This window comes from Streptomyces akebiae (assembly GCF_019599145.1).
In the GTDB taxonomy this organism is placed as follows: domain Bacteria; phylum Actinomycetota; class Actinomycetes; order Streptomycetales; family Streptomycetaceae; genus Streptomyces; species Streptomyces akebiae.
Genome location: NZ_CP080647.1, coordinates 8,881,630 through 8,996,972, shown reverse-complemented (window position 1 = coordinate 8,996,972; position 115,343 = coordinate 8,881,630). Strand labels below are relative to the sequence as shown.

Here is a 115,343-nt window from a genome sequence, read left to right as displayed (position 1 = left end):
GAGTCGACGGCCCGGCTCGCCGCGCAGGCGCCGTGGTGGCCGCCGGGCACGGCGTCCGGCTATCACCTGCTCAACTACGGTCATCTGGTGGGCGAGTTGGTCCAGCGGATCGACGGGCGCACCCTGGGCCGGTTCGTCGCCGAGGAGATCGCCGGTCCGCTCGGCGCCGACTTCCACCTCGGTCTGCCCGACTCCGAGTTCGGCAGGGTCGCCGATGTCGTGCCGCCGCCGTACCGGTCGAGCGATCTCGTCGGCGGCGATCCGAACAGTGTGGCGATGAAGACCCTCACCGGTCCGGTGGGCGGTGCCGAGGAGTCGTGGCGCCCCGAGTGGCGTCGCGCCGAGATCGGCGCGGCAGGCGGCCACGGCAACGCCCGGTAGCTCGCCAGGATCCACTCCGTCGTCGCCTGCGGCGGCACGCTGGACGGCGTACGGCTGCTCTCGCCGCGAACCATCGACCTGATCTTCCGTCAGCAGACCGACGGACCGGACCTGGTGCTGGGGATGCGTCTGCGTCTCGGCATCGGATTCGGGCTGCCGTCCCCGGCCGTGCCGTATCTCCCGGAAGGACGGATCTGCTTCTGGACCGGATGGGGCGGATCGGTGGTCGTGATCGACACCGAACGCCGGGCAGTGATCGCGTACGTCATGAACAACATGGGCACCGGGCTGCTCGGCCAGGGCCGCACGGCCCAGTACGTGAAGGCCGCTTTCGCGGCCCTGGAGTAAACGGGGGCCTGCCTGCTCGCCGTCCGCCCCGTCCACGGGAGGACGGCACGGCGGGCAAGGCTCGCGGATCCCGGGCGGCCGCCGTGGAACAACGGCTCCGACATCCGCCATGATTATGACGACTGTTATATCGAGAAAGAGGTATCCCATGACCGAGCCGGTGGTCCTGATGGCGACGATGGTCGCCAAGCCGGGCCAGGAAGATCTGGTCGAGAAGACGTTGACGGCGGCGCTGCCCAAGGTGCACGCCGAACCCGGATGCCTGCGGTACGCGCTGCACCGCAAGACGGGCACCACCGGCGAGTTCGTCATGATCGAGAAGTGGGCCTCCCAGGAGGCGCTGGGCGCGCACATGAAGGGTGCCGCGATGCGGGAGGTCGGAGCCGCCCTGGCACGGGCGCTGGCCGGAGCGCCGGACATGGTCTTCCTGGACGCGATCTCCGCCGGAGATCCGGACGCCGGAGCCGTCTGACCGACCGCGGGGAGCGGGCCGACAGGCGAGACCGGCCGGCCGGCATCCCGGACAACCGAGGAGTTTTCCCATGAAGAGCCTGATGTTCGTCGCGCCCGGACAGCTGCGCTTCGACGAGGTCGACGCCCCCACCCTCGTCGAGGGCACGGACGCGCTCGTGCGCCCGCTCGCGGCCACGACCTGCGATCTCGACCACCATGTCATCGCCGACAGGACGCCGTTCTCCGGATTCGGCCCGTTCCCGCTCGGCCACGAGTGCGTGGGCACGGTGGTCGAGGTCGGCCCCGACTGCACCGACGTCACGGTCGGAGACGTCGTCGGCGTCGCGTGGCACATCGCGTGCGGTAGCTGCGCACAGTGCGCACTCGGACACACCGCCCGCTGCCTCGTCCACGGCGACGCCCAGTACGGCCTCCCGGTGAACGGAGCCTGGGGCGGCACCTTCGACGAACTCATCCGCGTTCCCTACGCGGACTTCAACCTCGCCAAGCTGCCCGCCGGGGTCGACCCCGTGCACCTGGCCTCCATCGGCGACAATCTCGCGCTCGGCTGGGAGACGGTGATGCCGACCGTCGCCGGGATCACCGACCCGAAGATCGCGGTCTTCGGAGGAACCGGCTCCATCGGCCTGTACGTGGCCGACGTGGCGGTCCACTGCGCGGGCGCCCGTACCGTCTACTACGACGACGACCCGGTCAGGATGAAGGTCGCCGAGCAACTCGGCGCCGAGGTGCAGGACATCCACGGCAAGCGGGAGAAGGACTTCCACCTCGCCGTGGACGCCAGCTGCGACCCCGAGCGGCTGCGCAAGGCACTGCTGTCGGTCATGCCCGAGGGCCACGTCAACAGCGTCGGCATCTACTTCGACGAGGTCCAGCTCCCGCTGCTCGCGCTGTACCAGCGCGGAGTCCACTTCCACAACGGCAAGGGGCACGCGAGGCCGAACATGACACCGACCCTGGAGGCGGTGGCCGCCGGCACACTCCACCCCGAGCTGGTCACCAGCGGCATCTACGGCTGGAACGAGATCCCCGACGTGCTGACCTCCGACCGCGCCGGCCACAAGCCGATCTTCGTCCTGGACAGCTGAGTTCGTCGCGCGCGGCCGCTCCCCGGGCATCCGATCCCCGACACGGGGCGGAGGCCGGAGCCGGAGCCGGAGCCGGAGCCGGAGCCGGAGAGGAGCTGAGCCGGATTCGGTCGGTGCGCCGAAGACGGGGGTGGGCATTCCTGCGCGGTGAAGGTGATCTCGTCGGCGCGTGCCGTGCCGGGCCGCGACCTTGGCCAGCCGCTCGTCGTCGAGTTCCCCGCCACCGCCCACCGGGAAGAACGGCACGAAAGCGAGGCCTCCCTCCTCACATGCGGCCAGGGAGATCCGCTTCCCTCGTGCACCCGCAGGTCGGCGAGGTGACGTGAACTGGAGTACGCACGGGTTCCTGAGTGGGGACCAGGGGCACGATCGGGTGAAGTCAGCAGGTAGGAGACCTGTGTTCGAGCCATCCCTCACCGGCCGTGCGTGATCGCGGTGCGGGAGGAGATCCGGGCTGGCATCGGTGCCGTCTTCCCGGGGCCGACCCAGCTGCACGTCTACGTGCTGGGTCTGGGGCAGCAAGGTGCCCGGAACCTCCCGCGCCCCCGGGGCGCGGCTGCTCCCTACCTGGGGCCGCGCGAGGCGCGGCAGCTCGTCGACGACCCGAGGATCTGTCCCGCGGTGATGCGCGGGCAGGACGTTGTCTCCGGTCCGGCGGCGCCTGGAGCGGAGCGATGCACGGCGGATCAGTGGCCGTACGTGGCTGGAGGAGGAGGTCCTGCAGACGCTCGCAGGGCAGCGGGCGGCGAACACGGGGCTGACCGGGACGTGGCCGAAGATGGTGCTGCGGCTGATCAGGTGTGCGCTGGCAATCCGGGATGCCGAGGGGGAGGAACTGATCGCGCAGGAGATGCTCGAACAGGTGCGGTTACCGCTGAAAACCGCCGCCGCCGAACTGCTCACCCAGGCAGGGATGTTAAGGCCGCGCACGGCCCCGCCCCCGGATGGCCTGGCCGGTGCGGTCCTGCGCGGACTGTGCGTGCTGGGGCATTACGGCAACCCGATGCCGCGGCTGTCGCGAATGGCGGAACAACCGTGAGCGCTACCGGGTGGACCGATGTCCGAGATGCCGGCGGGACGATCTGCCGCCGCACACGGAGGAGGGCATGTGCCGCGCCTGCCTGACCTACGTGCGCGAAGTCGGCGCCGAGACGGCGGCGGTGTCCTTCACGCAACTCGCCTTCGCCGGTCCGCTCGCGCACCAGCTCAAGCGACGGGCCGGGGAGCTGGGCTTCGTCGTGCACAACCGGTCCGGCCCAGCCTCTCGTGCGCGCGCCCGGCCCCGCACGACGCCCTCCCGGAGGGACAGACGGTGGCTATGCCGGTAGGCCCGGGGCAGCTGTCTCCGTTCTCGATGCCGCGGACCTGGCAGCGCAAGCAGCGCGCCCGCGTCATCGCGCTGCCCCCGCTGTCCCCACTGACGGCTCCGGCGCAGGACCTGCCGGATACCTTCACCGCCGCCTACCCGCAGTCCTGGCTCGCCGACAAACGCAACGTGCCGGGCGGAGCGGCCGTGGTCTTGCATACTCTGCTGGCCCGGCTGGGGCCGCACGCCCCGATCCCCGAGCGGGACGTACGTTCCCTGGCCGGTACCGTTGCGGCCGGCACCGCCGCCACCCGCCGCGTGATCTCATTCCTCCACGCGCACGCGCTGCTGGAGGCGGACGAACTCTCCGACACACCCGCGCAGCTGCTCACCGACGTCCGGCACCAAGTACTCCCGCACGTACCGGACGTGAGTCAGAGACGGCGCGACCGGTACGACAAGAAGGCCCTGCACACGCGGATCGCTCAGCTTCCCGCTCCGATGGCCGACGAGCTGAGCGCCAGGGTGCGGGTGCTGCGCGGTCGAGGCCGCTACCGGCACACCCCGGCCGCTTCCGGCGTATCCGTCGCTACCTGCGCATCGCCTGGCCGACCCTGACTTCGTGGACGGCGGCCGGGCTGGACCTGCGGCAGGTCACTGCAGAGCACATCACGAGCGAACTCGCCCGCCATCAGGGCAACGTGGCTCGCGGGCTGCTCAGCGTGCTGCGTAGTATTTTCCGGGCCCTGACGCAGGAGCGGCTGATCTTCCTCAACCCCACGGCCGGGCTGCAGTTGCCTGCTGGAGTACACCTGCCGCGGCCCTTGTCCAGTGATCGACTGGCCGGGGCCCTGGACCGGCTGGATGGTCCCGCCGCGCGCCTCATCGTTGGTCTGGTGGCCATCCACGCCGTGCGTGCCGTGGAGGTCGCCCGGCTCGACCTGGCCGACCCCGACCTCGCCCGCCGGACACTGGCGGTGCGCCGGGGTGAGGGCATCCACCTCGTCTACCTCGACGACCTGAGCACCGACCTGGCGGCCGACTGGCTGCGCGAGCGCCGCCGCTGGCCCCAGTCCACCAGACCTACCGGCACCCCGACTCTCCGCAGATCAGCTATTGCGCGATGCGGGCCGCGTTCGACCAGATCGGGCTGCTGCCACGGCAGGTATGGGCCGACCGCATCCTGGACGAGGCCCGGGAGACCACCGATCCGGTCCACCTCGTCCGCCTCTTCGACATCCATCCCGGTATCGCCGTGAAGTACGTACACGCCGCACACCCGGACAAAGCCCTGCCCCGGATCCGCTGACCGGGCGACACCGCCTAGCCCCCACGGAACGCGGTGGAAGACGTCGCCCACGTCTTCGACCTGGTCCCTGCCGGATCCGATGCTCGCCACACCCATCTGTACTCAGCGGCCCCCGGCATGGTGGGGTCGCTGACCGCCGGGCAGCTCCGACTGCGATGTGCTCACCGTCCCAGGCTGCGGTGTCCGCCTCGTCGTCTACACGGTGGCCGCGGGTTCCACCGATGCGGAGAAGCTGGATTTCCTACGGGTCACGAACGGCCTTCGCTCCCACCGCTCCTCGTCCTCGGGCCCGGTCTGTTCTCCACGCCGTAACGCGCCGAGGGCGTGGTGACCGGGTAACCGGGTGACGGCTCGCGGCTCGCGGCAGGTCACCGTGGCCCCGGACGCCGTCACCACCAGCCTGTTCACCGCCGTTGCGGTATCCACACGCGCATGGCGCCGTCGCCACGGTTCGCCCAGGCGTAATAGGGCACGGCGGTCAGCTCGACGGGCCGGTCGGCGGATGCGGCCTCCGTGCGATACGGCCACCACCCCGCCTCGTCCGACGCGAGACGTCGACCGGAAGCGACGACGGTGGAGACACCGCCGAGCAGATCGGGGCGGTCCCGCACAGTGGGTGCCGTCGAGGTGTCGAGGACGACACCGTCGAGGCCACCGGCGTTGTCGGCTTCCTCCAGGCAGTACACCAGCGGGCCGCGCTCCAGCGCCACGCATCCGCGCACGGCATCGACGTACGGGTGCGGGTGGGTCAGGCGTACCCGCAGGGTGAGTTCGAGCCGGACGGTGTCGCCCGGCCGGAAGGACCGGGTGACGCGCAGCCAGCCACGCTCCGGCCGCTCCCGCACGGGCGTTCCGTTCACGGCAAGCCGGAACTCCTCGCACCACGCGGGAATCCGCAGGGCCAGGGTGCGTTCCGCGGCGGGAGCGTCGTCGACGGTCACGGTCACTGTGCCGTCCCACGGGTATGCGGTGGCCACGCGGACCGCGAGGCCGCCACCCGCGTACTCGCCGGTGGCGTACTGGTGCAGGCGCAGACCGCTGTCGTCGACGGCGACGTCGGCGAAGTAGTACGGGAGACTGGCCAGCAGGCGCATGGCGTTGGGCGGGCAGCAGGCGCAGCGGAACCAGGGCGTACGCCGCGAGGTCTGGTCGCCGGGGCGCTCGTGCGTGTGCGCACGCCGCTGGAGCGGGTTGACGTACAGCCAGGTGCGGCCGTCCAGCCCCGCGCCCCCGAGGAAACCGTTGTACAGCGTGCGTTCGATGAGGTCCGAGTAACGGGCCTCGCCGGTGAGCAGGGCCATCCGCCAGCTGAAGTGGACCGAGGCGATGGCAGCGCAGGTCTCGGTGTACGCGCGGTCGGAGGGAAGCTCGTACGCGTCCCCGAAGGCTTCCCAGTCGTGCCGCGAGCCCATCCCGCCGGTGAGGTACGTCTTGGTGGAGACCGCATCCGTCCACAGCCGCTCCAGTGCCTGCCGGAGCCGGACGTCTCCCGTCTCGGTCGCCAGATCGGCGGCGCCCGCGAGGAGGTAGAGCTGGCGCACGGAGTGCCCGGTCACCTCCTGGGCCTCGCGGATCGGGATGTGGTCCTGCCAGTACGCGGACCCCGGATCGCGGTCGTGGCCGCGGTCGGTGCCTGAAGCCAGGGCGCCGTGCCCGCGCCGTTCCAGGAAGTAGCGGGCCAGTTCCAGATAGCGCTCGTCGTCGGTGGTTCGGTAGAGCTCGATGAGGGCCGTCTCCACCTCGGGGTGGCCGCACACCCCGTCCACCTGCTTGCCTGGCCCAAAGACGGAGTCGATGTGGTCGGCGAACCTGCCGGCGACGTCCAGCAGGTCGCGGCTGCCGGTGGCACGGTGGTGGGCCACCGCGGCCTGCATCAGATGGCCGGCGCAGTACAGCTCGTGGCCCCAGCCGAGTTCGGTCCACGGCTCGCCGCCGCCGAGTTGGTAGTACGTCTGCAGGTAGCCGTTCTCCGACTGGGCATCGGTGATGAGCCGGACGATCCGTGCGGCTTCACCGGCGAGGCCGGGGTCCGGCGTGTCGGCCAGCTGCCAACAGGCCGCTTCGAGCCACTTGTAGACATCGGAATCCTGGAACTGGAAGTCGCCCGAGAACGCGGGTGCCGTACCCGGTTCCGCGGCCGACCGCAGGTTGGCGAGGTTCCCGGCTTCCTCCAGCCGCTGCGGCCCTTCCGGGATCGACACCTCGGCGTTGATCCGGCGACGCGTCGCCCAGAAGCCGTCCGTGATGCGCGCGACGGAGGCGGGGCGGTGCGTCGCGGCCGAGTGCGCACCGGGACGCACCGGGCCGGTGACTGGCGTGTGCAGCTGAACCTCCGAGGAAGAGCGATAGAAAACGGTTACTTCACGCTAAGGCCGCACCGTCGATTCACGCAAGAGATGCGCCCCCGAATGACCACCGGCGTCGAGCGGGGCTCGCGAGCGACGGGCACCACGGCCCCCTTCCGGGACGGCCGACTCTTGTCAACCGGATAGCTGTCCGGTACGTTCTCCCGGTACCGGACACCTGTCCGCTTAGGTGTTCCGCACACCATCCCCGCGGCACCCGGAAGGTTTCTCCTGCCCATGAATCTGCTCATCCTCGGTGCGACCGGCCCTACCGGTCGCCACATCGTCGACCTGGCCCTTCAGTCCGGCGACAAGGTCACGCTCCTGGCGCGCAGGCCGGAGGCGCTGGAGGACCTGGCGGACCAGGTCACGGTGGTCGTCGGCGACGCCACCTCGCACCACGATGTCGCGAAGGCCATGATCGGCCAGGACGTCGTCGTATCGGCCCTCGGCAGGAGCACCTCCGTGCGCGCCGACGACCTGTTCACCCGCGCCGCGGCGGCCGTCATCGGTGCGGCCAGGGACGTGGGTGTCTCCCGCCTGGTCTGGCTGTCCTCGTTCGGCGTGGGGGACACCTATCGGTCGGCGAGCGCCGTGCAGAAGGCCATATACAGCACGCTGCTGCGGAACATCTACGCGAACAAGGAGCTCTCCGAGAACGCGATCCGCTCGAGTGGCCTGGACTGGACGCTGGTCTATCCGACCATGCTGACCAAGGCCCCCGCCAAGGGCACCTACCACGTCGGCGAGCGCCTGCCGATGAAGGGGAACCCGACGATCAGCCGCGCGGACGTCGCCGACTTCCTGTACAAGGCGGCCCGAAGCACCGAGTGGATCAACCGGCAGGCCGTCATCACGGACTGACGAGCGGCCCCGCATCGCATTCCGTGCCACTCGATGTCAGCGCTCGCGAAGCCCCCTCCGACCGCCCGCGATCCCGGGACCGTTCGCGCCGTCCTGCGACGTGCCGTCGAGCTCGGCGAGAAGCGGCATCGACCCCGCCTCCTCCCTCCGCGGCGACGGCGGCGCCGTCAGCGCCGACGCCCAGCCCTGCGGCCGAGGGTTGAGGTCGACCTCAACGCGGTCCAGGGGCCCCCACGCGCAGGCCGTCCATCACGAGGTCGAGAAGGCGAGCGCTCTGGGCCTGCCAGTCCCCGCGGGAATCGATCTGCCAGACACCGGCGATGGCCAGGAGGAAGTCGTCGGCCGTCACGCCCGGGCGAATGGCGCCGACCTCGTGGTTGGCGGCGAGCAGGGCCTCGATCGCCTCGACGACCAACGCGTATCCCGGCTGTGCCGGACCGTCCGACGTACCGACGATCCGACGCATCGCGTCCGACAGGCCGGCCTTGGCCACGGCGAAGCGGGCGAGCTGGTCCATCCACTCACGCAGGGCCTGGTCGGGCGCCCGGGTTCCGAGCAGTCCCGCCGCGGCGTCGGTGAGCTGGCGCACCTCGTGGCGGTGGACCTCCAGGACCAGAGCTTCACGGTTGGGGAAGTTGCGGTAGAACGTGCCCTGCCCGACCCCCGCCTTCTTGGCGATCGAACTCAGCGGGGCATCCACGTCGCGCGACAACTCGGCCAGCGCCACCTGCAGGATGCGCTCGCGATTGCGCTGCGCGTCCGAGCGCTGAGGTCCCTCGTTCCCGGTCCGCACTCCCCCTCCCTCCGGGCTCACACCCACGAGCTCATCACCAAACGGACAATAGTCCGGAACTCAGGAAAGTAGCGGACCGCCGTCCGGCTGGCAAGAGCGGGCCGGGACACGCAAGGCCCCGCCGGCTGTCCATACGCGGTTCAGGGAGCAGGCCCAGGACAACCCCCTGCGTCGTGCTCACCGAAGAACACGTGCCTCCTCGACACAGACGCAGGGCACCCGACCGGGCACGCCTCCCGTGCAGGCGCCCCGCGGCACGATCAGCCGTCGGCGGTGGTCGGGCGTGGCTGCCGGTAGGGCCGTACCGCGCGGCGCGCTATGGCGAAGCGGTGGGTCTCCGAGGGGCCGTCGTAGATGCGGAACGGCCGGACCTCCCTGAAGAGGCGGGCCAGCGGGGCGTCGGCGGCCGAGATGCCGAGCGCTCCGCAGATCTGCACCGCCCGGTCCACCACCCGGTTCACCGCCTCCGCCACGAAGGTCTTGGACACCGAGGTCAGCTGAGAGGCGGCGGTGGAGCCGGTGTCCAGCTCCCAGGCGGTGCGCAGGATCAGTGCGCGGCTCGCCTCGATGTCGATCTCGGAGTCGGCCAGCATCTGCTGGACCATGCCGAGGTCTCCCAGCACCGAGCCGAACGCCATCCGGCTGCCCGCCCGTTCCAGCGCGACGTCCTGGGCGCGGCGGGCGGCTCCCAGCCAGCGCATGCAGTGGGTCATCCGGGCTGGTCCGAGCCGGACCTGGGCGCCTTCGAAGCCGTGATCCACCGCGCCGAGCACCTGGTCCTCCCCCACCACGCAGTCCTCGAAGAGGATCTCGCTGTGTCCGGCGAAGAGCGACTCGTCCAGGGTCTCGATGGACCGGACGAGACGCATGCCGGGGGTGTCCGCGTCGACCAGGAACATGGTGGCGCCGCCCGGGTCGCCGGGGCTGCCGGAGGTCCGGGCCATGACGATGGCGAAGTCGGCACCGTGGGCACCGGTGATGAACCATTTGTGCCCGTCGATGCGCCAGCCGCCGGGCACCCGGGTCGCGGTGGTCCGCAGGGAGCGGGGATCGGCACCGGCTCCAGGAGCCGGTTCGGTCATGGCGAAGCAGGAGCGGGTCTCGCCCGCGGCGAGCGGAGCCAGATACCTCTGCTTCTGCTCGTCGGTGGCCACCTTCTCCAACAGGTGCATGTTGCCCTCGTCGGGGGCCGCGCAGTTCAGCGCCAGCGGTCCGAGCAGCGAGTAGCCCGCCGCCTCGAACACCAGCGCCTGGCCGCGCAGGTCGAGCCCGTGTCCGCCCCAGCGCGTGGGTACGTGCGGAGCGAACACTCCCGCCTCCCGGGCGGCTTTCTGCAGGGTTTCGCGCAGTGCCTCGGGGGCGTCGTGCACGGACCCGCCGCACTCGCGCTCGGCCGGAATGACGACCTCGCGCACGAACTCGGCGGTGGACGCGGCGAGATGCGCGACAGCCGGATCGATATCGAACTGGATGGGCACGTGGCCTCCCGCCGACGGGCGTACGGGCATCGGTGCCCGCCGCGTCCTGGAAACTGTATAGCGTCTTCAGTATCTTGCCGGGAAGCACCCGGCGACGGGAAGACGGCAGGAGAAGCGTGATGAGCGTCCCAGCGAGCACCGAACCGGTCCGGATCGTCCGGCACCCCGACGGGGTCGTGGAGTTGAGGCTGGACGATCCCGGCCGGGGAAACGCCCTGGACCTGGGGACGGCCGAGGCGCTGCGGGACACGGCCGTCGAGGTGGCCGCGGACCCGGGCGGCGCGGTCCTGCTGCGGTCGACGGGCGGCAGCTTCTGCGTGGGCGGTGACCTGCGCGCCTTCGCCGGTCTCGGTGCGGGGACCGGCGCCTACGTGCACGCCGTGGCGAGCGCCGCGCACGCCGCGATACAGGCCCTGTACGAACTGCCGGTGCCGCTGGTGACGGCGGTGCGCGGCGCGGCCGCGGGCGGGGGGATCGGCCTCGCCGTGGTGGGTGACATCGTTCTGGCGGCCCGGTCGGCGCGGTTCCGGCTGGCGTACACGGCGATCGGACTCACACCGGACTGCGGGGCCTCGTGGTTCCTGCCACGGCTGCTGGGCCCCCGCAGGGCGGCGGACCTGATCCTGACCAATCGCGTCCTGACCGGCGACGACGCCGAACGCTGGGGCCTGGTCTCCCGGTCGGTGGACGACGGGGAACTGGACGACGCGGCGCATCGGATCGCGGCCGATCTGGCCGCCGGCGCCGGGGACGCGCTGCGGGCCTCGAAGGGCCTGCTGCGCGTCGGCACCGGCGAGGAGCTGCGCCGCCACCTCGCCGAGGAGGCACGGCTGATCGCCGCCCTCGCCGACGGCCGTCAGGCGCAGGACCGCATGGCGTCGTTCCTCGCCGCGGGCAGCCGCCCGAAGGCCGCTGACGGCCGGGCCGGGGCCAAGCAAGCCGAAAGTGTTTCTTGAGTCCCTCTTCACTAACAGGCCCGCCGGGGCGTAACCTCCGGGCAACACAGGACCGAGGAACCGGTCACCACAGAACCGGGGAAATGGTGTGGCGATGCAATCTGCTGCCGTGGACGTTCCGGACGCATTCGACGAGACCCTCACCGAAGGCGCCGTCGACCTCGTTCTGCGCGGTATGTGGCGTGGCCGGCCGGAGTCCGAGCACCGCCCGCTGGTCGACGCCGGGCTGGCGATGGTGAAGGGACCGGTGGTGCTGCCGACCGAGCGCGCCAAGACCGTCGCCGCGCGGATCCTGCGGGTCCCCCCGGGCTCCGAGCAGGAGGGCCGGATCACCGCGGCGTACGAGGCGTTCCTGCCGGTCAACCGCAAGATCCGCGACGTCTGCACGGCCTGGCAGTGCCGCCCCGACGGCTCGGTCAACGACCACTCCGACGAGGTGTACGACGCCGGGGTGCGCGAGTCGCTGGAAGACGTGCACGAGGCGATCCAGCCCGTGCTGCGCAGGCTGGACCCGGTGCTCGCGGGCAGCGGACGGTACCTGACGGCCCTGGAGGAGGCCCTCGACCGCTTCGACGACGGCGCGCCGCAGTGGCTGGCCTCGCCGCTGTGCGACTCGTACCACACCGTGTGGATGCGGCTGCACCAGGAGCTGCTGCTCGTCCTGGGCATCAGCAGGGCCGAGGACGAGGCTCTCGAAGAGGAGCTTGTCACAAGGAGCAGAGGGTGAGCGTCACCGACCGCGAGGCAGGGCCGCTCGCACAGTCCCGGATGTCCGTCGCACCGTCCGGAACCCCCGGCCGGCTCCTGGTGCCCTACGGACAGGGACGCACCCGGGGCCTCGAAGCCGACGAACTGGGCGCGCACGGGGCGGCGGTGGACGGCCTGGTGGCCCTCGGTCTGCCGGTCGTGCCGGGGCTCACCGTGCCCGCCGGCGCCGCCGCGTCGCTGTGCGATCCCGACACCGCCCAGGCCGCCGTGGACCTGGTCGAACAGCTCTCGGGCCGGCGTATCGAGGACGCGGCCCGGCCGCTGCTGCTGCGCCTGTCGGCGAGCGCGCCGACCGAGATCGCCGGACTGCCGCCCGACCTGGCCTGTCTCGGCGTCACTCCCGCCCGTGCCGACGACCTGTGCGCCCTCATCGGGCGTGCGGACGCGCTGTACGAGGTGTGGGCCGCCACCGTGCGCATGATCGCCGAGTACGCCCTGGACGTGCCCGGCGCGGTGCTCGACGACGCCCTCCTGGACACGCCGACGCCACGGGAACGGGTGGAGGCACTGCTGTCGCTGACGGCGGAACACGGCTCCGGCCCCTTCCCCGACGAGCCGGCGCAGCAGCTCGCGCTGGCCGCCCGTGCCCTCCTCGCCCGGTGGGACTCGCCGCGTGCGAGAAGATCCCGCCGCGCCCAGCGGCTCCCCGCCGACCTGGCCGTCGCCCTGCATGTCCAGGCCCTGCGCATCGGCCCGGCCGACCACTCCGGCTACGGCACGGCGACCAGCCGCGACCCCGAGACCGGGCGTCTCTCCCCGCAGGGCTCCTTCTTCCGAGGAGTGCGCCGCAGCGCCCCGCCGCCGAACACCGGAGAACCGCTGGACCGGCTCGCGGGTGGCACCGCACTCCTTGAGCACTCCCTGCTCACCCTGGAGCGGCATCTGCGCACGCCGGTGTCGGTCGACTTCGAGGTGCGCGACGACGAGATCTCCCTGCTCGCCGCCTCGCCGCAATCCCGCCCGCCGCTCCGGGCCTCGGTATGCCTGGCCACGGACCTGGCCCGGGACGGGGCGCTCGGCCGCGAGGAGGCCGTCCGGCGGATCACGCCCGCGCAGGTGCAGGAACTGCTGCACCCCCAACTACGGCTGACCGGTGGGGAGGAGCTCCTGGCGAAGGGGCTGCCCGCGTCCCCGGGGGCGGCGACCGGCGCGGTCGTGCTGTCCAGTGAACGTGCCCTCGAACTGGCCGCGGACGGCACGCGGGTCGTGCTCGTGGCCGGTGAGACGACCCCGGCGGACGTTCCCGGGATGCTGGTCTCCGCCGCCGTGCTGACCGGCAGTGGCGGTATCGCCTCGCATGCCGCCGTCGTGGCGCGGGGAGCCGGCACGCCCGCCGTGTGCGGCGCGGAGGGGCTGCGTGTGGACCTCGCCGCCGGGACGGTCCGCATCGGGGAGCGGGTACTGCGTGAGGGCGACCCGATCTCGCTGGACGGCCGCAGCGGCGCCGTGTACGCGGGGACGCTGCGCGTCAGTGTGGCCGGACCGCCGCCCGAACTGTCCACCTTGCTGGAGTGGGCGGACAGCATGCGCCGACTGGGCGTGCGGGTCAACGCCGACACGGCCGCCGAGGTGGACACGGCCCTGGCCCTGGGCGCGGAGGGTGTGGGGCTGTGCCGTACGGAGCACCAGTTCCTCGGCGAGCGGCTGCCGCTGATCAGGCGAGTGCTCCTGGCCGCCGACCCGGCCGCCCGCGACGAGGCGCTGACGGCGCTGGAGCGCGCCCAGCACGAGGACTTCCGCGCGCTGCTGGCCGCGGTCGGGAACCGCCCGGTGACCGTGCGCCTGCTGGATGCGCCGCTGCACGAGTTCCTGCCCGCCCCCGGGCAGGCCCTGGACGCGGCCGAGGAGCAGCGGGCCGCCGCGCTGCGCGAGGCGAACCCGATGCTCGGGCTGCGCGGTGTGCGGCTGGCACTGCTGCACGAGAGGCTCTACGCGGCGCAGGCCGAGGCCCTCTTCGCCGCCTGGGCGGATGTCGCCGCCACCGGGGTCCGGCCGGAGCTGGAGGTGATGATCCCGCTCGTCAGCCTGCCGGAGGAACTGGCGGCCGCCGCCGCGTACGTACGGGATGCCGCCGACACGGTCGCCGCCCGCACCGGGGTGCGGGTCCCGTACCGGCTCGGCACGATGATCGAGACTCCGCGCGCCGCACTCCTGGCCGGTGAACTCGCCGAGCACGCCGAGTTCTTCTCCTTCGGCACCAACGACCTCACGCAACTCACCTACGGGTTCTCCCGGGACGACGTCGAACGGCAGGTGCTCGTTTCGTACCAGGAACGCGGGCTCCTGACCGCCAGCCCGTTCGCGCGGCTCGACCCGCACGGGGTGGGGGCCCTGATCCGCCTGGCCGCCGAGCGGGCACGGGACGTGCGGCCCGGTATCAAGCTGGGCGTGTGCGGTGAGCACGGTGGGGATCCGGAGTCGATCGCGTTCTGCGACGACCTCGGCCTCGACTACGTCTCCTGTTCCGCGCACCGCGTGCCGGTGGCCCGGATGGCGGCCGCGCACAGTGCCCTGGGCCGACGGCAGGACGCCGAGCGGCGCGACGAGAGCGGGAGCACACGATGACGAGCACCGTGACCGAGGCCACGGCCCTGTCGGAGACCGAGCTGGCGGACCTGCGCGAGACCGTTCGCTCGGTGTGCGCGGATACCGGCGGCACCGCCGCGGTACGCCGGCTGTCCGAGGGCGCGCCCGGCATCGACGCCGAGTTGTGGGACACCCTCGGCCGGCAGGTCGGCCTCGCGGCCCTCGGCCTGCCCGAGTCGGCGGGAGGCATCGGCGGCCTCGCCGAGATCGCCGCCGTCTGCGAGGAGTTGGGCAGGACACTGGCACCCGTACCGCTGCTGTCCTCCACCGTGCTGGCCGGGCAGGTGCTGGCCGGCTGCGGCACCGCCGACGAGGCGTCTGCCGCGCTGGCCGAGGGCACCGTGCACGCGCTGGCGGTGGCCGCGCCCGACGGGGCGTGGCGGGCGGACGCCGTGCCAGTGGCCGTCTCCTGGCGGGGTGGCGTCCCGCTGCTGGACGGCACCGCGCCGTTCGTCCTCGACGGCGCCGACGCCGAGGCGCTGGTGGTGGCCGCGGCCGGGCCCGACGGTGTGGACGTGTTCCTGGCCGACCCGCGTGCGCCGGGAGTCACGGTGCGCCGGGTGCCCACTCTGGACCTCAGCCGGGGCCAGGCGGTGGTGACGTTCTCCGCTGCCCGGGCACGGCCGCTGACCGTCGGCGGCGAGGGGGCGGACATCGTCTCCCGCGCCCTGGACGTGGCCCTGGTGGCTCTGGCCGCCGAGCAACTGGGCGGAGCGCAGGCCGCCTTGGACATGACGGTGGCCCATGTGCGCGAGCGGACCCAGTTCGGCAGGGCGATCGGCGGCTTCCAGGCCGTCAAGCACGCCTGCGCCGACATGCTGCTCCAGGTCGAGGCCGCCCGGTCCGCCGTGGTCCGCGCGGTCCGGGCGGACGGATCGCCGCAGGCGCTGGCCGAGGCGGCGGCGGTGGCACAGGCGTGGTGCGGCGAGGCGTTCGTCTCCGTCGCCGCCGAGTGCGTGCAGTTCCACGGCGGCATGGGCTTCACCTGGGAGCACGACGCGCACCTGTACTTCCGGCGCGCCCAGTCGGACGCGGTCCTGCTGGGCGGCGCCGCACACCATCGGGAACGGCTGGCCGGGCTGCTCGGCTGGTGACATGGAAGGCGGGACGGCATGGCCACCAGACTCATCGACGAGTCCCTGTTCGAGAACGGGGAGTACGGCGACGGGGATCCACCGCGTCTCGTGGGCGCCCGCTGCTCCGGCTGCGCCACCGTGGTCTTCCCCCGGCAGGACTCGTGCCCCAGGTGTTCGGAGGGGACGATGACGCCGCGGGTACTGCCGGTGAGCGGGCGGGTGTGGTCGTGGACGCTTCAGGCGTTCCCGCCGAAGTCGCCGTACCGGGTGCCGGCCGGCGGCCACCGGCCCTACCACGTGGGCTACGTGGACCTCGGTGAGGTGCTGGTCGAAGCGCGGCTCGCGGTGCCCCGCGCGGAGATCCGGATCGGCCTGCCGGTCCGGCTCACCACCATGCCCGCCTACCAGGACGAGGACGGAACCGAGGTGGTGACCTTCGCGTTCCGCCCGGAACGGGACGGGGAGCGATGAGCGGGTCGAACGACGTGTACGTGGTCGGATGCGGGATGCATGCCTTCGGCCGCGACGAGAGCGTCACCGGAATGGACATGGCCGAGCACGCGGTGCGCGAGGCGCTGGCCGACGCGGGCGTCGCCTGGGAGGACATCGGCTGTGCGGCCGGCGGCTCCGACGTGTCCGGCAAGCCCGACACGTTGGTGGGCCGTCTGGGCCTGACCGGAGTGCCGTTCGTCAACGTGCAGAACGGCTGCGCGACCGGTGCCTCCACCGTGCTCACGGTGGCGAACGCGCTGCGCGCTGGCGAGGCCTCGCTGGGGCTCGCGGTGGGGTTCGACAAGCACGAGCGGGGCGCGTTCCACGTCTCCGCGGCCCGCTACGGACTGGGCGACTGGTACGCCGAGACCGGCATGATGCTCACCACCCAGTTCTTCGCGCTGAAGACCCAGCGGTACCTGTACGAGCACGGGATCTCGGAGCGGGCGCTGGCGATGGTCGCCGCGCGAGCCTTCCGCAACGGCTCGCACCACCCCCTGGCCTGGCGGCGCAAGCCGCTGACGGAGCGGGAGATCCTGGACTCCGCCGAGGTCAGTCCCCCGCTCACCCAGTACATGTTCTGCTCCCCCGGACAGGGCGCGGCGGCCTTGGTCCTGGCCCTCGGCGACCGTGCGTTCGACCTGTGCGAGCGACCGGTCAGGCTGGCGTCGCTGGCCTTCCGGACCAGGCGGTTCGGTTCCTTCGAGGTGTTCTCGCCCTGGCTGCCGCCGGGGCCGCACCGCAGCCCCAGCGTCGAAGCCGCGGAGGCGGTCTTCCGCACGGCGGGGGTCCGGCCCGCCGACGTGGGCGTCGCCCAGTTGCAGGACACCGACAGCGGCTCGGAACTGATCCACCTGGCGGAGACCGGGCTGTGCGCCCATGGCGAGCAGGAGGCGTTGCTGGCCGCCGGGGCCACCGAAGCCACGGGCCGGATACCGGTCAACACCGACGGCGGATGCCTGGCCGGCGGAGAGCCCGTCGGCGCCTCCGGGCTACGGCAGTTCCACGAGGTCGTACGACAGTTGCAGGGCCGGGCACCCGGTGTGCAGGTGCCGGGCGCCCCCCGGGTGGGCTTCACCCATGTGTACGGGGCGCCCGGAATCAGCGCCTGCTCGATCCTGACGGTGTGAGAGGCGGTCGGCACATCATGAGGCACGACGACAGAACAGCGCTGGTGACCGGCGGGGCACGCGGCATCGGCCTGGAGATCGGCCGACAGCTCGCGGACCGGGGGCTACGGGTCCTGGTCGGGGCGCGGCAACGGGCGGCGGCCGAGGAGGCGTGCCGCGCCATCGGCCGGTCGGCGCTGCCGCTGGCGCTGGACGTGACCTCCGCGAAGAGCGTCACGGAAGCGGTGCGGGAGGCACGGGAGCTGACCGGCGGGATCGACGTCCTGGTGAACAACGCGGGAGTGTCTCTCGACGGGGAACTACGGCCCCCGCACGTCGACGAGGACATTCTGCGTTCGACCCTGGACACGAACCTCACCGGCGCCTGGCGCGTGGCGGAGGCCGTCGTCCCGGGCATGGTGGAGGCCGGCTACGGCCGGGTCGTGAACGTGACCAGCTCGTACGGTTCACTGGCGCTGATGGACTCCGGCCGGCACCCCGCCTACCGCATCTCCAAAACGGCGCTCAACGCCCTGACCCGGATGCTCGCGGCCGAGCTGGCCGGCACGGGTGTCCTGGTCAACGCCGCCGACCCCGGCTGGACCCGCAGCGGCATGGGCGGCCCGTCCGCTCCGCGCGGGCCGGAGGAGGGTGCGGACACCACGGTCTGGCTGGCGACCCTCCCCGAGGGCGACCGGACGACGGGCGGGCTGTTCGCCGAGCGCCGGCCACTGCCCTGGTGAACCGCCTCAGCTCGGTGACGTCGCCGGGGCCGGTGCCGGCTTCGCCGGGTTCTGCTCGGTGGCGACGATACGCAGTGCCAGCTCTCTGACCGCCTCCAGCACGGACCGGGGGGGCAACTGGGACAGCGGGCCGCCCTCCGCCCGCAGCGCGGTGACGAGCATGGTCGTACTGATCAGTGTGCGGACCGCGAGCGCCTGTGCCGCGTGCCGGGTCTTCGCCGCCCGGGGGCTGCGGGTGGTGCTCTCCGGCAGATAGTCGTAGCCGCGCTGGATGTGCCGCTGCTCGAACTCGTCCCGCAGCACCTTGACACTGCCGTTGGCCGAGGCGACCTGGAGCTGGTACAGCCGGGCCTCGTCCGGGTTCTTCTCCACCCAGTCCCACACGGCGTCGATGACGCGGACCAGACCCTCCGCGTCACCCGGCTCGGACTCCGGCCGGGCCGCCTCCACGACCGCGTTGAGCTGGTCGAAGACCCGGCGCATGGAGAGTTCGAGCAGTTCCTCCTTGCCGTCGAAGTGGTAGTAGACGGCCGTCGGCACCACCTGCGCCTCGTCCGCGATGTCCTGGATGCTGGTCTCCGCGAATCCGTTGCGGCCGAACACCCGGACGGCGGCGGTGATGATGTGCTGCCGTCGCGAGGGTCGGTGGGCGGGCTGCTTGCCGTTCTTCGTGGTGGCCATCATGCTCCCTGCCGACTGCCGTGAACCCGCGTCCGTGGGCCCTGCGTACTGACCATTCTATGCAGTAACTAGCACCGCTGGATGGCATAATTCCTGCTGTTTATGGGGCTCCGGGACCTTCGGATCCCGGCATACTTGACACCATGACGACCTCCCGGACCCGAGCCGCTCATCGTCCGTCGCGCAAGCAGTGGGTGATCGAAGCAGCCACCGAGTTGTTCGCCACCCAACCGCCCGACGAGGTGACGGTGGCCGACATCGCCGCTCGCGCCGAGATGACCTCGGCAGCGGTGTACTACCACTTCTCCTCCAAGGACCAGGTCCTGGCAGAGGGGATGCGGGCGTTCGCCACAGCGCTGCGCGAGCAGTTGCAGGCGCTCACGGAGGCACACGAACCCGGCTCGGACATCGCGGCGGCGGTCACCGTACTGCTGGCCTGGATGGGCGAGCACCGATCCGCCGCCACCGTGTTCTTCGTGTCGTCGGCCGGTATGAGCCAGGATGCGGAGGCACTGCGCCAGGAAAGCCGTGCCGAGCTGCTCCACGAGATGATGCGGTTGATCCGCAAGGCCCGCGAGTCCGTCTCCGACGCCGAGGCGGCGGTGATCGGCCTGGGCCTGCTGGCGCTGCTGGAGACGGCGGCGATCTCACAGGTCCGGGGCGACGACGTCTACCGGTCGCTGGGGCACCGCTCCTTCGTCCGCGAGGTCGCCGAGCTGGCGGAACGCATCGCCGACCCGACCACCTAGAAAGCCTCCGCAGCAAGGGCGCGGGCCTGAGAGAGGCCCCTCACACTCCAGTGTGAGGGGCCTCTCGCCTGGACGGAGTCAGGGTCACGGCAACGACACGGCGCTGTAGTCGTCACATCGCCACAGGGCGCACAGGGCGCACAGGGCGCACAGCAGCGCAACGGCGCGTGGGCATATCGGCCGCGATGCCATCCCGAGCGATCAGCGGGAGGCCGGGAACGTGCCTGGCCGACCAGTTGGTGACTGCGCTCGCCGGTGAGGCCCCGCGTCGTGTTCGGCATGGGCGGTGCGCCCGCGCGTGCGGGCACCGACCGCGACAGGCGATCCCGGTGCGCAGTCCTCGCATCGGCTTCCCACGGCCGCGGTCGAGCCACCCCGCCCCCGACGGCTCACACCAGGAGACGGAGCGGCTTGCGCAGCAACTCACCGACCGTGCGCAGATACTCGGCGGCGGGAGCCCCGTCGACGGCACGGTGGTCGAAGGTGAGGCTCAGAGTGAGCACCCGTGTCCGCAGCGGCCGGTCGTCGTCCCACTCCACGCCCTCCCTGAGCCTGCCCACCCCGAGGATCGCGACATTGCCGGGGTTGATCACGGGGGTGAAGAAGTCCACGCCGTATCCACCGAGCGAGGTGACGGTGAAGGTGGCCCCTTCCAGCTGGGCGGGGGAGATCCGCCCCTCGCGCGCGGCCTCGGCCAGAGCCCTCGACCGGCGCGCGATCTCGGGCAGCGGCAGTGTCACCGCGTCCTCGATCACGGGCACCATCAGGCCGCCCGGGACGGCCACCGCGAAGCCCAGGTGGATGCCGTCGAGCAGATGGATGCCGTCCTCCCGCACCGTCGCGTTGAGCAGCGGGTGCTCGCGCAGGGCCAGGGCGGCGGCCTTCAGCAGGAAGTCGTTGAGGCTGGGCACCGGCAGGTCGCTGTCGGCCCACTCCTGTCTGAGCCGCTCCCGCAGGGACACCACGGCGTCCATCCGCACCTCGTAGCCGTGCGTCAGCTGCGCCATCTCCTGGAGGCTGGCGTGCATCCTGCGCGCGATGGTGCCGCGCATCCCGGTGAGGGGAATGACGTCGCCGGGCCGGGGGACCACGTTCCGGCGAGCAGGCGCGGGAGCGACGGCGTCGAGGTCGGAGCGGCGGACCCGGCCGCCGAGGCCGGTGCCGTTCACCTCGGAGAGGTCGATGCCCCGCTCCTTGGCAAGCTTGCGGACCAGAGGCGAGGAGGGGGCGCCGACCGGCGCGGCCGACGTGACAAGGTCGTCGGTGAGGGCGGTGAGGAACTCCTCCACGTCCTCGGAGACGATCCGCCCGCCCGGCCCCGTGCCGCGTACGGCGGTGAGGTCCACGTCGGCGTCGGCGGCGACCCTTCGAGCGTTCGGTGAGGACGGCAGCCGGCCGCCGGTGCCGTTGACGGGGGGCACCCCGGCGTCGAGGGCCGCGCCGGTGCCGGTGAGCGCCGGCTGGACGGCCGGAGCCGCGCCGCCGGCGGGAGCGGGCACGACCGCCACACCCGCGCCGGATCCGGACCCGGGGGGCATCGGCGTACCCCCCGGGTCCGGCGGCTGCTCGCCCTCGTCGAGCAGCCAGCCGATGAGGGCTCCGGCGGGGACGGTGGTCCCGGCCGGGACCACCGGGTGGAACAGTCCCCCGGCCTCCGCCTCGACGTCCACGTCGACCTTGTCGGTGGCCAGCCGCAGCAGTGCGTCGCCCTCCGCGACGGCCGCGCCGGTGGCCACCAGCCATTCGTCGATCGTGCCTTCCTGCATGGTCAGGCCGATCTTCGGCAGCAGAACCTCGACCGCCACGTCCGTCACGACCTTTCGAGGAGACGCCGGCAGCCCTGGGCGATACGGGCGCGATCGGGCACGTACGCCTTCTCCAGGACCGGGGAGAAGGGAACCGGGGAGAACGGGGCGCCGATGCGCAGGACCGGCGCGTCCAGATAGTCGAAGACGACGTCCTGGATCTGGGCGGCGATCTCCGCTCCGAGGCCCCCGAAGGTGACGGCCTCGTGCACCACGAGCACCCGGTTGGTGCGGCGGACGGAGGCGAACATCGTCTCGGTGTCCAGGGGCTGCACGGTGCGGGGGTCGATCACCTCGATCTCCACGCCCTCGGCGGCGAGTTCGTCGGCGGCCGCGAGGGCCTCCCCCACCATGCGGCCGAGAGCGATCACGGTGACGTCGGAGCCCTGCCGCGCGGTGTGCGCCTGGCCCAGCGGGATGCCGTAGATCTCCTCGGGCACCTCGCTGGTGCTGCCGAGCAGGACCTTGTTGAGCATGACGACGACCGGGTTGTCGTCCCGGATGGCCGAGACGGTCAGGCCTTTGGCGGTGTAGGCGTCACTCGGCATGACCACCTTGAGGCCGGGCACGTGGGCCAGCCAGGCCTCAAGGCTCTGGCTGTGCTGTGCGGCGGCACCGAGGCCGGCGCCGGAGGCGGTGGTGATGGTCAGCGGCACGGACAACCCGCCGCCGAACATGTACTTCATCTTGGCCGCCTGGTTGACGATCTGGTCGAGGCAGACGCCGATGAAGTCCATGAACATCAGGTCGACGACGGGGCGCAGACCCCGGGCGGCGGCGCCCACCCCCAGACCGACCAGGGCGGCTTCGGAGATCGGGGTGTCGATCATGCGGCGGGGGCCGAACTCGTCGAGCAGGTTGTCGAACATGCGGAACACGCCGCCGTATCCGGCCACGTCCTCGCCGGCGACGAAGACGTTCTCGTCCTCGCGCATGGCCTGCGCGAGGCCTTCGTTGAAGGCCTTGACGTAGGACAGTCTGCGGGCGGCTGCGACCGGGACGCCGGCCGGTGCTTCGGTGGTGAGGGTCATGGCGGTCATCCCGAATAGACGTTGAGGAGCATGTCGGCGGGGTCGGGCAGAGGACTCGACTCGGCGTACGCGATGGCCTCGGCGATCTCGTCGCGCGTGCGCTGCCACACCTCGTCCAGCTCCGCACGGGTGGCGGTGCCGTCGGCGACGGCCCTGGTCTCGATCAGGCCGATGGGGTCGCGCGACTTCCACTCGGCGACCTCCTCGTCCGAGCGGTAGGGGTGCCGCAGGCCCTTGACGCCCTGGTGGTCGAAGAAGCGGTAGGTCTTGGCCTCGATCATCATCGGGCCCGCGCCGGACCGGGCCCGTTCGACGGCCTCGGTGGCGGCCCGGTGGACGGCGACGGCGTCCATGCCGTCGACGATCACGCTCGGCATGCCGTAGGCGGCGGCCCGGTCCGCGACGTCGGTGATCAGCATGTGCGCGGACTGCGGGGTGAACTCCGCGTAGCCGTTGTTCTCGCAGACGAAGACCACGGGCAGGTCCAGGATCGCGGCCATGTTGGCGCCCTCGTGCCAGGCGCCGATGTTGGTGGCGCCGTCCCCGAAGAAGGTCACCGCGATGTTGTCCTCGCCCTTGTACCGGGCGGCGAAGGCCGCGCCGACGGCGATCGGGACGCCGGCCCCGACGATGCCGTTGGCGCCGAGCATGCCGCGGGTGAGGTCGTTGATGTGCATGCTCCCGCCGCGGCCGAGGCAGGCGCCGGTGACCCGGCCGTACAGCTCGGAGTACATCTCGCGGAAGCCGACGCCCTTGGCCACGGCGTGCCCGTGGCCTCGGTGGGTCGAGGTGATCTGGTCGTCGTCGCGCAGAGCCGCCATCACGCCTGCGGCCACGGCTTCCTGGCCGACGTAGAGGTGCAGGAAGCCGGGCAGCTTCCCGGCCTCCATGAGTTTTCCCGCCTCGGTCTCGAACAGCCTGATGCGCACCATGCGTTCGTGCAGGTCCTTGATGACCTGCGCGGATACGTGGTGCGTGGTCTTCGCGGCCGACTTCCGCGGTGCTTTTTGAACCATCGTCCGCCCCTTCGCCCCGTTGCGAGGTTTCCAACCGATCGGACTTTCTGTTGCCGGTCTACAGTAACCAGCAGGGCGCACCTTACTGAAGAGGTTCTCTAATTACTATGGTCCGGGTCCAACGGGTCTCCTGGTCACCGCCTCGCCGGTCCACCAGTTCGAGGACGTTGCCCTCCGGATCCGCCCAGAAGCTGATCCGCCGGTCCCGCGCCACCACGACGACCGGGGACGACAGCGGCCGGGCACCGGCGGCCGGCAGGGCGGCGACGACCGGCACGATGTCGTCGAAGTGGAAGGTGACATAGGACAAGCCGCGACGTGCGGCCAGCGGTACGGCCGACGGCAGCGCAGCCGCGCCCGCGCCCGCATCCGCATCCGCATCCGCATCCGCATCCGCATCCGCATCCGCATCCGCCTGAAGTCGTATCAGCTTGATCCGGCCCCCGGACGGCACCTGAAGCCAGACGACCGACAGGGGCCCACCCAATCCGGCCGGGCCGCCGATCGCGTCCGGGATGTGCGAGCGGTGCACCGGAACGCAGCCGAGCACTTCGCGATAGAAGCGCTCCAGCACCTCCAGGTCGCGCACCACGACACCGACCTCGAAGGGCTGGGTCATCGCCACTTCTCGGGACACCCGAGCCGGCTCGGCCCTCTCATCGACCACTGGACCCCTTCCGCCTACTCGCCACCGGCACCCACCCTTCAGCTGGAGCCGATCCCCAGAAAGATCGACCTGAGCGGCGGTTACCCTCGCAGCAGAAAGCGAAGGTGACCTGCGGAATGCCGCACAACCAAACTTCTGGACTTTCTATTGACACACAACACTAACTCCTGTTGTTGTGGCGGTCACAGCGGAGCTGAAGCACAGGCACCCTTCACCAGCTCGCGACTGGGAGGATTGAGGACATCGTGGTCCAGATCTCACCGGAGACCCGAGCGGCAGGCGACGAGCGCCCCTTGCCGCCCCCCGCCCCGGAATACCACTCATGGATCGGCCAGGACCGCTCCAGCGATGACGCGGGCAAGGCGATGCGGCAGGATGCGGCCGACCTTGCCGAGCGTGTCATCGAGCACTACCGGAACAACACGACGCACGAGGCCGAGGAGCAGTGGACGGAACCCGTCGACAACTACCTCGACGTCGACCGCTGGCTGCGCGAGATGGACGCCGTCCACCGGAGCGTCCCACTGCCGCTCGCCATGTCGTCCGAGCTCCCCAAGCCCGGGACCTACAAGGCACTGGACGTGCTCGGCATCCCCATCCTGATCACCCGGGACCGCCAGGGCGCGGTCCACGCGATGATCAACGCCTGCCGGCACCGCGGCGCGGAGCTCGTGGAGCCGGGCTGCGGCGTGGCGAAGCGGATCACCTGCCCGTACCACGCCTGGTCCTACGACCTGTCGGGGGAACTGCGCGGCGTGTACGCCGAGAAGACCTTCGGCGACGTACCACGCGAGAAGCGCAGCCTGGTCCAGCTCCCCGTCGGTGAGCGCGCCGGCATCGTCTTCGTGTCGCTCGATCCGAACGCCGAGCACGACCTGGACGCCTGGCTGGGAGATCTGCAGCCACTGCTGGAGGGGCTCCGCTTCGCGGACTGCCACCACTACGCGACCCGAGAGCTGACCAGCCCGAACTGGAAGGTCACCCTGGACGGGTACCTGGAGACGTACCACTTCGCCTCGCTGCACACGAAGACGGTCTTCGAGACGAACTTCTCCAACATGATGGCCCACGACACCTGGGGGCCCCACCAGCGTCTCGCGGCGGCCCTGCGGCCCATCGCCGACTTGGTGGACCTGCCCGCGGACAAGCGTGACCCCGGCGACATCGTCGGAGCCATCTACTGGCTCTTCCCCGGCCTGGCCATCGCCGGCACCTGGCGCAACAAGATCGCCGTCTCCATCGTGATCCCCCGTACGGCCACGGAATCAGTCACCCAGCAGATCATCCTGCTGCGCGAACCGGCCGTCACCGAGGAGGAGCGCCACGCCGCCGACCAGTTCGGCGAGTGGTTCTACGAGGTGGTCCGCGACGAGGACTACGCGACCACCTACGGAGTCCAACGGGGGTTGAAGGCCCTCGCCGGGACCGACTTCGTCTTCGGACGCAACGAACCCGGACTGCAGCACTTCCACCGCACCATCCACCGCCTCCTGGACGAAGCGTCCAGATGACGAACCCTCAGAAACCGCAGGAGAACAACATGGTGGCTACGGGCAGCCTCGACGGACGTGTCGCGGTGATCACGGGCAGCACGCGCAGTATCGGCCGCGCCATCGCCGAGGCCTTCCTGGCCGACGGAGCCACGGTCGTGCTGAGCGGCCGCTCCGAGATCAAGGGCAAGCAGGCCCTGGAAGAACTCCAGGCCGGCGACAAGGCCGTCTTCCACACCTGCGACTCGAGCCGCCAGTCGGACATCGAGGCGCTGGTCGACTGGACGGTCGAGCGCTTCGGCCGACTGGACATCATGGTCAACAACGTCGGAGGCACCGAGGGCTTCGCCCCGGTCCACGAGCTGAGTGACGAGGCGTGGCACAAGGCGCTCGACCTCAACCTCAACGCCTACTTCTACGGCACCCGCCGTGCGCTGAAGCCCATGCTGGAAGGTGGCTGGGGCCGGGTCATCAACATCTCCTCGGTCGAGGGCAAGCAGGCCAACAAGCCCGCGATCAGCCACTACATCACCAACAAGCACGCCATCCACGGTCTGACCAAGGCGACCGCCTTCGAGTACGGCACCATGGGCATCACCTGCAACGCGATCTGCCCCGGCGCCGTCGACACCGACCTGATGCGGGCGGCCGGGCCGGCCGCGGCCGAGGCCGAGGGCATCTCGTACGAGGAGTGGCTGGCCCGGTTCGCCGAGCACGCCGCGACCAAGAAGATCACCACCGTGGAGCAGATCGCGGGCGTCGCCTCGCTGCTCGCGAGCGACGCCGGCGCCGGCATCACGGGCACGCTGATCAGCGTCGACGGCGGAACGGCGCAGTGGTGAGCGCCGGAACGGACGGCGGGAACCCCCTCGCCATGAAGCACTGGATCACGGACTGGCAGCGTAGCGAGCGGCTGCCCCACTACACCCGGGCCAACGCGGGCGAAACCCTGCCGGAGCCGGCCAGCCCGCTGGGCTGGACCCTGGTATGGGGGCGCGGCCTGCAGGGCTGGCGTCGCGGTTTCGTCGAGTTCGGCGTCTACCGCGGGGACGAGATCAGCGGCCCTCGCCCTCCGTTCGTCGGAATCTTCGGCGGTTACTTCTACCTCAACCTGTCGCACCTGCGGCTGTTCGGCATCCGCATGGGGCAGACCGCGGACCAGATCGACACCGCCTTCGTGGGCCAGCGCTCCGACACGCCGGTGTACGTGCCGCACCCCGACGACCTGGACGCGGAACTGACGGCCAAGGCCACAGCGACGCTGCAGGGGATGCTCGGCCAGGCCGGCTACCCGGAGGGCGACGCCGACCATGAACGGCTGCGCCGTATCAGGCGCGAGCGACCCGACCTGGCGTCCCTGTCCGACGTCGAGTTGGTGGCCTACGCCCGCTCGTTGCTGGCCGACGTGGAGACGACCTTCCAACGGCATGTCGAGTCCTCGCTGCCCGCGTCCGTCGGGCCGGCGATCCTCGGACCGCTGTGCGCGAGCGTCGACCGTCCCGGCGCGATGCTCGACCTCATCGGCGGGCTGGGAGGCGTGGATTCCGCCTCTCCGTCGACCGGGCTGTGGACGCTGTCCCGCCAGGTGGTCGCCTCGGCGGAGCTGACAGCTCTGTTCGACCGGGGTCCGGCCGCGGTGCAGCAGGCCCTCGAAGGGGCGACCGGAGACGTCAAGGCGTTCCGTGACTCCTTCGACGAGTTCATCGCCGAGTCCGGCGACCGCGGCCCCAACGAGTGGGACATCCACGCGCTGTCCTGGGAGGCGGCGCCGGTCCAGGCGCTGGCTCTGGTCGATCGGATCCGGCACACCTCCGACGACAACTCTCCGGCCGCGCGTCACCGCAGGCTGACCGAGCGCCGCGAACAACTCGCGGCGGAGATCCGAGCGGCCCTCCCCGAGGACACTCGGCCGATGTTCGACGCCGGCATGCACGCTTCCCAGGTGTGGATCCCGGCACGTGAGCGGACCAAGGCCAACTGTGTGACCGTCATCAACGAAATCCGTATGACGGTGAGGGAGCTGGGTCGTCGCGGAGTCGAGGCGGGACGCTTCGCCGAGCCCGAGGACGTGATGATGCTGCTGGAGACGGAGCTCGACGACTATGTCGCCGACCCGGGCGGCTTCGAGCCCGTCATCGCCCAGCGGCTCCAGGAATACGCCGGGCTGCGCAAGCTGGAACCGCCGTTCTTCGTCGCACAGGACGCACAGACCGAGATCGACGGCTGGCCGCGGCGCAGCGAGGATGGCGTCGCGACCGCCGCCGAGGGCGATGTGCTGACGGGCGTCGGCGGAAGCCACGGCGCCTACACCGGCAGGGTGCGGGTGGTCACCGACCCGGCCTCGTGCGAGGCGCTGGAGCCGGGCGAGGTGCTGGTGGCGCCGATCACGGACGCGGCCTGGACCCCGCTGTTCCTCGTGGCAGGAGCAGCCGTCGTGGACGTGGGCGCGCTCAACAGCCACGCCGTCGTGGTCTGCCGCGAACTCGGCATCCCGGCCGTCATCTCCGTCGAGGGCGGTACACGGCGGCTGCGGGACGGCATGGTGATCACGGTCGACGGCGAGAAGGGCACGGTCACCGTGGACGGCGTCCCGGCGGCACCCGGCATCTGAGCAACCATGGGCCCGTCGCTCCTTCCTGGCAGAGGGGCGGCGGGCCCACGGTCATGAGCCATGACCGTGGAAGGGGAAAGGACCACCGTGTCAGAGGAAATCATCGTCGCCGGCTGGATGGACTACGAGCCCGCGGACCGCGACACGATGCTCAGGCACCTCGTCGAAGTCGGTAAGCGCACCCGCGAGGAAGAGCCCGGCTGCCTGGACTACGCCATGACGGCGGACCCCACGGACGGCCGCCGGATCCGGGTGTTCGAGCGGTGGGTGTCCCAGCAGGCCCTAGACGAGCACTTCGCCACCCCGCACATCAAGGAGTTCCGGACCGCCGTGGCCGGACTGACCCGGTTGGGGGTCTCCCTGCAGGCACATACGGTCGCCGCGTCGCGACCCATGCGCTGACCGCGGTCCCGGCCCGTGCGACGAACGGCGCCCGCGTCGCGGGCGCCGTTCGTCGTTCGTCGTTCAGTAGTCAGTCATGCAGTCGTCAGTCATGCAGTCGGACCAGCATCTTGCCGATGTTGCCGCCCCGCAGCAGGGACAGCAGGGCTTGTGCCGCGTTGTCCAGACCGTCCACGACCGTCTCGCGCGCGGTGATCCGGCCCTCGGCGAGCCAGCCCGCGACCCGCTGCTCGAACTCCGGCCGCAGGTCGTCGTGGTCGCGGACGATGAAACCGCGCAGGGTCAGCCGCTTGAGGACCGCCTGGATCAGCTGGTTGATGTCCGCGGACCGCCCGTCGCCGCCGAACTGCGACATCATGCCGCACAGCGCGACCCGGCCACCGGTGCGCAGCGCGTGCAGCGCGGCGGCGAGCTGTTCGCCGCCGACGTTGTCGAAGTAGACGTCGATGCCGTCGGGCGCCAGCCGGGCCAGTGCGTCGCGCACCGGCTCGGCACGGTAGTCCGCGGCCGCGTCGTAGCCGAACTCCTTCACCAGCAGGGCGCACTTGTCCGGCCCTCCGGCGGTCCCGATGACGCGGTCCGCGCCCAGCAGGCGCGCGAACTGACCGGCGGCGGTACCGACCGCGCCGGCCGCCGCCGACACGAGGACGGTGTCGCCGGGACGCAGCTGCGCGATCCGGGTCAGGCCGACGTAGGCGGTGAACCCGGTCTGGCCGAGCAGGCCCAACCAGGTGGGCAGCGGGGCGAGTTCCGGGTCGATGCGACCGGCGCCGTCCACGGCCCTTGCGTCGAGCACCGCCCGCTCCCGCCAGCCGAGTTGGTGGCGTACGTAGGTGCCCGGCGGCACGGAGGCACAGCGGCTCTCCTCCACGACGCCGAGGGCGCGGCCGTCGAGCGGGGCGCCCGGGGTGAAGTTGTGGGTGTAGTGCTTCTCGGTGCTCTCCAGGCGTCCGCGCATGGACGGGTCGACGCTCATGTAGAGGTTGCGCACGAGCAGTTGCCCCTCCCCCAGGGGCGGCAGCGGGCGTTCCTCGACGGCGAAGTCACCGGGAAGCGGCTCACCGTCCGGTCGGCGCACCAGACAGACCGCCCGGGTGGTGCGGGGCGTCACCGGGTCACTCCTCGGGCTGCGGCGTCGTGCGCCGCTGGGCGAGGCGGCCGACCCAGCCGGCCATCTGGAGGTCGGCGTGGCGCAGTTCGCCCGACTGCCACCGGGCCTGGAAGTCGAAGACGCCCTGTGCCCCCGTCCCGGGGTCGGTCACCTCGACCATCCCGTCCTCGGTGAGCCGGTACACATGCCCGGTCAGTGGGTGGATCACTTGCTTGGACATGGGGTCTCACTCCTGCACTCGGCGGCGCACGCCGCTCTTGGTCACGGTCACCGGGCCCTCGACCAGGAGCCGGCAGGCCAGTCTGGTCGAGCCGTCCACCGGCCGACGCAGGGACTCGATGCCCTCGCGCTCCAGCGGGCCCACGGGAGAGCAGTTCTCGGCGCCCTCCTCGACCCGCACGAAGCAGATGCGGCAGGTGCCCTTGCCGCCGCAGACGGTGGGCCAGCGGTAGCCGAGTCGGCGGGCGGCGGTGAACAGGTCCTCGCCGTCGAGGACTTCGAGCTCGACGCCGGAGGGTCTGACCGACACGCGGTGGGTCACTTGTCCATCCACCGGTCGAGGGTCCGGTTGAAGTGGCGGATGCGGCTCTCCTGGTAGTTGGCCAGGGTGATGCCCGGCTTGCGCATGGCCTTCAGGCCCTGCTGGACGTAGGGCAGGTTCTCGCAGTCCTGGTCGAAGACGGGGCCGAGCACGCCGAGTTCGGGGATGTCGGCGAAGAGCATGTCCTCGGGCACCCAGCGGATCTTCGCCGGTGGCGGCATCTCGCCGGGCTCTTTCGGGGACGACATGAAGATGATCTCGGCGGTGCAGGAGTCGGGGTCGAGGCCGTTGGGCCGGAACCGGTAGATGATGTTCGACTTGGCGCCGCCCCAGGGGTTGAAGTTGGGGAACAGCAAGTAGTTGATGGCGTCCAGCAGTTCGGTGTCGGGGGTGTTCGAGAAGTCCTGCCGCGAGGTGGCCGCCAGTTGCGCCCGCATCCGCTCGGCGAGGACCTGGCGGGCGGTGCCGCCGGGCGGGATCGCCGGCAGCTCGTCGCCCTCCTGCCGTACCAGGTCACGGCCCTGGGCGGCGGAGTAGAACGCGCGCGAGTCGTAGAAGGTCTCCAGGACGTCCTCCTCCGTGACGGAGTCCGCCACGTGCGGGCTGGGCGCGCCCTGGATGTTGATCATCCGGCTCCAGTTCGGCTGGTCCGCCATGACGTCGTACTGCGAGTTGGCGTCGGCGAGCCACGGCAGCATCTGCGGGTGGGTGGCGATCACATGGAAGGACTCGATGAACGCGTCCTGGGCGACCTTCCAGTTGCAGGGCAGCACTTTGCCGATGTGCAGCGACTTGTAGCGGTTCTCCAGCGGCCAGATGTAGTAGTCGTCGAAGGTGCCGCGGTAGCTGTCGAAGGACTCGGCGTACGGGTCCATGTTGATGAAGACGAAGCCGCGCCAGGTGGCCACCCGGGCCTCGGGGAGGGCGAACTTCTCCGGGCTGACGTGCGGGAAGTCCCAGGCGCACGGCGGGGTCCGCATCGTGCCGTCGAGGTTCCAGGTGAAGCCGTGGAACGAGCAGCGGAACTCGCCGACGTTGCCGCCGCCGGTGCGCAGTTTGCGTCCGCGGTGCAGGCAGACGTTGACGAAGGCGCGGATCTCCTCGGGCGCCGTGCGGACGACGATGAGCGAGTCGTCGCCGATCTCGTAGACCTCGTGGTCGCCGACCTCGGGGATCTCGCTCTCCAGGCAGGCGAACTGCCACACGCGCCGCCAGACCTGCCGCATCTCCCGTTCGGCCCACTCGCGGGAGGTGAAGCGGGCGGTGTCGACGTCCTCGCTGCCGAGATGGTCGTTCCGCTCGAACCTGAGGGCGGGGGGAACGGGTCGGCTGTCCTGGTCGAGGTAGTCCTGGACGCTGGGCCCGGGGCACCGCGCGGTGCCCAGCTCCGATGTTTCGTCCATCATCTCTCCTCCGGCAGAAACTTTAGAGTGAGTGTAGTTACGGGTGGCGGCGTGGAGCAACACTCGTACCGGTGGATGGACTCTCACGGTTTCCTCGCCCACCACGATGTTCGCCGTTGGGACCGGAATTTCTTGTGGCGGACCTCTCCCCAAGACCGCTGGGACATGTCACACTCCGACCCACTTGAGGCTGTAGTTCCTCAAAAGTTTCTCCATTGCTGGACGGTCTTTGCCGTACCGGCCCCAGCGCCGCGGCGTCCTCGCCCCGGGGCAACACAGAATCGATCCGCCTGACCGGAGCCCGACCACCGCGGACGCGGGAGCGACGTGGGTCGCGGCAGCGCAGGCGACACCTCTCGGGAGTACTCAACGATGAGTTCCAGACCCCGTCGCACGGTCAGCCGTGCCCTCACCGCCACCGTCTCCGTCGCCTCACTGCTCGCCCTGGCGGCGTGCGGCGGCGGCAGCACTCCCGCCACCGACTCCACGCAGGCGGCCGCGCCGGGCTCCCCCGGCCTGACGGCGGCCCGCGAGGCCCTGGCGAAGTACTCCGAGCGCCCGACCACGATCTCCGTGACCGAGCCCGTCGGCAAGAAGATCCCCAAGGGCAAGAAGATCGACTTCATCCTCTGCGGCGTCCAGTCCTGCAAGGACCTCGCCGACTTCTTCACCGAGGCCGCCGAGGAACTCGGCTGGGAGGTGAAGCAGATCGCCACCCAGGGCACCCCGGAGTCCGTCCAGGCCGCCTACGAACAGGCCCTGCGCGACAAGCCGGACGCCGTCGTCGCCTCCGGTTTCCCCCGCGCCGTCTACGCCAAGCAGCTGGCCCGGCTGGAGGCCGCCGAGATCCCCGTCATCCAGTCGAACGCCGACGACCTGCTGGGCGACGGCATCTCCCTGCTCAAGAACGGGCCGGACGACGTCGGCGTCCAGGGCGAGATGCTCGCCTCATGGGTGGTGTCGAACAGTGACGCCAAGGCGAACACCGTCTACTTCGACCTTCCGGCGTACACGATCCTCAAGCCCGTCAAGGACTCCTTCGCCGCCAAGTACAAGAAGTGGTGCGACGGTTGCGAGCTGGACAACGTCGATGTGCCGATCACCGCCGTGGGCAAGGACATGCCCGACCGCGTGGTGTCGTACCTCCGGTCGCACCCGAAGGTGACCCACGTCGTCTTCTCCCTGGGCCTGCTCAACGTGGGCGTGCCGACCGCGCTGAAGACCGCCGGCATCACCGGCAAGCACATCGTCGTCAACGTCGGTGACGCGCAGAACTACCAGTACATCCAGAGCGGTCTCACCGACGGCGCGATGGCGCTCAACTCCCACGAGACGGCCTGGCTGCAGGCCGACGCACTGGCCCGGCACTTCACCGGCCAGCCCATGGACGTGGACCAGCAGGCCACACTGCCCAACATGCTCGTCACCAAGGACAACCTGCCCTCGGCCGACGGCGACTTCCCGATCGTCGAGGACTACCAGGCGCAGTTCAAGGCGCTGTGGGGGCTGAGTTGACCGGGCCGGTGCTCCGGGTGGCCGCCCTGTCGAAGAGATTCGGCGGCACCCAGGCTCTCGCGGACGTCGATCTGGAGGTCTCGCCGGGCGAGATCCACGCCCTGATCGGGCCCAACGGCTCCGGCAAGTCCACCCTCATCAAGATCCTCGCCGGCTACCACCACGCGGAGCCCGGCGCCGTGGCCGAACTCGACGGTGAGCCCTTCGACCTCGGCCAGGTCACGGCTTCCCGGCACGACCGGCTCCGCTTCGTCCACCAGGAGCTGGGGCTGGTGGGCGAGTTGAGCGCCATCGACAACCTCGCGCTCAGCCATGGCTTCGCCCGCACGGCCTTCGGCAACATCCGCTGGCCGGAGATGGAGCGGCGCACGAGCGCCCTCGTCGAGCGGTTCGGCCTCGGTATCGACGTACGCCGGCCGCTGGCGACGGCGACCCCCGTCCAGCGCACGGTGGTGGCCATCGCCGCCGCGCTGCAGGGCTGGGAGGGCCGGCGCGGTGTCCTGGTGCTCGACGAGCCGACCGCCGTACTGCCGCCCGGCGAGGTGGCCCGCCTCTTCGACATCGTGCGCGAGGTCCGCGACGCGGGCGCCGGCGTCCTGTACGTCTCGCACCGCATGGACGAGATCTTCGCGCTCGCCGACCGGGTCACCGTGATCCGCGGCGGACGCCGGATCGCCACCCGCCCGGTCGCCGAGCTCACCCCGCGGGCGCTGGCGGAGCTGATGGCGGGCGAGGAGATGGAGACCGACCACCGCCCCCCGCCCCCTTCGAGCCGCGCCGACCCGGTGCTGGAGGTCAGGGACCTGTGGGCCGGGCCCCTGCGGGGCGTCGGGTTCGACCTGGCCGGCGGCGAGCGTCTGGGCATCACCGGCCTGGCCGGCTCCGGCCACGAGATCGTGCCGTACGCGGTGTGCGGGGCCCATGCCGGGCGGGTGAGCGGCAGGCTGCGGCTGCCCCGGCGCTCCGAGCGGTGGACGCAGGCGCGCGACGCCGACGGTCTGGGCCTTCCCCTGGTTCCCGCGGACCGGGCGGGCGAGGGCGTGATCGGCGACTTCTCGGTCGGCGAGAACCTCACCCTGCCGCTCCTGGGCCGGTTGCGCGCCCGTTCCGGGCGGCTGCGCCGACGCCACGAGTCCGCCCTGGTGGAGGACTGGATCCGGCGGGTCGGTGTCCGGACGGCCGGCCGCGGGGCGCGGATCACCACGCTGAGCGGCGGCAACCAGCAGAAGGTCGTGATGGCCCGCTGTCTGGCACAGCGCCCGCCGGTGCTGGCGCTGTGCGAACCCACGGCGGGCGTGGACATCGCCACCCGTCTGCAGCTGTACGACCTGATAGAGCGGCAGGCCGGCGAGGGCATGGGCGTCATCGTGTCCTCCACCGACACACAGGACCTGCTCGCGCTGTGCACCCGCGTCCTGGTGGTGCGGGACGGTCGGATCGCACGGGAGATCAGCGGCCGGGACATCACCGAGTCCGCGCTCGTGCACGCCATGGAAGGAACCGAGTGACATGTGTCCTGGAAGGAACCGAGTGACATGACGTCCACCCCGACCCGGGCGGCGGGGCTCCCGCCGTCCGCACCGGAGAGATCCATGGTGTCCGTACCGGGGACAGCGGTCCGACGGGCGGTGGCCGCCCTGTCGTTCCGGAACATCGGCGCCGTGTACGTGTGGCTGGTCATCGTCGTGCTCTTCTCCGTGTGGGCGCCGGACACGTTCCCGACCGCCATCACGGTCAAGCAGGTACTGAACGGCAACGCCGTGGCGGGCCTGGTGGCCCTCAGCGTCGTACCGCCGCTGGCCGCACGGGTCTTCGACCTCTCGATCGCCTACACCATGTCGCTCACCAGCGTGCTGACCGCCTATTTCATGGTCTCCGCCGGGCTCGGTCCCGGCACGGCCATCGCCCTGGCGATGACCGCCGCGCTGCTGATCGGGGTCGTCAACGGCATCGTGGTGGTGGTCCTGCGCGTCGACTCGTTCATCGCCACCCTGGCCACCGGCGCGCTGATCCAGTCCCTGATCACCATGGTCACCAACGACAGCTCGATCACCGGTGTGCAGCTGCTCGCCGAGCCGTTCGCGAGCATCGCCCAGCTGGACGCGGGCGGTATCACGCTGCCGGTCCTGTATCTGCTGCTCGCCGCCGTCGCCATCTGGTTCCTGCTGGAACACACCGCCACCGGGCGCCGGTTGTACGCGACCGGTTTCAACGCGGACGCCGCCCGACTGCAGGGGGTGCGCACGGACCGGCTGCGCTTCCTGACCCTGGTGGCCTCCGCGCTGCTCTCCGGCTTCGCCGGCGTCGTCTTCGCGTCCTCGGTCGGCTCCGGCTCGCCCACCGCGGGCACCCCGTACCTGCTGGCGGCGTACGCCGCCGCGTTCGTCGGGGCGACCCAGTTGCGGGCGGGCCGCTTCAACGCCTGGGGCACGGTCCTCGCGGTCCTCCTGCTCGGCACCGGCATCACCGGACTCGGGCTCGCCACCAGCGCGCAGTGGGCCGCGAGCCTGTTCACCGGCTCGGTCCTCATCGTGGCGCTGGTCCTCACGGGTGGCAGGGTCGCCCTGCCCGCCGTTCTGCGCCGCCGGACGGGGACCCGTCAGGAGGAAACCACCAGCGAGGAGGTCCGACGATGAAAGCTGTTCAGTACCGACGGGTGGGGCACGCCCCCGAGGTGGTGGAGGTTCCGGTGCCGGACCCCGGCCCGGGCCAGGTGCTGCTGAAGGTGACGGCGGCGGGGCTGTGCCACTCCGACCTGGCGGTGATGGGCTGGCCCGAGGACCAGTTCCCCTACGCGCTGCCGATGACGCTCGGTCACGAGGGTGTCGGGACGGTGGCGGCGGTGGGCGCCGGAGTGACCGCCGTGGTGGAGGGCGAGGCGGTGGCGGTGTACGGGCCGTGGGGCTGCGGGCGCTGTCACAAGTGCGCCGAGGGCAAGGAGAACTGCTGCGCGTACGCCGCCGGGCTCGGCATCCTGCCGCCGGGTCTCGGCCGGCCCGGGGCCCTGGCGGAGTACATGCTGGTGGACTCGGTCCGCCACCTGATTCCGCTGAACGGGGTCGACCCCGTCCAGGCCGCGCCCCTCACCGACGCCGGGCTGACCCCGTACCACGCGATCCGCAGATCACTGCCGAAGCTGCTGCCCGGCAGCACGGCGGTGGTGATCGGCGTGGGCGGGCTGGGACATCTCGCCGTGCAGCTGCTGCGCGCGCTGACCCCGGCCCGGGTGGTCGCCCTCGACGTGAGCACGGAGAAGCTGGAGCTGGCACGCGAGGTCGGCGCCCATGAGGCACTGCTCTCCGACGGCGAGGCGGCCACGCGGCTGCGGGAACTCACCGGCGGTACGGGAGCGGAGGTCGTCCTGGACTTCGTGGGAGCCCAGGCGACCCTGGCGGTGGCCGCCGCGTCGGTGGCGGTGGAGGGCGATGTCACCGTCGTCGGCCTCGGCGGCGGCACGCTGGCCGTCGGCTTCGGCGGCGGGCTGCCGTTCGAGGTGTCGGCCGCCTTCCCCTACTGGGGCAGTCGGACGGAACTCATGGAGGTCCTGGAGCTCGCGCGGCAGGGTCTGGTGTCCTCGCACGTCGAGACCTTCACGCTCGACCAGACACCCGAGGCGTACGAGCGTCTGCACGCCGGGGAGATCAGCGGCCGCGCGGTGGTACTGCCGCACGGCCCACTCAGCCCGTCCGGCGTGTGAAAACAAGGCCCGTTCAGGGCCGGAGCGGGGGTCTGGGGACGCAGCCCCAGGGATGGGAACGGGTAGGGGCGGCGGGGGCGAAATCCTCCGGCCGCCCCCGCCGCGCTCAACCGCCCGCCGCCCCCCGCACACCCACCGTCCGCTCCACGCACCGCCGCAGCACCGTCAGGAACTCCGGTGTCCGCCAGGGGCCCCGGTCCACGCGCCCCGTGTCGTCCACCCCGAGGTCCTGCACGTCGTAGCGCCCCCGGCAGTGACCGAGGGTGAAGTAGCAGACCTCGCCGGCTCCGTGCCGCTTGAGATACAGCACCGGTCGGGGCGCGTCGTCGAGAGCCGCGGAGTCGCCCTCGGCGAAGCCGCGGCACGGTCCCGTGTACTCGGCGTGCAGCAGTACCTCCAGCTCCCCGTGCAGCTCGCACACGTACAGCTCGTCGGTGACCGTGAACGGCCCGATCCCGGCGACCAGCGGATGGTCGGGCCGGGTCACCCGCACCTGGTACGGCTCGATCGGCGGGTGGGCCAGGAACTGGCTGCCGAGCACCTGCGCCAGTTCGCCGAGGAGCCGTGGCGTGGTGAACACCCGCGGCCCGCCGCCCGTCGACGGCTCGATCACCGCGTTGGTGCCGTGCAGGGCGAGCCAGCGCCCGCCCCGCTCGACGAACCGCGCCAGGGCGGCCCGCTGCGCCGGGCGGGGCCGGACGTCGCAGGTGTAGGTGACCAGCAGGTCGGCCTCGTCGAGGGCGGCCTCGCAGTCGTAGTCCTGGTACACCGTGGTGCGCACGCGCGGATGCTCACCGAGCAGTTCCAGCAGCCGCAGCCGCGCGTGGTCGAAGTCGTGCCATCGGCCGCCGCAGACCAGTACGGCGTCCAGGCGGCCGGCCGGGCCCGCCACGGCTCAGTACTGGACGCGGGTGAGCAGCCCGCCGTCCACCACGAGGTTGACCCCGACACAGAAGGAGCCGGTCCGCCCGAGCAGGAACGCCACCGCCGCGGCCACGTCCTCCGCGGCGCCGTAACGGCCGATCGGCAGCTTGGCGAGGACCTCCTCGTACACCTCGGGGCGGCTGGTGCGGATGGTCTCCCAGGCGCCGCCGGGGAAGTCGATCGGGCCGGGCGAGACGGTGTTGACGCGGATGCCCTTCGGGGCGAGGGCGTGCGCGAGGGCCGAGGCGTGCTGGACGACGGCCGCCTTGAGCGCGGAGTAGGAGTTCGCTCCGGCCGGACGCGCGGTGTCGGAGGCGTTGGTGGTGCCGATGGCCACGACCGCGGCCCGGTCGGAGGCCTCCAGGTGCGGCAGGGCCGCCTCGACGAGTCCCGCGAACGGGATGAGGTCGCCGCGCAGGCTGGCCTCCCACGACTCGGGGCCCTTCACGTTGCCCGCCGACACGTTGGACACCAGCAGGTCCAGGCCGCCGAGTTCGGCGGCCGACCGCTCCACGAAGCCCGCGAGGGCGGCCGGGTCGGTGACATCCACCGCTTCCGCGAACACGGTGGCCCCCTCGGCCCGCAGTTCGGCGGCGGCCTTGGCCAGCCCCTCCTCGCCGCGGGCGCACAGCGCCAGCGAGCAGCCCTCGGCCGCCAGGGTGGCGGCGACAGCCCGGCCGATTCCCCGGCTCGCCCCGGTCACCAGCGCCTTCGCGCCCGTCAGTCCCAGATCCATCGATGTCACTCCTTTGTGATTGTGCGAACGAAGCCCGGTCTCGCAGCCACCGGGACAGACCCCTCAGTCACCTCAGTCACCGGGCAGCTGCGAGAAGGGCGCCCGGTCCGCCCGCGGCTCCGGCGGCAGCTTCAGCACGCGCTCGCCGATCAGGTTGCGCTGGATCTGGTCGGTGCCTCCGGCCAACCGGTAGCCGGGGGCACCGAGGAGGTGCTGGGTCCAGGCGAAGGTGCCCTGTTCCCCGGTGTCGGCGCTGATCCGCGCTCCCATCAGCTCGGCGGCGACCTGTCCCGTGCGGGTCATGAGCTCGGAGGCCATGAGTTTGGTCAACGACGCCTCCGGGCCCGGCCGGCCGCCGGCGGCGCTCGTCCTGGCGACCCGGTCGACGGTGGCCGCTCTCAGGGCGGTGCGTACGTACAGGTCGGCGAGGCGCTGGCGGACCAGCGGGTCCCCGGTGCGGCCGAGGGAGCGGGCGAGGGCGAGGACGTCCGGAAAGGTGCCGCCCTTGCGGCGGTTGCCGCTGCCGGAGGCGGTCCGCTCGAAGGCGAGGGTGGCGGTGGCGACCTCCCAGCCCTGGCCCGGGCGCCCGATCCGCAGCCGGTCCGGGACGCGTACGCCGGTCAGGAAGACCTCGTTGAAGGAGGCGCCGCCGCTCATCTGACGGATGGGCCGCACCTCCACGCCGGGCGCGTCCAACGGGACCAGGAAGGCGGTGATGCCGGCCTGTTTGACGACGTCCGGGTCGGTGCGGGCGAGCAGCAGACCGTAGTCGGCGAACTGGGCGCCCGAGGTCCACACCTTCTGCCCGTCGACCACCCAGTCGTCGCCTTCCGCCCGAGCGCGGGTGCGCAGGGCGGCGAGGTCGGATCCGGCGGCGGGCTCGCTGAAGAGCTGGCAGGCCAGCAGGTCGGTGCGCAGGAAGGCGCGTGCGTAGTGGTCGCGCTGCTCGGCCGTGCCGAACAGGGAGACGGCCATCGCGACCAGGCGCACGGTGACGCTGATCAGCTCGGTGGACGGCGGCACCTCGAAGGCGGACTCCTCCTGGGCGAAGACCGCCGCGTGGGCGGCGGTCAGGCCCGCGCCGCCCTTGTCCGCGGGGAGCGTCAGCGCCTGGTAGCCGGCGTCGAAGCGGGCCCGCTGGTAGGCGCGGCAGCGTTCCAGGAGCAGGCGTTCCTCGTCCTCCGTGAGGTTGTGGAACACGGCGAGGTCGGCGGCCGCTCCGGCGGACCGCGCAGTCCGCGCCGGTTCGAGCACGGTGGCCAGCCACTGCCGGACCTCTGTGCGCCAGGCGTCCGGATCGGGCTGTGACATGGCTCCTCCTCGGGCACTTACCAGACGAAAGATTGAGTAAGAGGGAGTGGAGCGTGGGCCGCACTCACGGTTCGAGCATGCGGTAATGGCTCCGTCTGGGATCAGAGTGTTCCGCACTTTCTTGATAAACGCTACAGTCTCGGCATCCGTCCTCCCCTCGAATCGGGAGAGGACCGAGGAGCCGCCGGAGGAGCCATGTCGCTGCTGCCACTCGACCGCCGCGCCCAGGAGACACCAGACGAACCCGCTCTCGCGGACGACCTGAACGTGCTGTGCTGGTCCGGACTCGTCGACCAGGTCGCGCGAGCGGCGGCCCGGATGCTGGAGTTCGCGCCCGGCCCCGACGACCGGATCGCCGTCCTCGGCGACAACGCGATCCCGACGCTGGTGGCCCATCTCGCCGGCCTGCGGGCCGGGGTCGGGACCGTGGCCACGTCCCGGAACCTCACGTCGGGGGAGCTCGTCGACCAGATCATCGACGCGGGCGTGACCGGGATCATCGCCGGACCCGCCGGCGCGGGCGCCGCCCTCGACGCGGCACGGGAACTGGGCCTGCCGCTGGTGACGCACGGAACCGCGCCGATCGGGCACGCCTTCGACTGGGACCTGTGGCTGGCGGCCGCACCCGCCGGACACGCCCTTCCCGCGGACCGGCCCGCCCGCCCTCCGCTCGTCTACACCTCCGGCACCACCGGACGGGCGCGCGGTACCGAGGTGCGCTGGGTGAGCGGCCCGGTCGCCGACGCCTCCGCCTACCTCGCCGCGATGTCCGCCCGGCCCGGGTTCCCCCCGGGACCGCATCTGGTGTGCGGCCCCCTGCAGCACAACGCGCCGCTGACCTCGCTGCGGCACCTGACGGCCGGTGAGCCGGTGGTCGTCCTGGGCAGATTCGGCGCGGAGACGTTTCTCCACAGGGTGGAGAGGTGGCGGGTCTCCTCGACGGTGATGGTGCCCACCCACTTCCAACGGCTGCTCGCCCTTCCGGACGAGGTCCGCGCCCGGTACGACGTCTCCAGCCTCCGGCAGGTCTCCCACACCGGCTCCGCGTGTCCACCGGACGTGAAGCGAGCGATGATCGACTGGTTCGGTCCGGTGCTGTCGGAGTCGTACGGCGCAAGCGAGGCGGGAACCGTGGCCCGCATCAGCAGCACCGAATGGCTGGCCCACCCGGGATCCGTCGGACGCGTCCGGCCCCCGTTCGAGGTGCTGGTCACTGGTGACGACGGCCGGGAACTGCCGCCCGGCGAGCACGGGCTGCTGGCCTTCCGGGCGCCCGAGGACCAGGGCGTCCGCTACCACGCGGACCCGGACAAGACCAGGTCCGCCTACCTCTCCCCCGGCGTCTTCACACTCGGCGACATCGGCTTCGTCGACACGGACGGCTACATCTTCATCACCGACCGCGCCGCCGACGTCGTCGTCTCCGGCGGGGTCAACCTCTACCCGGCGGAGAGCGAGGCGGTGCTGCGGCAGCACCCGGCGGTCGCCGAGGTCGCGGTCATCGGCGTGCCCGACCCGGACTTCGGTGAGTCCCTGCGGGCCCTGGTCGTGGCGGCTGCCGACGACCCGCCGGCCGCTGAGCTGGACCTGTTCTGCCGCGAACGCCTCGCCGCCTACAAATGCCCGAAGTCCTACGAGTTCGTCCCCGAACTCCTGCGCAACGCCATGGGCAAGCTCGACAAACGCGCGATGCGCCGCCCCTACTGGGGCTCGGAACGGACCATCGCCGGCTGAGCGGGCCCGCCCCGTCGCCTTCCCGCTGTCCCGCCTCCCCCCTGCCCGACCTTCCCGACCTTCCCGCCTTCTCTCGCACGAAGGATCACCCATGACCGAACTTCTCCTCGTCCGGCACGGCCTCCCGTTGGCAGGCGTGTTCGACCCGGGGCTCTCGCCCGAGGGCGCGGCCCAGGCCGAGCGCGCCGCCGCCTGGCTGGCGCACGAGCACCTCGACGCCCTCTACTCCAGCCCGTTCCGGCGTGCCCGCGAGACCGTGGCGCCCCTGGAACGGCTCAGCGGCATGACCGCCACCGTCCTGGACGACCTGCGGGAGTGGGACACCGACGTCTCGCATCCCTACACGCCGCCCGAGCAGATACAGCGGGACGACCCCCGGTCGGTGGCGCTCTCCGAGGGACGGTACGAGGACTTCGTACCGGACCTGGACTGGGACGCCTTCCGTGCGCGTGCCGTACGCGCCATGGACACCATTCTCGACGCCCACCCCGGCGAGCGGGTCGCGGCCGTGTGCCACGGCGGAATCATCAACACGTATCTCGCGACGATGCTCGGCCTGCCCACGATGTTCTGGTTCCACCCCGGCTACACCTCGGTCAGCCGCGTGCGGCGGATGCCGGGCGGGCGACTCGTCCTGCACTCGGTCAACGAGACGGCCCACCTGATCGCCGAGCGCGCCGTCGACGCGGCCGCCGGATCCCTCTGAATCGCCCAAGGAGGCCCCGCCATGCCCGGATCCGTCATCGTCGCCGGAACCAGGACACCCATCGGCAAACTGATGGGCACCCTGAGCACCCTGTCCGCGGTCGACCTCGGCGCCCACGCCATCGGCGCGGCCCTGTCCGCCGCCCACCTGGATCCGGCGGCCGTGCAGGCCGTCGTCATGGGCCATGTCGTCCAGGCCGGGGCCGGCCCCAACCCGGCCCGGCAGGCCGCGATCGGCGCCGGCATCCCGTTCTCCGTCCCCGCGAGCACCGTCAACAAGCTCTGCCTGTCCGGTCTGCACGCCATCGCCCTGGCCGACCTCATGATCACCTCCGGACGTCATGAGGTCGTCGTCGCCGGGGGCATGGAGTCCATGTCCGGCGCCCCGCATCTGCTGCGCGGAGCCCGCACCGGCTGGAAGTACGGTTCGACGGCGGTGGAGGACGCCCTCGACCGCGACGCTCTCGTCTGCGCCTTCGACGGCGTCTCCATGGGCGCGGCCACCGAGCGATACCAGCAGCCGTTCGCCCTGACCCGCGAGGAGCAGGACGAGTACAGCGCGCTGTCCCACCGAAGAGCCGCCCTCGCGCAGGAGTCGGGCGCGTTGTCCGAGGAGATCACCCCGGTCGTCGTGGCCGGACGCCGGGGAGAGACGGTGGTGGACACCGACGAGGGCGTACGGCCCGGGAGCACCGCCGAGGGGCTCGGGCGCCTGCGGCCGGCCTTCTCCGGCGCGGGCACCATCACGGCGGGCAACTCGTCCCAGCTCTCCGACGGCGCCGCGGCCGTCGTCGTGATGAGCGCGGAACGCGCCCGGTGGGAGGGCCTGACGCCGCTCGCCGAGATCGGCGCCTACGGCACGGTCGCGGGCCCGGATCCCTCGCTCCTGGTCCAGCCGGCGGGCGCGGTCCGCGACGCCCTGACCCGGGACGGCCGGCTGAAGGCCGCCGATCTGGATCTGTTCGAGATCAACGAGGCGTTCGCGGGAGTGGCCCTGGCTTCGCTGCGGGAGCTGGACATCCCCCTGGACAAGGTGAACGTCAACGGCGGAGCGATCGCGCTCGGGCACCCGGTCGGCATGACCGGAGCCCGGCTGGTGCTGACTCTCGCCGCGCAACTGCGCAGGCGCGGAGGCGGCAGCGGAGCGGCGGCCCTGTGCGGGGGCGGCGGCCAGGGCGACGCGCTGTTGCTGCATGTACCGACACCCGCCTGAGCCCCGGAGCCGACCCCCATGAACGACCGACTGCCCCCGATCGACACGACCCTCACCGTGGCGAGCCGCACCATCGCCGCCGACGGCGTGGTCTGCCTCACCCTTCGCCGCCCCGACGGCGGTCCGCTGGCCTCCTGGACGCCGGGCGCCCATGTCGACGTATTCCTGAACAGCGAGAACGGCGACAACAGCGAGTCCGGCAAGTCCGGCAAGTCCGGCGACGGTGACGCCCACGGCGGTCTGATCCGTCAGTACTCCCTGTGCGGGCACCCGGCCCAACGCGAGGCGTGGCAGATCGCCGTGCTGCGCGAGCCGCAGGGGCGCGGAGGCTCCGCGTACATCCACGACCACCTGCGCGAAGGCGACACCGTGCGGGTCCGCGGACCGCGGAACAACTTCCCGCTGCGGCCCGCCGCACGCCATCTGTTCATCGCCGGCGGCGTCGGCATCACGCCCATCCTCCCCATGGTCGAGGCCGCGGCGGCCGCGGGGGCGGACTGGCGGCTGCTGTACGGGGGCCGCACCCGCACCTCCATGGCGTTCCTGGACCGCCTCGCCCCGTACGGGGACCGTGTGCTCATCCGTCCGCAGGACGAATACGGCCTGCTGGATCTCGCCGCCCACCTCGGTGAGCCCGAGGAGAACACCCTCGTGCACGCCTGCGGTCCCGAACCCCTGCTGCGGGCGGTGCGGGAGCAGTGCGCGGGCTGGCCGCCCGGCGCCCTGGGCGTCGAACGGTTCGCCCCGTCGGCACCGACGGCGGAAGCCGAGCCGGCCGAGGCCTTCGAGCTGGAACTCGCCCGTTCGGGGCTCACCCTCACCGTGCCCCCGGACCGCTCGGTGCTCGAAACCCTGGAGGAGGCGGGCGTCGCGGTCGACTTCTCCTGCCGGGAAGGCACCTGCGGCACCTGCGAGACCGATGTGCTCGACGGCACGCCCGACCACCGCGACGCGCTGCTGACCGAGGAGGAGCGGGCCGCCGGGGACACCATGCTCATCTGCGTCTCCCGCTCGTGCGGGCCACGCCTCGTCCTCGATCTGTGACAGCGATCACCTCCGCAATTTACTAGGACGTCCTAGTATTTCTTCGTACCTCTTTCGTCCTGCAGCACCCCACCCTGCCCGGGAAGGCCCTCATGAGCGATCAGCATCGACCCGTGCACCCCGTCCGCCTGGTCACCGCTTCGGCTCTGTTCGACGGGCACGACGCGTCGATCAACATCATGAGGCGGATCTTCCAGTCCCAGGGCGCCGAGGTGATCCACCTCGGACACAACCGGTCGGTGCGGGAGGTCGTGGACGCGGCGCTGGAGGAGGACGCGCACGGTGTGGCGGTCTCCTCCTACCAGGGCGGGCACGTCGAGTACTTCGAGTACCTGGTCGAGTCGCTGCGCGCGCAGGGAGCGGAGCACATCCGGGTGGTGGGCGGCGGAGGCGGCGTCATCGTGCCCGCCGAGATCGCCCGGTTGCGCGGGAGCGGGGTGACCATCTTCTCCCCGGAGGACGGGCAGCGGATGGGCCTGGCCGGGATGGTCAACTCGGTGGTGCGGGACTGCGACTTCGACCTCTGGGACGACAGGCCGGCCGACGCGGCCGCCGTACTCGCCGGTGACCGGTTCGCGATCGCCCGCGCCATCACCGGCGCCGAACTCGGCAAGCTGCCTCCCGACTTCCTGGAGCGCCTGCGCGCCGCCGCCGCGGCCCGGGTCGTGCCGGTGCTGGGCATCACCGGCACCGGCGGCTCGGGCAAGTCCTCGCTGACCGACGAGTTGGTGCGCCGCTTCCGGGTCGACCAGCGGGACAAGCTGCGGACCGCGGTGATCGCGGTCGACCCGACCCGTCGCCGTGGCGGCGGCGCGTTGCTCGGCGACCGGATCCGGATGAACTCCCTGGACGGGGACCGGGTGTTCTTCCGGAGTCTGGCCACCCGCGGCAGCCACGAGCTGCCCGAGCACCTGTCCGACGTGATCGACGTCGTGAAGGCCGCCGGGTTCGACCTGGTGATCGTCGAGACGCCGGGCATCGGCCAGGGCGACGCGGCGATCGTGCCGTTCGTGGACACCTCGCTGTACGTCATGACACCGGAGTTCGGTGCCGCCTCGCAGCTGGAGAAGATCGACATGCTCGACTTCGCCGACGTCGTGGCGATCAACAAGTTCGAGCGGCGTGGCGCCAAGGACGCCCTGCGCGACGTGGGCCGCCAACTGGTCCGCAACCGGGAGGCGTTCGACAAGCGGCCCGAGGACATGCCGGTGTACGGCACCTCGGCGGCGACCTTCAACGACGACGGGGTCACCGCGCTCTACCAGCACCTGCGGACCGACCTGGCCGGGAAGGGGCTGGCGCTGTCCGAGGGCGCGCTGGTACCGGTCGACGTGCGCCACTCCTCGGGCATCCGCCAGGTGGTCCCGGCCGACCGGGTGCGCTATCTCGCCGAGATCACCGACACCGTCCGCACGTACCACGCGGACACCGGGAGGCTGGCCGAGGCGGCCCGGCGGGTGCAGCGACTGGAGGCGGTCGAGGCCGAGCTCGTCGAGGCGGGCTCCGACGCGGGGAACGTCCGGACGCTGCTCGACGACGCCGTCAGGCGGCTCCCGCACGAGGTCAGGGAGCAGATCGGCGCATGGCCCGCCGTCATCGCCTCCTACTCCGGCGACGAGCAGGTGGTGAAGGTCCGCGACAAGGAGATCCGCACCCGGCTGACCCGCGAGTCCCTGTCGGGGAACAAGGTCCCTCGCGTCGCCCTGCCCCGGTTCTCCGACCACGGGGAACTGGTGCGGTTCTGGCGCCGGGAGAACCTGCCGGGCTACTTCCCCTTCACGGCCGGGGTGTTCCCCTTCAAGCGCGACGGCGAGGACCCGGCGCGGATGTTCGCCGGCGAGGGCGATCCGTTCCGCACCAACCGCCGGTTCAAGCTGCTCTCCGAGGGTCAGCCGGCCACCCGGCTGTCCACCGCCTTCGACTCGGTGACGCTCTACGGCCGCGACCCGGACGAACGTCCCGACATCTACGGCAAGGTCGGCACCTCCGGTGTGTCGGTGGCCACGCTGGACGACATGAAGGCGCTCTACGACGGCTTCGACCTCGTCGCTCCCACCACGTCGGTCTCGATGACCATCAACGGACCAGCGCCGACCATCCTGGCGTTCTTCCTCAACACCGTCATCGACCAGCAGACCGACAGGTTCCGCGCCGCCGAGGGCCGCGATCCGTCGCCGGACGAGGCGGCCGAGCTGCGCGCGCACGCGCTGGCGAACGTACGCGGCACGGTGCAGGCCGACATCCTCAAGGAGGACCAGGGCCAGAACACCTGCCTGTTCTCCACCGAGTTCTCGCTGCGGATGATGGCCGACATCCAGGAGTGGTTCATCACGAACAGGGTCCGCAACTTCTACTCGGTGTCGATCTCCGGCTATCACATCGCCGAGGCCGGGGCGAACCCCATCAGCCAGCTGGCGTTCACCCTGGCCAACGGGTTCACCTACGTCGAGGCCTACCTCGCCCGGGGCATGGACGTCGACGACTTCGCCCCGAACCTGTCGTTCTTCTTCTCCAACGGCATGGACCCCGAGTACTCCGTCCTCGGCCGGGTCGCCCGCCGTATCTGGGCCGTCGCGATGAAGGACAAGTACGGGGCGGGCGAGCGCTCCCAGAAGCTGAAGTACCACGTGCAGACCTCCGGCCGCTCCCTGCACGCCCAGGAGATGAACTTCAACGACATCCGCACGACGCTGCAGGCACTCATCGCGATCTACGACAACTGCAACAGCCTGCACACCAACGCCTACGACGAGGCGGTCACCACCCCCACCGAGGACTCGGTCCGCAGGGCCCTGGCCATCCAGCTGATCATCAACCGGGAGTGGGGCCTGGCCATGAACGAGAACCCGCTGCAGGGTTCGTTCGTCATCGACGAGCTCACCGACCTGGTCGAGGAAGCGGTGCTCCTGGAGTTCGAGCGGATCAGCGAGCGCGGCGGCGTCCTCGGTGCCATGGAGACCGGCTACCAGAGGGGCCGTATCCAGGACGAGTCGATGCTCTACGAGCAGCGCAAGCACGACGGCACCCTGCCCATCATCGGCGTCAACACCTTCCGCAACGCCCACGCCGACACGGCCGAGCCGGGTGTCATCGAGCTGGCGCGCGCGACCGAGGACGAGAAGCAGTCCCAGCTGCGACGCGTGCGCACCTGTCAGTCGCGCCATCGCGACGACGCCCACACGGCCCTGACCGCCCTCAAGGACGCGGCCATGGACGGCCGCAACGTCTTCGCCGTACTCATGGACGCCGCCAGGGTCTGCTCGCTCGAGCAGATCACCGAGGCTTTCTTCGAGGTCGGCGGCCAGTACCGCCGCAACGTGTGATCCAGCCCGTGGACCACGTAGCGGCTCATCAGAGAGGACCTCAGATGGATCCCGTCACCCGGCTCGGCGTCGTCGGATGCGGCCTCATGGGCTCCGGCATCGCCGAAGTCGCCGCCCGCGTCGGCATCGACGTCCGTGTGGCCGAGGCCACACCGGACGCGCTAGAGGCAGGCCGCCGCCGACTCACCGCCTCCCTGGACCGAGGCGTACGGCGCGGCAAGCTCGGCGAGGAGCAGCGAGACCAGGCCCTCGCCCGGCTGTCCTTCACCCATGACCTCAGCGACATGGCCGACCGCCAGTTCGTCATCGAGGCCGTCGCCGAGAACCGCGACATCAAGGCCGACGTCCTGCGCACCCTGGACAAAGCGGTCGAGGACCCCGCGGCGGTCCTGGCCACCAACACCTCCTCGATCCCCGTCGTCGATCTCGCCGTCGTCACCGAGCGACCCGCGCAGGTCATCGGCATGCACTTCTTCAACCCCGTGCCCGTACAGCGGTTGGTCGAGCTCATTCCCGCTCTGACCACCGGCGCGGACACCGTGCGGCGCACCCGCGGCCTGGCCGAGCAGTTGGGCAAACAGGCCATCCAGGCGCCCGACCGCTCCGGCTTCGTCGTCAACGCCCTCCTGGTGCCCTACCTTCTCAGCGCGGTACGGATGGTGGAGTCGGGCGCCGCGCGGCCGGAGGACATCGACCGGGGCATGGAACTCGGATGCGCCCACCCGATGGGGCCGTTGCGCCTGCTCGACCTCATCGGCCTGGACACGGCGCAGTCCGTGGCGGAGTCGATGTACGAGGAGTTCAAGGAGCCGCTGTACGCGCCTCCCGCCCTCCTGCGCCGGATGGTCGCCGCAGGCCACCTCGGCCGCAAGAGCGGCCGCGGTTTCCACACCTACGACGCCTGACAAGGGCTTCCGCCCCCGAGAGGACGTGGTCCGGACGGTGCCGCGCGTCGGCGGTGGTCCGGACCCGGGCGACCCGGTTCAGTCCTCGCGCTCCGCTCCGACGAGGACGAAGGCCATCGTGACCGGCTGGTCGCCGAGGTTGCGCCAGCTGTGGCGGGTGCCGTTCTGGATCACGATGTCGCCGGTCGAGAGGGGGGTGCGGTGGCCGTCGTCGAGTTCGAGGACGATGTCGCCGTGCAGCACGATGCCGTAGTCCACGGTCGGCGTGGTGTGCATGCCGTCGGGCTCCATGAGCTCGGCGATGCCGGGCGAGTCCGCCCGTTGTTCCCGGTCGAAGGCGACGGGGTCGAAGGACGGGTCGGCCATCGCGCTGTCCGGCGGGATGGTGAGCACGATGAACCGCGTGCCGCCCGGCGCCGGGAGGAGGCTGGTGACCTTCGGCGTGGGGTCCTCGCCGGTCCGGCCGACCGGCTCGCCGGGTTCCGTGGCCCATGGCAGACGGGAGACCCAGCCCGGCAGGCTGGTGAACTCCCGGCTGCGGGGGACGGGGCCGTCGCTGACGACGACCGATCTGCCGTGCTCGTCGTGCCCGGTGACAACTCTGCGCATGTGTCTCTCCTCGGTCGGGTCAGGCCGTGTCGGTCGAGCCGTCGAGTGCCTTCGTCCAGGTGGTCAGCAGGTCCGCCGTCGTCGGGAGCGGCGACCGCAGCAGGGCCGTGGCGGCCACGCGTACGAACTGTCGGTGCCGGTCGTCCGTGAGGTACTCCGCGGGGGACTTGCCGTCCACGCGCGCGAGCAGCAACGCCGGCAGCAGGGACGCCACCCGTGCGTCGAGTGCCTGCCGTGGCTCCCAGTCGACACAGCGCAGGTACTGCTCGGCCAGCACCTGCGCGGACCGCAGGAGATCCTCCCGGAACGCCGGCAGCACCAGGCTCTTGAGCAGCAGATGGTTGACGCAGAAGGCCAGGTCGAAGGCAGGGTCTCCGTACCAGGCGCACTCGGCGTCCAGCAGTACGGGCGCGGCCGGGCCGACGAGGATGTTCTTGGGGCTGACGTCGCCGTGCACCAGGGCGAGGTGGGTCGTGGCCGTGCGACGGGCGAGGCCGTGCAGGAGGTCGCTCAGTTCGGGGTGCGCCGTCGCGGTGGCGAGCAGGTACGGCTCGACGCGCAGTGCGTGGAAGTTGTCGTCGGTGGCGAACTCCGCGGCGAGATCCGCGTCCTTCGCGCTCGCGGCGTGCAGGGTGCCGAGCAGTTCCCCGACGGCCGCGGCGGTCGTCACCTCCACGCGGCCGTGGAACAGCTGCGTCTTCCACACGGGGTACCGCTCGGGCGGCAGGAACGCCATCGCGAAGAGACCGGCCTCGGCGTCGTGGGCCAGCAGTTCCGGCACGCTGTCGGGCCGGTGCCGGGCCGCGAACCGCATCCACGCCCATTCGTAGGCGTTGCGTGAGACCGGTGCCCGCCAGTCGGCGGCGACCCGCAGCCGGGACAGCGCCCGCTTCACGCAGAGCGAGCGTCCCGGCAGGTCCACCCGCCACAGGTCGGACGAGACCCCGCCGGCCAGCGGCGTCCAGCGGGCGGCCTCACCGGGTCGGGCAAGACCGCGGGCGAGCAGGAAGGCGGCGGGAGAGGCGCCCGGCTCCGCCTCCGGGGGCAGGGCCGCCTCCGGGGGCAGGACCGCCTCCGGGGGCAGGACCGCCTCCGGGGGCAGGACCGGGTCCGGGGGCAGGACCGGGTCCGGACCCGGTATGGGGCTCATCGGCGCGGTGGGCGAGCTCATCGCGGGTCACCCGACCCCGTGGCCGGACCGCTCGGGCTGTTGCGGGCGTGAGCCGGTGCCTCGCCCGCGAGGATCCGCACGACCTCCTCGGCGGCGCGGCGGCGCAGCTCGGTGACCGAGGCGTCGGAGGAGAACGCCACGTGCGGGGTGAGCAGCGCGCCCCGCTGGGCCAGCAGTCCGTCGGGGACGTGCGGCTCGGTCTCCAGGACGTCGAAGGCGGCCCCGTCCAGGTGTCCGCTGTCGAGTGCCTTGATCACCGCGTCGGTGTCCACCAGACCGCCCCGGCTGACGTTGACCAGCAGGCCGCCCGGTGGCATCAGCGCCAGCTCCTCGGCGCCGATGATGTGGTGCGTCTCCGGCGTGAGCGGCAGGTGGAGGATCACCACGTCGCTGCGGCGCAGCAGTTCTTCCAGACCCGCCATCTCCACGCCCTGGGTGTCGGCGGGCGGGTGCGGGTCGTGGGCCAGGACGCGGCAGCCGAACGCTCCGAGCCGCCGCGCGGTGGCTCGTCCGATGCGCCCGTATCCGACGACGCCGCAGGTCAGCGTCGACACTCGGCGCAGGCGTGCGCTCGCCGGGTCCCAGCGTCCCGCGCGGACCTCCCGGTCGAAGACGGCCAGGCCCCGCGCCCAGGACAGCACCATGCCGACGGCGTGGTCCGCGACCTCCTCGACGCAGTAGTCCGGCACGTTGGTGACCCAGACGCCCCGGTCGGTGGCGGCCTCCACGGCGATGTTGTCGAGGCCGACGCCGAGCCTGGCCACGATCCGCAGCTCCGGCGAGCTGCCGATCGCGGCGGCCGAGACGGGCGCCCAGCAGGTCAGGATCCCGTCGGGCCGGTGCGCGGCCACGAGCTCCTCGACGGCCTCGGCGGAGGCGGGCTCGGCGGGTCCGGTGACCAGGGTGTGGCCCGCCCCCTCGATGACCGCACGCTCGACGAGGTCGTCGGGCCAGGCGTAGTCGGTGAGCAGCACGGTCCCCGGGCGGCTCGACGGGTTCCTCGACGGGTCTCTCGATGGGTTCATGGCAGGTGTCCTCGCAGAATCGTGCGGTCGCGGCGGGCCGGTCGCTCTCGCTCCCGGTCGCGGTCATGTCCGCCGCGGGTCTGCCCGCTCCCGAAGGGGCGGCCGACAACTCGTCCGAAGGGCCGTCGGCCGCCTTGAGGAGCGGGGTGGTGAGGTCATGGAAGTCGTCGACGCCCGACGACTTGTGGCCGGGCGGGCGTCGCGGTCGGCCCCTGGTGCGGATCACGGGGTGTCGGGGCACGTCGAATCACTGTGTCACAGCCACGTGGTGCTAACGATAGCACTCACCGTCGCCAGGACGTCAAGACCGCAGAAACAACAGAAAGCCCCCGAGAAAACCGCGGTCCACATCTTGACGCGCCCGATAGTTCCCTTCATGGTTTTGGCCAGCGCCGACCGTGTGACCGACAAGTGTCCACACGAAGTCCAGCTGTCGAAGACGCCATAGCCACGGATGTCACCGACGGGCGGTACCCGGCTGAATTCCGCATGCGGCGTCCGACCGCGCGTCAGCCCTCGCCGTCCCCATTCCACCGGTCGCCGACCGCACAGCCGTCGCCGGCCCGGTCCGTGTTTCAGCTCGCCCTTTCCCGTCATCGTCCGTACGTCCCCGGCCCGACGGCCACACACGATCCCGGACGGCGACGGATCCGCCGCGGCACGCCCCGGCGATTTCCCCATCAGGAGCCGCTATGTCTCACGCAGCGCAGGTCGACACCAGCGCGACGCCCGCCGGCGAAACACCGGTGAGCGGTCGACCTCCCCTTTCCCGCCCCATGATCGGCGTGGGCTTTCTGCTGATCGTCCTGTCGTACATGGTCAACGCGATGGACCGCCAGGTCTTCCCGCCCCTGCTGCCCAACATCCGCGAGGAGTACGGGTTCTCCCTGGAGCAGGGCGGGCTGCTGGCCACGAACTTCACCCTGGGCATGGCCCTGGCCGGCCTTCCCGCCGGCTACCTCCTGGACCGTTTCCGCCGCAAGACCGTGCTGCTGGCCAGCATCGTGATCTACTCCCTGGGCACGATGGCCACACCACTGGCCACCGGCTTCGCCGACATGACCCTGTACCGGGTCGTCTCCGGCTTCGGTGAGGGCATGCAGTCCGCCGCCATCTTCGCGGCCATCGGCGCCTTCTTCGCCCACCGCCGCGGCCTCGCCTTCGGCGTGATCGGTGTGGGCTACTCGATCGGCGTCTTCATCGCCCCGCTCATCGGTGTCGAGCTCATGAGCATGCACGGGACCTGGCACTCGCCGTTCTACCTGTTCGGCGCTGCGGGGCTGCTGATCGCCGCCGTCTCGCTGTTCCTGGTGCGGACGGGCCTGACGGAGCACTCCGTGGAGAAGGTCGCCGCGACCGGGACGTACGAGTACATGCCGGCCTCCGCCTACAACCGCAACACCGTCGCGCTGGCCGTCCACGCCGTCGTCAGCGGCGTCGCCATCTACGGGTTCCTCGGCCTCTACCCGACCTACCTCATCACCTCGCTGCACTACACCCCGGGGCAGGCCGCCCTGGCCATGAGCCTCCTCGGCTTCGGCGGCATGACCGCGGTGTTCGGCGGCTGGCTCGGCGACCGCTTCAACCAGCGCAACCTGCTGATGCTGAGCCTGGTGGCCGTCTCCGCCGTGAGCGTGTGCATCTACGAGACACAGGCCGGCGTGGGCCTGCAGTGCGTCTTCGCCTTCCTCATGGGCGCCTTCGGGCTGGGCTTCATCTATCCCAACACCAACAGCGCCATACAGCGGGCCGTGCGCCCCGGGCAGATCGGCCGCGCCTCCGGTCTCTTCGTCACCAGCTACTACGGGCCGGCGGCGTTCTCGGGCCTGCTCTTCGCCACGCTGGTGGACTCCTTCGGCTGGGCCCAGGCCGGACTGCTGCAGGTCACGGTGCTGCCGCTGGTGGGCGTCGGGGCCCTGGCCTTCGTGCGCACCTCGCAGTTCAATAACGCGGTCCGCTAGCGGAAACGCCGAGGGCCTGCCCACCGCCGAGCGGTGGGCAGGCCCTGACGCGTGTCCCGGGGCGAGGGGTCAGCGGGCCTCGGCGACCACCGGGTTGCGCAGGACGCCGATGCCCTCGATCTCCACCTCGACCTCGTCACCCGGTCGGATCGGTCCGACGCCGGCCGGCGTGCCGGTCATGATCGCGTCTCCGGGCAGCAGCGTGAGATGGCGGCTGAGGTAGCCGATGAGGTCGGGAACGGTGAGCAGCAGGTCAGCGGTGCTCGCCGACTGCATGACGGTGCCGTTCACCCGGGTCGTCAGCGTCAGCGACGACGGATCGAGCCCGGTCTGGATCACCGGCCCGAGGGGGGCGAAGGTGTCCTGCCCCTTCCCGATGAGAAGCGTGCCGAACGCGCTTTCCCTGCGTTGGACGACGCGGTCGCTGACGTCATTGCCACACGTGTAGCCGAGGATGTACTCGTGCGCCTGAGAGGGCTTCACATGCCGGGCCTCCTTTCCGATGACGACGACCAACTCGCCTTCGAAATGGACCAGTTCCCCATCCGCCGGATAGACGATGGCCTCGTTCGGACCGATCACCGCGGTACTCGGTTTCATGAAGCACACGGGAACGTCCGGAAGCGCACGATCGGTCTCGTCGACATGTGCGGCGTAGTTGTAGGCGAACCCGAAGACGCGCGGCCGTTCCAGCGGCGCGAGAACGACCGCGTCGGCCATTTCGTCGAAATGCCCGGTGGGGGAAAGCCCGTTGAAGGGATCGCCCTCGCATCTCGCGATCCGGTGGTCACCGGACACGAGTTCTCCGTAGTGAGACACACCGTCGACGGCATATCTGATGATGCGCACGGAAACCTCCGCAGCTAGGCAGCCGCAGACGGCTGCATGTCCCATCCAGCAATGCTAACGTTAGCACGAGCGGGACGATCGACCCCGCGCCCCTCCCTCCCGACCACGGAGCGCGACGTAAGTGCTATCGTTGGCACACGGAAAGTGACGGCGCGGGATCAGCGAGTTCGAGGGGACCCTTACGTGATCACGACCAGAGACATCGCCGAACGCCTCGGAGTCTCCGTCTCGACGGTCGGCCGGGCACTCGCCGACGATCCCCGCATCAGCGAGGAGACCAAGTTCAAGGTCCGCCAGGCGGCCTCGGAGATGGGATACGTCGGCAACCGCGCGGCACGGATGATGCGCGGGGCGTCCAGCAATGTGGTGGGACTGGTGATCCCGGACATCCGCAACAGCTTCTACTCGACCATCGCGCACGAGTTGTCGAAGAACATGGAGGCCGAGGGCTTCCAGCTGATGCTCGCGGAGACCGACGACGACCGGATGGTGGAGCTGCGCCATCTGCGCGAGCTGTCCGCCACCCGCGTGGCAGGCGTCATCATCGTGCCCACCGCACGCCCGCACGGCGATTCCGTCAAGCTCCTGCGCACGGTGCCGCACCTGCAACTGCTGCGCCGCCACCCCTCGCTCGGCACCCAGTGGTTCGGCGTGGACGACCACGAGGCGCTGCGCCGGGCCACCGCGCACCTGGTGGCCGAGGGGCACACGCGTATCGCGTACCTGGGCGGACCCGAGGAGCTGCCGACCGGCGCGGAGCGTCTGCGCGGCTTCCGCACCGCCCTGACCGAGGGCGGGCTGAACGCCGACACCGCGCGAACGGAGCTGGCGCCGCCGTCGTCCGTGGACCACGGCCGCCAGGCGATGCGTCGGCTGCTGACGGCCCCGGACGCGCCCACCGCCCTGGTGCTGGGCTCGATCCAGCTCACCCGGGGAGTCCTGGAGGAACTCTCCGAACAGGGCGTGGAGGTACCCCGGGAGCTGTCCGTGATCGGCTTCGGCGACGAGCCGGGATTCTCCTGGTGGGGCCCCGGGCTCACCACCACCGGCCTGCCGATCGAGGAGATGGCCACCGGCTGCGCGCTGTGGCTGATGCGCCGCCTCAAGACCAAGCCGGCCAACGACGGCCCGTACACGTCGGTCTCCCCCGGATCGCTGATCGTGCGCGGCAGTACGGCGTCGCCGGACGGGCGGGCCGCGTCCCGGGATCACTGAGCACTGCGACGCCGCGGATGGACGGAAGGCGCCCGAAGCACGATGCTTCGGGCGCCTTCCGTCCATCCGTCCGGCGACGGTTCAGTACGCGCCGGCGCGCAACCGGCGCATCACCTGGGCGGTGCGTACGAGTTCGTCCAGCACCTGCTCGGCCGCGGCCTCGTGGATCTTGCCGGGCCGGAAGACACCGTCCTCGACGAGTTCGCCCACGAAGGGGATGCTGACGGTCGGGCCGATCGGCAGCATCCTGAGGTTCGCCACGACCTGTTTGCCCATCTGCACCGCCCGGGTGCCCGCCGAGACTCCCCCGTAGCTGACGAACGCCGCCGGCTTGTGCTGCCACTCCACGACGAGGTAGTCCCAGGCGTTCTTCAAAGGGGCGGGGAAGCCGCCGTTGTACTCGGGAGTGACGAAGACGAACGCGTCCGACGCCTCGACGATCCGGCTCCACTGCCGGGTGTGGTCCCTCGTGTACTGCCTCAGGGCGGGCGGATGAGGTTCGTCGAAGAAGGGAAGGTCGAGTTCTCGCAGGTCGACGGTGTGCGAGTCAAAGTGTTCGCACTCCGCGGCCCGGGTGGTGAACCAGTCCGCGACGGATCTTCCCACCCGTCCGGGACGAGTGCTGGCCACCACGGTGGTGAGAGTCATCGGCGCCACAGAGGGTTCGGCTGTCATGTCGGGCCCACTTTCCTTTCGGCCGCGCCCCGGACCGGCGGACCCGCCCGTTCCTGTGCTGTCCGTCCGTCCAGGAAGCGCGCGGACCCGCCGGAGCCTTGTCGGAGCGGGATCGTGCGAACGATAGCATTCGCGGTGGGGCGAACCAAGAGGCTCCGTCCTCGTGACGAACCGGGCGGAGTACAGGACGGCCCACCTCTTGACATCACGCTCGACAGTTCGCACGATTGCGCTATCGTTAGCACTCCACCGAGAGAGCCGCACCGAGCTTCCGCTCGCTCTCGGCGTCGCCGAACCGACGCGGGGAGCGCCCCTCGGGGCCCACGCCCGCGCCCGTTCGCCGACGACGACCTCCGCACGCCTTCCGTCGTGCGGACGTCCCTTTCCCGACGGCCGGTACGAGCTCCCGACGCTCACGCGGTCGTCCGTACTCCGAAAGGTTGCACCGCATGTCAGATGCGCGGATCGCCAAGCTCCAGGGCCGCAGGGTGTGGGATTCCCGCGGGCGGCCGACCGTGGAGGTCGAGGTCCGCCTCGCGGACGGCGCGCTCGGGCGGGCCATCGCACCGGCGGGTGCCTCGACGGGCCAGGGCGAGGCACTCGACCGCCGTGACGGCGGCAGCCGCTTCGGCGGGCTCGACGTCCGGGGCGCGGTCGGCTCGGTGAACGACGAGATCGCGCCCGCCCTCACCGGCCACGACGCGGCCGACCAGGAGAGCGTCGACCGGCTCCTGGTGGACCTCGACGGAACCACCGACCGCGGCCGTCTCGGCGGCAACGCGATCGTGGCCACCTCCATGGCCGTCCTGCACGCCGCCGCCGCGTCGGCGGGCGTACCGCTGTGGAGGCACCTGGCGGGCGAACGCCCGGTCCGCATCCCCCTGCCCGAGATCCAGATCTTCGGCGGCGGCGCCCACGCGGACCGCCGGGTCGACGTCCAGGACTTCATGGTGATGTGCCCGGCCGCGGCCAGTTTCGCCGAGGCCCTGGACTGGACCGCGGAGATCTACCGGGCGGCCGGAAGCCTGATGCGCGCGGCCGGGAAGGCCCAGGGCGTGGCCGACGAGGGCGGCTTCTGGCCCGCGTTCGACTCCAACGAGGAAGCGCTGGAGATGCTGACCCGCGCCATCGGGACCGCGGGCTTCACTCCCTCGACCGAGGTGGGCATCTCACTGGACGTCGCGGCGTCGCAGTTCGGCAGCGGAGGCCGGTACACGCTCGCCCTGGACGACCGCACCCTCGACACCGCGGCGTTGATCGACATGCTCGGCGGCTGGATCGAGCAGTACCCGATCCTGTCCGTCGAGGACCCGGTCGGCGAGGACGACCACGACGGCATGGTGGAGTTCACCCGGCGCTACGGTCGGCGCTGCCAGGTGATCGGCGACGACTACCTGGTCACGAACGCCAAGCGCGTGGAGGCCGCGGCGAGTGACGGCGCGGCGAACGCCGTCCTGGTGAAGCCGAACCAGGCCGGAACGATCACGGAGGCGTTCCAGGCACTGCGTGCCGGAAAGGAAGCCGGCTTCGGCACGATCGTCTCGGCGCGTTCCGGCGAGACGGAGGACATCACCATCGCCCATCTGAGCGTGGGCTGGGACGCCGGCCAGCTGAAGGTGGGTTCGTTCACCCGGTCCGAGCGCATGGCCAAATGGAACGAGGTTCTGCGCATCGAGGAGTCCCTCGGTGATTCCGCCGAATTCAGCGGGTGGTCCGCCTTCACCTTCGCCGACTCCGACGCCTCCGGGGCCAGCCGTGATTCCGAGGCCTGATACCGCCGAGCCGAAAACCTGAGGCCTGTACCGCCGAGCCGAAAACCGCCGCGCGACACTGAGTAGCACAGCCGGCGAAAACAAAGAGCCGATCCGAGCACGGAGACCAGCATGCTGCCGCCCGTCAATCTGCGCCCCAGTTTCAACATCACCCGCTCCAGCCATGTCCGGCTCACCGTCGCCGATCTGGCCGAGAGCCGGAACTTCTACGTGAATGTGCTGGGACTCGTCGTCAGCGACGAGGACGAGCGCACCTGCTACCTCCGCGGTCTGGCGGAGGCCTGCCACCACAGCCTCGTCCTGCAACTGGCCGACGAGGGCGCGGGCGCGGGCTCCTGCGAGAGGATCGGCTTCCGGGTCTTCTTCGACGAGGACCTCGACCTCGCGTACGCCTGGTTCCGTGAGCGGGGGCTGCCCGCCGAATGGGTCGACGCCCCGTACCAGGGCCGGACCCTGCACGTCAGCGACCCCGTCGGCACACCGCTCGAACTCTGCGCGCACATGGAGACCCGGCCGAGGCTGCACATCGATTTCCAGCTCCACAAGGGCGCACACGCGCAGCGGCTCGATCACTACCAGACCTTCGCGCCGGACACGTACGAGCTGTGCGCGTTCTACGGCGAACTGGGCTTTCGCAACTCCGAGTACCTGGCGCACGGCGACAAGCTGCTGGGCGCGTTCATGTACCGGAAGGGCACCTGCCTGGACCTGGCGATCGTCGAGAACACCGGGCCCGCCCTGCACCACTTCGCGTACACCGTCTCCGAGAGCCACGACATCTTCACCGCCTGCGACTTCGCGGGCATCCAGGGTTACGGCGAGGGCGTGGAGCGCGGTCCCGGCCGGCACGGGCCGGGCGGGATGCTCTTCGCCTACCTCCGGGACCCCGACGGGCACCGGGTGGAGGTCTTCAACAGCCACTACCAGACGATCGACACCGAGATCGAGCCGGTGCGCTGGGACGCGGGATCGCTGAGCACCAACGCCCGCTGGGGCCTGCCGGCACTGGAGAAGTGGTACTTCGAGGCGTCGCCCTTCGTGGGGGTCGAGCAGATCCCGCCGGCCGAGCCGCCGAAGCCCATGTCGCTGGAACGGTTCCTGCTCGAACAGTCCCCGTCCACCCGCTGATCATTGCTTACCGGAGGAGAGACACCCATGGCACGCGTCCCCTATCTGCGCCGCGAGGACGCCGACGAGTCGCAGAAGCCGCTCTACGACCGGCTGGAAGCCGAGCGCAAGGTCCCGACGGCGAACATCTTCCTCGCCCTGACCCACGCGCCGACCCAGCTGGACGCCTTCCTGACCTACGCCAACGCGCTGCGGGCCGCCGACCTCAGCCCCCGCCTGCGGGAACTGGCCATCCTGACCGTGGGCCACGCGACCCGGTCGGCGTACGAGGTCGCGCACCACCAGTCCCACGGGCTCAAGGCCGGGCTCAGCGAGGAACAGCTCGCGGCGGTGGCCGACTTCGAGTCGTCCGACCTGTTCGACGAGACGGAGAAGGCGGTCATGCGCCTCGCGGCGGAGTCCACGCTCCGGGTCGACGTGTCCGAGGAGACATGGCGTGCCGCCGCCGCCCACCTGACGGACAAGCAGTTGGTCGAACTCTCCTTGTCCATCGCCTGGTACAACTCCGGCGTCCGCATCATGGGATTGCTGGGCATCGACCTTGAGGACAACTACCCGAATCCGTTCCCGAATTCGCTGCCCGCTTCGTAGTCGTCGGCACCGTACGGCATATCAATTAGGGAGTGTTTCCATGGCGAAAATGCTCGCTGCACGACTCCACGCGCTCGGTGAGCCGATGTCGGTGGACACGATCGACGTACCCACCCCGCGGCCGACCGATGTGCTGGTGCGGGTGAAGGCCTGCGGCATCGTGCCGAACATGGCCAATGTGATCAACAACTGGCCCACCTGGTACCCGCACCAGCCGCTGCCCAAGCTGCCCGCGGTATTCGGTCTCGACCCGGCGGGTGTCGTCGAGGCGGTCGGGGAGGCCGTCCTCAACACCAAGCCCGGCGACCGGGTCTATGTGAGCCCGCTGCGGTCCTGCGGCAGTTGTCAGGTGTGCCGCGGCGGCGAGCTCAGCCGGTGCCGCTACTTCACCCTGAACGGTTACTTCAGCACCTCGCGCGACGGCCAGCGGATCTTCGATCTGTACCCCTACGGCGGCTTCGCGGAGTACATGACGGCACCGCAGTACGCGATCGTCAACATCCCCGACACCATGACGTTCGAACAGGCCGGCAAGCTCGGCTACATCGGCACCTCCTACGGGGCCCTCAGACACGCCGCGGCCGGCCCCGGCCAGGTCGCGCTGATCGACGGTGTCACCGGCACGCTCGGTGTCGCCTCCACGCTGCTCGCGCTGGCCTCGGGTGTCTCCAAGGTCCTGGGAACCGGCCGCAACGAGGAACTCCTCAAGCGGGTCAAGGAGTTGGCGCCCGACCGGATCGAGGTCATGCGGCTGGGCGAGGGCTCCACCGGCGAGTGGGCCAAGTCCCGTACCGGCGGCGAGGGGGCGGACTTCGTCATCAGCGCGCTCGGCGCCAAGGCCCCCGTGGAGACGATGCTGGACTCCATGCGGGGCGTCCGCCGGGGCGGCAAGGTGGTCAACGTCGGCGGTGTGGCCGACCGGTTGCCCGTGGACGTGAAGTGGCTCATGGACGAGCAGGTCCAGCTCATCGGCTCCAACTGGTTCAGCACGGCGCAGGGCCAGGAAGTGGCCGACATGGTCGCGACGGGAGCCCTGGACCTGTCCTACCTGATCACCAAGCCGTTTCCGTTGGCCGAGGTCAACGAGGCGATCTCGGGGCGGGCCACGGATCCCGACGGCGGCTTCGGCAACTACGTCGTCATCCCCTGACCCCCTGACCCGCTGACCCACTGACCCACTGACCCACTGACCCACGTAACCCCCAAGCACACCCCGCGGCGGTCCTGTTCTGCCCTGACGCCGCCGCGGGGTGTTTTGGCGTTCCCGCATCCCGGCGCCGGATCCGGTGCCGGATCGAAGTACCGGACGGGAGTGCCGGATCGGAGTGCCGGATCCCGCTCGGTGTACGGCGCGTCCGACGCATGTCTGTGCGCGGATGTCGCACTGTCCGGGCAGGTCAGAGGGGGTGTGTCGGACCTACGCTCGACACCAACCACACACCGGTCGGCGGTGGTCGACGCCGCCCGACGGAGGGACAGGCGGAGACACATGACAGCGATCGAACACGTGGGCGTCGTCGGCGCGGGGCAGATGGGCCGGGGCATCACCGAGGTGTGCGCACGGGCCGGGCTGCGCGTCACGCTGTGCGACGTGACGGAGGACAGGGCCCGTGCCGGTCTGGTGGGCGTGGCGGATTCCCTGCTCAAGGCGGAGAAGCGTGGTGCCCTCGAACCCGAGGACCGCGCCCGCGCTCTGGCCGGCATCTCGGTCACCGGCGATCTCTCCCGACTGGGCGGGGCGGACCTGGTCGTCGAGGCCGCCGTCGAGGACGAGCAGGCCAAGACGGCACTGTTCCGGCAGTTGGGCGAGGTGATCACCGACCCTGCCACCGTGCTGGCGAGCAACACCTCCTCGATCCCGATCTCCCGGCTCGCCGCCGCGGCAGGACGGCCGGAATCCGTGATCGGGTTGCACTTCTTCAACCCGGTCCCCGTCATGCCGCTGGTCGAGATCATCCCCACCCTGCACACCTCGCAGGCCACCCGGACGCGGGTGCGCGCCTTCGCGGCCGAGACGCTGGGCAAGCAGACGATCGTCACGCAGGACCGGGCGGGCTTCGTGGTGAACTCCCTGTTGATTCCCTACCTGTTGGCAGCGGTCCGGATGGTCGGCTCCGGCACGGCGACGGCCGAGGACATCGACACGGGGATGACCGCCGGCTGCGCTCACCCCATGGGGCCGCTGCGCCTCGCCGACCTGATAGGTCTGGACACGGTGGCGGCGATAGGCGAGGCACTGTACGAGGAGTACAGGGAGCCGCTGTACGCCCCTCCCCCGTTGCTGCGCCGCATGGTCGAGTCGGGTCTGCTGGGCCGTAAGTCGGGGCAGGGTTTCTTCAGCTACCGGACTGCCTGAGGGCTGCCGGCCGTCCTCGGGAGCACTCCCGCGTCGGCCGGCCGCTGTCGTCCAGGGCCCTTCTGATGGCTCTCCGTGGGAGAAGGAGCGGCGTTCGGTGCGTGCTCTCGGTGTGCCGGGCGTCGCGACGCCGTGGAGATCCGTCAGAAGGGCCTGGGGGCCCTGCGCGCCTCTCGGGGGCTCATGCCGTACGCCGCCTTGAAGGCGTGGCTGAAGTGGGCCGGGTCGGCGAATCCCCAGCGCCCGCCGATGGCGCCGACCGGCAGGTGGTCCAGGGCGGGATCGGCGAGGTCGCGGCGGCACCGGGCGAGACGCTGTTCCCGGATCCAGCCCGAGACCGTGTACCCCTGCGCCGCGAGCAACTTGTAGAGGTAGCGCCGGGAGATGCGGTGGGCCGCCGCGATCCCCTCCGGGCTCAGCCCGGGGTCGGCCAGCCGCTGCTCCATGTGCACGAGGACCCGCTCGGTGAGCCGGTCCGAGCCGTCCGCCTCGGTCGTGCGAGCCACGTCGGCGTGCTCCACGAGCAGGGTGCCGATCAGGTCCACGACGTTGTCGACGAGCCGTGGCGTGGCCCTGGCCTCCAGGTGCTCCATCTGACGTGCCAGCCCTCGCAGGAGGGGCAGGACCACCTGTCCGAGGCCGTCGTGGCAGGGCACCGGCGTCGCCGTCACACGTGCCAGGTCACGGCCCGTCAACTGCAGCATGGCCTGGGGGAACATCAGCACGAGACCGGTGTGGGACTCGTCGAGCTCGTAGGTGAAGGGGCGGCGCGTGTCGTAGACGACCAGTTCGCCCGGACCGATCCGGGCCTGACGGTCCAGCTGGGTGAGCACGCCCTGCCCGGTGAGCTGCAGTGTGAGCTGGAAGAAGTCGGGGGCGTCGGAGGCGATGTGCCGGCGGGTGCGCGCGATGCTGTGCGGTGCGGCCGAGATGACCGACATCTGCACCTGGCCGACCCTCACGGCGTGCAGGGACGCGCTGAAGTCGGTGCTCTCGCGGGGCAGGACCTCCAGGGGCACCAGGTTGTCGCTCACGGCGTGCCGCCAGCATTCCAGCCGCTCGGTGGCCGTGCCGTGGCTCGGCGTCGTGATCCGGGGCATGCGGCTCTCCTCCCGGTGCGTCCGGCCCTCGAGGAACGGACTCGAACGGCACTCCTGGCGAGGAATGGTAAGTCCTCCGGGGCCATCCGCAACCGGCTCGGGGACGTGTTCTCAGGCACGCAATTAACCTGTGCTCCCGGGCACAAGCGGGACCCTCGTTCCGCCCCGCATCATGCGAGCAGTTCCCGAGGCGCCTCCTCGTACGGCGTTCGTGCAGGACGAGCACGAACGCCCCCGCGAAGAGGGGCGGGTACGGCCCAGGGCGACGTTTTCCGTCCACGCCGACCGCCCCGGAAGCGGCCGCCGTGCTCCCACCGGAGCGGCCGTTCCGCCAAGCCGTGTGAGGCATCCTCCATCAGCCATGAAGCGGCCCGGACGCTCCCCGGCCGCACACATCCCCAAGGATCGATCATGACGACGTTGCTCGCCGCGACCTCGCCCGACAACCGGGCGGCCCATGACGGCGTACTCGCCCGGGTCCGTACGCACCTGCCCGAGATCGCCGCACGTTCCGCCGAGGCCGAGGAGGCCCGGGCCGTTCCCGCGGAGATCATCGCCGCTCTGCGCGAGGCCGGTGTGTTCCGGATGAGCCTGCCCCGGGCATGGGGCGGCGAGCAGTTCGACCTCGTGCAGAGCGCTCGGGTGGTCCGGGAGATCTCACGGGCCGACGGGTCGACGGGCTGGACCGTTCAGGCGGCCTCGATGGCCTGGTTCTTCGTTCGATCGCTGCCGCGGGAGACGCTTGAGCGAGAGGTGTTCGGCGACGGTGCCGACCTGATGCTGCGTGGGGCGATAGCCCCCAAGGGCCGCGCGACCCCCGTGGCGGGCGGCTACCGGCTCAGTGGGCGCTGGCCGCTGGCCAGTGGCTCGTTCACCCCGGACTGGCTGCTGGCGGGCTTCGTGGTCGACGGCGCGCCCCCGCTGCCGGACGGCCGCCCGGACATGCGCGTCGCGCTGCTCCGCCCCGAACAGGCCACGTTCCTCGACACCTGGGACGCGGTGGGCCTGCGAGCGACGCAGAGCACGGACTTCACGATGGACGACGTCTTCGTTCCCGAGCGTTTCACGGGCCCGCTGGTGGGCGAGAACCACATCCCCGCGCCTTTCTACGGCCTGCCGTACGCCGCCACCGGTGCCTCGCACGACGCCGTCATCATCGGTTGCCTGGACGGGGCGCTCGGCGACCTCGCGGAACTGGCCGTGGCCAAGCGGCCGGCGTTCGACCCGAGGATGGTCATCGGAGAGGACCCGGTGTTCCAGGAGAAGTTCGCCGAGCTGCATCTGCGCACCGCCGCGCTGTGGGCACTGCTGGAGCAGACCGGCCGCACGGTCATGGACCGGGCGCTCGCGGGGGACGAGCCCACCTCGACCGAGTGGTTCGCTCACACCGGCTGCCACCAGCACATCCACCACGAGGGCATCCGGATCCTCAACGAGATCATGACGCTGTCGGGCAGCTCCGGGCTGTACAGCTCGAACCCCCTGCAGCGGCGCTGGCGCGACGTCCGCTGCGTCTCCCAGCACGTGGCCGGCAACAACGGGTCGCTGCGGCGCCTGGGCGCGGTCCTGTCGGGTCTGGAGGACGTCCGATGAGCCCGCTCGTGACGGCGCCCACGGATCCCGCCGTGCTGCGCCAGGCGTTCGGCTGCTTCCCGTCCGGGGTGACGGCTCTGTGCGCACTCGACGCGGGTACGCCGGTGGGCATGGTCGCCAGCACCTTCACGCCGGTCTCCCTTCGACCGCCTCTGGTCTCGGTCTGTGTCCAGGACACCTCGTCGACCTGGCCGAAGCTGCGACGGCAGGGACAGCTGGGGCTGAGCGTCCTGGCCGAGGGACAGGATCTGGTCTGCCGCTCGCTGGCCGGGCGGGACGGAGACCGGTTCACGAACGTCGACTGGGAGAGCGGCGAGGACGGCGGCGTGTACATCCACGGTGCCAGTCTCTGGCTGGACTGCTCGGTCCACGCGGAACTCCCCGGCGGCGACCACACGATCGTCCTGCTGGAGATCCACGGGCTGAGGGCCGATCCCGACCGCGAACCGCTGGTGTTCCACGGCAGCCGGTTCCGACGCCTGGCTTCCTGACGCCGTTGCCGGGAACAGTGCCGAGGGGGCCGCTCAGGACGGGGCTGCTGCCGCCTCGCGGCCCCGACGGCCCCTTCGGCGCGGGCTCCGGCGTGACGGACCTCGCGGTTGGCCGGCCGCACCGCCGATCAGGCGAAGAGGCGCCCCTACGCCGATCAGGCGTAGGGGCGCCTCTTCGCCTGATCGGCGATCACCTAGCGGCCGGGTCGGGACTCACCGTCCAACTTCAGCGGTCAGGGCGGGTCGTCGGTGACCCGCCCTGACGCCGCCTTCCCCACGTGGCACGTGCCACGTGCCACGGAAGACGGCGCCGGCATCGCTCCGCACGGCGCCGTGTTCGCACGTCCCGACGGCGGCCAAGCCGTCCAGGGGGCTCGACCAACCCGATCAAGCAGGTGGAACCACCCTCCCCCCGACATCCCGAAGGGCCGCGCCGTCGTCGCGATCGCGGCCCGCGTCAGTCGCCCGCGCGGCGGGCGGCCACTTCGTCGGTCAGCTGGGGGGCCACCGCGAACAGGTCTCCCACGACGCCGTAGTCGGCCAGGCCGAAGACCGGGGCCTCCGGGTCCTTGTTGACGGCGACGATCGTCTTGGAGGTCTGCATGCCGGCGAGGTGCTGAATGGCCCCGGAGATGCCCAGGGCGATGTACAGCCGGGGCGAGACGGACTTGCCGGTCTGGCCCACCTGGTACTGGTGCGGGTAGTAGCCGGCGTCGACCGCCGCGCGCGAGGCGCCCACGGCACCGCCCAGCGCGTCGGCCAGTCGCTCCACCACCTTGAAGCCGTCCGCTCCTCCGACGCCGCGCCCTCCGGAGACGACGACGGCCGCCTCGGTGAGTGCGGGACGGTCACCGGCGAGCGCTGCGCGGCGGCCGGTGACGCGGGCGGACGCCGCGGGGTCGATCGGCGGCAGGACGAGGTCGTGCCGTACGGCCGCCACGGGACACTCCTCCGGCTCGAAGGACCCCGGCCGCACGGCGATCACCGGTGTGCCGTGGGTGACCCGCGCCCGCACGGTGCAGGAACCGCCGAAGACGATCTGGGTGACCGTGCCGGACGGGTCCAGGTCGACCGCGTCGGTCAGCAGCCCGGCGTCCAGCCGCGCGGCGAGTCGCCCGGCCACCTCCTTGCCGTCCGTCGTCGCCGAGACCAGGACGGCGGCGGGACGGACCTCGCGGACCGCGAGTTCGAGGGCGTCGACGGCCGGGGTGGTGAGGAACTCCGTCGCTTCGGCGGACTCGGCCGCGTGGACGCTCGTGGCGCCGTGGCGGGCGAGGGCTTCCGTGAGGCGCGAGGCGGTGCCTGGGCCGCCGAGGACGACGGCGGCCGGGTCGCCCAACCGCCGTGCGGCGGCCAGGAGTTCGTAGGTGGACTTGTGAACACGTTCCCCGTCGTGGTCGACGAGGACGAGGACATCGGGCATGGGTGCCTGCTTCTGGGGGTGCTCGGGTGGCGGGCGGTTCAGAGGAGCTTCTGGGCGATCAGGAACGCGGCGAGATGCCGACCGGCCGAGCCGTCGTCGGTGACACGGGTTCCCGCGACCCGCGCCGGACGCGGTACGGCGGTCAGCACACGCGTGCGACTCACACGGAAACCGTTGCCGTCCCCGTCCGGGAAGAGGTCGTCGAGGTCGAGCGTCTCCACCGGCTTCCGCTTCGCGGCCATGATCCCCTTGAAGGAGGGGTAGCGCGGTTCGTTGATCTTCTCGGTGACGCTGACCAGCGCGGGCAGTGGCGCGTCGAGCGTCGCCTCGCCGTCCTCCGTCTCGCGCTCCACCCGTACGCGGCCCTCGTCCACGCTCACCTCCCGGGCGTGCGTCAGCTGCGGCAGCCCGAGCAGGTCCGCGAGGGCCGCCGGGACGGCGCTCGACTGTCCGTCGGTCGTCGCGTTGCCCGCGAGGACGAGGTCGACGTCCCCGACGGTCCGCACGGCGGCGGCCAGCACCTTCGCGGTGGTCACCACATCGGCTCCGTGGAGCCTGTCGTCGCGGATGTGGAGGCCGCGGTCGGCACCCATCGCCAGGACCTTGCGGATGGCCTCCAGCGCGGAGTCGGGGCCCATCGACACGACGGTGACCTCGGCGCCCACCGTCTCCTTCAGTGTCAGCGCCTCTTCCGCGGCACGCTCGTTGATCTCGTCCAGGACGAGGTCGGTGTCCTCACGGTCGAGGGTGAGGTCGGCCGCGGAGAGGGTGCGTTCGGCGGCCGTGTCCGGGACCTGCTTGACGAGTACGACGATGTTCACGGTCGTCTTCCTTGGGTCCGCGCCGGTCAGCGGAAGGCCGGGTAGCCGGTGATCGCCTGCCCGACGACCAGGGTGTGCATCTCGCTGGTGCCCTCGTACGTGAGGACGGACTCCAGGTTGTTGGCGTGGCGCAGCGGCGAGTACTCCAGGGAGATGCCGTTCGCGCCGAGGACGGTGCGGCACTCCCGGGCGATGGCGATCGCCTCACGGACGTTGTTGAGCTTGCCGACGCTGATCTGTTCGGGGCGGATGCGGCCCTGGTCCTTGAGCCGGCCGAGGTGCACGGCGAGCAGGGCGGCGTTGCCGACGGACACGCTCATGTCGGCGAGCTTCTTCTGGGTGAGTTGGAAGGCGCTGATCGGCTTGTCGAACTGCACGCGGGAGTCGGCGTACGCGATGGCCGACTGGATGGAGTCGCGGGCGGCGCCGACCGCGCCGAACAGGATGCCGAAGCGGGCCTCGTTCAGGCAGGACAGCGGGCCGCGCAGGCCCTGGGCGTGCGGCAGCCGGGCGGAGTCGGGCAGGCGTACGTCGTCGAAGTACAACTCCGAGGTGATGGACGCGCGCAGCGACATCTTCTGCTTGATGTCCTGGGTGGTGAAGCCGGGCGTCCCGCGCGGCACGAGGAACCCGCGGACGCCGTCCTCGGTCTGCGCCCAGACGGTGGCCACGTCGGCGATCCCGCCGTTGGTGATCCACATCTTGGAGCCGTTGAGGATCCAGTCGGCGCCGTCGCGGACGGCCCTGGTGCGCATTCCCGAGGGGTTGCTGCCGAAGTCGGGCTCGGTCAGGCCGAAGCAGCCGATGGCCTCACCCGCGGCGAGCCGGGGGAGCCACTCCTGCTTCTGCTCCTCGGACCCCCACTTCCAGATGGAGTACATCGACAGCGAGCCCTGCACGGAGACGAAGCTGCGGAAGCCGGAGTCCGCCGCCTCCAGTTCCAGGCAGGCCAGGCCGTAGCTGACCGCGTTGGTGCCGGCACAGCCGTAGCCGTCGAGGTGCATGCCCAGGACGCCCAACTTGCCGAGTTCCGGAGCCAGTTCACGGGCGAAGTGCGCGTTCTCGAACCACTCGCCGATGTGCGGTCGCACCCGGTCGGCGAGGAACTTGGCGACGGTGGCCTGGATCTCGCGCTCCTCGTCGGTGAGGGTGGAGGGGAGGTCGAGCAGGTCGAGGGGGTCCTTCAGGGGTGTGGCGCCGTTCATCGTGAGCTCCTGTGGTTCGTCGTGTTCGGTTCGGTCGTGTGGAGTTCGGCCCGGGTGGGCCGGGTGAGGCGGTGGGCGGAGGGACGCAGGATCTCCGCGGTGTGCTGGCCCAGGCGGGGCGGTGGCAGGTCGTACCGGACCGGCGTCGCGCTCAGCGTGATGGGGTTCGCGACCTGGCGGGAGGGCCGGTCTCCTGGGTCGGCCGGTGCGGCGGGGATGTCGACGATGCCGGGAAGACCGAGCTTCCGGGCGAAGTCGAACGCCTCCTCGACGGTGTTGACCGGCCCGGCCGGCACCCCGGCGGCCAGCAGAGCGGCCGACCAGTGGTCCGCGTCGGCGGCGCCGAGCAGGGCCGTAAGGACGTCCCGCAGTTCGGCGCGGTGGGCGACGCGGTCGGTGTTGGTGCGGAACCGGTCGTCGCGAGCGAGTCCGGGGTCCCCCAGGAGGTCGGCGAGCGCGGCGAACTGGCGGTCGTTGCCCACGGCGATCGCGATCGGACGGTCGGCGGCCCGGAAGGTCTCGTACGGGGCGATGCTCGGGTGCGCGTTGCCCATCCGGCCCGGCACCACTCCGGCGACGGCGAACGCCGACGCCTGGTTGACCAGGGCCGACAGCAGCGAACTGAGGAGGTTCACCTCCACGTGCTGGCCCTGCCCGGTGGCGTCGCGGTGCCGCAGGGCGGCCAGGATGCCGAGCGAGGCGTGCAGACCGGTGATCACGTCGACGAGGGCCACGCCCGCTTTCACCGGCTCCCCGGCCGTTTCCCCGGTCACGCTCATCAGCCCGCCGACGGCCTGCACGAGCAGGTCGTACCCGGGGATCCGCGCGCCCTCCCCGCTGCCGAATCCGCTGATCGAGCAGTAGACCAACTCCGGTTGCCGGGCGCGGAGTTCCTCAGGGCCGAGGCCCAGCCGTTCCATCGTGCCGGGGCGGAAGTTCTCCACCAGCACGTCGGACTCGGCGACCAGGGCGCGGGCCTGTTCGCGGCCGACGTCGGTCGTGAGGTCCAGGGTGACGGACCGCTTGTTGCGGTTGACGCCGAGGAAGTAGGTCGAGGTGCCGTCGGGGTCGGCCGGCGGGTGCCAGGCCCGGGTGTCGTCCCCGATGCCCGGGCGTTCGACCTTCACCACGTCCGCGCCGAGGTCGGCGAGGAGCATGGTGGCGTAGGGCCCCGCGAGGACCCGGGAGAAGTCGGCTATGCGCAGCCCTTGCAACGCGCCTCGCCTCGCTCCCTCCAGCGCGTGGGGCGCGTCGGCCTGTCCGTCCGTCGGTGTGCGCTGGGTGTCCACGCACCCTCCTCTCTGATCGTCCCGCGCGCGGGGGATGTCTGCCGGCGAGCCGTTTCCCGTCACCACCAGCGCTCCGCGGCCGACGGCGGGCGCGTGGCCGCGACCGCGGGAAGGTCCTGGCCGAGAGCCGACGCGGCCCCTACGACACTCACCCGGGACCCGACCGTGACCGGTACCGTGCCGGTGGCGCGGCAGAGCAGGTTGAAGCCCTCGTTCATGGCGACGAACCAGGTGTTGTGCGGGACGTGGCCGTGGCGGCGCAGGACGATCCCGTCGCCCGCGCTGCGTTCCCGCCGGAAGGTCACGGACCCGCAGGCACGGCAGAACGAGCGGCGGTAGGCCGGCATGCCGCACCACAGGCAGCGCTGGAAGAACAGTCCGGCGGCGGGGCTCTCCCCGGGCTCGGTGTGTTCAAGGGTGTCGATCGGGAGCATCACGGCCTCCTGCACGGATGTCGGTGGCCGGGAACGGGAGATCGGCATCCGTTCCGGCTCCACCACCCTGGCCCCGCCGCGGAACACCGGTCAACGACGTGCTGACGCACGTTTGTGCGCGGAACGCGTTCCGTTCACCCAGGTCGGAGCCGGTCCACCGGCGCTACGCTCCCCGTGAGGTCGGCGGGCCGGACCTGTTGTCAGTGGTGGGTGACAGCATCGGACGCATGACCGAGACGGACACCGCGGCATTCGACTGGCAGTCCTTCCTGCGCAGGTGGAGCGGGGAATGGGCGGATTCCCTGACGGACGACGAGCGACGGGACGAGGACGACGAGACCGCCCGGCAGGCGCGGTGGCTGGGGTTCCCGCCCGCCTCCGAGGAGCGGATCGCGGCCATGGAGGAGCGCCTCGGCCGGCGGATGCCCCCGTCGTACCGGGAGTTCCTCGGGGTGAGCGACGGATGGCGGCACGCGGGTGGCTTCGTGTGGCTGCTGGCGGGGACCGGGGACGCCCGCTGGCACGACAACGCATCGGGACTCGCGGACATCTTCGAGGAGTACCTGGACGAGGACGCCGATCCCGAGGAGCGGCGGGAGGCCGACCTCTGGCGGCGCGGGCTGCAGCTCGACGTGGAGTCCGATGTCACCCACGTCCTGCTGGATCCCGAGGATGTCGACGAGAACGGTGAGTGGGCCGTGTACACGTGGTCGAGCTGGCGGGCCGCGCCACCCGAGCGGCACGCCGACTTCGCCGCGTTCATGCGGGAGATGTACCGCGAGTTCCACAGCCTGCGGGCCGGCGGGAGCGGCGGAGAGCCGGACTTCGTCAACGACACGACACGCCGGTTGGACGCCCAGATGGAGCAGGCCCGGCTGGACGCGCGGCGCGGCGACTGGGAGCGGGCCGCGAAGGCGCTGAACGAGGCGAAGGAGTACGGAAGACCGCGGGCCGCCGGGCTGGGCGACCAGATGCGCCGCCTGCTCGGACAGACCTCAGGGGTGTATTTCGAGGACCTGGTGACGGATCCGCGCTACGCGCCCGATCTGCTGCCGCCGCTGGTCGCCGAGCACGCGGCGCACGCGCACCGGGACGACTCCACACTGACCTACCACCTGCGGGGCGCCGACGAGGACGTGATGTCCCTGGCCTACGCGACGCTGGAGCAGGTACGCGGCGGCACGTACCGGTACACGGCGGCCGGACCGTTCGGTGAGGCGGTCGAGCGGGCGCGGGAGTTGGCGCGGTGGGGGGACACCGACGGGGCCTGGCAGACGCTGAGGGAGGCCGTGCCCCGGTGGGAGCCGCTGGGACCGGACCATCTGGCGCCGTTGGGGTGGGTGGCCGACCCTCTGCTCGGGCCGCTCGCGACCCCGGAGCGGGGCCGTGAGCTGCTCTCCACGCCGAGAGGTGGGCAGGCGGGTGAGGCACCGACGCGGACGGCCCGGCTCGACCCGGGCGACCTGGCGTGGCTGGCGGAGCCGGACCCGGGCAACAACCGCAGAACCTTCCGGTTCGTCCTGGTGGAAGGGGTGGATCCGGAGGATCTGCCCCGACGTCTCGCGGACGGAGACGGAGACGGAGGCCGGGACGGAGGAGGGGACGCGGCCCGCGGCAAGGACGAGGGCGGTGGCGAAGGCGGCGACGAAGGCGGCGCCGTGCTGAGTGAACCCCTGACCTCCTGGGAGGCTCGCCGCAGGTGGCTGCACGGCCGGAGGGAGTTCTCGTCCTACGACGACAAGGCTCTGGTGTCGGTGGGGCGGGCCGGCCCCGGCTGGAGCTTCGCCTTCGACGGCGAGCCGTCCTCGTTCGGCCCGCAGCGGTTCGTCTCACCGGCGACCCGGGCCAGCGAGGGCACCCGCGCGGTGGTGGTGTGGAGCGGCCTCAGGGCGCCGCACGTGGAGCCGTACTTCCATCTCTCGGTGGCGCGGGACGGTGCCGAGCAGTACGCGTTCACCTACGCCGACGGGGAGGTCCGGCGGAGCGGGGAGATACCGTCGGCGCTGGATCCGAGCCGGTTCTTCGGTGGGCCGAGGGCCGGCGCCGAGACGGAGCGGGCGCTGCTGGCAGCGGTGGCCGGGGAGTTCGGCGTCCACCTGCCGCGTCACGCCCTCACGCGCGGGCGGCTGCACACGTTCACCACCCGTTCCTGGACACGGCCGCCCGGAGAGGGAGAGACGTACACGGTGATCCGGCTGACCTGACCTGACGTGACCTGATCTGACGTGACCTGACCGACTGGCCCGCTCCCCTCCCCCACGCCGCGCCCTGCGGTGGTCGCCCCGCTCGGGGCGGGGCGACCACCGCCGGCTCAGCCGCTCACCGGCTGCAGTTTGGCGCGGAAGTGCCGCAGGATCGGCGACTGCTCCACGATGCGGTAGCCGCGGACGGAATCCGCCTCCTTGGCGATGCGTTCGAGGGTCCTGCCGACGTGGTCGTAGTGGCTGCGTGTGTAGACCCGGCGCGGGAGCGCGAGTCGGACCAGTTCGTACGGCGCGCTCTTGACGGGGTTGCCGTCCTCGTCCTCCTCACCGAGGTAGAGGGAACCGAGCTCGGCCGAGCGGATGCCGCCTTCGAGGTAGAGGCGGCAGGCGAGGGCGTGGCCCGGGTAGTGGTGGGGCGGTATGTGCGGGAGCAGACGGCCCGCGTTGAGGTAGAGGGCGTGCAGGCCCGGGGGTTCGAGCAGGTCGACGCCCGCCGCGCGCACGCGGTCGGCGAGGTGGGAGGCCACGTCGGCGCGCTCTGCGAGGTAGGCGGGCTCGGTCACCTCCAGCAGTCCGGTGGCCATCATGTCGAGGTCGCGGCCGGCCAGACCGCCGTAGGTGGCGAAGCCCTCGGTGGCGATGAGGAGGCGTTCGCACTTCTCGGCGAGTTCGGGGTCGTTGAGCCCGATGAAACCGCCGATGTGGACGATGCCGTCCTTCTTGGCGCTCATCACACAGCCGTCGGCGAGACGGAACGCTTCTTCGGCGACCTGGCGCGGGGTGCGGTCCCGGTAGGCCTCCTCGTGCCGAATCACCAGCCAGGCGTTCTCGGCGAACCTGGCGGCGTCCAGGATCATCGGGACACCGTGTCGGCGGCAGATCTCGGCGGTCTGTTTCAGGTTCTCCATGGAGACCGGCTGGCCCCCACCGCCGTTGTTGGTGATCGTCATGATCACCACCCGGACCCGGGAGCCGTCCGGTCCCTCCAGCGTCTGCCGGAGGCGGTCCAGGTCGATGTTGCCCTTGAAGGGCACTTCGCTGTCCAGGTCGCGGGCCTCCGCGCACGGAATGTCATGCGCCTGACATCCGGAAAGCTCGACGTTGGCCCGGGTCGTGTCGAAGTGGGTGTTGGCCAGGACGATGCCACCGGGTTCGAGAAGGTTCGTGAAGAGAATGCGTTCCGCGGCCCGTCCCTGGTGGGCCGGCAGGATGTGCCGGTAGCCGGTCAGTTCCGTCACGGTCTCGTGGAAACGGTAGAAGGAGCGCGAGCCGGCGTACGACTCGTCGCCCTCCATACCCGCGGCCAGCTGCGCGGCCGAGATGGCGCCGGTGCCCGAGTCGCTGAGCAGGTCGATGGTCACCTCCTCGGCGCGCAGGTCGAAGAGGTTGTAGTGCACCCGTTCCAGCGCCGCCTCGCGCTGCTCCCGAGTGGTGAGCGCGATGGGCTCGACGACCTTGATGCGGTAGGGCTCCATGGCGGTTCTTGCTCCTGACATGCTGCTGAATGGTTCGTGATCGATGTGCCTGCCGCCGTTCGGCGGCCGGACCGCGTAGGCCTCCGACGAGATGTACGCGGTCATCCGGGTCGGTCTGCCCTGCTCATGGGCGAGCGCCAGGTACGCGACGAGCCCCACCCCGTCCGCCAGCCGGCGTCCGGTGACGGCCGCCAGCGGCCGGTCGAGTGCGCCGGGGTCCAGCCCGTGACGGCCGAGGAGGGCCCCGGCCCGGCGCAGTGCCTCCGCGTCGTCGCGGGCGTAGTCCCTGACCGGGACGTGCAGGGTGAAGCCGGTGGGTCCGCCGGTCGTGCGGGTGAAGGAATGGCAGGACAGGACGGGCCGCCGGTCGAACCGGGCCTCCGGCAGAGCCCGGGAGCTGTCCGTTGCCTCGTCGAAGCCGCCCGCCGTACGGAGGAACTCCTCCAACGTCGCGCTGTCGGGGCCGGATTCCATCCGGCACAGCCCGCCGACGTCCGTCACCGCCAGGTCGCGGTGGGTGGTGTAGATCTTCACCCGGGGCGCCGCCCAGTCGCCCAGGTCGAGCGCGAAGAACGGATAGCCGTCGGCCGGCGGCAGCGCGTCGAAGGCGTGCCGGTGGCCCAGCCGGTCCAGGGCCGTCCGTACCGTCTCGGCGGCCCGTGTCCCGCCGGACGCCGACGGGTTCAGATACACCTTGATCTTGGGAACCCCGCCGGGACGCAGCTCCAGCGCGATCCACAGCGCCAGGGGGCCCTGCGGAACGGAGGGGAGGAACAGGTCTTCCAGTACGTCCAGTTGGTCGGTGGCGAAGCCCCAGCGCCGCGCCATGGCACGGACGGCGCGCAGTCCGACGCGGCCGTTGTCCCACAGCCCGTCGGCACCGCATCCCGGTTCCAGCAGCACCCGTACCGCGGGGGGCGCGTCCGGTGTGAGGGAGAGCGAGAACTCCACCGGGGTCGAGTCGTCGGACAGGAAACTGAGGGACGGGGGCGGCAGGTTCAGGGGCCGTTCGGCCACCGCCCCCAGCGAGTCGGTCAGTAGACGCGCGTAGTTCTGCGCGTCGGTCGGGCCGAGCCCCGACGCCTCGCAGAGCCGCAGCAGTTGGCCGGTCACGAGAGCGCCGAGCGTCCGGTCGTGCGGGGTGTCCCCGGTGCCGGACCCGAGGGGGCTCACCACGTCTCCCGCCGCTGCTCGGAGTACGGAGGTAGAGGTGGAGGTGGAGGTGGAGCCGCGGTCCCCTGCCGGTCATGGGCGTGCGGGGACACAGAAAGATACCCGCCGGCCTGGGCGGGTATCTCGTCTCGCGGCGACTGGTGGCGGGTCACGCCCCTGGTCTCCGCGCGATGTAAGTCGATGTCTGGTCGGGAGCGGCGGAAGAGATCCGGATGTCGAGCAGAAGCGGCGCCGTTGGATATGTGGTCCACGACACCTCCCTTTGTTCATTGGTCACCACGAATGCCGCCGCGTTACTACCCCTTTGGTTGAATACTCATGCAGTAACCGCTGTCACAGACTGTTGTCTGCGTCACCCCTTCAACCACTGCAGGAAGGAGCCCCACACGCCTCGCTCCGCCTTGCGGCCCGCCGGGGCGTTCTCCTCGCGTGCGGAGGGCTCCGTCGCGCGGGGCGGGTTCGGCGGCTGGACGACCTGCGGGGTGAAGCGGCAGGGAAGCGCGGCCAGCGCGCGGTGGAAGGGTCCCGGACGCCAGGTCAGGCTGTCCTCGGGGACCGCGAGTTCGATGTCGTGCAGCCGGTTGAGCAGGTTCTCGATGGCCACCATGGTGACGAGCCGGGCGAGTTCCTTGGAGGGGCAGGCGTGCGGGCCGGCGCTCCACGACAGGTGGGCCCGCCTGCCGCCCGTCTGACCGGCCGCCACGAGCGCCGGGTCGGTGTTGGCGGCCGTCATGCTGACCAGGACCAGATCGCCCGCCCGCAGCTTGGTCCCGCCGAACTCCATGTCGGCCGCGGGGTAGTGCGGCGCGTAGTTCGCCATGGGCGGGTTCTCCCACAGCGTGTCGTCGATGGCCTCCTCGATCAGACCGCCGTCGGCGTACCGGTCGTGCAGGAGCAGCCGGTGCAGGGTGTTGCCGATGAGGTTGCGCAGCGGCTCGGCGCCCGCGCCGAGGAGCAGGATCAGCTGGTGGACCAACTCCTCGTCGGTCAGGCGCGCCTCGTGCCGCATCAGGTACGAGGTGACGTCTTCGGCCGGCCTGGCCCGCTTCAGGGCCACCAGTTCGAACACGGCCTGACCGAGCACCTGGTTCGCCTTCTCGGCGTTGACGCCCTCGAAGACTCCGGAGATGCCGAAGACGACCCGGTCGCCGATGTCCGCCGGGCAGCCGAAGAGCTCGTTGAACACGAGCAGCGGCAGCTGCTTGACGTACTCGTTCATCAGGTCGATGGAACCGCGGCCGGAGACCTGGGCGAGGAGGTAGTCGGAGGCCCGCTTGGTCATGTCGCTGATCCGGCGGGAGTCCACCTTGGCCAGGCTGTCGGTGATCGCCTGCCGGAGCCGCGCATGCTCGGCCCCGTCGGTGAACATGGCGTTGGGACGGTAGCCGAGCATCGGGACGACCGGGCTGTCCGGGCCGACCTTGCCCTCGGCGACGTCCCGCCAACGGCGGGCGTCCTTGCGGAAGTTGCCGGAGTCCTGCAGCAGTTTCAGCGCGGTCGCGTGGTCGGTGACGAGGGTCGCGTCGACGCCGGGCGCGATCTCGACCGGCGCGCTCGGCCCGTAGTGCCGCATGTACGCGTAGTACGCCTGCGGGTCGGCCGCGAACTCCGACCCGTACAGCGGAACCCGCAGTCCGCTGCCGTGGGCCGGGCAGCCGGGCGGGGGTGAGGGAAAAGTGGAGTCGGTGGTCATGTCTGCTCTGCTCCTAACGGGCGCGGTCCATCAAATAGCGGACGAGCGTGATCAGAGCCTCGGCCGACGACCGTTCGTCCCGCGCGTCGCAGGTGACGATGGGGGTGTCGTCGAGGAGATCCAGCGCTTCGCGCAGCGCCCTCGCATCACGTATCGACGTACCGTCGAAATGGTTGACCGCGATCGCGTAGTCGAGTCCGTACTGCTCGATCAGGTCGATCACGGCGAAGGAGTCGGCCAGCCGCTCGGGGTCGACCAGCACCAGCGCCCCGAGGGCGCCGCGTGCCATGTCCTCCCACATCTGCACGAAGCGCTGCTGGCCGGGTGTGCCGAAGAGGTACAGCACGACACGGTCGCTGACGGTGAGCCGGCCGAAGTCCATGGCGACCGTGGTGGTGGTCTTGCCCTGGACGCCCTTGAGGTCGTCGATCGCCTCGCCCGCCTGGGTCATCGTCTCCTCGGTGGAGAGCGGCGAGATCTCGGAGATCGACCCGATGAACGTGGTCTTGCCCACCGCGAAGTGCCCGACGACCAGGATCTTCACGGCGGTCTGCGTCTCTCCGCCCGGGACGTACGCCCGTTCATCCAAACTTGGACTGGAGACCATTGAGCACCTCCTCGAGAATCTGCAGGTTGGCGACGGGAGCACGGGTCTCCGGCGGGCGGGTGACGAGATAGCCGGCCTCGGAGAGCGCGGCCAGCAGGATCTTCACCACGCCCACCGGCAGCTGGATGTGTCCCGCGATCTCGGCGACGGAGAGGTATCCGCCGACACACATGCGCAGCAGGTCCTGCTCCTCGGGCGAGAGGCGCGCGGGCCGCTGCTGCTGGTCGGCGACCGCCGTGACCAGTGTGATCAGGGAGAACTGGCTCTCGCCGGGGAGGCTGCGCCCGCCGGTGATGACATACGGCCGCACTAACTCGGCGGCCTCGTGCTCATGCCTGTCGGAATCGGTCATGGCCCTACCACGCTGCTCTCCCTGGGCGGAGCGGTCATGACCTTGCCCAGCTGGCCGACGAGCTGCTGCATGCGGAAGGTGATGTCCGCCATGTCGACGTCGGAGGAGGCCGACACCGCGAGGTAGGCGCCGTCGCCGGCCGAGATCAGGAAGATCCAGCCGCCGTCGAACTCGACCAGCGTCTGCTGCCACCGCAGATCCGAGCGGGAGCAGAAGAACGCCAGTGACCGGCTCAGCGACTGCATACCGCTCATCGCGGCGGCGGCCTTGTCCGCGTCGTCCTTGTCCACTCCCTTCGAACGGGCCCTCAGCAACCCGTCGGAGGAGACCAGAACCGCGTGGAGAGCTCCGGGGATCTCCAGGGCGCTGTCAAGCATCCATGAAAGATCGTTGTTCATTGGACCTCGTGCCCTTCGCTGCTTGCGTCATGGGAGCCGCTCTGCCGTTCTCCCGCCTCCGGGTGTGTGGCGCGACCCGCGTCCGTGCCCTGCTTGAAGGCGGCCATGATCGCTGCCGTGTCCTCGCTGCGGCGGCGCGGCGCCGGGGCGGCGGACGGACCGTTGGAGACCAGGGCCATCGGACGCTTGCGACGCCGCTTGGGCAGACCGTCCTCGGTCGTGCCCACGGGCAGCGAGGACTCGGGGGCACTGTCGTACGCGGACGGCCTCGCCGCCTCCACAGGAGTCGGGACGTCCCGCGGCGCGACCGATTCCACCGACACCGTCGGCTGCTTCGGCTCCGGCATCGTGGTGAGCAGCTCGTCGGGCAGCAGCACGACCGCCCGCACACCTCCGTAGGGGGAGGTGGAGTCCACCGACACGGTGAAGCCGAACCGCTCGCAGAGCACACCGATCACCGCGAAGCCGAACTGCGGAGGGTTGCCGAGTCCCGAGACACCCGTGACGCGCTCGCTCGTCAGGAGCTTCTCGGCCCTCGCCTTCTCCTCCTCGTTCATCCCGACACCGGCGTCGTCGACGATGATGCAGACGCCCTTGGGCACGGAGCGGACGTTGATCTCGACGACGGTGTCCGGGCTGGAGTAGCTGGTCGCGTTGTCGAGCAGCTCCGCGAGCGCCAGCGCCACCGGTTCGACGGCCCGGCTGGTGACGCCGAAGTCGACCTTGGACAGGATGTGCGCCCGCTGGAAGTGGCGGATCCGGCCCTGGGCACTGCGGACCACGTCGTAGACCGAGGCCACGTCGCGGTGGCGGCCGAGCCAGCCCTCGCACAGCACGGCGATGGACTGGGCACGCCGGCCGAACTGCGCGTTCATGTGGTCGATCTCCAGGAGGTCCTGGAGCATGACGGAGTCGCCGTACTTGCGCTGCAGCCCGGAGATGATGCGCTGCTGCTCCGCGGCGAGACCCTGGAGTGTCCGCATGGCGGCCTTCAGAGCCGTCCTGGTCTCACCTTCGGCTTCCTGCTGGGCCGCGCGGACGGAATCCGAGTATTGGCTCTCCAATTCACCGTAGTGATTTCTGAGCCCTGCGATCTCCTGTCGTAATGCTCGCGCCGCCCGTCGCTGACGAATGACCAGGGCGACGGCGGCAAGGGTTACGACAATGAGTGCCCAGAGCGCCGGATTTTGTATGTATTGCGTCATGAGACCCTCTTCAGGCGGCCGATGGCCAGCTACTGAATTTCCGTCAATTCACACAGACCGAAGGCCAGCCACTCCGGGGTTGCCACCCAGGCCTCCACGAATGGCGAGAGGTGCTCCTTTTGCACCTATCCGTCCGTTCGGTAAGTGCGGTGATCGTATCATCACTCGACCTGATGACGGATCGTCAACCTGCGCGCTTCTTGCGCAGGTTGAGCCGTGCGACGCGCATACGAGCAAGGCCGAATAGGGGCTTTGGTCGCACCGTGAGGTAAATCCACTTCGGCGGAGCGCTCCCACCGCCTCGCCGGGCATCTCCGGCTCGCCGATCCCGTCGCGCGACGGGCCCGCGGGAAGTCATGATGTGCCGCAAGCGGACTGTCAGGGGGAGAGCGCGCTTGGTGATGACCACGCAGAGTCATCGGTCCGGTTCGGTCGAGTACCGGTCGAGCACCGACTCCCACCCACGACAGGACGACAGACCCGACGCGGCGTGCCGACGATCCGCCGCGTCGACACCACGGAGGCTGTCATGACAGAAAGACAGAGCGGTCCCGTCGGCAGACGGCAGTTCCTGGCCCGGTTCGGAGCCGGGACCCTGGCGCTCGTGGCCGGTTTCGATCTGCTCACCCGGCAGTGGGTGACCGAGGCCGCGGCAGCGGACAGCACGTCCTTCGCCACGGCCCCGTCCCTCGACGGGACGCTCGTGTTCGACGCGGAGTCGCTCGCGGCGAACGCGCACGACCAGGGCAACATCGTGTTCCGGACACCCTGCGCGGTGCTGCGTCCGGGGTCGGTGCAGGACATCGGCAAGATGGTCGGCTTCTGCGCCGAACACGGCATCGAGGTCGCCCCGGCCGGTGCCCACCACGCGATGTTCGGCCAACCGCTCGTGAGCGGTGGCCTGGTCGTCGAGATGCGGTCACTGGACACGATCCACTCGATCGGCACGGCCGGCGCCGATGTCGACGCCGGTGTGCTGTGGAAGGACCTGATCGAGGCGGCGTACGAGGAGGGCCTCACTCCGGCGTCGATCACCAGCTACACCAGGACGACGGTCGGCGGGACCCTCTCCATGGGCGGGATCGGGATGATGTCGTCCTACCGGGTCGGCGCCCAGGTCGACCACGCCCGGCGGCTCCAAGTCGTCACCGGCGAGGGCCGGGCGAGGTGGTGCTCCGGCTCGCAGAACAGCGACCTGTTCGAGGCGGCACTCGCCGGACTCGGGCAGTGCGGCGTCATCACCCGGGCCACCGTCGATCTGGTGCCGGCCAAGCAGCTGGCCCGCACCTACCGGATCGGCTACCCGGACATCCCGACGTTCTTCCAGGACATCCGCGTCCTGGCGAACCGGGGCGAGTTCGACTCGCTCGGCAGCATTCCGCAGCCCGGCACGGCACAGCCCCTGGTCCTGTGGGCCACCGTCTTCCACAACCCCGGCGACACCCCCGACGGGTCCCGTCTGCTGCGCGGGCTCAGCCCCGCCGCGGCCTCCGCCGCCTTCGAGGACTACACCTACCTCGACTACATGTCCCTGGTCACCGACATGTACGACGCGTTCGCGGCGAACCTGGACTGGGACGGGAAGGTCAAGCCCTGGTCGGATCTGTTCCTGCCGGACGGCGCCGTCGAGCAGTACGTCGAGTCGGTGTTCCCGTCGCTGACCTCCGAGGACCTGGGCCCGACCGGGTTCGGCCTCGTCTTCCCGATGCTGCGCGCGAGCTACGGCCGACCACTGCTGCGGCTGCCCGACGAGACGAGCGGCCCCTGGGTCTGGCTGGTCAGCGTGCTCACCGACGCGGCCCGGTCCGGCCCCGACCCCGAGTTCGCGTCACGGATGACGGACCGCAACTACCGCTTCTACCAGGAGGCGGCGGCCGTCGGCGGGGTGCGCTACCCCCACGGCGCGTGCCGGTTCACGGAGGCCGACTGGCGGGCGCACTACGGCTCGATGTGGCAGAAGTTCACGGCATGGAAGAGCCGCTACGACCCGTCCGGCGTCCTGACTCCCGGCCCGGGCATCTTCTGACCGGTCGGATCCGGCCTGGTCCGCAGCCCTCGGGGGAGGACGGACCAGGCCCGTTCGCAGGACGGCACCACTCTTTCGTGGGACACCCGCCTGGCGGATCGGGAAGGTTCCGGCACCTGTGCCGCGGACTGTCGGGTCCCGCGGTCGGTTCGCGCCTATCGTGGATAGACACACCGACGCTCGGCGCCAAGGCAGGCTGGACATGAGGGAACCGCATATCGACTATGCGGAGGTCTTCCGGGCCCTGCCCGGCATGGTGGCGCTGCTCACGCCCGATCTCGTGTACGCCGACGCCAACGACGACTTCCTGCGGCTGGCCGGACGCAGCCGCGAACAGTTGCTCGGGCGCTACATCTTCGACGTCTTCCCCGAGAACCCGAACGAACCGGCCGCGGCCGGTATGCGGGAGACGGAGGCGTCGATGCTGCGCACGGTGGCCACCGGGGAGCGCGACACGATGGCGCTGCTCCGCTACGACATCGAGGACCCGCAGCGGCCCGGCCTCTGGCAGGAGCACTACTGGAGCCCGGTCAACGCCCCCGTCCTGGGCCCCGACGGCAAGGTCGACCTGATCGTGCACCGGGTGGAAGAGGTCACCGAACTCATCCGCGCCCGGGGAGATGCCGACGGGGAGGCTCGGGGCGGTGCGGGCGAGGACAGCCGGGCCCGGGTGCTGGAGGCCGAGCTGTACACCCGCGCCCGGGAACTGCAGGAGGTCAACGAACGCCTGCGCACGGCGCACGCCCATGAGCGCGAGGTGGCCCTGGCGCTGCAGGCGGCGATGCTGCCCTCCCCCGGCCCCACCGGGTCGCACGACGCGGCCGTGCGCTACCGGCCGGCCATCGGCGCGCTGAACGTGTGCGGCGACTGGTACGACCTGGTCGGGCTGGACGGCGAGGGCCTCGCGGTGGCCGTCGGCGACGTCGTCGGCCACGGTCTGGCGGCCGCCTGTGCCATGGGGCAGTTGCGCAGCGCCCTGAGCGGGGCCACGCGCGTCGCCGACGGTCCGGCCGAGGCCCTGGAGGCCCTCGACCGCTACGCCCGCTCCGTCGACGGCGCCGAGTCGACCACCGTCGTCACGACCTTCATCGACTGGGACGCCCGCACCATCACCTACAGCAGCGCGGGCCACCCGCCGCCCGCGCTGGCGCACCCCGACGGCACCGTCACCTTCCTCGACGGCGCCACCGACCCGCCGCTCGCCGCCCGACCCGTCCAGGTCCCGCGGCCGCAGGCCCGCACGCCCTTCGTCGAGGGCTCCCTCCTGGTCCTGTACACGGACGGGTTGATCGAGCGCCGTACCGAGAGCATCGACACCGGCCTGGAACGCCTCGCCGAGTCCCTGGCCCATCACCGCGACCTCGACCCCGAGACCCTGGCCGACGCCCTGCTGGCCGATCTGCTGCCGCCCGCCGGCAACACCGACGACACCGCGCTGATCGTCCTGCGGCTGTGACCGGCGGGACGCCCCGGCCCGCCCGGGGCGGCCTGATGGATCTCGGCGGCGTCACCTGCCCCAGATCTTCCGGTACCCCTCCCGGTAGCCCGACGGGTTCCAGCTCGTGGCGCCGTCACTGTTGTCGGCCGTGGCGATGTGGACGGGCGCCACATAGCCGCTGGCGGGGCTGCCGGAGAAGGCGCGGTTGAACTCGTCGACGATCTGCCAGCCCTGGAGGGTGAGCGGCTCGGGCACGGTGGCCGCCTGGTACTGGTCGCTGTCGACGCGCTGGAAGGCGGAGGGGTCGCCGTCCCCGGCCCCGATGTTGAACGGCGGGCCCGAGCCGTCCTTGCCGGCGGCGCGGAAGGCGGGGGCGGCGTCGGCGAAGTACAGGTCGTTGATGGCGATCGAGTGGGTCCACCGGTCCTGGAAGCGGGAGAGCAGCGAGGAGACCTCGCGGGGCGTACGGCTGCTCGCGTCGGAGATCGGGATGTTCACGTACGCCAGGAGATCCACGCCCGCGCAGGTGGCGAGTTCGTCCCTGATCAGCTCGGACTTGTTCTTGGCGAAGGGGATCGAGGCGTCGGTGAGGATCACGGCCCCGGCGTCGCCGTTCGAGGTGGAGATGACCCATCGGGCGCTGATCCTCGCCACGTCCTCGACCTGGGTGGTGATGTTGGTGAAGAGAGCGGGGCGCCGACTGGGGCCGGGAGCGGCGACCGCGTGCCAACCGATGAGCGGGATGCCGGCCTGCTCGGCCTGTGCGATCTGCTGCGCGGTCGAGTTGGGGTCGAAGCCGCCGATGACGATGCCCGAGGGGCGGAGCGTCACGGCCTCGCTCATCGCGGCCTGGATGCCGGCGGGCGTGCCCCCGCCGTCGATCACCCGCAGGTTCCAGCCGATGACCCGCGCGGCTTCCCGTACTCCCTCGGCGGCGCCCGCCACTCCGGGGTTGGTCATGGTCTGGGCGACGTAGACGAGGGATCTGCCGGTCACGGCTCTGGGCCCGGTGGTCGGGCCGTTCCAGGCGACGTCGTCGCGCTCCGCCCTGCTGACGGCGGCCTCGGCCCTGGCCTGCGCCGCGGGGCAGCCGCTCGTGCCCGTGGCCGAGGACTCCGGGTCACTGGACGATCCGCGTTCGCAGCCGGCGAGTACGACGGTGGCCGCCGCGGTCAGCAGGGCGGTCGCCGCGTAGCGGACCCGTACCCCGCCGGAGCGGGCCTTGCGGTGGTGGTGCACGAGGACTCCTTGCGGAGGGACGAGCGGGGAAGGCTGCCGGACGGAAGCCGCGGCCGAGGTGGTCGTGACCGGTGGCTGCGGCCCGAGGGTCCACGGTCGGAGAGGAGCGGACGCGGAGGCGCCGCCGAGAGCGGCGGCCGCGCGGGCGACAGGAGGCCGGCGGCCGGGGCGGGCGGCCGGGTGGGGCGTCCCGCTCACGGTCCTCGGTCCTTCGGATCGCCGTCCGGAGGCGGTGCGGGCGGCGCGTCCGGTGTCGCGGCGGGCGCGGCGCGGCTCGCGAAGACGCCGGTGCGCATCCGGCGGCGGGCGGCGTACCCGGCCAGGCCGACGGCGAGGAGGAGGGTGCCGCCGTGGAACAGGGGCACCGTCCAGAAGTCGGCCCCCATCTGGCCGATGCCGGTGAGGCCGACGGCGAGGACGGCGACGGCGACGAGGGTGCCCAGGGCGTTGGGGCGGCCCGGTCGGATGGCGGTGGAGCCGAGGAGGGCTCCGACGAAGGCGGGCAACAGGTAGTCGAGGCCGACGCTCGGATTGCCGATCTGCTGCTGGGCCGCGAGCAGTACCCCCGCGAAGCCGACGATCAGGCCGGACGTGGCGAAGGCACAGACGGTGTAGGTACGCACGGGGATGCCGACGAGGTCGGCGGCGCGGGGGTTCGACCCGACGACGTACAGGTACCGCCCGATGGGCAGCCGCTCCAGCACCAGCCAGAGGGCGACCGTGAGGGCCAGCACGTAGAAGGCGGGGACCGGAAGACCGAGGAAGGTGGAGGTGTAGAGGTCGGTGAAGGCGGGCGGCAGGCCCTGGGGGCCCGGGACGATCCGGCCGCCGTCGGTGATCCAGCCGGTGACGGCGTACATCATGCTGCCGGTGCCGAGGGTGGCGATGAAGGAGTCGATCCGGCCGAACTCCACGATGACGCCGTTGGCGACGCCCACGACCGCCCCTCCGACGATCACGGCGAGGCAGGCGAGCGGCCACGGCCAGCCGGCCTCGACGATGAGGTGCAGCACCAACACGTGCGCCAGTCCGAGGCCGTAGCCGATGGAGAGGTCGAACGCGCCGGTCACGATCGGGACCATGGCGGCGAGCGCGAGGACGGCGGGGATCGACTGGGTGGAGAGGATCGCGTCGAGGGTGTCCAGGGTGGGGAAGGTGCGCGGCAGGGTCAGGGAGAAGACCAGGACGAGCAGGACGGTGAGGCCGAGGAGGCCGTAGGCGCCGACGAGGTGCCCGCCGGAGCCGCCGGGACCGCCTCGGGCGCCGCGCCGGTGCGGCGGGCGCGGGCGACGCGGGCGCGGCGCGGACGCGGGGGCCGGGCCGTCACGGGTGCGTCGCGGTGCCGGAGGGGGGCATGGCCGAGGCCGCCCGGGTCAGGCCCGCGACCGTGAGCGCCGGGCCGCTCAGCTCGGCCGTCACCGCTCCCCGGACGAAGACCAGGGCGCGCCCGCACACGCCCGCCACCTCCTCGAAGTCGGTGGAGATGAGGAGGACCGCGAGGCCCGCGGACCGTGCCTCGTCCAGGAGGCGGTGGATCGCGGCCTTGGCACCGACGTCGACGCTCGCCGTCGGTTCCTCCAGGATCAGCAGACGCAGTCCGGTCCGGAGCCAGCGGCCGATCAGGACCTTCTGCTGGTTTCCGCCGGACAGGGTGGCGATGGTCGCCTCGCCGTCACGGGGCCGCACCGAGAACCGTTCGGTCAGGGCGGCGGCCACGGCACGTTCCCGGCGGGGGGCGATCCAGCGTGGTGGGGGCCCGTCGCCCGCACGGGGGTTGGCCAGGAGGTTCTCCCGTACGGTCAGTTCGGGGAGGCAGCCTTCCCGCTGCCGGTCGCCGGGGACGAGGGCGACACGGCGGGCGACGGCGTCGGTGACGCTGCGGGGTCGGTAGGGGCGTCCGTCGAGCAGGACCCGTCCGCCGAGGAGGGGGCGGGCCCCCGCGAGGGCGCGGCCGAGGTCCATGTGTCCGGCGCCCGAGAGCCCGACCAGACCGAGGGCCTCGCCGGCACGCAGCTCCAGGTCGACCGGTCCGGTACCGGATGTCCGTACGCCGTCGAGGGCGAGCACCGCCGGGGCGGCGAACGGTGCCGGGGCGGGACCGGGTGCCGGGGCGGCGGGCGGTGCGGAAGCCACGGGCGGTGCGGGGGCGGTGGGGGGTGCGGGGGCGGGCCGCGGGCCCGCCGGTTCTTCACCGGTGATGTCGCGCACCAGGCGCAGGGGGCTGTGGCCCGCTGTCGAGCCCTGGCTGACGAGACGGCCGTCGCGCAGGACGGCGAAGGTGTCGGCGACCTCGTACACCTCGTCGAGGCGGTGGCTGACGTAGAGGATGCCGTGGCCCCGGTCGCGCAGGGTGCGCAGGACGTGGAAGAGGCGGGCGCAGTCCGCGGCGGGGAGGCGGGCGGTCGGCTCGTCGAGCACGATGAGCCCCGCTCGGGTGGCCAGTGCTCGGGCGATGGCGACCAGCGACCGTTCGGCGGGGGCGAGGCGGGCGACCGGAGCGTCGGGATCCAGGTGGCCGCCGACGAGCGCCAGGGCCTCGGTGCAGCGGTCCCGGGTCCGCCGCCAGGAGATCAGTCCGGCACGGCGCGCGTACCCGGTGCTCAGGGCGATGTTCTCCGCGACCGTCATCCACTCCACGAGTCCGAGGTCCTGGTGGATGAAGGACATGCGGTGGGAGGCGGCGTGGCTGCCCAGCGGGTGCCCGTCCACGGTGATCCGGCCCGAGTCGGCGTGGTGGACACCGGCGAGGATCTTGATGAGTGTCGACTTTCCGGCTCCGTTGGGACCGAGGAGCGCGAGCACGCCGCCCGCGTGGACGTCGAGGTCGACCCCGGCGAGTGCGAGGGTTCCGCCGAAACGTTTCGTGAGGCCGCGGACACGCACCAGCGGCTCCGCCCCGCTGGGCGGGGCCGGCTGCGCAGAGGTGTCGTGAGCGTCGTGCACGGACAGCTCCGGGGGTCGGCCTGGCGATTCTTCCCGACTTCGGCTTGCGCCAGCGATGCTAACCGCCCATTTCGCTTTATTCGCGCCTTTCGCCTCATTGGCGACATGTGGTCACGGTCGCCGACCCCAACGGGTCAGAGGGTGGGCCGCCGTGCTCGCCTCAGCCCTCGTCGAGCCCGCACTCGGCCCAGATGACCTTGCCCTCTGCGGTGTAGCGCGTGCCCCAGCTCTGCGAGAGCTGGGCGACGAGGAACAGGCCGCGCCCGCCCTCGTCGGTGGTGGCCGCCCGGCGCAGGTGCGGTGCGGTGCTGCTGGTGTCGGCGACCTCGCAGATCAGGGAGCGGTCACGGAGCAGCCGTACCCGGATGGGCCCGGCGCCGTGGCGGATCGCGTTGGTGATCAGCTCGCTGAGCACCAGTTCGGCGGCGAACGCGGCCTCGTCGAGCCCCCAGTCGGCCAGTTGCCGGAGGGCTCCGGCGCGGACCTCGCTGACGCGGGCCGGGTCGGCGGGCAGCTCCCAGGTGGCGACGCTGCGCGGGTCGAAGGCGTGGGTGCGGGCGACGAGCAGGGCGATGTCGTCACCGGGGTGGGGGGACGCGACGCTCTCCAGGACCAGCCGGCAGGTCTCCTCCGGGGTGTGCTCGGGGTGGGCCAGGGCCGCGCGCAACTGGTCGAGCACCACGTCGACGTCGCGTTCGCGGTCCTCGATGAGGCCGTCGGTGTAGAGGACCAGGGTGCTGCCCTCGGGCAGATGGACGTCGACTGCTTCGAAGGGCAGGCCGCCGAGGCCGAGCGGGGGCCCCGCGGGCAGTTCGGGGAAGGACACGGTGCCGTCGGGCTGGACCAGAGCGGGCGGCGGGTGGCCGGCGCGGGCCAGGGTGCACTGCTGCGAGGTCGGGTCGTAGACGGCGTACAGACAGGTCGCGCCGATGATGCCACCGCCGCCGGAGACGGGGTCCTCGCGATCCAGCCGTCCCACGAGGTTGTCGAGGTGGGTGAGGACTTCGTCGGGCGGGAAGTCGAGTTCGGCGAAGCTGCGGGCGGCCGTACGGACGCGGCCCATGGTGGCGGCGGACAGCAGGCCGTGGCCGACGACGTCGCCGACGAAGAGGCCGATCCTGGTCCCGGAGAGCGGGATGACGTCGTACCAGTCGCCGCCGACGTCGGATTCGGCGGGCAGATACCGGTGGGCGACCTCCACGGAGTCCCGGTCGGGGAGTCCTTGCGGGAGCAGGCTGCGCTGCAGGGCGAGGACCATGGTGCGTTCGCGGGTGTAGCGCCGGGCGTTGTCGATGGACAGGGCGGCGCGGGTGGCGAGTTCCTGCGCCAGTGAGCGGTCGTCGTCCCCGAAGGGGGTGGGGTCCTGGGCACGGTAGAAGGCGGCGACGCCCAGGACGACCCCTCGGGCGACCAGGGGCACCGCGATGAGGGAGTGGACGTGGCCCAGCAGCCGCTCGGTGTGCTCGGGGTCCTGCGCGAGCCAGCCCGCGGCCGTCTTCAGGTCCGGTTCCAGCACGGCCTCGCGGCTGGTCAGACAGCGCAGCTGCGGGACGGTCGGGCCGTAGTCGACCTGCTTGCCGACCGGGCTGAAGGGGAGGTCGTCGCGGATGCCGTGGACCACCGTGCGCCGCAGGTCGCTCCGGGGGTCCGTGGCCTCCTCGCCCCGCAGCACGGGCTCGGCCAGATCGATGGTGACGAAGTCGGCGAGGCGCGGGACCGCCGTCTCGGCGAGCTCCTGGGCGGTGCGGCGCACGTCCAGGGTGGTGCCGATCCGGGCGCTGGCCTCGGACAGCAGCTCCAGCCGGCGGCGCGCGGCCAGGGCGTAACCGCCGACGTGGGGCTCCCCCACCATCAGAAGACCCCTCTCCGGCGCCGGGGAGCCGGAACGGCCGCCCGGGAGGCCGTCGGCCGCAGGCGGAACGACGGGGGCGGGCGAAGGACTGTCGGCGCTGGGCGAGCCGTCGGCGCCGGCGGTTTCCGCCGGGGCGGCGGTGGCGCGGCTCCCGGCGGTGACGCCGTCGACGCCCGTCCCGGTCCTGCCGGGGGGTGTGGCTTCGCGCGGGTGGCCGGGGGCCGGCACGGCGGAGAGCGGGCCGGAGGCCTCGGCGAGGGGGGCGTTCCGGACGCGGTGGATCGTCGAGGGGTCGAGGGGCGCGAAGGGAGCGACGGGGCTCGCGGACCCGGCGGTGAGGCTCAGCACCGGCTCGCCCCGGCGCGGGACGGTCAAGGCCTCGGGCCGGGAGGAGTCGTGCAGGACGGCCTCGACGGCGACGCCCTCCACCCCGGAGGCACTGGTCATCGGGCGGCTCACGAGCGTGACGTGGCGGCCGTCCGTGAGGTACACCTCGACAGCTGCCCGCTGCGCGCGCGAGATCAGCTCGGCGGCCTTCTCCAGGAGGGTCGCCCGGTCGACGGGGCGCAGCCCGAGGGCCAGTTCGTCGACGCCGATGGTGCGGAGCGGGCCCGCGCCGGCCTCGTCCCCCGCGTCCAGATACGCCCGCAGCAGGGAGCGCTCGCGTGCGGAGCTCTGCCCGAGGAGCCGCCGCTCGATGGCCGCGGCGGCCTTGCGGATCACGGTGGAGAGTGCCGGGTTCTCGAAGCCGCGCGGATATCCGAAGCACAGGACGCCCTCGATCCGGCCGCTGAGCGGGTCGCGGACGGGGAGCGCGCGGCAGGCGCTGCCCTGGGAGCGCTCGGCGAAGTGCTCGGCACCGTAGACCCGGATGAGCCGCCGTTCCGCCAGGGCCAGACCGATGCCGTTGGTGCCGGCGAACCGCTCGGCGAACACGAATCCCGGCACGGTCTGGATGTCGGGGAGCGCTCTGGCCAGGGACGCCTCGCCGAAGCGGCGCAGCAGTACCGTGCCGTTCGCGTCGGCGACGGAGATGTTCATGGCGCTGCCGGCGAACCTGGACTCCAGCCGGTCCAGCACCGGCGCGGCGGCACGGGCGACCCGGTCGTCGGGGTCGAAGTCGTCCCGGAAGGGAGGGTCGGAGCGGTCCGGCGAGAGCCCCAGGGAGCGGCAACGTCGCCAGGAGTCGAGGATCGAGGCGCGCACGCCCGACTCCAGCGGCTCGCCCTGCAGGAACCGCTCACGGAAAAGGGTGGGGCCCGTGCCGTCTGTCGCACGCCCCGTGGGTATCGGCTCGCCGTCGGACCGCACCACGCTGGCCTCACTCGCGCCCTGGACAATCCGCTTATCGGAAATATCTGGCATTGACGAGGATACGGGCATCAGCAACACGAGTCACGGTTCACGGTCTCCTCACCCGCGGTGACCGGGCGGGGCGGTGTCGTGTCGGTCCGGTGGACGAGCGTCGGGGTCGGCCTCACAGGACGGCGACCGGGTTGACGGGCGAACCGGTGCCGCCCGGGACGTTCAGCGGGGCCACGACGAGCAGGAACTCATACCGCCCCGCCTCGGCGGTCGCGCCGGCGAGCGCCTCCAGGTCCAGGTTGTCCAGCAGCGGCACCCCCATCGCGGCCACCGCCAGGGCGTGCACCGGCGAGTGCACGCCCTCCACGGGCGACGGCCGCACATCGCTGTCCCCGTCTCCGCCGAGCAGCGCGACGCCCCGCTCGGCCAGCAGGGGTACGGCGTCCACATGGAACCCCGCGCTCGCCGTAGCGGGGTCCCAGGCGCCGAGTTCCGCGCGCCGGCGGACGTGTCCGGAGCGCAGCAGCACCGCGTCGCCCTCGCCGATCGTCACGCCGAGCGCCTCCTCCGCGGCGCGGACGTCCCCGGCGCGCACGGGATGACCCGGCTCCAGCCAGGGGACGCCGAGCACGGCGGGGAGGTCCAGGAGGACCCCTCTGGTGACGAGGGGCCCGAGCGCCGCCACCGCCCCGAACCGGGCACCCGCGGCATCGACGTTCTCGCGGGCCGGCCTGCCGTCGTAGAGCAGTCCCGCGTAGGCGATGTGGCTCAGGGCGTCGAGGTGGGTGACGCCCTTGCCGTGGTAGTCGGCGGCGATGAAGTCCTTGTGGGTCGTGGGCTCGGGGCCCTCCACGTCCCCGAGGTCGGTCATGTGGTGCAGGGCGGGCTTCCGGTTGTCGGGGCCCGAGCGGGTGTTCCAGGGCAGGGCCATCGGGACGACCACGCCGGACCGCACCACTCCCACGGCACGCCGCACGTGGTCCCCGGTCACCCGGTTCCACGCGCCACGATCGGCCCGGTCCCAGCGCCCCCAGGTGCGGACCGCTTCGAAGAGTGCGTCGAACTCCTCACGGGAGACGGTGGGCCGCGCGCTCATACGTCCTCGCTGCTCGGGTCGACACCAGGCGGGGAGGGCGCGGGACGGCGCCCCGTAAGCACCTTATGGCCGTATCACGCGCCGGAGCGATCGGGCTGTGCGAGGAGAACTCGCTCGGGTGGCGCAGGGACAGAAGGGCGGGCAGCGCCACGACGGAGGAGCGGGGCCGCGCCACCACGGCCTACCGGGCGCCCCGTCGTCGCTCGGGGGTTGCCGGGGCGGCGCCGGGTGTCTCGGATCCCTCCGCCCGCGCCGGTGCCGGCCCAGCCGAGCGGGTACGGCTCCGCGTCGTCCGTCGCCGGGGCCACGGGTTCCCCGCCCGCCGCGTTGAAAGCGGCGGGCGCGGCGACGAGCGCCGCCCGTCGCCTCGGGGCGAGACGCTCGACGACCGCGGCGAGTTCGGCGCGTCGCCGGGCCGTGACCTCCTCGACGGCACGTCGGCCCTCGTCGGTGAGCCGGAGCAGGGTCTCGCGACCGTTGTCGGGGGTGGTCTGCCGGTCGGCGAGCCCGGCGGCGATCAGCCGGTCGACCATGCGCATCGCGGTGGACGGGGCGACCTGCGAGCTGATCGGCGAGGACGACGAGCTTCGTGGCGCCTCGTACGGACAGCACCACCGGCATCCGGAACCGCGGCAGCGTCACCCGCTCCTCGACGGCGGCGAGTGACCGTGCGGAGATCGCGACCGACAGCCGCGACGCGGTGAGCACCGCGCGCGTCACCTCATCGACGTCGTCCGCGCCGCCTGCCGGACCATCGCTGGCGCCTTGGACAACGCCCAGGCCCTATTGAATGCTTGATTCAGCAGCCCTAGCCTCTTTCGATGGCTTCAATCACCTCTTTCCTCCCACGCTCCCTGCGCCTCCCGTGGGCGCTGTTGCTGGCCCTGAGCCTGAGCCTCCCCTCGCTGCCGTCGGCTGCCGCCGCCGCACCGTCCGCCCCCAAGACCCCGTCGGTGCCCGAGGTCTGGCCGACACCCCGCCAGATCGAGGGCGACGGACGTCGGTTCCCCGTTCCCGACCGGGTGGTGGAGGTCGTCGGGCCCGGCACCGACCCCTCCGCGCGCCGCGTCGTCGAGGCAGCGTTGCGGGCCGCCGGGGCCGACCGGATCGTCACCGTGCCGGCCGGGAAGCGCCCGCCGCCCGCAGGACTCACCGTCTACGTCGGCGGTCCCGGCGAGAACCCGGCGACCGCGGGCGCGTTGCGGCGGCTCGGCGTCGGATCCCCGGCCGGACTGCCCGCCGAGGGGTACGTCCTGGCCTCCGGCCGCGGCTCCGGCCGTACCCTGCTGGCGCTCTCCGGCACCGACACCACCGGCACGTTCTACGCCGCCCAGACCCTGCGCCAGCTCCTCACCGGCGGACACCTGCCCGAGGTGACCGTCCGCGACTGGCCCACGGCCGCGCTGCGCGGTGTCATCGAGGGTTTCTACGGCACCCCGTGGTCCCACGCCGAACGGCTGAGCCAACTCGACTTCTACGGCCGCACCAAGCAGAACGTGTACGTGTACTCCCCCAAGGACGACCCGTACCTGCGGGAACGGTGGCGCGACGAGTACCCGGCCGACCGGCTCGCCCAGCTGCGCGCACTCGTCGAGCGGGCCACCGCGAACCACGTCCGCTTCACCTACGCCCTCTCGCCCGGACTGTCGGTCTGCTACTCCTCGGACGGTGACATCACCTCCCTGGTCCGCAAGTTCGCCTCGCTGTACGACATCGGGGTGCGGTCCTTCGCGATCCCGCTGGACGACATCAGCTACACCAAGTGGAACTGCGCGGCGGACGAGGAGCGTTTCGGCAGCGGCGGCGGGGCCGCCGGCGCGGCTCAGGCGCATCTGCTGAACCGGGTGTGGGAGGAGTTCTCCGCCGGCCGCCCCGGGCTCGATCCGCTGGAGATGGTCCCCACCGAGTACTCGGACCTCGCGGACACCCCGTACAAGAAGGCGCTGCGCGAGCGGTTGGACCCGGACGTGGTCGTGGAGTGGACCGGTGTCGGGGTGATCGCGCCGACGATCACCGCCGCGCAGCTGCGGCAGGCCCGTGAGGTCTACGGGCATCCGATCCTGGTCTGGGACAACTACCCGGTCAACGACTACGTCACCAGCCGTCTCCTGCTCGGCCCCTACACGGGCCGGGAGGCCGGTGTGGCGCGGGAGTCCGTCGGTGTCACCGCCAACCCGATGGTGCAGGCCGAGGCGAGCAGGCTCGCGCTGTTCACGTCGGCGGCCTACCTGTGGAACGCGGACGCGTACGATCCCCGGGCCGCCTTCCTCGCCTCCGTCCGGGACCTGGCGGGGCCGGGCGCGGCCCCATGGCTGCGGATCTTCGCCGAGAACAGCTACTCCTCCCAGCTCGACGCCACCGAGGCTCCCACGCTGAGCAAGCTCCTCGCCGCCTTCCACGAGGCGTACGAGGAGGACAGCGGCCTCGACGGGGCGGCGGGCGCGCTGCGGTCGTACTTCACGGACATGGCCGCCACGCCCGCACGGTTGCGCGCGCGGCTCGCCAACCCCGGGTTCCTCAAGGAGACTTCGCCCTGGCTGGACAAGCTCGGCTCCTACGGCACCGCCGGGCTGACCGCCGTCGACCTGCTGCTGGCCGGCAGGCGGGGCGACGCCGACGCGGTGTCGACGTACTGGAACCGGCTGCGGAGCGAGCGCAAGGCGCTGGACGCGATACCGCAGCAGGTGTCGCCGGGGGTGATGGACCAGTTCCTGTACCAGGCGATGCTCCGGCACGCGCCCGACCCCGGCGTCGACGCCTCCTTCGTCCCGGGTTCGCTCTCCTTGGAGCCGGGAACCTCCCAGGCGGTGGTTCTTCGGTTCTCCTCCACCGCGGAGGCGCGGACGGTCACCTGGAAGCTCGACGTGCCGGACGGGGTGACCGCCTCGCCCGTCGAGGGAACCGTGTCCGTCACAGCCGGGGGCAGTGCCTCGGCCGACGTCACCTTCACCGGGGTCACCGAGGGAGTCCACTCCGTCGTGGTGTCCGGCTCGGGCGTCCTGGACCGGGCGATCCCGGTCCAGGTGACCGACGGGGAGGGGTCGTCGAGGGCTCTGACGGCCAACTTCAGCGGGGCGTCGGTCAGTTCCATCGATCTGTCGTCCGGGACGAGCACGGACATCGCCGTGGGCGCCAACCCCGGTGAAGTGGTCGTGAGCGCCGACGGCCGGACCGCCTACGCCGCGAACCAGGGCTCGAACTCGGTCAGCGTCATCGACGTGGCGCGCGGCGAGGTCACCGCCACCGTGGGAGTGGGCCGTGTTCCCGCCGGGCTCGCCCTCACCCCGGACGGCGGCACGCTGTGGGTCGCCAACTACACGGACGGCACGGTGCAGCCGGTGGACACGGGCACGCTCGAGGCGGGCGCGACCGTCGCGGTCGGGTCGGGGCCGGAGAACATGGCGATCACCCCGGACGGGCGGACGCTGTACGTGGCGAACATCCACGACAACAGCGTCTCGCCGGTCGACCTGGGTACCCGGAAGGCCGGGGCCCCGATCCCTGTCGGCCCTCGCCCCTTCAACGTCGTCGCCGCGCCGGACGGGAAGACGGTGTACGTCTCCAACTCCGGCGGGTCGACGGTCACTCCGATCGACACCGCGACCAACGACACCGAACCGACACTGCTCGTCTCGGGTCAGGCGTACGGGCTCGCGCTGTCACCGGACGGCCGGACCCTGTGGGTGAGCCCCAGCACCGGGGACTACGTCACGCCGATCGACACGGTGGCGGGTGCCCCCGGCAGGCAGATCACCGTCGGCAGGTCCGCGTTCGACGTCGCCTTGGACTGGAACGGGTCCACGGCGTATGTCACGACCGCCGACGCCGGCGAACTGGTGCCGATCGCGACGGCGACCGGCACGGTCGGTGCGGCGCTGAAGACAGCGGCGTACCCGCTGGCGGCGGCGGTGACACCCGTGCCGGTGCCATAGACGGAGACGGATCAGGGGTTCTCCCGCAGGAACCGCCCGATCTCCACCGGGACCTCGCTGTGGTCGACGAACCTGGCAAAGGCGTTGCGTCCCTCGGGCGTCAGGACCAGCCGATTGAGTCGCCCGTCAGGCGCCGAGATGAGATTGCACCGCTCCATCTCGGCAATGAACTGGCGGGCGAACGGCACGTTGCGCTGCGCGACTCCGCGCTGTTCGACGCCTTGGCGCTGCCTCGGACTGGATTCCTTCATCTTGGGTGCAGATCTTCTCGACAATGAAGAAGTACGGGTGGTGCTGCAGAACGTAGTAACTCCCCACCTCGTCGGACTGAGCACCGTGGTGGTTCAGGTACCCGAGATCCTTTGCCTCGGTCAGCATCTCGGCCACCGCGGAATCCCCCGTGGTGACGACGATGGTGGAGTCGCGGAAGATCTGGCAGAAGTCCGCACCTGCGGCCTTGGCCCGGGTCAGGTCGATGTGCACTGGGTGTCGGCGTAGTTGACGCTGAGGACGCCGCCGGTCTCGTTCTTCACCGCCGAGATCTCCGTGGAGCTCATGTCGAAGCCCTTGAGATCGGTAACGATGGCGTCGTACTGCGTGACAGCCAGGCGTTCCACAGTGCCGTCAACTGTCCTTCGACGTCCCTCTTGCTCTGGGTGGCTGCGAAGAGCCGCATCGCCTCGGAAATCGGGAAGTACACATCCTGCACCCTGATCTCCACCAGGTGCTCAAGCCCCGCCGCGGCAACACGCTCGCGCGCGAATGCCGCCTGCTCGACCGAGATGGTGCCCCCTACGACCTGTACGCCGTAGCGTGCGGCCGCATGCATGGCCGGCAAGCCCCAGCCGCAGCCCACGTCCAGCAGCCGCTGCCCCTCGCGCAGGGCGCGCTTGCAGCAGACCAGGTCGAGTTTGGCCTCCTGGGCCTGCTCCAGAGTGCCGCCGGAGCCGGAGGACTTCTCCCCCTGCCAGTAGGCACAGGAGTAGACGAGCGAGGGGCACTTCGAGGTCTCCGGCCACAGACGCCGCAGGGCGTCAGGGGCGCGCAGGACGAAGGCCGGCCCGTTCCTCGGGACCGGCCGTGGCGTCCCAGAGGCGGATTCCCACGGGCAGGGGGAGACCCAGCACCTGTTCACTGGGACGGGCCAGAACTGCTGCGGCTGCCTCGGCCATGAGAATCGGACGTTGATCGAAACCTTGAAGCGGTCTGCTCCCTGCGTCCGGCCGCCCATCCAGGCGACCCGCGGCTCCCCACGCCGGCCGCTGCGCCGGCCGTGATCGCCCCGCTGGGGACGGAGGCCGCGGTGGGGCGTCGTGATCGCCGAGCGACCTCAGGCCATGGCCAGGACGGCCGAGACCAAGGACCGCAGGCAGACGCGCTCGGCTTCCTCGTCCGGCAGGGAGAGGTGCTGCATCGTCAGTCCGTCGAAGCCGGCCAGGAAGAACCTCGCGATCGTCTCAGCGGGCTGGCCGAGCCGGTGACCGGTGCGTTCGGCGGCCTGCTCGACCAGCTTCGTCGTCACCGCCAGGACCTCGCTGTAGTGGCTCTGAAGAGCCTCCTTCAGGTGTGGCGTACGCAGGGCGAACATGCTCAGCTCGGTGAGCAGTTGGTGCGAGGCGGGCTGTTCGAGCACGGTACGCCAGAGTGCTTCGGCGAGCGTGACGATGGTTTCCTCGAAGCTCGCGTCCGTGGGCGCGGCCCGCGTCACCTGGTCGCTGAGGTCGCGGGTGAGCTGTTCCATGACGGCCCGGTACAGCTCCTCCTTCGTGCCGAAGGTGTAGTGCACGGTCGCCTGTGCCACGCCGAGCTCGGCGGCGATGGCGCGGGTGCTGCCGGCGGCGACGCCCTCCCTGGCCATGAGGCCGATGGCCGCCTTGATCAGTTGGGGGCGGCGCTCCGCCGCGGATACATGAGCCATGACGCGATCCTATCCGACTCAGTCTGTCGAACAGGTCGCTCGACAAATCAGCGGTACGTGATGATGGCCGCTCCTGGGCCGGCGGCCGGTCGGCCGGGCGGGCCGGCCGGGCGGACCGGCCGCCGGCTCAGAGCGTTCGCCGCCTGTCAGAGAGCGGTCCTCGACGCCTCGGAACGGAGCAGGGTGTTGAGGTTGGCCATGGAGGTGCGCATGCCGGCGCGCATCGCGGGCTGCTGTATGGAGTCGAGGAGCAGGCCCAGCGGGCCGAGGCCGATGGTGTACTCGACCTGGTAGAGCATCTCCGTCGCCTCCCGGCCGTCGGCGCTCTGGACCGGGCGGAACTCGAAGATGTTGGTGACGTCCTGGAGTGGGGCGAATCCGGTGCCGGTGTCGACGCGGCGCTTGAAGGGCTCGATCTCCCTGACGGTCCAGATCGAGTCGGTCTTGAGCGGGCCGAGGGTGCGGTTGCGCTCGGAGTAGGTCTTGCCGACGGTGGCGACGCCGTGGTGATCGGTGACCTCGATGGCTCCGGCGACCCACTCGGCGTACCGGTCGGTGCGGGAGATGACGTCCCAGACCCGCCCGAGGGGGGCGTCGATGACGGCGGTCTCGGCGACGACGAAACGGTTCATGGCAGGGTTCCCTTGCTTGTCGGTACTTCTTGCGCTCAGTTCTGGTGGAGGAGTTCGGTGGCGGTGTGCTTGCCGGAGCGGACCGCGCCGTCCATGTAGCCGTTCCAGTAGGGGGAGAACTCGGCGCCCGCCCAGTGCACGCGGCCGTGGGGGCGGCCCATCCACTGGCCGAAGTCGGTGAGCACGCCGGGGGCTGCGACGGAGGTGGGGCCGCCCTGGGTCCACTGCTCGGCGGTCCAGTCCTGCTCGACGTAGTCGACGGTGTCGAAGGCGCGGTCCCCGACAACCTGGGCGAAGCAGCGCAGGACGGCGCCTCGGCGCTCGGCGGCCGGGCGGTGGGCCCACTTGCGCCATTCCCTGCCGCCGAGGAAGCCCATCAGGACGCCCGGTCCGCCGTCGGGCGGGGTGTTGTCGAACATCTCGCGGATGGGGGAGCCGCCGCGCAGCAGGCCCATGCCGGAGAGCCCGTCCTCCCGCCAGAACGGCTTGTCGTAGACGGCTACACACTTCATGAGGGTGCCGAACGGCAGCCGCTGGAAGAGCTGGTCCTGCTGGGCCGGCAGCAGCGGGTCCCACACGATCCGCGAGGCCACCAGCGGCGGTACGGCGACGATCACTCGGTCGGCCCGCCAGTCACCGGCGTCGGAGACCACGGTGACACCGGTGGAGTCCTGGCTGACGCGTCGCACCGGCGCCGACAGGTGGACGCGGCCGTCGAGTTCTTCGGCGAGGCGCTGGGCGACGAGCTGTGAGCCGCCGACGAAGCGGCTGTCCTGGGCGCCTCCGGTGGTGCCGGTGCCGCGCTCCATGGTGCCGGGGTTGGCCTCGTTGCCGAACGTCGAGACGTACCAGAGGCTGAACAGGGCGGAGGCGTCGCGGGCCTCGCCGCCGTAGGCGGAGTTCAGGAACAGGTTGATCATGTCGACGGCGTCGCCGGTGATCTCGGCCTTGCGCAGCCAGGTCTCGTAGGTCATGCCGTCCAGTTCACGGGCGTTCGGGGCCTTCCAGGGGGCGGCCGGGTCCACCGTGGCCGCAGCCTGGCCGATGCGGGCCAGGGCGATCCCCATGTCCGGCAGCGCGAACAGGTCCGGAGGGGTGTGCCCCGTGAACCGCTTGGCCTTGCCGTCGCGCACGTAGACGGTCTCGCCGGGGACGGCGGCCTGGTAGGTGGCCACGCCGACCTCCTTGGCCAGCGCCAGGATGTGGTCCTGGGTGGGGCCCACGAACTGCCCGCCGATCTCGGTCACTTGACCGTCGCCGAGGTCGTGGTTGAGCAGCCGGCCGCCGACCCGGCCACGGGCCTCCAGCACGGCCACGGACTTGCCCGCCGCGACGAGCTCCCGTGCCGCGGTCAGACCGGCCAGCCCCGCACCGATCACCACCACGTCCGCCCTGGGGGCGTGGTGCGCCGTGGCGATGTCCCTGTTCTGCGTGCTGCTCATGATCACTCCTTGTCCTGGGGTGGTCCCGGCGCTGCGGACGTGCTCGGCGGGGAGAGCGGCGCAGGCCATGACCTGGCTCTTCCCGGGGGCGGTGTGCTCCGGTGGCATCACCATACAGATGACATGGTCGACTGACAATGTCGAGTATTCAAGTTGAGTGATTTGATCGCACGACTTGAGCAACTGATAAAGTCGGTGCTCAAGCAGCTCGGATGCCGCCCACGGCACCGGCATGCCTCATGCCCGTGGCCGCTCGACGGCGCGGGCCGACCCGTTGTGCCGTTCGTCCCGCGTCCGCGACGAGACGTCCGGGAAATCCCTTACCGACCTTGGGAGTTCGCCATGGCAGTCCTGCTCCATCGGCTGGGCCGCAGTGCCTACCGCCATCGCAAGCTGATGCTCGGCATCTGGCTCGTGGTCCTGGCCGCGCTCATCACGTGCGCCGGCGTCTTCGGCGGCAAGCTCGACGACCGCTTCACCGTGCCGGGCACCGAGTCGCAGCGCGCGCTGGACACGCTCGGCAGGACGCTGCCCGAAGCCTCCGGAGCGGGCGCCCAGATCGTCTTCACCGCACCCGAGGGCCACCACATCACCGAGGCCCCGTACAAGGCGGCCATCGCCGGAACCGAGGCGGTGGTCGCCAAGGCGCCCCAGGTCAAGGCCGTCATGGGCCCGGACCTGTCCGGGGCCGTCTCCGCCGACCGGAGCACGGCGATCGTGCAGGTGCAGTACTCGGTGCAGCGGGCCGAGGTACGCCCTTCGTCCCTGGACGTGATCGAACGGGCGGCCGAGGCGGCCGAGAAGAGCGGGCTCAGGACCTCGGTGGGCGGCAGTGCCTACGGCAGCAACGGCGTGCACATAGGCCCGTCCGAGATCATCGGTGTCGCCGTCGCCGTGCTCGTCCTCGTCGTCACCTTCGGCTCCCTGCTCGCCGCGGGCATGTCGCTGCTGCCCGCCCTGCTCGGGGTGGCCGTGGGACTCGCCGGGCTGTTCGCCCTCACTCCGGCGGTCAGCATCTCCTCCACCGCCGTCACGCTCGCGCTGATGCTGGGGCTGGCCGTGGGCATCGACTACATCCTGTTCATCCTGACCCGGCACCGCCAGCAGCTCGCCCGTGGAACCGACCCGCAGGAGTCCATCGCGCTTGCCAACGGCACGGCCGGCAGCGCGGTCGTCTTCGCCGGCAGCACCGTGATCATCGCCCTGGCCGCACTCAGCGTCATCGGCATCCCGTTCCTGACCGTGATGGGTCTCGGTGCCGCCGGAGCCGTCCTCGTCGCGGTCCTGGCCGCGATCACCCTGCTCCCGGCCCTCGCCGGATTCGCGGGCACCCGGTTGACCCCGAAGCCCGGCAGCAAGGAGGCCCGGCGGGCCACCGATCCCGACGGATCCGCCGGCCGGGCGACCCTGGGCGCCCGCTGGGTGAGGACCGTCGTCGCCAAGCCCCTGCTCACCGTCCTGGCTGTCGCCGGCATCCTCGTCGCACTGGCGCTCCCCGTGGCGGACCTGCGCCTTGCCCTGCCGGACAACGCCTCGGCCCCGGTCACCGCTACCGAACGCAAGGCGTACGACACGGTCGACGACAAGTTCGGCCCCGGCTTCAACGGCCCACTCCTGGTGCTGACCGAGACCGACAAGGGGTCGGGGGCGCACGCGGGTGCCCAGGCCGCGCAGCAGCTGCGGGACCTCAAGGGGGTCAAGGCGGTCCTGCCCCCCGTGCCCACACGCGATGCCGCGCAGACCGTCATCCAGGTCATCCCGGAGACCGGTCCCGACAGCGCCCGCACCGACCGGCTCGTCCGCGACATCCGTGCCGCCGCCCCGGACATCCGCGACACAACCGGAGCGACGGTCGCGGTCACCGGCACCACCGCCGTCAACATCGATGTCTCCACCCGCCTCAGCGACTCCCTGCTGCCGTTCATGGCGATCGTCGTCGGCCTGAGCCTGATCCTGCTGACCGTGGTGTTCCGCTCGCTGGTCGTCCCGCTCAAGGCCGCCGTCGGATTCCTGCTGTCGGTGGCGGCCTCGCTCGGCCTGGTCGTCGCCCTGTTCCAGTGGGGCTGGCTGGCGGACACCCTCGGCCTCGCCCACACCGGTCCCGTCGTCAGCTTCCTGCCGATCATCCTGATCGGCGTGCTCTTCGGACTCGCCATGGACTACGAGGTGTTCCTCGTCTCCGGGATGCGGGAGGAGTGGGTGCACACCGGCGTGGCCCGCGGGTCGGTGATCGACGGCGCGCGGCACAGTGTCCGGGTCGTCACCGCCGCCGCCCTGATCATGTTCACCGTCTTCGCCGGGTTCTTCCCGCTCGACGACGCCCTGATCAAGCCCATCGCCTTCGCGCTCGCCGTCGGCGTCGCCATCGACGCCTTCGCCGTCCGCCTGACCCTCGTCCCGGCAGTCCTCGCCCTCGCCGGACGACACACGTGGTGGCTCCCCGCCTGGCTCGACCGCGTCCTGCCCGACCTCGACGTAGAAGGCACACGCCTCCAGAAGGCCCCGCAGGTGCAGCACAAGGAGCCCGAGCGAGCATCCTGAACCGGCTGCGCACCCGGCGGATCCGCCGCCGGCAGGGGCCCTGGCCCGGAGGGAGCGCCACCTCCGGGCCAGGGCCTCGCCTTTGCCGGGGTGCCGTCCCCCAAGGCGCCCCGATCACGGGGATACAGGCTGGCTGGAACACCGTCTCCACCATGGCGAGCAGCACGGCGCGCCCCTCACCGAGCTCGCACCAGCCCCGGGAGAGACGAGGCGTGGTGCCCGACGCCTGCTGCGGGTCAACATCGCCGCCGCCCTCCGCCACACCGCCCGGGACGACCACCGACCCCCTGTCAGCCCTCGGACTCACCTGACGAACCCGGACAGACCACATTCATGCAAAGACCCTGGGATCCGGGGCGGCCCGTGTCGGTGCGCCCGCCCGGGATCAACTGGCGGTACGCCGGATGCGGCCGGCGTACCGCTTCTCCAGTTCCAGATTGCCCTCGAAGCCGCCGGGCACGTTGGCCGAGACGTAGACCGGGGGGCGGTCGCCGGAGGCGAGGAGCTGGGCGGCGGCCTCGGCCACGGTCATCTGGACGAGCATGACGCCGGTGAGGGTGGACAGGGCGCAGACGGCTCCGCCGCCCGGCAGTTCCAGCAGGGCGTCGCCGCGTGGGGCCGCGTTGTCGAGGACGACGTCGGCGAGGTCGGCGAGCTTCTTGCCGCTGGGGTGGGTGGCGGGGACGGAGTGGGTGTGGGCGAGGGAGGTGAGCGCGAGCAGGCGGTGGCCGCGTTCCTTGGCGTGCAGGGCCATCTCGACGATGACGTTGTTGACGCCGGAGTTGGAGACGACGACGAAGAGGTCCTGGGGGCGGGGGGCGGCCAGCTCGTAGAGGCGGACCGCTATGCCGGGCTCGCGTTCGAGCAGCGGGTCGTCGAGGCCGCCGGGGTGGTCGCCGCCGAAGAGGACGAGGTCGGCCATCTGGATCCGGTTGGTGGGCACGAAGCCGCCGGCGCGGCCGGCGAGTTCGAGGACCATGGCCTGGGAGTGGCCGGTGCCGAAGGCCTGGACGACGCCGTCCGCGCGGACGCAGTCGGCGATCAGCGTGGCGGCGTCGCTCACGTCGGCGCGCGCGGACTCGGTGAGACGGTGCAGGACGGCCAGGCCCTCGCGCGCGAAGCGGTCGGCGCTCACCGGCTCGGTCACGGACTCGTTGGCGGACTCGACGGACACCTGAGACTCCCCACTGGTGGATTGAACCACCCCGTTCACACCTATCAGTGAATCACTGAATCACAGGCTCGGCATCAAGGGCAATGGCGCAGTTCACCCCCGGGTGCGGTCGCAAAGACCGGTCCTGGTATTCAGCCGATGGGCCAACGGGTGGCTGGTACCTTCTCTGCATGCCCTCGACCGATGTCACCACCCTGATCCGCACCGAGTTGCCCCGGCTGGCCGGCTCCCTGCGGAAGGTCGGCGAGCTGATCCTGGAGGATCCGGCCGCCGTCACCCACTGCTCGGCCGCGGAGCTGGGCCGGCGCACCGGCACCTCCCAGGCCACCGTGACCCGCTTCTGCCGGGCCATCGGCCTCGACTCCTATCAGCACCTGCTGATCGAGCTGGCCCAGGAGCGCGGCCGGGGCGAGTCCTCCGAGTGGGGCAGCGCCGAGATCGGGCCGGACATCTCCCCCGACGACAGCCTGGAGCGGGTCGTCCAGGTCGTCGGCACCGCCGATCTGCGGGCGATCCAGCAGACCATCGACCGGATCGACCTGGACTCCGTGGAGCGAGCGGCGCAGGCCGTGGCCCGCGCGCGACGCACGGACGTGTACGGCGTCGGCGGCAGCGGCGCGGTCGCCCAGGAGACGGAGACCCGGCTGTTCCGCATCGGCTGCGCGGTGCGCGGCTGGACCGAGGTGCACGCGGCGACCACCTCGGCCGCCCTGCTCACCCCGGCCGACGTGGCGATCGGCATCTCCCACTCCGGCGCCACCCGGGAGGTGATCGAGCCGTTCGAGCTGGCCAGGGAGCGCGGTGCCACCACCATCGCCCTGACCGCCGACCCCCGCTCACCGCTGGCCCGCGCCGCCGACATCCGGCTGATCTCCTCCTCGTCGGAGACCAGCTTCCGCACCGGCAGCATCGGCGCCCGCCACTCCGTGCTGATGCTCATCGACTGCCTCTACGTCCGCGTCGGCCAGCTCTCCTACCAGCGGGCGAGCGCCTCCCTGGCGCTGACCGACCACATCGCGGGGGCACACGCGGTGAAGTCCCGGCGCAGCCGCTGACCGGGGCACGGCGCGGCCGTCACCGGCGAGCACTCTGCATGGATGAATCAACCAATATTCCAATGCATGGTTGATTGAACCACCCCTCGCTGCCAGGATGGGGCTCCCCCGAGCACTCGTAGGAGCCCCATGCGCGTCATCTCTGTCGAGTCGACCGAGCTCTTCGTCGGGACGGAGGACCAGCCCCACCAGGTGGTCGCCGTGGAGGTCGGGCACGATGCGGGCCGGACGGTCCGGCTGAGCGTGGAAGGCCCCGGTGTCCGCGCCGTCGGGCAGAGCGTCGTCACCGTCGGCGAGGACGGCACCGCGCGCGCCGAGATACCCGTGACCACGGAGGGTCTCGCCGTCGGCGACCACCGGGAGATCACCGTCACGGCCGCCGACGGAGAGCTGGTGGCCCGGCGGGCCGCCGGGTTCACGGTCGCCGAGCCCGGCTGGACCATGTTCATGGTCAGCCACTTCCACTACGACCCCGTCTGGTGGAACACCCAGGCCGCCTACACCGAGACCTGGGACGTCGCCGACGACCCGGCCGTCACGGGCCTGCCCGCGCGGACCTTCGACTCGCGCGGCCAGTCCGGCATGAGTCTCGTCCGCGCCCACTGCGACCTGGCCCGGCGCGATCCGGCGTACACCTTCGTGCTCGCCGAGGTCGACTACCTCAAGCCCTACTGGGACGCCTTCCCGGAGGAGCGGGCCTTCCTGCGGCAGCTGATCCGCACCGGCCGGGTCGAGATCATGGGCGGCACCTACAACGAGCCCAACACCAACCTCACCGGCGCCGAGGCGACCGTGCGCAACGCGCTGTACGGCGACGGCTTCCAGCGCGGGATCATGGGGGCCGCGCCGGAGACCGCCTGGCAGCTGGACGCCTTCGGGCACGATCCGCAGTTCCCGGGGCTGATGGCCGACGCGGGGGTCACGTCGAGTTCGTGGGCGCGCGGTCCCTTCCACCAGTGGGGGCCGACCCTGTCGGTGTTCGGTGAGGAGCCGCGCGATCCGCGACGGATGCAGTTCCCGGCGGAGTTCAGCTGGATCGCTCCGAGCGGACGCGGCCTGCTGACCGCGTACATGGTCAACCACTACGGCGCCGGCTGGGCCATCGACAACGCGCCCACGCTCCCCGAGGCGGAAGCGGCCGCGCTCAAGCTCTTCCGGGGGCTGAAGAAGGTCGCACTCACCCGGAACGTCCTGCTGCCCGTCGGCGGCGACTACGCGCCGCCGTGCCGCTGGGTGATGGGCATCCACCGCGACTGGAACGAGCGGTACGTCTGGCCCCGCTTCGTCAGCGGCATCCCCCGGGACTTCTTCGCCGCCGTCCGCGCCGAGCTGGAGCGGGAGGGGCGCACGGCCTCCCCGCAGACCCGGGACATGAACCCGGTCTACACCGGCAAGGACGTCTCCTACATCGACACCAAGCAGGCCCAGCGGTACGGCGAGGCGCTGCTCGCCGACGCCGAGGCCTGGGCGACCCTCGCCTGCCTGACCACCGGGCACACCTATCCGGACGCGGCCCTCGACAAGGCCTGGCGGCAGCTGATCTACGGCGCGCACCACGACGCCATCACCGGCTCCGAGTCGGACCAGGTCTACATCGATCTGCTCACCGGCTGGCGGGAGTTGTACGACCTGGCGCGGGAGGTGCACGCCGACGCCACCCAGGCGCTCGCGGACCGGGTCGCGCCGCTGCCGGGCGACGGAGCGGACCTGGTCGTCTTCAACTCCGCGACCTGGCGGCGGGGGGACGTGCTGACCGTCGCCGACCCCGGCCGGATCCCGCTCGACCACACCGGACTGCCGCTGCCCGCCGTGTCCGAGGACGGCGAACTGAGCGTCGTCGTGCCGGAGGTGCCCGGCATGGGCCTCAAGGCGCTCCCGCTGGCGGACGGTTCGGTGCCCGGCTGGACGGCCGGCGAGGGGACGACCATCCGCAACGAGTTCTACGAGGTGACCGTCGACCCCGCCCGAGGCGGCGGTGTCAGCTCTCTGCGCGCGCTCACCGGGGCCGGGGGCGGCCGGGAGCTGCTGCGGTCCGGGGACATCGGCAACGAGCTGGTGGTGCAGGAGGAGTACCCGAGGCACCCGCGCTTCGGCGAGGGCCCCTGGCATCTCACCCCGACCGGCACCACGGCCGCCCGCAGCCGGGACGTGACGGCTGACATCGATGTCGCACACTCTCCGGCGGGCTCCCGCATCACCGTCCGCGCCGACCTGGGCCTTTTCCGGTACACCCAGCGGCTCACCCTCTGGGCGGGGGTGGACCGGCTGGACGTGACGACGACCGTCGACGGCTACGACGGCGCCGACCGGCTGATCCGGGTGCGCTGGCCCTCGGACGTACGCGGTGGGTTGCCGGTGCACGAGGTCGCGGACGCGGTCGTCGGACGTGGCTTCGGCTTCGTGGACGTGGACAGCGAGCGGTTCCCGTGGACGCTCGACAACCCGGCCAACACCTGGTTCGGACTGGGCTCCACCGCCCGCGTCGCGGTCCACGACGACACCGGCGCCCTGCTCGGCCACCGGTCGATCGGCGTCGCCGAACTGGTCTTCGGCGACTGGGACATCGCCGGTGAACTGGGCACCCCACTCGCCGCCGCCCTGGTCCGCACCGGCGTCACGGCCACCTCGACGATCGCGGGCGGCCCCCGCTACGGCGATCTGGAGGTCGACTCCAACCTGCCCGACATCCGTGTCGCCGTGGGCGGCCCGGAACGCAACGCCATGGTCGCCGAGGTCCTCGCCTGGGACCCGGCGGCGGCCCGCGAACTGCGCCGCCAACTCGCCGAGGACGGTCTGGCGGCGGTGTGGGTGGCGCCCCGCGCCTCCCTGCGCGAGGAGTGGGTGCCCGGCGCCGACCTGCGCGACCTGGAGCGGCTGCCGCTGCTCGTGGTGGCGGGCGCCCGCCCCGAGGACGACGCGAAGGCCGTGGACGCGCTGATCGCCGACCTCGACGACGCGACCGTACGGGCCATCGCGGCCGGGGGCGGCGAGGCGCTGCCGCCCGGCGACGCCTGGGACGGACGGGGCTTCGCGATCCTGAACCGGGGCACCCCGGGCTGTGTCGTCACCTCCGGCGGCGACCTCTGCATGTCGCTGATGCGCTCCTGCACCGGCTGGCCCTCCGGCGTCTGGGTCGACCCGCCCCGCCGCACCGCGCCCGACGGTTCCGGCTTCCAGCTCCAGCGCTGGTCGCACACCTTCGAGTACGCGGTCGTCGCGGGCGAGGGCGACTGGCGCGAGCTGGGCTGGCCGCGCGCGGGGCACGCCTTCAACCATCCGCTCACGGGACGGTTGAGGACGCCCGAGCACCCGCTCACGGCACGGCTGCGGGAGCCCGCCGGGACGTCGGCGGGTCTGCCGAGGACCGCGACGCTGCTGGCGCTGGAGCCCGAGGGACGAGTGGTGCTGGACGCCTTCAAGCCGGCCGGGTCGCCGCTGGCCCGGGGCGGCTCGGACCCCGTGGACCCGGCGCGCGAGGTCGTCGTACGGGCGCACGAGGTGGACGGCCGGCCGGTGCGGGCGCGGGTGACGGGGCCGTCGGCATGGGCCGAGGGCCGCCGGGCGGACGTCCTGGAGCGGGCCGGTGAGGCTCTGGCCCCCGGTGCGGACGGGGCGTTGGAGCTGGACCTCACGGGGTTCGAGGTGGCCACCGTGCTGGCCTCGCCGGTCGCCGCCGCTCCGCCCGTACGGTCCTGCGGGCCCACCGACGACGCCACGCACGACGGCGGCCCCACCGCGCGGCCCTCGCCGTCGTGCGGACTCCCGGCCGCGGGCGCCGGTGTCGCCGCGCACGAACCCGCCCAGCCCGTGCACACCCGTTACTGGCTGCACAACTCCGGTCCGGCGCCGCGCGGGAACATGCCCGTGGCCGTCTATCTCTCACCGTCCGCGCTGACCGCCGACGGCCCGGTCACGGCGACGGTCCGGATCTCCTCCGAACTGACCGACGCGCCGGTCTCGGGCACGGTCGTCCTGGAGGTGCCGCCCGGCTGGAGCGCCGAGCCCGCCGAACTGCCGTACGCGCTCGGCGCCGGCGGCTTCTCGCTCACCGAGGTCACCGTGACGCCACCGCGGGACCCGGTGCCCGGCCGCTACGCGCTGGCCGCGCGGCTGGCCCACGGCGGGCAGACGTTCGAGGACGTGGTCGCCCTGGACGTGCCCGGCGCGGCGGTGGGGGGCGAGCCGGACGGGCGGACCGGGCCGAGTCTGGTGATGGAGTTGGGCGTCGACCGGGTCGAGGTGCGCCGGGGCGCACGGGTGCGGGTCCCGGTGCGGCTGCGGAACACCACCCGGGGGCCGGTCGGCGGAACCCTCTGGGCCCTGTCGTCGTGGGGGACCTGGGCGGGCGTCGCACCGGGCCTCCAGGGCTTCGCCCTGGCCGCCGGGGAGAGCGCCGAGTGCCTGATCGAGATCGACGGCTCGGCGGTGTCCCCGGGTTCGTACTGGCTGATGGCGAAGGCCGGGTGGCACGGCCGCGTGGCCTACACGGAGGCGGTCGTCCTGGAGGTGGGGCCGTGAACGGACGGACGGCACACGGCGGCGGCACGGGACTGGATCGCCCCGCCTCGCCTCGCGGGCGCCCGGCCCCGGCCCCGGCCGCGGACGGGCACGGGCCGCACCAGGGTCCGGCGACGTCGGTCGGACCCGCGCCGCACGACGCCCACTCGGCGGCGCACGGCCACGAGACGGACGGCGCGCCCGCCGCGCTCCTCGGCGGTGAGCCGGTCGCCAGGGATCGCGTGGACGCCGTGCTGGCGATCGTGCCCGCGCGGGACCGGGAGGTCCGGCCGGAGGGGCGGGCGCGGGCGGAGCGGCAGCGCAGACGGTGGGCCACGCAGGTGGCCGTCGCCGACGAGCTGGCCCGGCGGGCGTGCGCCGCGCGCGGGCTCGCCCCGCCGCCCGACGAGTCCCTGGCCCGCCCGCTCGCGGTGTCCGGGACCGAGGTCGCCGACCTGGGCAGCATCATCGCGGTGACGCTCGCCCGCTCCCCCGCCGCGCGCACCCTGCTGGCGGCGCTGGAGGCCGAGCAGAAGGTGCCGGAGAAGGCCGTACGGGGCTACTACGACCGCAATCCGGACCGCTTCCTCACCTCGGAGGCGCTGCGCCGCGGTGTGGACCCGTACGACGGGGCGGTGCCGGGCGACTTCCTGCCGTACGACGAGGTCCACGAGGACGTCGTACGGGAGTTGCGGCGGGCCATGGGCCGACAGGCCTTCTTCGACTGGCTGGACCGGGCGCGGGCCGAAGTGGAGTACACGCCGGGGCACGAGCACCCCGGTGATCCCTCGCACCCCGACCACGAGCACCGGCACTGACGCGCGGCCCGCGCTCGGGCGCGGGACCGGCACCGGACACCCGGTGCGCGACTCGGAACCGAAAAGCAACACGGCCAGGCATTGACCTCCGATGAATTCTGGTCCACCTTTTCATCAATCGAAGTCCAAGTTGGTGATTTGAACCAGCAACTCGATCCAGCAGCTGACTGATCGCAGGAGGCACCATGCGCGCGAGAAGACTGACCGGATGTGTGGCGGGCGTCATCGCCCTCACCCTGACCGCCGCCGGCTGCGGCCTGTCGGGCGGCGGATCCGACAGCGGGGACGCCACGGCCGGCGGCTGCGAGGTCGACCAGGGCAACGTCGGCTCCGGGAAGCTCACCGGAGACGTCAAGGGCACGATCACCTTCCAGACGACCAACCTGAAGAAAGACTTCGGCGGCTACTTCAACGGCGTCATCAAGGCCTTCGAGCAGGCCCATCCGGACACCACCGTGAAGTGGGTGGACGACCCGGGCGACGCCACCTTCACCCAGCGCCTGGTCGCGGACGCGCAGGGCTGCACACTGCCGGACGTCGTGAACATCAACGTCAACACGGCGATCGCGCTCACCAAGAACGGCTATCTGCTCGACCTGGACAAGAAGGCCCCCGACGCGGGCGAGCCGTTCGTGCCCAACCTGTGGAAGTCGAGCATGTACGCCGACTCCGCCGGCAAGAAGGTGCACAGCGTGCTCCCCTGGTACTCCGGCGGCATCGTGCAGACCTTCAACACCGATCTGATGAAGAAGGCCGGCCTCGATCCGGCCAAACCTCCGACGACCGTGCTCGGTCTGTTCGAGGACGCCCAGAAGGTGGCGGAGGCCTCGGACGGCAAGTACTACGCGTTCCTCGCCAACCCGCAGCTGCGCATCCCGGCCGACTGGCAGCAGATGGACATCAAGATCCTCTCCTCCGACGGCAAGAAGTTCACCTTCGCCGACGACCCGAAGACCGTGCAGTGGGTCGACGCCATGACGAAGCTCTACAAGGCCGGCGGCATGCCCAGGGACTCGCTCTCCTCCACCCAGGACCCGGCCAACGTCTACGGCCAGGGCAAGCTGGTCTACGGCCCGACGAACCCCAACTTCCTGCGCTTCATCCAGCAGAACAACCCGAGCGTCTACAAGAAGACCGGTGTCGCCCGCTTCATGCTGGACGACCTCGGCCACACGGTCGGCGCCCCGCAGTACATCGGTGTCGCGTCCACCAGCAAGAACGCGGTGACCGCGCTGTCCTTCGCACAGTTCCTGACCAACGCGAAGAACCAGTTGGAGTGGGCGAAGGACCCGAACGTGGTGATCTTCCCCTCCACCACGGCCTCCCTGGACGACCCGTTCTTCCAGTCGGTCGAGGGCGACGACCCGTTCGCCGAGGCCCGCAAGATCGTCGCGAGCGACCGCAAGACCTCCACCGCCGACGAGATCGCCCTGACCCCCGGTGAGCTGAACGCCATCACGGCCCAGATCCAGCTGGCCATGCAGGGCAAGAAGAGCGCCCAGGACGCCCTGGACGAGGCCCAGAAGAAGGCCAACGAGCTGATCGAGCAGGGCAGCTGAGTATGACCACCCTCTCTCCCCCCACCGAGGGACCGGGGGTCGCGGTCTCCGCCCGCGACCCCCGCCCCGGGGAACCGACCGGCCCGCGCCGCCTGTTGCGGGCCCTCAAGCCGGGCCCCGGCGCCGACGCGGGCGGCGCCGCGCTGTACCGCCGCTGGTGGCTGCCGTGGCTGTGGATGTCCCCGGCGATCATCGGCATCACCGTCTTCGGCCTGTACCCGTTCCTGAACACGCTCCTGCTGTCGTTCACCGACGCCAAACCGCTCGGCGGCGCCGCCTCGTTCGTGGGCCTGGACAACTACACCCGGATGCTGGGCGACTCCGACTTCTGGCTCGCCACCCGCAACAGCGTGCTGTACGCGCTGATCGTGGTCCCGCTGATGGTGCTGCTGCCGCTGATGCTGGCCGTGCTGGTGGAGAAGAACCTGCCCGGCATCGGCTTCTTCCGCTCCGCCTTCTACACGCCGGTCCTCGCCTCCAGCGTGGTCGTGGGGCTCAGCTGGCAGTGGCTGCTCAGCGATCAGGGCCTGGTCAACACCTGGCTGCAGAAGGCCCACATCATCCGGTCGGCGATCCCGTTCCTGTCGGACTCCTGGCTGATCCTGCTGTGCGCGATGGGGCTCACCCTGTGGAAGGGCCTCGGCTGGTACATGATCTTCTACCTGGCCGCGCTGGGGAACGTGCCCAGGGAACTGCACGAGGCCGCCGCCGTGGACGGCGCGGGCGCGGTCCGCCGCTTCTGGCACGTCACCGTGCCGGGCGTGCGCACCTCGATGATGCTGGTCGGCACCCTCACCGGCATCGGCTCGCTGCGCGTGTTCACGGAGATCTACATGCTCGGCGGCGCGACCGGCGGCCCCGGCGGCGCCGACCGCACCCTCCCCTTCTACATCCGGGACGTCGCCCTCGACCCGCTCACCGGGAACGCCGGCTACGGCTCGGCGGTGAGCGTCGCCCTCTTCGTACTCACCCTGGGCCTCACGCTGCTCGCACAGCGACTGACGAAGGAGGACGAGTCGTGACCACCGCCGTGAAGGAGACGGCCACGGCCGCGCTCCCGGCCGGGCGGCGGCTGATGCCGCGCTGGCGGGACTACGGCCGCCCCCGCGAACTCGTCGTCCGCTACCTGCTGTTGCTGTTCGTGCTCGGCATCACCGTCGGCCCGCTGCTGTGGCAGTTGCTGTCGTCGCTGAAGGGCGTCGGCGAGGACGTCTTCGGCGAGAACGCCTCCCTCTTCCCGCACGACCCGACGCTGCGCGCCTACCGCGAGGTGTTCGCGCAGGTCCCGGTCTGGACGTACATCCGCAACAGCCTGGTGGTCGTGGCGCTCTCCGTCACCAGCCAGCTGGTCTTCTCCACGCTGGCCGGCTACATGCTCTCCAAGCCGAGCTGGAAGGGACGCAAGCTGGTCTGGGTGCTGCTGATGGCGTCCATGATGTTCCCCTTCGAGTCGATCATGGTGTCGCTGTTCCTGAGCGTCCGTGACCTCGGTCTGGTCGACAGCCTGGTGGGGGTCTGGCTGCCCGGCTTCGTCGCCGCCATCAACGTCCTGATCATGCGCGCCGCGTTCCTCGCCGTGCCGCGCGAGGTCGAGGACGCGGCGATGCTGGACGGGGCCGGCGAGTGGAAGCGGTTCCGGTATCTCTATCTGCCGTCCGCGTGGGGCGCGATCCTGGTCGTCACCATCAACACGTTCATCAGCGCCTGGGACGACTTCCTGTGGCCGCTGATCGTGCTGCGCACCGAGGACCACTTCACCCTGACGCTCGGCCTGTCCCGCCTCACCTCCTCGTCCTTCGGCTACGACCAGCGGATGGTGATGGCGGGCTCGGTGATCTCCGTGATCCCGGTGCTGGTGCTGTTCGTGATCACCCAGCGGTGGTTCTACAAGGGCGTGTCCTCCGGCGCCGTCAAGCTCTGAGGTCCACCACCACGGGTACGGCGTCCAGCGCCTCCCGCGCGGACCGCGCGACCCGGATCTCCACGGCGTCGGTCCCGGTGGGCACGTCGAACGCCAGGGAGACCGTACGGCGCTCGCCCGGCGCCAGGCCGACACCCTCGAACGCGCACAGTTCGAGGGTGCGCGGCCAGGTGCGGGCGATCAGCCTGCGCAGGTACACCTGCACGACCGAACGCCCGTACCGTTCCCCGGTGTTGGTGACGTCCACCTCGACCGTGCGCCCCGACACCCGGGGGGCGCCGTGGTCGAAGGTCGTGTACGACAGCCCGTGCCCGAAGGAGTACGCCGGCTCGGCGCTCTCGTCGACGTAGCCGCCGTACTCGGTGTCCTTGTGGTTGTAGTGGACGGGGAGCTGGGCGGCCGAGCGCGGGACGGAGACCGGGAGCCGGCCGAGGGGCTCGGCGAGTCCGAGGAGCACCTCGGCGACGGCCTCGCCGCCCCACGGGCCCGGATACCAGGCGGTGAGCAGTGCCGCGGCCGGGGTGTCGGGCAGCACGTGCGGACGGCCCTGCATCAGGACGACCGCGGTGGGCGTGCCCGTCGCCACGACGGCCTCCAGCAGGGCCTCCTGCGCCGTGCCGAGCCGTAGTCCCGCGAGGTCCACGCCCTCGCCGCAGGTCATCTCCGACACCACGGTCTGCGCGGCGCCGTTGGCGTCGAACTCCGTGCCGGGGGTGCGGGCGCTGCTGCCGCCCAGCACGAGCACGGCCAGGTCGGCCGCGGCGGCCTCGGCGATCGCGGCCGTGACGCCGGTGCGGTCGGCGCCGGTGAGGCCCGCGCCCTCGGCGTGGCGGACGTCCGTACCGGGCGGGGCGAGGCGGCGCAGGGCGTCGAGGACGCTCGTGCCGGTGCCGGGGCGCTGCGGGGCGGTGTAGTCGCCGAGGTGGTGTCCGGTGGTGGCGGCGTGCGGGCCGAGCACGGCGACACGGCGTACCGAGGGGCCGATGGGCAGGGTGTCGGCCGGGTTGCGCAGCAGGGTGACGCAGGCGCGGGCGAGGTCGGTGCTGTGCGCGCGTCCGGCGTGCTCGGGGAGCGACGCGCGGCGGGTGCGGGGATTCTCGAACAGGCCCAGACGGAACTTCAGGCGCAGGACGCGGGCGACGGCGGCGTCGAGTGTGGCCTCGTCCACCAGGCCGCGTTCGACGGCCTCCTCCAGGTGCGTGAAGCCCTCGTCCCAGAGGCTGAGGTCGACGCCCGCGTCCAGGGCGAGGGCGCCGGCGGAGACCTTGTCGCCGGTGATGCGGGCCAGGCGGTCGACGGCGAGTCCGTCGGCCATGACCAGGCCGTCGAAGCCCCAGTCCTCGCGGAGCAGCCCGGTGAGGAGGTCGCGGTTGCCGGAGCAGGGCAGGCCGTCGACCTCGTTGTAGGCGGCCATGACGGCGGCGGCGCCCGCGCGGACTCCGGCGCGGGCGGCCGGGAGGTGGATCTCGTGCAGTTCGCGGGGGCCGAGTTCGGACTCGGCGGAGTTCCGGCCTCCGACGGTGGCGCCCTGGCCGGCGAAGTGCTTGAGGACGACGGGGGCGCGGTCGGGGGCGAAGTGGTCTCCGGGGCCCTGCATGCCCCGGACGAGCGCCTCCGTCAGGCGGGCCGCGAGGTAGGGGTCCTCGGCGAAGCATTCCTCGGTGCGGCCCCAGCGCGGGTCCCGGGCCATGTCGAGTGCGGAGACGAGGGCCACGTGGCCGCCACGGGCGCGGAGTTCGGCTGCGGCGTGCGCGGCGGCCCGCTCGTAGAGGTCGGGGTCCCAGGTGGCGCCGACGGCCAGGTTGACGGGCAGGACCGTGCCGTCGAGGGCCATGTGACCGTGCGGGACCTCCTCGACGAAGAGGGCGGGGATCCGGAGCCGGCTGTGCTCCAGGACGTGGCGCTGGACCAGGTCGGCCAGGTCGGCGCTGTCCTCGGCGCCGGGCCCGTCGCCGTGGTCGACGCCGGACCAGGCGTCGGCCCGCATCAGACCGTAGAGGGCGCCGAGACCCGCGAAGCGCTCGGTCTCGGCGGACAGGGCCTCGGTGAGTTCGAAGTCCCCGCGCCGGGTACGGCGGTAGGCGTCCCAGCCGTACATCCGCTGGTTGAGCTGCCCGACCTTCTCCCGCCGGGTCATCCGGGAGAGAAGGTCGGCGACCCTGGTGTCGACGGGGGCGGCCGGGTCGAGATAGGGCGGCTGCCCGGGGGCGGTGGCCGGGGCGACCGGCAGGTCCTGAGGGGGCATGGGTCGTCCTTGTCGGCGAGGGAGGAGCTGAGCGGCCGGGGAGGCCGAGCGGCCGGGGGGCTGAGCGGTGGGGGGTGCTGAGCGGCCGGGGGGACCGAGCGGCCGGAGAGGGATAGGCGTCGGAGGTGGTGGACTGCTGACCGCTGGCGGTCAGGCGCCGGTGCC

General features: G+C 71.5%; 92 protein-coding genes and 3 pseudogenes (2 of these 95 only partly in view). 49 read left to right on the top strand and 46 right to left on the bottom strand.

Features of this window, described 5'->3' with window-relative positions:
- From K1J60_RS39100 to K1J60_RS39075, 6 genes and pseudogenes are all read left to right on the top strand, one after another.
- Window positions 1–729, top strand: a pseudogene (locus K1J60_RS39100) (serine hydrolase domain-containing protein) (it extends 408 nt beyond the left edge of the window).
- A gap of 148 nt (window positions 730–877) precedes the next feature.
- Window positions 878–1,201, top strand: a complete 324-nt coding sequence (locus K1J60_RS39095; RefSeq protein ID WP_220650342.1) for a putative quinol monooxygenase — start codon at window positions 878–880, stop codon at window positions 1,199–1,201.
- A 70-nt stretch (window positions 1,202–1,271) separates the two neighbouring features.
- Window positions 1,272–2,291, top strand: a complete 1,020-nt coding sequence (locus tag K1J60_RS39090) for a zinc-dependent alcohol dehydrogenase (protein ID WP_220650341.1) — start codon at window positions 1,272–1,274, stop codon at window positions 2,289–2,291.
- Window positions 2,292–3,069: 778 nt separating this feature from the next.
- Window positions 3,070–3,330 (top strand): hypothetical protein, encoded by a 261-nt coding sequence (locus K1J60_RS39085; RefSeq protein ID WP_220650340.1) that lies wholly within the window; start codon window positions 3,070–3,072, stop codon window positions 3,328–3,330.
- Window positions 3,331–3,603: 273 nt separating this feature from the next.
- Window positions 3,604–4,215: a hypothetical protein gene (locus K1J60_RS39080; protein ID WP_220650339.1), complete on the top strand. Its 612-nt coding sequence runs from the start codon at window positions 3,604–3,606 to the stop codon at window positions 4,213–4,215.
- A 505-nt stretch (window positions 4,216–4,720) separates the two neighbouring features.
- Complete coding sequence (locus K1J60_RS39075; RefSeq protein WP_220650338.1) at window positions 4,721–4,906, top strand: hypothetical protein; 186 nt, start codon at window positions 4,721–4,723, stop codon at window positions 4,904–4,906.
- A gap of 404 nt (window positions 4,907–5,310) precedes the next feature.
- Here the strand turns inward: K1J60_RS39075 and K1J60_RS39070 are convergent, their stop codons facing one another.
- The gene (locus K1J60_RS39070) at window positions 5,311–7,230 is read right to left on the bottom strand and encodes a glycoside hydrolase family 127 protein (protein WP_220651902.1); all 1,920 of its coding nucleotides are present in this window, start codon (window positions 7,228–7,230) and stop codon (window positions 5,311–5,313) included.
- A gap of 258 nt (window positions 7,231–7,488) precedes the next feature.
- On the opposite strand from K1J60_RS39070, the gene K1J60_RS39065 reads away from it, so the two are divergent.
- Entirely contained in the window at window positions 7,489–8,115 is a 627-nt protein-coding gene (locus tag K1J60_RS39065) for an NAD(P)-dependent oxidoreductase (RefSeq protein ID WP_220650337.1), read from the top strand.
- A gap of 211 nt (window positions 8,116–8,326) precedes the next feature.
- On the opposite strand, the gene K1J60_RS39060 is transcribed toward K1J60_RS39065, so the two are convergent.
- Together K1J60_RS39060 and K1J60_RS39055 are read right to left on the bottom strand one after the other, a co-directional pair.
- Window positions 8,327–8,908 carry a TetR/AcrR family transcriptional regulator gene (locus K1J60_RS39060; protein ID WP_220650336.1) on the bottom strand — a complete coding sequence of 194 codons (582 nt, stop codon included), beginning with the start codon at window positions 8,906–8,908 and terminating at the stop codon, window positions 8,327–8,329.
- Between the two features lie 260 nt (window positions 8,909–9,168).
- Window positions 9,169–10,386 carry an acyl-CoA dehydrogenase family protein gene (locus K1J60_RS39055; protein WP_220650335.1) on the bottom strand — a complete coding sequence of 406 codons (1,218 nt, stop codon included), beginning with the start codon at window positions 10,384–10,386 and terminating at the stop codon, window positions 9,169–9,171.
- 119 nt (window positions 10,387–10,505) lie between these two features.
- On the opposite strand from K1J60_RS39055, the gene K1J60_RS39050 reads away from it, so the two are divergent.
- The 7 genes from K1J60_RS39050 (at window position 10,506) to K1J60_RS39020 (ending at window position 18,116) form a co-directional block, all read left to right on the top strand.
- Complete coding sequence (locus K1J60_RS39050; RefSeq protein ID WP_220650334.1) at window positions 10,506–11,342, top strand: enoyl-CoA hydratase/isomerase family protein; 837 nt, start codon at window positions 10,506–10,508, stop codon at window positions 11,340–11,342.
- A gap of 109 nt (window positions 11,343–11,451) precedes the next feature.
- On the top strand, window positions 11,452–12,069 hold the full coding sequence (locus K1J60_RS39045; RefSeq protein ID WP_220650333.1) for a hypothetical protein: 618 nt from the start codon (window positions 11,452–11,454) through the stop codon (window positions 12,067–12,069).
- Window positions 12,066–14,675 carry a putative PEP-binding protein gene (locus K1J60_RS39040; protein ID WP_220650332.1) on the top strand — a complete coding sequence of 870 codons (2,610 nt, stop codon included), beginning with the start codon at window positions 12,066–12,068 and terminating at the stop codon, window positions 14,673–14,675. The genes K1J60_RS39045 and K1J60_RS39040 overlap by 4 nt, the downstream gene beginning before the upstream one ends.
- Window positions 14,672–15,790 carry an acyl-CoA dehydrogenase family protein gene (locus K1J60_RS39035; protein WP_220650331.1) on the top strand — a complete coding sequence of 373 codons (1,119 nt, stop codon included), beginning with the start codon at window positions 14,672–14,674 and terminating at the stop codon, window positions 15,788–15,790. Before K1J60_RS39040 ends, K1J60_RS39035 begins: the two co-directional genes overlap by 4 nt.
- An 18-nt stretch (window positions 15,791–15,808) precedes the next feature.
- A complete protein-coding gene (locus K1J60_RS39030) occupies window positions 15,809–16,243 on the top strand; it encodes a Zn-ribbon domain-containing OB-fold protein (RefSeq protein WP_220650330.1) in 435 nt (144 codons plus the stop codon).
- The gene (locus K1J60_RS39025) at window positions 16,240–17,394 is read left to right on the top strand and encodes a thiolase family protein (protein ID WP_220650329.1); all 1,155 of its coding nucleotides are present in this window, start codon (window positions 16,240–16,242) and stop codon (window positions 17,392–17,394) included. Before K1J60_RS39030 ends, K1J60_RS39025 begins: the two co-directional genes overlap by 4 nt.
- 17 nt (window positions 17,395–17,411) lie before the next feature.
- The gene (locus K1J60_RS39020; protein WP_220650328.1) at window positions 17,412–18,116 is read left to right on the top strand and encodes an SDR family NAD(P)-dependent oxidoreductase; all 705 of its coding nucleotides are present in this window, start codon (window positions 17,412–17,414) and stop codon (window positions 18,114–18,116) included.
- 6 nt (window positions 18,117–18,122) lie between these two features.
- Here the strand turns inward: K1J60_RS39020 and K1J60_RS39015 are convergent, their stop codons facing one another.
- On the bottom strand, window positions 18,123–18,800 hold the full coding sequence (locus K1J60_RS39015) for a TetR/AcrR family transcriptional regulator (RefSeq protein WP_220650327.1): 678 nt from the start codon (window positions 18,798–18,800) through the stop codon (window positions 18,123–18,125).
- A 140-nt stretch (window positions 18,801–18,940) separates the two neighbouring features.
- On the opposite strand from K1J60_RS39015, the gene K1J60_RS39010 reads away from it, so the two are divergent.
- Window positions 18,941–19,546, top strand: a complete 606-nt coding sequence (locus K1J60_RS39010; protein ID WP_220650326.1) for a TetR/AcrR family transcriptional regulator — start codon at window positions 18,941–18,943, stop codon at window positions 19,544–19,546.
- 389 nt (window positions 19,547–19,935) lie between these two features.
- Here the strand turns inward: K1J60_RS39010 and K1J60_RS39005 are convergent, their stop codons facing one another.
- The 4 genes from K1J60_RS39005 to K1J60_RS38990 all read right to left on the bottom strand — a co-directional run bounded on the left by K1J60_RS39005 (window position 19,936) and on the right by K1J60_RS38990 (window position 24,017).
- Window positions 19,936–21,351, bottom strand: a complete 1,416-nt coding sequence (locus K1J60_RS39005) for a dihydrolipoamide acetyltransferase family protein (RefSeq protein ID WP_220650325.1) — start codon at window positions 21,349–21,351, stop codon at window positions 19,936–19,938.
- Between the two features lie 5 nt (window positions 21,352–21,356).
- Entirely contained in the window at window positions 21,357–22,382 is a 1,026-nt protein-coding gene (locus tag K1J60_RS39000; protein ID WP_033531095.1) for an alpha-ketoacid dehydrogenase subunit beta, read from the bottom strand.
- Between the two features lie 5 nt (window positions 22,383–22,387).
- Window positions 22,388–23,398, bottom strand: coding sequence for a thiamine pyrophosphate-dependent dehydrogenase E1 component subunit alpha (locus tag K1J60_RS38995; RefSeq protein ID WP_259408101.1), 1,011 nt, complete (start codon window positions 23,396–23,398; stop codon window positions 22,388–22,390).
- Window positions 23,399–23,480: 82 nt separating this feature from the next.
- On the bottom strand, window positions 23,481–24,017 hold the full coding sequence (locus K1J60_RS38990; protein ID WP_259408100.1) for a VOC family protein: 537 nt from the start codon (window positions 24,015–24,017) through the stop codon (window positions 23,481–23,483).
- A 293-nt stretch (window positions 24,018–24,310) separates the two neighbouring features.
- On the opposite strand from K1J60_RS38990, the gene K1J60_RS38985 reads away from it, so the two are divergent.
- The 4 genes from K1J60_RS38985 (at window position 24,311) to K1J60_RS38970 (ending at window position 28,568) form a co-directional block, all read left to right on the top strand.
- A complete protein-coding gene (locus K1J60_RS38985; protein ID WP_259408099.1) occupies window positions 24,311–25,576 on the top strand; it encodes an aromatic ring-hydroxylating oxygenase subunit alpha in 1,266 nt (421 codons plus the stop codon).
- Window positions 25,573–26,397 (top strand): SDR family NAD(P)-dependent oxidoreductase, encoded by an 825-nt coding sequence (locus tag K1J60_RS38980; RefSeq protein ID WP_259408098.1) that lies wholly within the window; start codon window positions 25,573–25,575, stop codon window positions 26,395–26,397. Before K1J60_RS38985 ends, K1J60_RS38980 begins: the two co-directional genes overlap by 4 nt.
- Window positions 26,394–28,166, top strand: a complete 1,773-nt coding sequence (locus K1J60_RS38975; protein WP_259408097.1) for a PEP-utilizing enzyme — start codon at window positions 26,394–26,396, stop codon at window positions 28,164–28,166. Before K1J60_RS38980 ends, K1J60_RS38975 begins: the two co-directional genes overlap by 4 nt.
- An 87-nt stretch (window positions 28,167–28,253) precedes the next feature.
- A complete protein-coding gene (locus K1J60_RS38970; protein ID WP_220650323.1) occupies window positions 28,254–28,568 on the top strand; it encodes a putative quinol monooxygenase in 315 nt (104 codons plus the stop codon).
- An 85-nt stretch (window positions 28,569–28,653) separates the two neighbouring features.
- Here the strand turns inward: K1J60_RS38970 and K1J60_RS38965 are convergent, their stop codons facing one another.
- Genes K1J60_RS38965 through K1J60_RS38950 form a run of 4 tightly spaced genes read right to left on the bottom strand, consistent with a single transcriptional unit; the run spans window position 28,654 to window position 31,626 of the window.
- Window positions 28,654–29,679: an NADP-dependent oxidoreductase gene (locus K1J60_RS38965; protein ID WP_220650322.1), complete on the bottom strand. Its 1,026-nt coding sequence runs from the start codon at window positions 29,677–29,679 to the stop codon at window positions 28,654–28,656.
- A gap of 4 nt (window positions 29,680–29,683) precedes the next feature.
- A complete protein-coding gene (locus tag K1J60_RS38960; protein WP_220650321.1) occupies window positions 29,684–29,899 on the bottom strand; it encodes a transposase in 216 nt (71 codons plus the stop codon).
- A 6-nt stretch (window positions 29,900–29,905) separates the two neighbouring features.
- Window positions 29,906–30,220 (bottom strand): 2Fe-2S iron-sulfur cluster-binding protein, encoded by a 315-nt coding sequence (locus K1J60_RS38955; RefSeq protein ID WP_220650320.1) that lies wholly within the window; start codon window positions 30,218–30,220, stop codon window positions 29,906–29,908.
- Complete coding sequence (locus tag K1J60_RS38950) at window positions 30,217–31,626, bottom strand: aromatic ring-hydroxylating oxygenase subunit alpha (protein ID WP_220650319.1); 1,410 nt, start codon at window positions 31,624–31,626, stop codon at window positions 30,217–30,219. The genes K1J60_RS38955 and K1J60_RS38950 overlap by 4 nt, the downstream gene beginning before the upstream one ends.
- 369 nt (window positions 31,627–31,995) lie before the next feature.
- Here K1J60_RS38950 and K1J60_RS38945 point away from each other — a divergent pair, with 369 nt between their 5' ends.
- Genes K1J60_RS38945 through K1J60_RS38930 form a run of 4 tightly spaced genes read left to right on the top strand, consistent with a single transcriptional unit; the run spans window position 31,996 to window position 36,835 of the window.
- Window positions 31,996–33,138, top strand: a complete 1,143-nt coding sequence (locus tag K1J60_RS38945) for a sugar ABC transporter substrate-binding protein (RefSeq protein ID WP_220650318.1) — start codon at window positions 31,996–31,998, stop codon at window positions 33,136–33,138.
- Window positions 33,135–34,646, top strand: a complete 1,512-nt coding sequence (locus K1J60_RS38940; RefSeq protein WP_220650317.1) for a sugar ABC transporter ATP-binding protein — start codon at window positions 33,135–33,137, stop codon at window positions 34,644–34,646. Before K1J60_RS38945 ends, K1J60_RS38940 begins: the two co-directional genes overlap by 4 nt.
- A 27-nt stretch (window positions 34,647–34,673) precedes the next feature.
- Window positions 34,674–35,774, top strand: coding sequence for an ABC transporter permease (locus K1J60_RS38935; RefSeq protein WP_220650316.1), 1,101 nt, complete (start codon window positions 34,674–34,676; stop codon window positions 35,772–35,774).
- On the top strand, window positions 35,771–36,835 hold the full coding sequence (locus K1J60_RS38930) for an NAD(P)-dependent alcohol dehydrogenase (protein WP_220650315.1): 1,065 nt from the start codon (window positions 35,771–35,773) through the stop codon (window positions 36,833–36,835). Before K1J60_RS38935 ends, K1J60_RS38930 begins: the two co-directional genes overlap by 4 nt.
- Window positions 36,836–36,941: 106 nt before the next feature.
- Here the strand turns inward: K1J60_RS38930 and K1J60_RS38925 are convergent, their stop codons facing one another.
- From K1J60_RS38925 to K1J60_RS38915, 3 genes are all read right to left on the bottom strand, one after another.
- Window positions 36,942–37,727, bottom strand: a complete 786-nt coding sequence (locus K1J60_RS38925; RefSeq protein ID WP_220650314.1) for a ThuA domain-containing protein — start codon at window positions 37,725–37,727, stop codon at window positions 36,942–36,944.
- Window positions 37,728–37,730: 3 nt separating this feature from the next.
- The gene (locus K1J60_RS38920; RefSeq protein ID WP_220650313.1) at window positions 37,731–38,495 is read right to left on the bottom strand and encodes an SDR family NAD(P)-dependent oxidoreductase; all 765 of its coding nucleotides are present in this window, start codon (window positions 38,493–38,495) and stop codon (window positions 37,731–37,733) included.
- A gap of 72 nt (window positions 38,496–38,567) precedes the next feature.
- The gene (locus K1J60_RS38915) at window positions 38,568–39,806 is read right to left on the bottom strand and encodes an acyl-CoA dehydrogenase family protein (protein ID WP_220650312.1); all 1,239 of its coding nucleotides are present in this window, start codon (window positions 39,804–39,806) and stop codon (window positions 38,568–38,570) included.
- Window positions 39,807–40,001: 195 nt separating this feature from the next.
- On the opposite strand from K1J60_RS38915, the gene K1J60_RS38910 reads away from it, so the two are divergent.
- The 6 genes from K1J60_RS38910 to K1J60_RS38885 all read left to right on the top strand — a co-directional run bounded on the left by K1J60_RS38910 (window position 40,002) and on the right by K1J60_RS38885 (window position 48,730).
- Window positions 40,002–41,540: an AMP-binding protein gene (locus K1J60_RS38910; protein ID WP_220650311.1), complete on the top strand. Its 1,539-nt coding sequence runs from the start codon at window positions 40,002–40,004 to the stop codon at window positions 41,538–41,540.
- A 91-nt stretch (window positions 41,541–41,631) separates the two neighbouring features.
- Window positions 41,632–42,246 carry a histidine phosphatase family protein gene (locus K1J60_RS38905; protein WP_220650310.1) on the top strand — a complete coding sequence of 205 codons (615 nt, stop codon included), beginning with the start codon at window positions 41,632–41,634 and terminating at the stop codon, window positions 42,244–42,246.
- Window positions 42,247–42,267: 21 nt separating this feature from the next.
- Window positions 42,268–43,458, top strand: a complete 1,191-nt coding sequence (locus K1J60_RS38900; RefSeq protein ID WP_220650309.1) for an acetyl-CoA C-acyltransferase — start codon at window positions 42,268–42,270, stop codon at window positions 43,456–43,458.
- Between the two features lie 18 nt (window positions 43,459–43,476).
- A complete protein-coding gene (locus K1J60_RS38895; protein ID WP_220650308.1) occupies window positions 43,477–44,502 on the top strand; it encodes a PDR/VanB family oxidoreductase in 1,026 nt (341 codons plus the stop codon).
- Window positions 44,503–44,594: 92 nt separating this feature from the next.
- Window positions 44,595–47,825 (top strand): fused isobutyryl-CoA mutase/GTPase IcmF, encoded by a 3,231-nt coding sequence (icmF, locus tag K1J60_RS38890; RefSeq protein WP_220650307.1) that lies wholly within the window; start codon window positions 44,595–44,597, stop codon window positions 47,823–47,825.
- Window positions 47,826–47,869: 44 nt separating this feature from the next.
- Window positions 47,870–48,730, top strand: a complete 861-nt coding sequence (locus K1J60_RS38885; protein ID WP_220650306.1) for a 3-hydroxybutyryl-CoA dehydrogenase — start codon at window positions 47,870–47,872, stop codon at window positions 48,728–48,730.
- Between the two features lie 78 nt (window positions 48,731–48,808).
- Here the strand turns inward: K1J60_RS38885 and K1J60_RS38880 are convergent, their stop codons facing one another.
- The 3 genes from K1J60_RS38880 to K1J60_RS38870 are packed head-to-tail and all read right to left on the bottom strand — an operon-like array spanning window position 48,809 to window position 51,535.
- The gene (locus K1J60_RS38880) at window positions 48,809–49,339 is read right to left on the bottom strand and encodes a cupin domain-containing protein (protein WP_220650305.1); all 531 of its coding nucleotides are present in this window, start codon (window positions 49,337–49,339) and stop codon (window positions 48,809–48,811) included.
- A gap of 19 nt (window positions 49,340–49,358) precedes the next feature.
- A complete protein-coding gene (locus tag K1J60_RS38875; protein ID WP_259408096.1) occupies window positions 49,359–50,510 on the bottom strand; it encodes a phosphotransferase family protein in 1,152 nt (383 codons plus the stop codon).
- Window positions 50,507–51,535: a C-terminal binding protein gene (locus K1J60_RS38870; RefSeq protein WP_220650304.1), complete on the bottom strand. Its 1,029-nt coding sequence runs from the start codon at window positions 51,533–51,535 to the stop codon at window positions 50,507–50,509. The genes K1J60_RS38875 and K1J60_RS38870 overlap by 4 nt, the downstream gene beginning before the upstream one ends.
- Window positions 51,536–52,227: 692 nt before the next feature.
- Between K1J60_RS38870 and K1J60_RS38865 the strand changes: the two genes are divergently transcribed.
- Window positions 52,228–53,496 (top strand): MFS transporter, encoded by a 1,269-nt coding sequence (locus K1J60_RS38865; protein ID WP_220650303.1) that lies wholly within the window; start codon window positions 52,228–52,230, stop codon window positions 53,494–53,496.
- Window positions 53,497–53,565: 69 nt separating this feature from the next.
- Here K1J60_RS38865 and K1J60_RS38860 read toward each other — a convergent pair whose 3' ends face one another.
- Window positions 53,566–54,390 carry a fumarylacetoacetate hydrolase family protein gene (locus K1J60_RS38860; protein ID WP_259408095.1) on the bottom strand — a complete coding sequence of 275 codons (825 nt, stop codon included), beginning with the start codon at window positions 54,388–54,390 and terminating at the stop codon, window positions 53,566–53,568.
- A gap of 138 nt (window positions 54,391–54,528) precedes the next feature.
- Between K1J60_RS38860 and K1J60_RS38855 the strand changes: the two genes are divergently transcribed.
- Window positions 54,529–55,560, top strand: coding sequence for a LacI family DNA-binding transcriptional regulator (locus K1J60_RS38855; protein ID WP_259408094.1), 1,032 nt, complete (start codon window positions 54,529–54,531; stop codon window positions 55,558–55,560).
- 81 nt (window positions 55,561–55,641) lie between these two features.
- On the opposite strand, the gene K1J60_RS38850 is transcribed toward K1J60_RS38855, so the two are convergent.
- Window positions 55,642–56,235: an NADPH-dependent FMN reductase gene (locus tag K1J60_RS38850; protein WP_220650301.1), complete on the bottom strand. Its 594-nt coding sequence runs from the start codon at window positions 56,233–56,235 to the stop codon at window positions 55,642–55,644.
- A 449-nt stretch (window positions 56,236–56,684) separates the two neighbouring features.
- Between K1J60_RS38850 and eno the strand changes: the two genes are divergently transcribed.
- From eno to K1J60_RS38825, 5 genes are all read left to right on the top strand, one after another.
- Window positions 56,685–58,007: a phosphopyruvate hydratase gene (gene eno, locus K1J60_RS38845; protein WP_220650300.1), complete on the top strand. Its 1,323-nt coding sequence runs from the start codon at window positions 56,685–56,687 to the stop codon at window positions 58,005–58,007.
- 111 nt (window positions 58,008–58,118) lie between these two features.
- Window positions 58,119–59,135 (top strand): VOC family protein, encoded by a 1,017-nt coding sequence (locus K1J60_RS38840; RefSeq protein WP_220650299.1) that lies wholly within the window; start codon window positions 58,119–58,121, stop codon window positions 59,133–59,135.
- 27 nt (window positions 59,136–59,162) lie between these two features.
- Window positions 59,163–59,726 (top strand): carboxymuconolactone decarboxylase family protein, encoded by a 564-nt coding sequence (locus K1J60_RS38835; protein WP_220650298.1) that lies wholly within the window; start codon window positions 59,163–59,165, stop codon window positions 59,724–59,726.
- A 49-nt stretch (window positions 59,727–59,775) separates the two neighbouring features.
- Window positions 59,776–60,876: an alcohol dehydrogenase catalytic domain-containing protein gene (locus K1J60_RS38830; RefSeq protein WP_259408093.1), complete on the top strand. Its 1,101-nt coding sequence runs from the start codon at window positions 59,776–59,778 to the stop codon at window positions 60,874–60,876.
- 339 nt (window positions 60,877–61,215) lie between these two features.
- Window positions 61,216–62,082 (top strand): 3-hydroxybutyryl-CoA dehydrogenase, encoded by an 867-nt coding sequence (locus K1J60_RS38825; RefSeq protein ID WP_220650296.1) that lies wholly within the window; start codon window positions 61,216–61,218, stop codon window positions 62,080–62,082.
- Window positions 62,083–62,225: 143 nt separating this feature from the next.
- Here K1J60_RS38825 and K1J60_RS38820 read toward each other — a convergent pair whose 3' ends face one another.
- Window positions 62,226–63,182: an AraC-like ligand-binding domain-containing protein gene (locus K1J60_RS38820; RefSeq protein ID WP_220650295.1), complete on the bottom strand. Its 957-nt coding sequence runs from the start codon at window positions 63,180–63,182 to the stop codon at window positions 62,226–62,228.
- A gap of 411 nt (window positions 63,183–63,593) precedes the next feature.
- Between K1J60_RS38820 and K1J60_RS38815 the strand changes: the two genes are divergently transcribed.
- A complete protein-coding gene (locus K1J60_RS38815) occupies window positions 63,594–64,775 on the top strand; it encodes an acyl-CoA dehydrogenase family protein (RefSeq protein WP_220650294.1) in 1,182 nt (393 codons plus the stop codon).
- The gene (locus tag K1J60_RS38810) at window positions 64,772–65,266 is read left to right on the top strand and encodes a flavin reductase family protein (protein WP_220650293.1); all 495 of its coding nucleotides are present in this window, start codon (window positions 64,772–64,774) and stop codon (window positions 65,264–65,266) included. The genes K1J60_RS38815 and K1J60_RS38810 overlap by 4 nt, the downstream gene beginning before the upstream one ends.
- A 457-nt stretch (window positions 65,267–65,723) precedes the next feature.
- Here K1J60_RS38810 and K1J60_RS38805 read toward each other — a convergent pair whose 3' ends face one another.
- The 5 genes from K1J60_RS38805 to K1J60_RS38785 are packed head-to-tail and all read right to left on the bottom strand — an operon-like array spanning window position 65,724 to window position 70,438.
- A complete protein-coding gene (locus K1J60_RS38805; RefSeq protein WP_220650292.1) occupies window positions 65,724–66,689 on the bottom strand; it encodes an electron transfer flavoprotein subunit alpha/FixB family protein in 966 nt (321 codons plus the stop codon).
- Between the two features lie 38 nt (window positions 66,690–66,727).
- Entirely contained in the window at window positions 66,728–67,510 is a 783-nt protein-coding gene (locus K1J60_RS38800; protein ID WP_220650291.1) for an electron transfer flavoprotein subunit beta/FixA family protein, read from the bottom strand.
- 26 nt (window positions 67,511–67,536) lie between these two features.
- Entirely contained in the window at window positions 67,537–68,715 is a 1,179-nt protein-coding gene (locus tag K1J60_RS38795) for an acyl-CoA dehydrogenase family protein (RefSeq protein ID WP_033530863.1), read from the bottom strand.
- Window positions 68,712–70,004 carry a CaiB/BaiF CoA transferase family protein gene (locus K1J60_RS38790; protein ID WP_398683907.1) on the bottom strand — a complete coding sequence of 431 codons (1,293 nt, stop codon included), beginning with the start codon at window positions 70,002–70,004 and terminating at the stop codon, window positions 68,712–68,714. The genes K1J60_RS38795 and K1J60_RS38790 overlap by 4 nt, the downstream gene beginning before the upstream one ends.
- A gap of 59 nt (window positions 70,005–70,063) precedes the next feature.
- Window positions 70,064–70,438: a PhlB family protein gene (locus K1J60_RS38785; RefSeq protein WP_220650290.1), complete on the bottom strand. Its 375-nt coding sequence runs from the start codon at window positions 70,436–70,438 to the stop codon at window positions 70,064–70,066.
- 227 nt (window positions 70,439–70,665) lie between these two features.
- On the opposite strand from K1J60_RS38785, the gene K1J60_RS38780 reads away from it, so the two are divergent.
- Window positions 70,666–72,642, top strand: a complete 1,977-nt coding sequence (locus K1J60_RS38780; RefSeq protein WP_220650289.1) for an SMI1/KNR4 family protein — start codon at window positions 70,666–70,668, stop codon at window positions 72,640–72,642.
- 107 nt (window positions 72,643–72,749) lie between these two features.
- Here K1J60_RS38780 and K1J60_RS38775 read toward each other — a convergent pair whose 3' ends face one another.
- The 6 genes from K1J60_RS38775 to K1J60_RS38750 all read right to left on the bottom strand — a co-directional run bounded on the left by K1J60_RS38775 (window position 72,750) and on the right by K1J60_RS38750 (window position 79,545).
- Window positions 72,750–75,290: a tryptophanase gene (locus K1J60_RS38775; protein WP_220650288.1), complete on the bottom strand. Its 2,541-nt coding sequence runs from the start codon at window positions 75,288–75,290 to the stop codon at window positions 72,750–72,752.
- A gap of 352 nt (window positions 75,291–75,642) precedes the next feature.
- Entirely contained in the window at window positions 75,643–76,983 is a 1,341-nt protein-coding gene (locus K1J60_RS38770; protein ID WP_220650287.1) for a cytochrome P450, read from the bottom strand.
- A gap of 13 nt (window positions 76,984–76,996) precedes the next feature.
- Window positions 76,997–77,590 carry a GTP-binding protein gene (locus K1J60_RS38765; RefSeq protein ID WP_013005331.1) on the bottom strand — a complete coding sequence of 198 codons (594 nt, stop codon included), beginning with the start codon at window positions 77,588–77,590 and terminating at the stop codon, window positions 76,997–76,999.
- Entirely contained in the window at window positions 77,565–77,942 is a 378-nt protein-coding gene (locus tag K1J60_RS38760) for a DUF742 domain-containing protein (protein WP_033530861.1), read from the bottom strand. Before K1J60_RS38760 ends, K1J60_RS38765 begins: the two co-directional genes overlap by 26 nt.
- Window positions 77,939–78,340, bottom strand: coding sequence for a roadblock/LC7 domain-containing protein (locus K1J60_RS38755; protein WP_086748649.1), 402 nt, complete (start codon window positions 78,338–78,340; stop codon window positions 77,939–77,941). Before K1J60_RS38755 ends, K1J60_RS38760 begins: the two co-directional genes overlap by 4 nt.
- Window positions 78,337–79,545: a sensor histidine kinase gene (locus K1J60_RS38750; RefSeq protein WP_220650286.1), complete on the bottom strand. Its 1,209-nt coding sequence runs from the start codon at window positions 79,543–79,545 to the stop codon at window positions 78,337–78,339. The genes K1J60_RS38755 and K1J60_RS38750 overlap by 4 nt, the downstream gene beginning before the upstream one ends.
- Before the next feature lie 529 nt (window positions 79,546–80,074).
- On the opposite strand from K1J60_RS38750, the gene K1J60_RS38745 reads away from it, so the two are divergent.
- The gene (locus K1J60_RS38745) at window positions 80,075–81,571 is read left to right on the top strand and encodes an FAD-binding protein (RefSeq protein WP_220650285.1); all 1,497 of its coding nucleotides are present in this window, start codon (window positions 80,075–80,077) and stop codon (window positions 81,569–81,571) included.
- Between the two features lie 202 nt (window positions 81,572–81,773).
- Window positions 81,774–83,027: a PP2C family protein-serine/threonine phosphatase gene (locus K1J60_RS38740; protein WP_220650284.1), complete on the top strand. Its 1,254-nt coding sequence runs from the start codon at window positions 81,774–81,776 to the stop codon at window positions 83,025–83,027.
- Window positions 83,028–83,078: 51 nt separating this feature from the next.
- On the opposite strand, the gene K1J60_RS38735 is transcribed toward K1J60_RS38740, so the two are convergent.
- The 6 genes and pseudogenes from K1J60_RS38735 to K1J60_RS38710 all read right to left on the bottom strand — a co-directional run.
- Window positions 83,079–84,248: a substrate-binding domain-containing protein gene (locus K1J60_RS38735; RefSeq protein ID WP_220651894.1), complete on the bottom strand. Its 1,170-nt coding sequence runs from the start codon at window positions 84,246–84,248 to the stop codon at window positions 83,079–83,081.
- Window positions 84,249–84,442: 194 nt separating this feature from the next.
- Window positions 84,443–85,441, bottom strand: coding sequence for an ABC transporter permease (locus K1J60_RS38730; RefSeq protein ID WP_220651893.1), 999 nt, complete (start codon window positions 85,439–85,441; stop codon window positions 84,443–84,445).
- A 130-nt stretch (window positions 85,442–85,571) separates the two neighbouring features.
- Window positions 85,572–87,191: a sugar ABC transporter ATP-binding protein gene (locus K1J60_RS38725; RefSeq protein WP_220650283.1), complete on the bottom strand. Its 1,620-nt coding sequence runs from the start codon at window positions 87,189–87,191 to the stop codon at window positions 85,572–85,574.
- Between the two features lie 160 nt (window positions 87,192–87,351).
- Complete coding sequence (locus tag K1J60_RS38720; protein WP_220650282.1) at window positions 87,352–90,357, bottom strand: SpoIIE family protein phosphatase; 3,006 nt, start codon at window positions 90,355–90,357, stop codon at window positions 87,352–87,354.
- A gap of 163 nt (window positions 90,358–90,520) precedes the next feature.
- Window positions 90,521–91,444: a cyclase family protein gene (locus tag K1J60_RS38715; protein WP_220650281.1), complete on the bottom strand. Its 924-nt coding sequence runs from the start codon at window positions 91,442–91,444 to the stop codon at window positions 90,521–90,523.
- Window positions 91,445–91,704: 260 nt separating this feature from the next.
- Window positions 91,705–92,224, bottom strand: a pseudogene (locus tag K1J60_RS38710) (MarR family winged helix-turn-helix transcriptional regulator); the annotation flags it as partial.
- Between the two features lie 41 nt (window positions 92,225–92,265).
- On the opposite strand from K1J60_RS38710, the gene K1J60_RS38705 reads away from it, so the two are divergent.
- The gene (locus K1J60_RS38705; protein WP_220650280.1) at window positions 92,266–95,376 is read left to right on the top strand and encodes a beta-N-acetylglucosaminidase domain-containing protein; all 3,111 of its coding nucleotides are present in this window, start codon (window positions 92,266–92,268) and stop codon (window positions 95,374–95,376) included.
- Window positions 95,377–95,502: 126 nt separating this feature from the next.
- Here K1J60_RS38705 and K1J60_RS38700 read toward each other — a convergent pair whose 3' ends face one another.
- The 5 genes and pseudogenes from K1J60_RS38700 to K1J60_RS38680 all read right to left on the bottom strand — a co-directional run bounded on the left by K1J60_RS38700 (window position 95,503) and on the right by K1J60_RS38680 (window position 99,368).
- Complete coding sequence (locus K1J60_RS38700) at window positions 95,503–95,859, bottom strand: hypothetical protein (RefSeq protein ID WP_220650279.1); 357 nt, start codon at window positions 95,857–95,859, stop codon at window positions 95,503–95,505.
- A 217-nt stretch (window positions 95,860–96,076) separates the two neighbouring features.
- Window positions 96,077–96,373 (bottom strand): annotated as a pseudogene (locus tag K1J60_RS46355) (class I SAM-dependent methyltransferase); the annotation flags it as partial.
- Window positions 96,374–96,706: 333 nt separating this feature from the next.
- A complete protein-coding gene (locus tag K1J60_RS38690) occupies window positions 96,707–97,294 on the bottom strand; it encodes a TetR/AcrR family transcriptional regulator (protein ID WP_220650278.1) in 588 nt (195 codons plus the stop codon).
- Between the two features lie 146 nt (window positions 97,295–97,440).
- Complete coding sequence (locus K1J60_RS38685; RefSeq protein WP_220650277.1) at window positions 97,441–97,926, bottom strand: SRPBCC family protein; 486 nt, start codon at window positions 97,924–97,926, stop codon at window positions 97,441–97,443.
- Window positions 97,927–97,961: 35 nt separating this feature from the next.
- Window positions 97,962–99,368: a flavin monoamine oxidase family protein gene (locus tag K1J60_RS38680; protein ID WP_220650276.1), complete on the bottom strand. Its 1,407-nt coding sequence runs from the start codon at window positions 99,366–99,368 to the stop codon at window positions 97,962–97,964.
- A 342-nt stretch (window positions 99,369–99,710) separates the two neighbouring features.
- Here K1J60_RS38680 and K1J60_RS38675 point away from each other — a divergent pair, with 342 nt between their 5' ends.
- A complete protein-coding gene (locus K1J60_RS38675) occupies window positions 99,711–101,909 on the top strand; it encodes an MMPL family transporter (RefSeq protein ID WP_220650275.1) in 2,199 nt (732 codons plus the stop codon).
- A 385-nt stretch (window positions 101,910–102,294) separates the two neighbouring features.
- Here K1J60_RS38675 and K1J60_RS38670 read toward each other — a convergent pair whose 3' ends face one another.
- Window positions 102,295–103,083, bottom strand: a complete 789-nt coding sequence (locus K1J60_RS38670; RefSeq protein WP_220650274.1) for a sugar isomerase domain-containing protein — start codon at window positions 103,081–103,083, stop codon at window positions 102,295–102,297.
- 170 nt (window positions 103,084–103,253) lie between these two features.
- Here K1J60_RS38670 and K1J60_RS38665 point away from each other — a divergent pair, with 170 nt between their 5' ends.
- The 6 genes from K1J60_RS38665 to K1J60_RS38640 all read left to right on the top strand — a co-directional run bounded on the left by K1J60_RS38665 (window position 103,254) and on the right by K1J60_RS38640 (window position 112,933).
- On the top strand, window positions 103,254–104,138 hold the full coding sequence (locus K1J60_RS38665; RefSeq protein WP_220650273.1) for a MurR/RpiR family transcriptional regulator: 885 nt from the start codon (window positions 103,254–103,256) through the stop codon (window positions 104,136–104,138).
- Between the two features lie 129 nt (window positions 104,139–104,267).
- Window positions 104,268–108,656, top strand: a complete 4,389-nt coding sequence (locus K1J60_RS38660) for a glycoside hydrolase family 38 N-terminal domain-containing protein (protein WP_220650272.1) — start codon at window positions 104,268–104,270, stop codon at window positions 108,654–108,656.
- A gap of 221 nt (window positions 108,657–108,877) precedes the next feature.
- Window positions 108,878–109,453, top strand: a complete 576-nt coding sequence (locus tag K1J60_RS38655; RefSeq protein WP_220651892.1) for a peptidyl-prolyl cis-trans isomerase — start codon at window positions 108,878–108,880, stop codon at window positions 109,451–109,453.
- Between the two features lie 185 nt (window positions 109,454–109,638).
- Window positions 109,639–111,012: an extracellular solute-binding protein gene (locus K1J60_RS38650; protein ID WP_220650271.1), complete on the top strand. Its 1,374-nt coding sequence runs from the start codon at window positions 109,639–109,641 to the stop codon at window positions 111,010–111,012.
- Between the two features lie 2 nt (window positions 111,013–111,014).
- Complete coding sequence (locus K1J60_RS38645) at window positions 111,015–112,034, top strand: carbohydrate ABC transporter permease (protein ID WP_220650270.1); 1,020 nt, start codon at window positions 111,015–111,017, stop codon at window positions 112,032–112,034.
- Between the two features lie 53 nt (window positions 112,035–112,087).
- Window positions 112,088–112,933 carry a carbohydrate ABC transporter permease gene (locus K1J60_RS38640; protein WP_086796709.1) on the top strand — a complete coding sequence of 282 codons (846 nt, stop codon included), beginning with the start codon at window positions 112,088–112,090 and terminating at the stop codon, window positions 112,931–112,933.
- Here K1J60_RS38640 and K1J60_RS38635 read toward each other — a convergent pair.
- Together K1J60_RS38635 and K1J60_RS46960 are read right to left on the bottom strand one after the other, a co-directional pair.
- A complete protein-coding gene (locus K1J60_RS38635) occupies window positions 112,923–115,178 on the bottom strand; it encodes a glycoside hydrolase family 3 N-terminal domain-containing protein (protein ID WP_220650269.1) in 2,256 nt (751 codons plus the stop codon). The two genes, K1J60_RS38640 and K1J60_RS38635, sit on opposite strands and share 11 nt — an antisense overlap.
- A gap of 150 nt (window positions 115,179–115,328) precedes the next feature.
- A protein-coding gene (locus K1J60_RS46960) for a BadF/BadG/BcrA/BcrD ATPase family protein (protein WP_317619738.1) crosses the window boundary here: on the bottom strand, window positions 115,329–115,343 show its end. The gene runs 615 nt beyond the window's last position; the window shows 15 of its 630 coding nt (coding positions 616–630); the start codon falls outside the window, past its right edge — the gene reads right to left on this strand; its stop codon occupies window positions 115,329–115,331.

Bases quoted from the DNA above. Each gene is read 5' to 3' on its own strand.
- K1J60_RS39095 (WP_220650342.1), top strand. From the start codon at position 878: ATGACCGAGCCGGTGGTCCTGATGGCGACGATGGTCGCCAAGCCGGGC.
- K1J60_RS39090 (WP_220650341.1), top strand. From the start codon at position 1,272: ATGAAGAGCCTGATGTTCGTCGCGCCCGGACAGCTGCGCTTCGACGAG.
- K1J60_RS39085 (WP_220650340.1), top strand. From the start codon at position 3,070: ATGGTGCTGCGGCTGATCAGGTGTGCGCTGGCAATCCGGGATGCCGAG.
- K1J60_RS39075 (WP_220650338.1), top strand. From the start codon at position 4,721: ATGCGGGCCGCGTTCGACCAGATCGGGCTGCTGCCACGGCAGGTATGG.
- K1J60_RS39065 (WP_220650337.1), top strand. From the start codon at position 7,489: ATGAATCTGCTCATCCTCGGTGCGACCGGCCCTACCGGTCGCCACATC.
- K1J60_RS39050 (WP_220650334.1), top strand. From the start codon at position 10,506: ATGAGCGTCCCAGCGAGCACCGAACCGGTCCGGATCGTCCGGCACCCC.
- K1J60_RS39035 (WP_220650331.1), top strand. From the start codon at position 14,672: ATGACGAGCACCGTGACCGAGGCCACGGCCCTGTCGGAGACCGAGCTG.
- K1J60_RS39030 (WP_220650330.1), top strand. From the start codon at position 15,809: ATGGCCACCAGACTCATCGACGAGTCCCTGTTCGAGAACGGGGAGTAC.
- K1J60_RS39025 (WP_220650329.1), top strand. From the start codon at position 16,240: ATGAGCGGGTCGAACGACGTGTACGTGGTCGGATGCGGGATGCATGCC.
- K1J60_RS39020 (WP_220650328.1), top strand. From the start codon at position 17,412: ATGAGGCACGACGACAGAACAGCGCTGGTGACCGGCGGGGCACGCGGC.
- K1J60_RS39015 (WP_220650327.1), bottom strand. From the start codon at position 18,800: ATGATGGCCACCACGAAGAACGGCAAGCAGCCCGCCCACCGACCCTCG.
- K1J60_RS39010 (WP_220650326.1), top strand. From the start codon at position 18,941: ATGACGACCTCCCGGACCCGAGCCGCTCATCGTCCGTCGCGCAAGCAG.
- K1J60_RS39000 (WP_033531095.1), bottom strand. From the start codon at position 22,382: ATGACCCTCACCACCGAAGCACCGGCCGGCGTCCCGGTCGCAGCCGCC.
- K1J60_RS38995 (WP_259408101.1), bottom strand. From the start codon at position 23,398: ATGGTTCAAAAAGCACCGCGGAAGTCGGCCGCGAAGACCACGCACCAC.
- K1J60_RS38990 (WP_259408100.1), bottom strand. From the start codon at position 24,017: ATGACCCAGCCCTTCGAGGTCGGTGTCGTGGTGCGCGACCTGGAGGTG.
- K1J60_RS38980 (WP_259408098.1), top strand. From the start codon at position 25,573: ATGACGAACCCTCAGAAACCGCAGGAGAACAACATGGTGGCTACGGGC.
- K1J60_RS38960 (WP_220650321.1), bottom strand. From the start codon at position 29,899: ATGTCCAAGCAAGTGATCCACCCACTGACCGGGCATGTGTACCGGCTC.
- K1J60_RS38950 (WP_220650319.1), bottom strand. From the start codon at position 31,626: ATGATGGACGAAACATCGGAGCTGGGCACCGCGCGGTGCCCCGGGCCC.
- K1J60_RS38945 (WP_220650318.1), top strand. From the start codon at position 31,996: ATGAGTTCCAGACCCCGTCGCACGGTCAGCCGTGCCCTCACCGCCACC.
- K1J60_RS38935 (WP_220650316.1), top strand. From the start codon at position 34,674: ATGACGTCCACCCCGACCCGGGCGGCGGGGCTCCCGCCGTCCGCACCG.
- K1J60_RS38930 (WP_220650315.1), top strand. From the start codon at position 35,771: ATGAAAGCTGTTCAGTACCGACGGGTGGGGCACGCCCCCGAGGTGGTG.
- K1J60_RS38920 (WP_220650313.1), bottom strand. From the start codon at position 38,495: ATGGATCTGGGACTGACGGGCGCGAAGGCGCTGGTGACCGGGGCGAGC.
- K1J60_RS38915 (WP_220650312.1), bottom strand. From the start codon at position 39,806: ATGTCACAGCCCGATCCGGACGCCTGGCGCACAGAGGTCCGGCAGTGG.
- K1J60_RS38910 (WP_220650311.1), top strand. From the start codon at position 40,002: ATGTCGCTGCTGCCACTCGACCGCCGCGCCCAGGAGACACCAGACGAA.
- K1J60_RS38905 (WP_220650310.1), top strand. From the start codon at position 41,632: ATGACCGAACTTCTCCTCGTCCGGCACGGCCTCCCGTTGGCAGGCGTG.
- K1J60_RS38900 (WP_220650309.1), top strand. From the start codon at position 42,268: ATGCCCGGATCCGTCATCGTCGCCGGAACCAGGACACCCATCGGCAAA.
- K1J60_RS38895 (WP_220650308.1), top strand. From the start codon at position 43,477: ATGAACGACCGACTGCCCCCGATCGACACGACCCTCACCGTGGCGAGC.
- icmF (WP_220650307.1), top strand. From the start codon at position 44,595: ATGAGCGATCAGCATCGACCCGTGCACCCCGTCCGCCTGGTCACCGCT.
- K1J60_RS38885 (WP_220650306.1), top strand. From the start codon at position 47,870: ATGGATCCCGTCACCCGGCTCGGCGTCGTCGGATGCGGCCTCATGGGC.
- K1J60_RS38880 (WP_220650305.1), bottom strand. From the start codon at position 49,339: ATGCGCAGAGTTGTCACCGGGCACGACGAGCACGGCAGATCGGTCGTC.
- K1J60_RS38875 (WP_259408096.1), bottom strand. From the start codon at position 50,510: ATGAGCTCGCCCACCGCGCCGATGAGCCCCATACCGGGTCCGGACCCG.
- K1J60_RS38870 (WP_220650304.1), bottom strand. From the start codon at position 51,535: ATGAACCCATCGAGAGACCCGTCGAGGAACCCGTCGAGCCGCCCGGGG.
- K1J60_RS38865 (WP_220650303.1), top strand. From the start codon at position 52,228: ATGTCTCACGCAGCGCAGGTCGACACCAGCGCGACGCCCGCCGGCGAA.
- K1J60_RS38860 (WP_259408095.1), bottom strand. From the start codon at position 54,390: ATGGGACATGCAGCCGTCTGCGGCTGCCTAGCTGCGGAGGTTTCCGTG.
- K1J60_RS38850 (WP_220650301.1), bottom strand. From the start codon at position 56,235: ATGACAGCCGAACCCTCTGTGGCGCCGATGACTCTCACCACCGTGGTG.
- eno (WP_220650300.1), top strand. From the start codon at position 56,685: ATGTCAGATGCGCGGATCGCCAAGCTCCAGGGCCGCAGGGTGTGGGAT.
- K1J60_RS38840 (WP_220650299.1), top strand. From the start codon at position 58,119: ATGCTGCCGCCCGTCAATCTGCGCCCCAGTTTCAACATCACCCGCTCC.
- K1J60_RS38835 (WP_220650298.1), top strand. From the start codon at position 59,163: ATGGCACGCGTCCCCTATCTGCGCCGCGAGGACGCCGACGAGTCGCAG.
- K1J60_RS38830 (WP_259408093.1), top strand. From the start codon at position 59,776: ATGCTCGCTGCACGACTCCACGCGCTCGGTGAGCCGATGTCGGTGGAC.
- K1J60_RS38825 (WP_220650296.1), top strand. From the start codon at position 61,216: ATGACAGCGATCGAACACGTGGGCGTCGTCGGCGCGGGGCAGATGGGC.
- K1J60_RS38820 (WP_220650295.1), bottom strand. From the start codon at position 63,182: ATGCCCCGGATCACGACGCCGAGCCACGGCACGGCCACCGAGCGGCTG.
- K1J60_RS38815 (WP_220650294.1), top strand. From the start codon at position 63,594: ATGACGACGTTGCTCGCCGCGACCTCGCCCGACAACCGGGCGGCCCAT.
- K1J60_RS38810 (WP_220650293.1), top strand. From the start codon at position 64,772: ATGAGCCCGCTCGTGACGGCGCCCACGGATCCCGCCGTGCTGCGCCAG.
- K1J60_RS38805 (WP_220650292.1), bottom strand. From the start codon at position 66,689: ATGCCCGATGTCCTCGTCCTCGTCGACCACGACGGGGAACGTGTTCAC.
- K1J60_RS38795 (WP_033530863.1), bottom strand. From the start codon at position 68,715: ATGAACGGCGCCACACCCCTGAAGGACCCCCTCGACCTGCTCGACCTC.
- K1J60_RS38785 (WP_220650290.1), bottom strand. From the start codon at position 70,438: ATGCTCCCGATCGACACCCTTGAACACACCGAGCCCGGGGAGAGCCCC.
- K1J60_RS38780 (WP_220650289.1), top strand. From the start codon at position 70,666: ATGACCGAGACGGACACCGCGGCATTCGACTGGCAGTCCTTCCTGCGC.
- K1J60_RS38770 (WP_220650287.1), bottom strand. From the start codon at position 76,983: ATGACCACCGACTCCACTTTTCCCTCACCCCCGCCCGGCTGCCCGGCC.
- K1J60_RS38765 (WP_013005331.1), bottom strand. From the start codon at position 77,590: ATGGTCTCCAGTCCAAGTTTGGATGAACGGGCGTACGTCCCGGGCGGA.
- K1J60_RS38760 (WP_033530861.1), bottom strand. From the start codon at position 77,942: ATGACCGATTCCGACAGGCATGAGCACGAGGCCGCCGAGTTAGTGCGG.
- K1J60_RS38755 (WP_086748649.1), bottom strand. From the start codon at position 78,340: ATGAACAACGATCTTTCATGGATGCTTGACAGCGCCCTGGAGATCCCC.
- K1J60_RS38750 (WP_220650286.1), bottom strand. From the start codon at position 79,545: ATGACGCAATACATACAAAATCCGGCGCTCTGGGCACTCATTGTCGTA.
- K1J60_RS38745 (WP_220650285.1), top strand. From the start codon at position 80,075: ATGACAGAAAGACAGAGCGGTCCCGTCGGCAGACGGCAGTTCCTGGCC.
- K1J60_RS38740 (WP_220650284.1), top strand. From the start codon at position 81,774: ATGAGGGAACCGCATATCGACTATGCGGAGGTCTTCCGGGCCCTGCCC.
- K1J60_RS38715 (WP_220650281.1), bottom strand. From the start codon at position 91,444: ATGAGCGCGCGGCCCACCGTCTCCCGTGAGGAGTTCGACGCACTCTTC.
- K1J60_RS38705 (WP_220650280.1), top strand. From the start codon at position 92,266: ATGGCTTCAATCACCTCTTTCCTCCCACGCTCCCTGCGCCTCCCGTGG.
- K1J60_RS38690 (WP_220650278.1), bottom strand. From the start codon at position 97,294: ATGGCTCATGTATCCGCGGCGGAGCGCCGCCCCCAACTGATCAAGGCG.
- K1J60_RS38685 (WP_220650277.1), bottom strand. From the start codon at position 97,926: ATGAACCGTTTCGTCGTCGCCGAGACCGCCGTCATCGACGCCCCCCTC.
- K1J60_RS38680 (WP_220650276.1), bottom strand. From the start codon at position 99,368: ATGAGCAGCACGCAGAACAGGGACATCGCCACGGCGCACCACGCCCCC.
- K1J60_RS38675 (WP_220650275.1), top strand. From the start codon at position 99,711: ATGGCAGTCCTGCTCCATCGGCTGGGCCGCAGTGCCTACCGCCATCGC.
- K1J60_RS38665 (WP_220650273.1), top strand. From the start codon at position 103,254: ATGCCCTCGACCGATGTCACCACCCTGATCCGCACCGAGTTGCCCCGG.
- K1J60_RS38660 (WP_220650272.1), top strand. From the start codon at position 104,268: ATGCGCGTCATCTCTGTCGAGTCGACCGAGCTCTTCGTCGGGACGGAG.
- K1J60_RS38650 (WP_220650271.1), top strand. From the start codon at position 109,639: ATGCGCGCGAGAAGACTGACCGGATGTGTGGCGGGCGTCATCGCCCTC.
- K1J60_RS38645 (WP_220650270.1), top strand. From the start codon at position 111,015: ATGACCACCCTCTCTCCCCCCACCGAGGGACCGGGGGTCGCGGTCTCC.
- K1J60_RS38640 (WP_086796709.1), top strand. From the start codon at position 112,088: ATGCCGCGCTGGCGGGACTACGGCCGCCCCCGCGAACTCGTCGTCCGC.
- K1J60_RS38635 (WP_220650269.1), bottom strand. From the start codon at position 115,178: ATGCCCCCTCAGGACCTGCCGGTCGCCCCGGCCACCGCCCCCGGGCAG.